Annotated in this window: 102 protein-coding genes, 12 tRNA genes, 1 riboswitch and 1 other annotated feature; of the genes, 21 read left to right on the forward strand and 93 right to left on the reverse strand. The window is 43.2% G+C overall.

Translation table 11 applies throughout. The annotated features are described in order from the left end of the window. Positions 1-131: 131 nt before the first annotated feature. The 9 genes from ACI3E5_RS10815 to rpsB form a co-directional block, all read right to left on the reverse strand. Complete coding sequence (locus ACI3E5_RS10815) at positions 132-4,481, reverse strand: PolC-type DNA polymerase III (RefSeq protein WP_074933062.1); 4,350 nt, start codon at positions 4,479-4,481, stop codon at positions 132-134. 118 nt (positions 4,482-4,599) lie between these two features. After that, positions 4,600-6,309 carry a proline--tRNA ligase gene (locus tag ACI3E5_RS10820; RefSeq protein WP_005229438.1) on the reverse strand — a complete coding sequence of 570 codons (1,710 nt, stop codon included), beginning with the start codon at positions 6,307-6,309 and terminating at the stop codon, positions 4,600-4,602. A gap of 69 nt (positions 6,310-6,378) precedes the next feature. Then, complete coding sequence (gene rseP, locus ACI3E5_RS10825) at positions 6,379-7,647, reverse strand: RIP metalloprotease RseP (protein WP_498821672.1); 1,269 nt, start codon at positions 7,645-7,647, stop codon at positions 6,379-6,381. 149 nt (positions 7,648-7,796) lie between these two features. Beyond that, positions 7,797-8,603 carry a phosphatidate cytidylyltransferase gene (locus tag ACI3E5_RS10830; protein WP_010749318.1) on the reverse strand — a complete coding sequence of 269 codons (807 nt, stop codon included), beginning with the start codon at positions 8,601-8,603 and terminating at the stop codon, positions 7,797-7,799. Beyond that, positions 8,600-9,400 (reverse strand): undecaprenyl pyrophosphate synthase, encoded by an 801-nt coding sequence (uppS, locus tag ACI3E5_RS10835; RefSeq protein WP_015510051.1) that lies wholly within the window; start codon positions 9,398-9,400, stop codon positions 8,600-8,602. Before uppS ends, ACI3E5_RS10830 begins: the two co-directional genes overlap by 4 nt. A 191-nt stretch (positions 9,401-9,591) precedes the next feature. Beyond that, a complete protein-coding gene (gene frr / locus ACI3E5_RS10840; protein ID WP_498821675.1) occupies positions 9,592-10,149 on the reverse strand; it encodes a ribosome recycling factor in 558 nt (185 codons plus the stop codon). Position 10,150: 1 nt separating this feature from the next. Further along, positions 10,151-10,873, reverse strand: a complete 723-nt coding sequence (gene pyrH, locus ACI3E5_RS10845) for a UMP kinase (protein ID WP_005229433.1) — start codon at positions 10,871-10,873, stop codon at positions 10,151-10,153. 147 nt (positions 10,874-11,020) lie between these two features. Beyond that, the gene (tsf, locus tag ACI3E5_RS10850; protein WP_005229432.1) at positions 11,021-11,902 is read right to left on the reverse strand and encodes a translation elongation factor Ts; all 882 of its coding nucleotides are present in this window, start codon (positions 11,900-11,902) and stop codon (positions 11,021-11,023) included. A 110-nt stretch (positions 11,903-12,012) separates the two neighbouring features. Continuing rightward, positions 12,013-12,801, reverse strand: a complete 789-nt coding sequence (rpsB, locus tag ACI3E5_RS10855; protein WP_498855869.1) for a 30S ribosomal protein S2 — start codon at positions 12,799-12,801, stop codon at positions 12,013-12,015. Between the two features lie 302 nt (positions 12,802-13,103). On the opposite strand from rpsB, the gene ACI3E5_RS10860 reads away from it, so the two are divergent. Then, a complete protein-coding gene (locus tag ACI3E5_RS10860; RefSeq protein ID WP_005229424.1) occupies positions 13,104-13,574 on the forward strand; it encodes an arginine repressor in 471 nt (156 codons plus the stop codon). A gap of 82 nt (positions 13,575-13,656) precedes the next feature. Here the strand turns inward: ACI3E5_RS10860 and argS are convergent, their stop codons facing one another. The 10 genes from argS to ACI3E5_RS10910 form a co-directional block, all read right to left on the reverse strand. After that, entirely contained in the window at positions 13,657-15,348 is a 1,692-nt protein-coding gene (gene argS / locus ACI3E5_RS10865) for an arginine--tRNA ligase (RefSeq protein ID WP_005229423.1), read from the reverse strand. A gap of 128 nt (positions 15,349-15,476) precedes the next feature. Beyond that, positions 15,477-15,670, reverse strand: a binding site (T-box leader). Positions 15,671-15,749: 79 nt separating this feature from the next. Next, the gene (argF, locus tag ACI3E5_RS10870; protein ID WP_325845625.1) at positions 15,750-16,763 is read right to left on the reverse strand and encodes an ornithine carbamoyltransferase; all 1,014 of its coding nucleotides are present in this window, start codon (positions 16,761-16,763) and stop codon (positions 15,750-15,752) included. A 137-nt stretch (positions 16,764-16,900) separates the two neighbouring features. Next, on the reverse strand, positions 16,901-17,920 hold the full coding sequence (tsaD, locus tag ACI3E5_RS10875; protein WP_015510054.1) for a tRNA (adenosine(37)-N6)-threonylcarbamoyltransferase complex transferase subunit TsaD: 1,020 nt from the start codon (positions 17,918-17,920) through the stop codon (positions 16,901-16,903). Beyond that, positions 17,913-18,386 carry a ribosomal protein S18-alanine N-acetyltransferase gene (rimI, locus tag ACI3E5_RS10880; RefSeq protein ID WP_498821680.1) on the reverse strand — a complete coding sequence of 158 codons (474 nt, stop codon included), beginning with the start codon at positions 18,384-18,386 and terminating at the stop codon, positions 17,913-17,915. Before rimI (ACI3E5_RS10880) ends, tsaD begins: the two co-directional genes overlap by 8 nt. Beyond that, positions 18,379-18,921 carry a ribosomal protein S18-alanine N-acetyltransferase gene (gene rimI / locus ACI3E5_RS10885; RefSeq protein WP_005237007.1) on the reverse strand — a complete coding sequence of 181 codons (543 nt, stop codon included), beginning with the start codon at positions 18,919-18,921 and terminating at the stop codon, positions 18,379-18,381. Before rimI (ACI3E5_RS10885) ends, rimI (ACI3E5_RS10880) begins: the two co-directional genes overlap by 8 nt. Then, positions 18,905-19,630, reverse strand: coding sequence for a tRNA (adenosine(37)-N6)-threonylcarbamoyltransferase complex dimerization subunit type 1 TsaB (gene tsaB, locus ACI3E5_RS10890; RefSeq protein WP_010749312.1), 726 nt, complete (start codon positions 19,628-19,630; stop codon positions 18,905-18,907). The genes rimI (ACI3E5_RS10885) and tsaB overlap by 17 nt, the downstream gene beginning before the upstream one ends. Before the next feature lie 265 nt (positions 19,631-19,895). Beyond that, positions 19,896-20,876, reverse strand: coding sequence for a LacI family DNA-binding transcriptional regulator (locus ACI3E5_RS10895; RefSeq protein ID WP_005229404.1), 981 nt, complete (start codon positions 20,874-20,876; stop codon positions 19,896-19,898). 32 nt (positions 20,877-20,908) lie between these two features. After that, entirely contained in the window at positions 20,909-22,393 is a 1,485-nt protein-coding gene (galT, locus tag ACI3E5_RS10900) for a UDP-glucose--hexose-1-phosphate uridylyltransferase (protein WP_325845624.1), read from the reverse strand. 3 nt (positions 22,394-22,396) lie between these two features. Next, positions 22,397-23,395, reverse strand: coding sequence for a UDP-glucose 4-epimerase GalE (galE, locus tag ACI3E5_RS10905; RefSeq protein ID WP_005229400.1), 999 nt, complete (start codon positions 23,393-23,395; stop codon positions 22,397-22,399). Positions 23,396-23,436: 41 nt separating this feature from the next. Then, complete coding sequence (locus tag ACI3E5_RS10910) at positions 23,437-24,594, reverse strand: galactokinase (protein WP_010749309.1); 1,158 nt, start codon at positions 24,592-24,594, stop codon at positions 23,437-23,439. 150 nt (positions 24,595-24,744) lie between these two features. Here ACI3E5_RS10910 and ACI3E5_RS10915 point away from each other — a divergent pair, with 150 nt between their 5' ends. Then, positions 24,745-24,912, forward strand: a complete 168-nt coding sequence (locus ACI3E5_RS10915; RefSeq protein WP_017144401.1) for a DUF3042 family protein — start codon at positions 24,745-24,747, stop codon at positions 24,910-24,912. Between the two features lie 56 nt (positions 24,913-24,968). Here ACI3E5_RS10915 and ACI3E5_RS10920 read toward each other — a convergent pair whose 3' ends face one another. From ACI3E5_RS10920 to ACI3E5_RS10960, 9 genes are all read right to left on the reverse strand, one after another. Continuing rightward, entirely contained in the window at positions 24,969-25,325 is a 357-nt protein-coding gene (locus ACI3E5_RS10920; RefSeq protein WP_016610725.1) for a DUF488 domain-containing protein, read from the reverse strand. A 148-nt stretch (positions 25,326-25,473) separates the two neighbouring features. Beyond that, complete coding sequence (locus ACI3E5_RS10925) at positions 25,474-25,875, reverse strand: rhodanese-like domain-containing protein (RefSeq protein ID WP_005229396.1); 402 nt, start codon at positions 25,873-25,875, stop codon at positions 25,474-25,476. Positions 25,876-25,958: 83 nt separating this feature from the next. Beyond that, positions 25,959-26,930, reverse strand: a complete 972-nt coding sequence (locus ACI3E5_RS10930) for an ROK family glucokinase (RefSeq protein WP_325845627.1) — start codon at positions 26,928-26,930, stop codon at positions 25,959-25,961. Continuing rightward, positions 26,930-27,139, reverse strand: a complete 210-nt coding sequence (locus ACI3E5_RS10935) for a YqgQ family protein (protein WP_005229394.1) — start codon at positions 27,137-27,139, stop codon at positions 26,930-26,932. The genes ACI3E5_RS10930 and ACI3E5_RS10935 overlap by 1 nt, the downstream gene beginning before the upstream one ends. 30 nt (positions 27,140-27,169) lie before the next feature. Beyond that, positions 27,170-27,838, reverse strand: a complete 669-nt coding sequence (locus ACI3E5_RS10940) for a rhomboid family intramembrane serine protease (RefSeq protein WP_005229393.1) — start codon at positions 27,836-27,838, stop codon at positions 27,170-27,172. A 12-nt stretch (positions 27,839-27,850) separates the two neighbouring features. Then, a complete protein-coding gene (locus tag ACI3E5_RS10945; RefSeq protein WP_325845622.1) occupies positions 27,851-28,390 on the reverse strand; it encodes a 5-formyltetrahydrofolate cyclo-ligase in 540 nt (179 codons plus the stop codon). Between the two features lie 90 nt (positions 28,391-28,480). Continuing rightward, entirely contained in the window at positions 28,481-29,458 is a 978-nt protein-coding gene (locus ACI3E5_RS10950; RefSeq protein ID WP_325845620.1) for a FecCD family ABC transporter permease, read from the reverse strand. Then, positions 29,458-30,438, reverse strand: a complete 981-nt coding sequence (locus ACI3E5_RS10955; protein WP_159160898.1) for a FecCD family ABC transporter permease — start codon at positions 30,436-30,438, stop codon at positions 29,458-29,460. Before ACI3E5_RS10955 ends, ACI3E5_RS10950 begins: the two co-directional genes overlap by 1 nt. Then, positions 30,435-31,226 carry an ABC transporter ATP-binding protein gene (locus ACI3E5_RS10960; protein WP_498821689.1) on the reverse strand — a complete coding sequence of 264 codons (792 nt, stop codon included), beginning with the start codon at positions 31,224-31,226 and terminating at the stop codon, positions 30,435-30,437. Before ACI3E5_RS10960 ends, ACI3E5_RS10955 begins: the two co-directional genes overlap by 4 nt. A gap of 202 nt (positions 31,227-31,428) precedes the next feature. On the opposite strand from ACI3E5_RS10960, the gene ACI3E5_RS10965 reads away from it, so the two are divergent. The 8 genes from ACI3E5_RS10965 to ACI3E5_RS11000 all read left to right on the forward strand — a co-directional run bounded on the left by ACI3E5_RS10965 (position 31,429) and on the right by ACI3E5_RS11000 (position 36,724). Next, positions 31,429-32,388 (forward strand): ABC transporter substrate-binding protein, encoded by a 960-nt coding sequence (locus ACI3E5_RS10965; RefSeq protein WP_325845617.1) that lies wholly within the window; start codon positions 31,429-31,431, stop codon positions 32,386-32,388. Between the two features lie 137 nt (positions 32,389-32,525). After that, positions 32,526-32,675, forward strand: a complete 150-nt coding sequence (gene rpmG, locus ACI3E5_RS10970; protein ID WP_005229384.1) for a 50S ribosomal protein L33 — start codon at positions 32,526-32,528, stop codon at positions 32,673-32,675. 272 nt (positions 32,676-32,947) lie between these two features. Next, entirely contained in the window at positions 32,948-33,151 is a 204-nt protein-coding gene (locus ACI3E5_RS10975) for a hypothetical protein (RefSeq protein ID WP_325845616.1), read from the forward strand. A gap of 321 nt (positions 33,152-33,472) precedes the next feature. Continuing rightward, positions 33,473-33,724, forward strand: a complete 252-nt coding sequence (locus ACI3E5_RS10980; protein WP_213356729.1) for a hypothetical protein — start codon at positions 33,473-33,475, stop codon at positions 33,722-33,724. A 70-nt stretch (positions 33,725-33,794) separates the two neighbouring features. Continuing rightward, positions 33,795-34,205, forward strand: a complete 411-nt coding sequence (gene fosX / locus ACI3E5_RS10985) for a FosX/FosE/FosI family fosfomycin resistance hydrolase (RefSeq protein WP_213356730.1) — start codon at positions 33,795-33,797, stop codon at positions 34,203-34,205. 64 nt (positions 34,206-34,269) lie between these two features. Next, positions 34,270-34,656 carry a VOC family protein gene (locus ACI3E5_RS10990; RefSeq protein ID WP_086338038.1) on the forward strand — a complete coding sequence of 129 codons (387 nt, stop codon included), beginning with the start codon at positions 34,270-34,272 and terminating at the stop codon, positions 34,654-34,656. 254 nt (positions 34,657-34,910) lie between these two features. After that, positions 34,911-36,305, forward strand: a complete 1,395-nt coding sequence (locus ACI3E5_RS10995; RefSeq protein ID WP_015510066.1) for a Y-family DNA polymerase — start codon at positions 34,911-34,913, stop codon at positions 36,303-36,305. A gap of 143 nt (positions 36,306-36,448) precedes the next feature. Continuing rightward, the gene (locus tag ACI3E5_RS11000; protein ID WP_005229370.1) at positions 36,449-36,724 is read left to right on the forward strand and encodes a hypothetical protein; all 276 of its coding nucleotides are present in this window, start codon (positions 36,449-36,451) and stop codon (positions 36,722-36,724) included. A gap of 35 nt (positions 36,725-36,759) precedes the next feature. Here ACI3E5_RS11000 and ACI3E5_RS11005 read toward each other — a convergent pair whose 3' ends face one another. The 4 genes from ACI3E5_RS11005 to ACI3E5_RS11020 form a co-directional block, all read right to left on the reverse strand. After that, positions 36,760-37,218 carry a hypothetical protein gene (locus tag ACI3E5_RS11005; RefSeq protein WP_005229368.1) on the reverse strand — a complete coding sequence of 153 codons (459 nt, stop codon included), beginning with the start codon at positions 37,216-37,218 and terminating at the stop codon, positions 36,760-36,762. Positions 37,219-37,285: 67 nt separating this feature from the next. After that, on the reverse strand, positions 37,286-37,654 hold the full coding sequence (locus ACI3E5_RS11010) for a thioesterase family protein (RefSeq protein WP_005229366.1): 369 nt from the start codon (positions 37,652-37,654) through the stop codon (positions 37,286-37,288). 7 nt (positions 37,655-37,661) lie between these two features. After that, positions 37,662-38,876 carry a CCA tRNA nucleotidyltransferase gene (locus ACI3E5_RS11015; protein WP_005229364.1) on the reverse strand — a complete coding sequence of 405 codons (1,215 nt, stop codon included), beginning with the start codon at positions 38,874-38,876 and terminating at the stop codon, positions 37,662-37,664. Continuing rightward, positions 38,863-39,213: a nucleotide pyrophosphohydrolase gene (locus tag ACI3E5_RS11020; RefSeq protein ID WP_005231912.1), complete on the reverse strand. Its 351-nt coding sequence runs from the start codon at positions 39,211-39,213 to the stop codon at positions 38,863-38,865. Before ACI3E5_RS11020 ends, ACI3E5_RS11015 begins: the two co-directional genes overlap by 14 nt. A 137-nt stretch (positions 39,214-39,350) precedes the next feature. On the opposite strand from ACI3E5_RS11020, the gene ACI3E5_RS11025 reads away from it, so the two are divergent. Beyond that, positions 39,351-40,256 (forward strand): YitT family protein, encoded by a 906-nt coding sequence (locus ACI3E5_RS11025; RefSeq protein WP_010749295.1) that lies wholly within the window; start codon positions 39,351-39,353, stop codon positions 40,254-40,256. A 44-nt stretch (positions 40,257-40,300) separates the two neighbouring features. On the opposite strand, the gene ACI3E5_RS11030 is transcribed toward ACI3E5_RS11025, so the two are convergent. The 15 genes from ACI3E5_RS11030 to ACI3E5_RS11100 all read right to left on the reverse strand — a co-directional run bounded on the left by ACI3E5_RS11030 (position 40,301) and on the right by ACI3E5_RS11100 (position 57,340). Further along, the gene (locus ACI3E5_RS11030; protein WP_005229358.1) at positions 40,301-40,858 is read right to left on the reverse strand and encodes a YpiB family protein; all 558 of its coding nucleotides are present in this window, start codon (positions 40,856-40,858) and stop codon (positions 40,301-40,303) included. A gap of 9 nt (positions 40,859-40,867) precedes the next feature. After that, positions 40,868-42,127, reverse strand: coding sequence for a tetratricopeptide repeat protein (locus ACI3E5_RS11035; RefSeq protein ID WP_115232576.1), 1,260 nt, complete (start codon positions 42,125-42,127; stop codon positions 40,868-40,870). Then, positions 42,128-43,177 (reverse strand): hypothetical protein, encoded by a 1,050-nt coding sequence (locus ACI3E5_RS11040; RefSeq protein WP_325845614.1) that lies wholly within the window; start codon positions 43,175-43,177, stop codon positions 42,128-42,130. Between the two features lie 163 nt (positions 43,178-43,340). Next, on the reverse strand, positions 43,341-44,594 hold the full coding sequence (gene ilvA / locus ACI3E5_RS11045) for a threonine ammonia-lyase IlvA (protein WP_034695989.1): 1,254 nt from the start codon (positions 44,592-44,594) through the stop codon (positions 43,341-43,343). 11 nt (positions 44,595-44,605) lie between these two features. Next, positions 44,606-45,595, reverse strand: coding sequence for a ketol-acid reductoisomerase (ilvC, locus tag ACI3E5_RS11050; protein ID WP_005229350.1), 990 nt, complete (start codon positions 45,593-45,595; stop codon positions 44,606-44,608). 50 nt (positions 45,596-45,645) lie between these two features. Continuing rightward, the gene (ilvN, locus tag ACI3E5_RS11055; protein ID WP_005229349.1) at positions 45,646-46,122 is read right to left on the reverse strand and encodes an acetolactate synthase small subunit; all 477 of its coding nucleotides are present in this window, start codon (positions 46,120-46,122) and stop codon (positions 45,646-45,648) included. A 4-nt stretch (positions 46,123-46,126) separates the two neighbouring features. Then, positions 46,127-47,827: a biosynthetic-type acetolactate synthase large subunit gene (gene ilvB / locus ACI3E5_RS11060; RefSeq protein WP_498821696.1), complete on the reverse strand. Its 1,701-nt coding sequence runs from the start codon at positions 47,825-47,827 to the stop codon at positions 46,127-46,129. A gap of 2 nt (positions 47,828-47,829) precedes the next feature. Next, positions 47,830-49,518, reverse strand: a complete 1,689-nt coding sequence (gene ilvD, locus ACI3E5_RS11065) for a dihydroxy-acid dehydratase (RefSeq protein ID WP_325845613.1) — start codon at positions 49,516-49,518, stop codon at positions 47,830-47,832. 566 nt (positions 49,519-50,084) lie between these two features. Then, on the reverse strand, positions 50,085-50,360 hold the full coding sequence (locus ACI3E5_RS11070; protein WP_003126821.1) for a non-specific DNA-binding protein Hbs: 276 nt from the start codon (positions 50,358-50,360) through the stop codon (positions 50,085-50,087). 234 nt (positions 50,361-50,594) lie between these two features. After that, positions 50,595-51,905, reverse strand: coding sequence for a ribosome biogenesis GTPase Der (der, locus tag ACI3E5_RS11075; RefSeq protein ID WP_005231911.1), 1,311 nt, complete (start codon positions 51,903-51,905; stop codon positions 50,595-50,597). Between the two features lie 163 nt (positions 51,906-52,068). Further along, complete coding sequence (gene rpsA, locus ACI3E5_RS11080) at positions 52,069-53,283, reverse strand: 30S ribosomal protein S1 (protein ID WP_005229333.1); 1,215 nt, start codon at positions 53,281-53,283, stop codon at positions 52,069-52,071. 212 nt (positions 53,284-53,495) lie between these two features. After that, a complete protein-coding gene (cmk, locus tag ACI3E5_RS11085) occupies positions 53,496-54,167 on the reverse strand; it encodes a (d)CMP kinase (protein WP_010749236.1) in 672 nt (223 codons plus the stop codon). Between the two features lie 105 nt (positions 54,168-54,272). Then, positions 54,273-54,896 carry a LysM peptidoglycan-binding domain-containing protein gene (locus tag ACI3E5_RS11090; RefSeq protein WP_015510072.1) on the reverse strand — a complete coding sequence of 208 codons (624 nt, stop codon included), beginning with the start codon at positions 54,894-54,896 and terminating at the stop codon, positions 54,273-54,275. A 72-nt stretch (positions 54,897-54,968) separates the two neighbouring features. After that, complete coding sequence (locus tag ACI3E5_RS11095; RefSeq protein ID WP_086338031.1) at positions 54,969-56,351, reverse strand: RecQ family ATP-dependent DNA helicase; 1,383 nt, start codon at positions 56,349-56,351, stop codon at positions 54,969-54,971. Further along, complete coding sequence (locus ACI3E5_RS11100) at positions 56,345-57,340, reverse strand: helix-turn-helix domain-containing protein (protein ID WP_498821700.1); 996 nt, start codon at positions 57,338-57,340, stop codon at positions 56,345-56,347. Before ACI3E5_RS11100 ends, ACI3E5_RS11095 begins: the two co-directional genes overlap by 7 nt. 26 nt (positions 57,341-57,366) lie before the next feature. Between ACI3E5_RS11100 and ACI3E5_RS11105 the strand changes: the two genes are divergently transcribed. Continuing rightward, positions 57,367-57,582, forward strand: coding sequence for a ferredoxin (locus tag ACI3E5_RS11105; RefSeq protein WP_005229322.1), 216 nt, complete (start codon positions 57,367-57,369; stop codon positions 57,580-57,582). 59 nt (positions 57,583-57,641) lie between these two features. Here ACI3E5_RS11105 and ACI3E5_RS11110 read toward each other — a convergent pair whose 3' ends face one another. The 14 genes from ACI3E5_RS11110 to tuf form a co-directional block, all read right to left on the reverse strand. Further along, a complete protein-coding gene (locus ACI3E5_RS11110; protein ID WP_010749232.1) occupies positions 57,642-58,235 on the reverse strand; it encodes an ECF transporter S component in 594 nt (197 codons plus the stop codon). A gap of 150 nt (positions 58,236-58,385) precedes the next feature. Then, positions 58,386-58,510, reverse strand: a riboswitch (FMN riboswitch). A 79-nt stretch (positions 58,511-58,589) separates the two neighbouring features. Further along, positions 58,590-59,306 (reverse strand): pseudouridine synthase, encoded by a 717-nt coding sequence (locus ACI3E5_RS11115; RefSeq protein ID WP_074536680.1) that lies wholly within the window; start codon positions 59,304-59,306, stop codon positions 58,590-58,592. Between the two features lie 2 nt (positions 59,307-59,308). Beyond that, positions 59,309-59,893 carry an SMC-Scp complex subunit ScpB gene (scpB, locus tag ACI3E5_RS11120; RefSeq protein ID WP_005229316.1) on the reverse strand — a complete coding sequence of 195 codons (585 nt, stop codon included), beginning with the start codon at positions 59,891-59,893 and terminating at the stop codon, positions 59,309-59,311. Beyond that, positions 59,886-60,635 (reverse strand): segregation/condensation protein A, encoded by a 750-nt coding sequence (locus ACI3E5_RS11125; RefSeq protein WP_005229314.1) that lies wholly within the window; start codon positions 60,633-60,635, stop codon positions 59,886-59,888. The genes scpB and ACI3E5_RS11125 overlap by 8 nt, the downstream gene beginning before the upstream one ends. A 14-nt stretch (positions 60,636-60,649) precedes the next feature. Next, positions 60,650-61,540, reverse strand: coding sequence for a site-specific tyrosine recombinase XerD (gene xerD, locus ACI3E5_RS11130; protein ID WP_015510075.1), 891 nt, complete (start codon positions 61,538-61,540; stop codon positions 60,650-60,652). 233 nt (positions 61,541-61,773) lie between these two features. Beyond that, on the reverse strand, positions 61,774-62,223 hold the full coding sequence (fur, locus tag ACI3E5_RS11135) for a ferric iron uptake transcriptional regulator (RefSeq protein ID WP_015510076.1): 450 nt from the start codon (positions 62,221-62,223) through the stop codon (positions 61,774-61,776). Positions 62,224-62,332: 109 nt separating this feature from the next. Then, the gene (locus ACI3E5_RS11140) at positions 62,333-63,196 is read right to left on the reverse strand and encodes a CvfB family protein (protein WP_015510077.1); all 864 of its coding nucleotides are present in this window, start codon (positions 63,194-63,196) and stop codon (positions 62,333-62,335) included. 34 nt (positions 63,197-63,230) lie between these two features. Further along, complete coding sequence (locus tag ACI3E5_RS11145) at positions 63,231-63,548, reverse strand: AzlD domain-containing protein (RefSeq protein WP_010749225.1); 318 nt, start codon at positions 63,546-63,548, stop codon at positions 63,231-63,233. Continuing rightward, the gene (locus tag ACI3E5_RS11150) at positions 63,541-64,248 is read right to left on the reverse strand and encodes an AzlC family ABC transporter permease (RefSeq protein WP_325845608.1); all 708 of its coding nucleotides are present in this window, start codon (positions 64,246-64,248) and stop codon (positions 63,541-63,543) included. Before ACI3E5_RS11150 ends, ACI3E5_RS11145 begins: the two co-directional genes overlap by 8 nt. 118 nt (positions 64,249-64,366) lie before the next feature. Further along, a complete protein-coding gene (locus ACI3E5_RS11155) occupies positions 64,367-66,262 on the reverse strand; it encodes a cell division site-positioning protein MapZ family protein (RefSeq protein ID WP_325845607.1) in 1,896 nt (631 codons plus the stop codon). A 308-nt stretch (positions 66,263-66,570) separates the two neighbouring features. Beyond that, complete coding sequence (rpoD, locus tag ACI3E5_RS11160) at positions 66,571-67,677, reverse strand: RNA polymerase sigma factor RpoD (RefSeq protein WP_005229298.1); 1,107 nt, start codon at positions 67,675-67,677, stop codon at positions 66,571-66,573. A gap of 23 nt (positions 67,678-67,700) precedes the next feature. Then, positions 67,701-69,536 carry a DNA primase gene (gene dnaG, locus ACI3E5_RS11165; RefSeq protein ID WP_213356778.1) on the reverse strand — a complete coding sequence of 612 codons (1,836 nt, stop codon included), beginning with the start codon at positions 69,534-69,536 and terminating at the stop codon, positions 67,701-67,703. 158 nt (positions 69,537-69,694) lie between these two features. Further along, entirely contained in the window at positions 69,695-70,324 is a 630-nt protein-coding gene (locus ACI3E5_RS11170; RefSeq protein ID WP_005229291.1) for a lysozyme family protein, read from the reverse strand. A gap of 212 nt (positions 70,325-70,536) precedes the next feature. Next, a complete protein-coding gene (gene tuf, locus ACI3E5_RS11175) occupies positions 70,537-71,724 on the reverse strand; it encodes an elongation factor Tu (protein ID WP_325845604.1) in 1,188 nt (395 codons plus the stop codon). Between the two features lie 246 nt (positions 71,725-71,970). On the opposite strand from tuf, the gene ACI3E5_RS11180 reads away from it, so the two are divergent. Further along, positions 71,971-72,330, forward strand: coding sequence for a YxeA family protein (locus ACI3E5_RS11180; protein ID WP_015510082.1), 360 nt, complete (start codon positions 71,971-71,973; stop codon positions 72,328-72,330). A gap of 191 nt (positions 72,331-72,521) precedes the next feature. Here the strand turns inward: ACI3E5_RS11180 and ACI3E5_RS11185 are convergent, their stop codons facing one another. Next, entirely contained in the window at positions 72,522-73,526 is a 1,005-nt protein-coding gene (locus tag ACI3E5_RS11185; protein ID WP_005229284.1) for a nucleoid-associated protein, read from the reverse strand. Positions 73,527-73,689: 163 nt separating this feature from the next. On the opposite strand from ACI3E5_RS11185, the gene ACI3E5_RS11190 reads away from it, so the two are divergent. From ACI3E5_RS11190 to ACI3E5_RS11200, 3 genes are all read left to right on the forward strand, one after another. Beyond that, the gene (locus ACI3E5_RS11190) at positions 73,690-74,535 is read left to right on the forward strand and encodes an aldo/keto reductase (RefSeq protein WP_411814133.1); all 846 of its coding nucleotides are present in this window, start codon (positions 73,690-73,692) and stop codon (positions 74,533-74,535) included. Positions 74,536-74,561: 26 nt separating this feature from the next. Further along, complete coding sequence (locus ACI3E5_RS11195; protein WP_015510084.1) at positions 74,562-74,843, forward strand: hypothetical protein; 282 nt, start codon at positions 74,562-74,564, stop codon at positions 74,841-74,843. 114 nt (positions 74,844-74,957) lie between these two features. Further along, the gene (locus ACI3E5_RS11200) at positions 74,958-75,677 is read left to right on the forward strand and encodes a hypothetical protein (RefSeq protein WP_010749217.1); all 720 of its coding nucleotides are present in this window, start codon (positions 74,958-74,960) and stop codon (positions 75,675-75,677) included. Positions 75,678-75,822: 145 nt separating this feature from the next. Here ACI3E5_RS11200 and ACI3E5_RS11205 read toward each other — a convergent pair whose 3' ends face one another. The 8 genes from ACI3E5_RS11205 to ACI3E5_RS11240 form a co-directional block, all read right to left on the reverse strand. Next, positions 75,823-76,317, reverse strand: a complete 495-nt coding sequence (locus tag ACI3E5_RS11205) for a hypothetical protein (protein ID WP_289229770.1) — start codon at positions 76,315-76,317, stop codon at positions 75,823-75,825. A gap of 18 nt (positions 76,318-76,335) precedes the next feature. Continuing rightward, a complete protein-coding gene (gene dgoD, locus ACI3E5_RS11210) occupies positions 76,336-77,484 on the reverse strand; it encodes a galactonate dehydratase (RefSeq protein WP_060792348.1) in 1,149 nt (382 codons plus the stop codon). Between the two features lie 30 nt (positions 77,485-77,514). Then, a complete protein-coding gene (locus ACI3E5_RS11215) occupies positions 77,515-78,870 on the reverse strand; it encodes a PTS galactitol transporter subunit IIC (RefSeq protein WP_325845602.1) in 1,356 nt (451 codons plus the stop codon). A gap of 21 nt (positions 78,871-78,891) precedes the next feature. Then, entirely contained in the window at positions 78,892-79,170 is a 279-nt protein-coding gene (locus ACI3E5_RS11220; protein ID WP_005229267.1) for a PTS sugar transporter subunit IIB, read from the reverse strand. A 19-nt stretch (positions 79,171-79,189) separates the two neighbouring features. Further along, positions 79,190-79,648 carry a PTS sugar transporter subunit IIA gene (locus tag ACI3E5_RS11225; RefSeq protein ID WP_005229265.1) on the reverse strand — a complete coding sequence of 153 codons (459 nt, stop codon included), beginning with the start codon at positions 79,646-79,648 and terminating at the stop codon, positions 79,190-79,192. 12 nt (positions 79,649-79,660) lie between these two features. Beyond that, a complete protein-coding gene (locus tag ACI3E5_RS11230) occupies positions 79,661-80,278 on the reverse strand; it encodes a bifunctional 4-hydroxy-2-oxoglutarate aldolase/2-dehydro-3-deoxy-phosphogluconate aldolase (RefSeq protein WP_060792350.1) in 618 nt (205 codons plus the stop codon). Between the two features lie 10 nt (positions 80,279-80,288). Further along, entirely contained in the window at positions 80,289-82,337 is a 2,049-nt protein-coding gene (locus ACI3E5_RS11235) for a BglG family transcription antiterminator (RefSeq protein ID WP_325845601.1), read from the reverse strand. Between the two features lie 294 nt (positions 82,338-82,631). Beyond that, the gene (locus ACI3E5_RS11240; protein WP_325845600.1) at positions 82,632-85,106 is read right to left on the reverse strand and encodes a hydroxymethylglutaryl-CoA reductase, degradative; all 2,475 of its coding nucleotides are present in this window, start codon (positions 85,104-85,106) and stop codon (positions 82,632-82,634) included. A gap of 192 nt (positions 85,107-85,298) precedes the next feature. Between ACI3E5_RS11240 and ACI3E5_RS11245 the strand changes: the two genes are divergently transcribed. From ACI3E5_RS11245 to ACI3E5_RS11260, 4 genes are all read left to right on the forward strand, one after another. Next, positions 85,299-86,459 carry a hydroxymethylglutaryl-CoA synthase gene (locus ACI3E5_RS11245; RefSeq protein ID WP_005229247.1) on the forward strand — a complete coding sequence of 387 codons (1,161 nt, stop codon included), beginning with the start codon at positions 85,299-85,301 and terminating at the stop codon, positions 86,457-86,459. Positions 86,460-86,957: 498 nt separating this feature from the next. Further along, positions 86,958-87,935: an ABC transporter substrate-binding protein gene (locus tag ACI3E5_RS11250; RefSeq protein ID WP_010749214.1), complete on the forward strand. Its 978-nt coding sequence runs from the start codon at positions 86,958-86,960 to the stop codon at positions 87,933-87,935. A gap of 29 nt (positions 87,936-87,964) precedes the next feature. Next, complete coding sequence (locus tag ACI3E5_RS11255) at positions 87,965-88,885, forward strand: ABC transporter permease (protein ID WP_005229245.1); 921 nt, start codon at positions 87,965-87,967, stop codon at positions 88,883-88,885. Continuing rightward, positions 88,885-89,691, forward strand: coding sequence for an ABC transporter ATP-binding protein (locus ACI3E5_RS11260; protein WP_005237149.1), 807 nt, complete (start codon positions 88,885-88,887; stop codon positions 89,689-89,691). The genes ACI3E5_RS11255 and ACI3E5_RS11260 overlap by 1 nt, the downstream gene beginning before the upstream one ends. A 76-nt stretch (positions 89,692-89,767) precedes the next feature. Here ACI3E5_RS11260 and ACI3E5_RS11265 read toward each other — a convergent pair whose 3' ends face one another. The 10 genes from ACI3E5_RS11265 to arcA form a co-directional block, all read right to left on the reverse strand. After that, positions 89,768-90,412 (reverse strand): V-type ATP synthase subunit D, encoded by a 645-nt coding sequence (locus ACI3E5_RS11265; protein ID WP_005229243.1) that lies wholly within the window; start codon positions 90,410-90,412, stop codon positions 89,768-89,770. Beyond that, complete coding sequence (locus tag ACI3E5_RS11270) at positions 90,412-91,800, reverse strand: V-type ATP synthase subunit B (protein ID WP_005237151.1); 1,389 nt, start codon at positions 91,798-91,800, stop codon at positions 90,412-90,414. Before ACI3E5_RS11270 ends, ACI3E5_RS11265 begins: the two co-directional genes overlap by 1 nt. Beyond that, entirely contained in the window at positions 91,800-93,575 is a 1,776-nt protein-coding gene (locus ACI3E5_RS11275) for a V-type ATP synthase subunit A (RefSeq protein ID WP_010749209.1), read from the reverse strand. The genes ACI3E5_RS11270 and ACI3E5_RS11275 overlap by 1 nt, the downstream gene beginning before the upstream one ends. Positions 93,576-93,606: 31 nt before the next feature. Next, a complete protein-coding gene (locus ACI3E5_RS11280; protein WP_005229240.1) occupies positions 93,607-93,921 on the reverse strand; it encodes a V-type ATP synthase subunit F in 315 nt (104 codons plus the stop codon). Beyond that, positions 93,914-94,915: a V-type ATP synthase subunit C gene (locus ACI3E5_RS11285; RefSeq protein WP_005229238.1), complete on the reverse strand. Its 1,002-nt coding sequence runs from the start codon at positions 94,913-94,915 to the stop codon at positions 93,914-93,916. Before ACI3E5_RS11285 ends, ACI3E5_RS11280 begins: the two co-directional genes overlap by 8 nt. 14 nt (positions 94,916-94,929) lie before the next feature. Continuing rightward, complete coding sequence (locus ACI3E5_RS11290; RefSeq protein ID WP_005229237.1) at positions 94,930-95,520, reverse strand: V-type ATP synthase subunit E; 591 nt, start codon at positions 95,518-95,520, stop codon at positions 94,930-94,932. Positions 95,521-95,536: 16 nt separating this feature from the next. Further along, entirely contained in the window at positions 95,537-96,010 is a 474-nt protein-coding gene (locus tag ACI3E5_RS11295) for a V-type ATP synthase subunit K (RefSeq protein WP_005229236.1), read from the reverse strand. Beyond that, positions 95,994-97,985: a V-type ATP synthase subunit I gene (locus ACI3E5_RS11300; protein WP_015510091.1), complete on the reverse strand. Its 1,992-nt coding sequence runs from the start codon at positions 97,983-97,985 to the stop codon at positions 95,994-95,996. Before ACI3E5_RS11300 ends, ACI3E5_RS11295 begins: the two co-directional genes overlap by 17 nt. Further along, positions 97,986-98,297, reverse strand: a complete 312-nt coding sequence (locus tag ACI3E5_RS11305) for a hypothetical protein (RefSeq protein WP_015510092.1) — start codon at positions 98,295-98,297, stop codon at positions 97,986-97,988. A 384-nt stretch (positions 98,298-98,681) separates the two neighbouring features. Beyond that, a complete protein-coding gene (gene arcA, locus ACI3E5_RS11310) occupies positions 98,682-99,899 on the reverse strand; it encodes an arginine deiminase (RefSeq protein WP_010749205.1) in 1,218 nt (405 codons plus the stop codon). A 433-nt stretch (positions 99,900-100,332) separates the two neighbouring features. Between arcA and ACI3E5_RS11315 the strand changes: the two genes are divergently transcribed. Next, positions 100,333-102,330 (forward strand): beta-galactosidase, encoded by a 1,998-nt coding sequence (locus ACI3E5_RS11315; RefSeq protein ID WP_498821712.1) that lies wholly within the window; start codon positions 100,333-100,335, stop codon positions 102,328-102,330. An 84-nt stretch (positions 102,331-102,414) separates the two neighbouring features. Here the strand turns inward: ACI3E5_RS11315 and ACI3E5_RS11320 are convergent, their stop codons facing one another. The 13 genes from ACI3E5_RS11320 to ACI3E5_RS11380 form a co-directional block, all read right to left on the reverse strand. Further along, positions 102,415-102,867, reverse strand: a complete 453-nt coding sequence (locus tag ACI3E5_RS11320) for an HIT family protein (protein WP_498855870.1) — start codon at positions 102,865-102,867, stop codon at positions 102,415-102,417. A 189-nt stretch (positions 102,868-103,056) separates the two neighbouring features. After that, positions 103,057-103,141, reverse strand: a tRNA-Leu gene (locus ACI3E5_RS11325). 27 nt (positions 103,142-103,168) lie between these two features. Beyond that, a tRNA-Cys gene (locus ACI3E5_RS11330) sits at positions 103,169-103,239 on the reverse strand. 41 nt (positions 103,240-103,280) lie between these two features. Next, positions 103,281-103,352: transfer RNA gene (locus tag ACI3E5_RS11335), tRNA-Gln, on the reverse strand. A 10-nt stretch (positions 103,353-103,362) separates the two neighbouring features. After that, positions 103,363-103,435: transfer RNA gene (locus ACI3E5_RS11340), tRNA-His, on the reverse strand. A gap of 28 nt (positions 103,436-103,463) precedes the next feature. Then, positions 103,464-103,537: transfer RNA gene (locus ACI3E5_RS11345), tRNA-Trp, on the reverse strand. 5 nt (positions 103,538-103,542) lie between these two features. Further along, positions 103,543-103,623: transfer RNA gene (locus tag ACI3E5_RS11350), tRNA-Tyr, on the reverse strand. 1 nt (position 103,624) lies between these two features. Further along, positions 103,625-103,700, reverse strand: a tRNA-Phe gene (locus tag ACI3E5_RS11355). Between the two features lie 36 nt (positions 103,701-103,736). Continuing rightward, a tRNA-Asp gene (locus ACI3E5_RS11360) sits at positions 103,737-103,810 on the reverse strand. 4 nt (positions 103,811-103,814) lie between these two features. Continuing rightward, a tRNA-Val gene (locus ACI3E5_RS11365) sits at positions 103,815-103,887 on the reverse strand. A 23-nt stretch (positions 103,888-103,910) separates the two neighbouring features. Further along, a tRNA-Glu gene (locus ACI3E5_RS11370) sits at positions 103,911-103,982 on the reverse strand. 11 nt (positions 103,983-103,993) lie between these two features. Then, positions 103,994-104,082: transfer RNA gene (locus tag ACI3E5_RS11375), tRNA-Ser, on the reverse strand. Positions 104,083-104,130: 48 nt separating this feature from the next. Beyond that, positions 104,131-104,204 (reverse strand) — tRNA-Asn (locus ACI3E5_RS11380). Position 104,205: the final 1 nt, after the last annotated feature.

Raw genomic sequence — 104,205 nt, forward strand, 5'->3', positions numbered from 1 at the left:
TCAAAAGGATATTTTGCCATACAAATAACGACCCCCAAAAGTTAGATTTTTTGGTCTAACTTTTGGGGGTCGCTTCAATACTAGATGCTGCAATGATGGGCTTATTTTTTTTTTAGTGAACAGCCGTTGGCTTACAACATATCGAACAACGACAACTGATTTTCATCTGGTAGATCTTTTAGAACACCGTTATCCGTCATGTATTCAATCAATGTCTTAGAAACTTTCCCGCGATTGGCGAGGTCTTCTTTCGATAAGAAGGGACCATCTTTTCGTGCTTCCACGATTTGTTTCGCTACGTTCAGCCCTAAACTCGGTACTGCTCGGAACGGTGCGATCAATTTTTTCCCGTCGATCACGAAGTTTTCCGCATCCGATTTATACAGATCGATCATCCCGAATTCATAGCCGCGCTCTAACATTTCATTGGCTAACTCCAGAACCGTCAACAGATTCTTTTCTTTCGTTGATGCATCCAATCCTTTGTCAGTGATTTCTTGCATCCGTTCTTTTACGGCATCTTTTCCTTTTGACATGGCAATCAAATCAAAATCATCCGCCCGGACAGAGAAATAAGCACAGTAATAGAGAATTGGGAAGTACACTTTAAAGTAAGCCACCCGCAACGCCATCAAGACATACGCCGCAGCATGGGCTTTCGGGAACATGTACTTGATCTTCGAACAAGAATCGATATACCATTCTGGGACATTGTTCTCCCGCATCGCTTGCAAGTAAGTATCCCGCAAGTCGTCAGGGATCTTGTTCCATTGTCCTTTACGGACCGTCTCCATGATTTTAAAGGCCATCCCGTCATCTAAGCCAGCATGGATCAAATACACCATGATATCATCCCGACAGCCGATTACTTCCGCTAGGCTGGCATCTCCGCGACGGATCAATTCTTCCGCATTGCCCAACCATACATCGGTACCATGGGAAAGACCAGAGATCTGCAGGAGTTCAGCAAAGGTCGATGGATGGGTTTGATCCAGCATCCCTCGCACAAAGCGGGTACCAAATTCCGGGATGCCTAATGTACCGGTTTTCGAATAGATCTGCTCTTCGGTCACGCCTAACACATCCGTGCCGCCAAAAATACGCATCACTTCTGGATCATCGGTAGGGATGGTTTTAGGATCGATGCCTGATAGATCCTGCAGCATCCGAATGACCGTCGGATCATCGTGTCCGAGGATATCCAGCTTCAAGATATTGTCATGAATCGAATGGAAATCAAAGTGGGTCGTTTTCCACTCCGCATTTTGATCATCCGCTGGGTATTGGATCGGGGTGAAATCATAAACATCCATATAGTCGGGAATAACGATGATCCCCCCCGGGTGCTGACCAGTCGTTCGTTTGACGCCTGTGGCACCTTTTGCCAGGCGATCGACTTCGGCTGCTCGATAATGAAGATTATGATCGCGCTCAAAGCCTTTTACGAAACCAAAGGCTGTTTTATCGGCTACGGTACCGATCGTTCCTGCACGATAGACGTATTCTTCACCGAAGAGTACTTTCGTATAGTTATGGGCTTCTGGCTGATATTCCCCTGAGAAGTTCAAATCGATATCGGGTACTTTGTCGCCGTGGAAACCAAGGAACGTTTCAAAGGGAATATCGTGGCCATCTTTGTTCAGACGGGTGCCGCATTTTGGACATTTTTTCTCTGGCATATCATAACCAGAACCATACGAACCGTCTTCGTAAAACTCAGAATACTGGCAATCAGGACAATAATAATGAGGAGCTAATGGATTGACCTCAGTGATCCCCGTCATGGTTGCCACGAAACTAGAACCGACTGATCCCCGTGACCCTACTAGATAGCCGTCTTCATTGCTTTTGTGAACGAGTTTTTGTGAGATCAAATAGATCACGGAAAAGCCGTTCCCAATGATCGAATCAAGCTCTTTTTTCAAACGTTTTTCCACGATCTCTGGTAATGGATCGCCGTATAACTCTTTGGCACGGTTGTAACTTAAGTCGGTGATCTCTTGTTCAGATCCGGGAATCTTTGGTGTATACAAATCATCTTTTACCGGAATGACTTTTTCACAAAGATCAGCGATTTTATTCGGGTTCGTCACCACGATTTCTTTCGCTACTTCTGGACCTAAAAATTGAAAAGCGGTCAGCATCTCATCCGTAGTACGGAAGTGCACGTCTGGTAGGCTATGACGATTCAACGGATTGGCGCCTCCCATTGAATTGATCAAGACCTTGCGATAAATGGCGTCTTCTTCGTTTAGGTAATGGGCATTCCCAGTAGCCACAACGATTTTCCCTAACTCTTCCCCCATTTTTACCAGATTCCGAATGATGTCTTCTAGGTCTTTTTCACTTTTCACGAGTTCCGTTTCCAAAAGATGAGCATAAACTGCTTTGGGCATGACTTCGATGTAGTCATAAAACTTGGCAAGTTCTCGTGCTGCATCGACCCCTTTTTGCATCATTGCGACAAAGACTTCTCCTTTATCACAGGCGGTTCCGACTAACAATCCTTCCCGCAATTTCACCAATTCTGAACGTGGGATTCGTGGGACTTTATCATGGAAGTACTTCACATTCGACATCGAGATCAGCTTGAATAAATTCTTCAATCCTGCCTGTGTTCGAGCCAAGATCGTGGCATGGAAGGGTCGAGCTGCTTTGTAGGAGTTCTCGCCCCCCACGTGTCGGTTCAACTCTTCGTGCAGCAGCATCTCATGTTTTTCCATTGCTTCTTTGACAAAGATCCATGCTAAATGACCGGTTGCCTCCGCATCGTAGATCGCTCGGTGATGTTGTTCTAAGCTGACGCCGAATTTTTTGGAAAGGACACCTAAACCGAATCGCTTAAACTCTGGATACAAATAACGAGCGAGTTCCAATGTATCAATGACCGGATTCTCCGCTTCTGGAATACCGTATTTTCGATAACTGGTATTTAAGAAGCCCATATCAAATGACGCATTGTGGGCAACTAAAATGGCTCCTTCAGAAAACTCACGGAACAAACGTAAGACTTCTTCTTCTGATTTTGATCCGCGAACCATTTCATCGGTGATTCCCGTCAGTTCTACGGTCGTTCGCGATAACGGATGACCTGGATCGATAAATTCATCAAAGGATGCCTCCACGTTGCCTTTATGCATCCGCACAGCGGCCAACTCAATGATGGTGTCGTATACTGCAGACAACCCAGTGGTCTCCACGTCAAACACGATATAAGTAGCATCGGTCAGTGGAACAGGCTGAGGATTGTAGGCAACCGCTACGCCGTCATCCACGATATTGGCTTCCACACCGTAAAGAATTTTAACACCAGCCTTTTCTCCTGCATGATGGGCATCAGGGAACCCTTGCGCTCCACCATGATCGGTGATCGCAATCGCCTTATGGCCCCATTTGCCTGCTTGAGCGACAAAATCCGCCACGTTGTTGGTGGCATCCATCGTACTCATATTGGAATGCAGGTGGAGTTCGACCCGTTTCTCGCCCTCAGGTGCATAGTCTTTGCGGGCTTCGTGTTTGACTTCCAGCAAATCTTGCGCATTCATAACGAGATCTCGCATGAAGGTATCTTCTTGGACGCTACCGCGTACTTTGACCCAACTACCTTTAGCAATGGCATCAAAGACTTGTTCATCTTTTTCATTGTTGGAGAATTTTTTCACACTAAACGACGACGTATAGTCGGTGATTTTTAAGATCAAAATCTTCCGTTTTGAACGCAATTCGCGGACTTCTTTATCAAAGACATAGCCTTGGATCGTGACCCGACGTTCTTCCTCAATGATATTGATCATCGGTGTCACAGGTTCATCGGCAGGAATATTACGTCCCAAGGCGATTGGTCCGTCAAATTCGACTGTTTTGACTTCTTTTTTGCGTTGCTCGTGAGCCATTAAGTTCTCAGCAGCTTGTTGTTGGAACGCTGCTGTTTGCTCTTCCTTGCGTGCTTCAAGTTCTTTTAAGGCCGCCTCCGCTTGCTCTTGGTCTAGCTGCGGCAAGATCCGAAATTTTTGAAAGCCGAAGGTACTATAATTTTCCTCAATGATCGGCAAGTACTGCTGCTGCAAAATCGTGATGACCGCATCATTGTTGACTGGCAAAATCACTTTGTTCTCTTGCAGCACAGGCATTTGGTTTTTGATCACTTGATGAACCAATGGTCGATCACAATTTTGATTGGCTAACGCTAATGGCCAATATTCTTGAATGAATTGCTCATCAAAGGAACCATCTTGAGCTTCAATGATGATACGAACTTCCGCAATCTCTTTAAACGCCAATTCAATATGTTGTTTAAAGGACTGATACACCATCACCGGTAATAAACGTTCAAATTGGAAATAAAACGTCCACGCTTTTGATTGTCGATGCACGGTCACTTGTTTGATTTGGGCAGTCTGCATCAACGGATGCTGCCGAAGATTTGGGGCAGCTGCAATTTGGTCTAATAATATCTCAAAGGTCTCTCTTTCTTTTGACAATTGAAGATCCTCCTTTTCTCAGTACTCACTAGTATACCTCTTTTTGCCCTCATTTTCATTAAAAAATCGAGAAAGGATTTCCTCTCTCGATCTGCTATTCATTCTTGTTCGTTCCTGTTTATTCCTGATTGGCTAACAAAATCGTCAGGGTCGAAGCGACTTCTTCTTTTCTCACTTCAACGGTCGCACCAGTATGCTTGATTTTGATCTCTACGATGCCTTCTACGGCTTTTTTACCGATAGTCAAGCGAATCGGACAGCCAATCAAATCGGCATCTGCAAATTTGACCCCTGCACGTTCATTGCGGTCATCTACCAGCACTTGATAGCCGACTTGGTTCATCATTTCTTCTACTTCTTCACTTAAGGCATTTTGATAGCTATCTTCAATCGACGTTTGAATGATATGCACATCAAATGGGGCAATTTCTTGGGGCCAATCGATCCCAAATTCATTGCCGTATTGTTCGACGATCGTTGAAAGCAGCCGAGAAACCCCCAGCCCATAACAGCCCATGATGATTGGTTGCTCATCGCCGTTTTCATCGACAACCGTCGCTTCTTGCGCCTCACTGTACTTGGTTCCTAACTTGAAGATATGGCCAACTTCGATTCCTCGCGTAAAGGTTAAGGTTCCTTTTCCATCTGGGGAAGGATCACCTTCTTGAACCAAGCGAAAATCGGCAAAGGCTAATGGTTGAAAATCACGCCCCACATTCGCATTGAGATAATAGCTTTGTTTTTCTGCCGCTGGAACGATCAGATTCGCCATATCTTGGACATGCTGATCGGCGTACAACTGGATCGAATCAGCAAGCGCAATGGGACTGCGCAGCTGCGTCTCACTCGTCAGATAAGACTCCGCTTCCTCAACAGTCAGCACCTTCACTTGATCAGCGGCTAAGTAATGCTTGACCTTTGTTTCATTGAGGCTGTGATCGCCTCGTAATAACACCATAATGACTTGCTCGTCAACGAGTAATAAAGATACTTGAACGATTTTTTGCAAGTCTGTTTCGTATGCCTGCGCCAGCTCCTCTAACGTTAAAGGCTCATCCTGAACGACTTTTTGTAATTCTAAATAGGTCTCGTGAGATTTTTTGGCGATGTATTGACTGGTTGCTAATTTCCAATTGGCGACATAATCACTTTCGGTCGAGTAGCAGATCAGCTCTTCGCCGATCCCCGACAATGCCAAAAATTCTTTCGAATCTCTGCCACCCATCAAGCCATTGTCCCCGACCACTGCCCGATACTCGATCCCACAGCGTTTCAATATTGCATGATAAGCCATTTCGTAACGATTATAGGTTTGATCTAAGCTGGCTTCATCGGCGTGAAAAGAATAGCCATCTTGCATGATAAATTCACGGCTGCGGATCAATCCAAAACGCGGCCGCTGTTCGTCCCGATATTTCGTTTGGATCTGATACAAGCTCAATGGCAGCCGTTTATAAGACGTGATCTCGTTTTTGATCAATGTCGTAAACGGCTCTTCATGAGTAGGTCCTAAAACGATCTCTCGTTCGTTTCGATCTGTTAATCGATACAAGGATTCACCATACAATGAGGCACGTCCTGACTCCTTCCATGGCTCATACGGAAGCAAAGAAGGCATCGCCATCTCTACGGCATCGATTTGTGCCAATTCTTCACGGATGACCCGCTTGATTTTTTCTAACACCCTTTGTGCTAGCGGCAAGTAAACATAAATGCCTGCCGCCACTTGTCGAATATACCCTGCCCTAACTAACAGTTGATGACTTAACGTCTCCGCATCACTGGGGGTTTCCCGCAATGTCGGAATCAAACATTTTGACTGTTTCATTTTTTTCTCCTTTGCTACAAAAAATCATGTTCACCCGATCAACAATTGATTTGCTTGTGCGTCTTATTTTTAAAAGAAGAAACGTTGGATATCATTCCAGGTAACGAGAACCATCAGCAGCATCAAAAACCCAAACCCAATCAGAGTAATGATACCTTCTTTTTCTTGGCTGATTGGCTTGCCTCGCAAACCTTCTAAAATATTTAAAACCAGCTTACCGCCATCCAATCCAGGAATCGGTAATAAATTAAAGATCCCCAAGTTGATAGAAATCATCGCCATCATCGCGATCACCGTTGTTACCCCTTGCGATGCAGCTTGAGAAGACAGTTGGAAAATCGCTACCGGTCCACCCAATTTATTGATATCTGGTTGGGCAATCAAGTTGCCGACTGCTCTAAAAATCACCAGTGAATTGTCAATGGTCGTTTGCAAGCCGCCCAGTAAGATATCTCCGATCCCAGTTTTTAAGGAAGCGGTGATCCCTAAGAAACCAATCGTGGTCTCCCCTGATTCTTGACTCGCAGGAGTTGCCGTCAAATCAAGTGTTTCTGATCCTCGTTTGACTGCTAGAGCAATCTGAGTATCTGGGTACTTTTGGATCTCAGTCGTTAATTCTGACCAGTTAGAAACATCGACACCTTCGACAGCTAAGATTTCATCGCCATTTTGCAGCCCTGCTTCAGCTGCCGGTGTTCCTGCTTCGATTCCTGTCACGATGGTTGCATCTTGATTCGCAACACCACCTTGTGCAAACACCAACCCAGTGAATAAGACCAAGGATAAAATAAAGTTGTTCATCGGTCCAGCAAAATTCGTCAGCATTCGCTGCCAAAGCTTTGCGGACTGGAATTGAACGTCTTTAGGTGCGATCCGAACTTCAACGCCATCTTCATGGATGATCGTTGCATCATGATCCACAGCGTACGTAATCGCTTCTTGTTCATTGCCATTGATGAACCCTGTGATCGTCAACTTCCCCTCCAAGTCAAAGTCGGTCACTTCCATAGGGATCGCTTGCGGCAATTGGATCTTTTTGCTCGTATTGATTTTGATAACTTTGCCAGTTGCATCTTGAACCAAGGAGACTGGCATACCTGGTGTTAATTCTGTTTCATCTTCACCCCAGCCCGCCATTTGGACATACCCGCCTAATGGCAGCATCCGAATCGTGTAGGTCGTCCCATCTTTCGCTTGATGCGCGAACAATTTAGGCCCCATACCGATGGCAAACTCTCTTACTAAAATACCTGCCCGTTTTGCAAAGAAGTAGTGTCCAAACTCGTGAATCACTACCACTACGGAAAAGATAATGATAAATACAAGTATCGTTTTCATGCTCGTTCCTCTCTTTCACAGCATCCCTCTCATTCAGGGCAGCCTTTCCTTATTTTATCACACCGATTCCCGTTGAGGAACTCACATTCCCGTTGTAACAAGAATTTAAAAAAAGAAGCGCAAGCCAAGCCTGCACTTCTAAATAATTTCTAAAAAACACCGAATAAATACATGATTGGAAACACAAACAGCATGCTATCGAAGCGATCCAAGATCCCGCCATGTCCTGGCAAAAGATTGCCTGAATCCTTCACGCCATAATGACGTTTGATTGCCGATTCCACTAAATCCCCGAATTGACCAGCGATCGAAAAGAGGACCGTCAATAAGATCATGATGGCACTACCATGTCCAAAATAATCTTTCCCTGGAAATGCCAGCAGATACAAACCGGCTACGACCACCGCAGCAGCAATCCCGCCTAGGGCCCCTTCGATCGTTTTATTAGGGGAAATCTCTGGCCATAATTTTCGTTGACCGTAACGCCGTCCCACCATGTAAGCCCCAATATCTGTTGCCCACACGATAAACAGACCGAAAACTAAAACGACTAAGCCATCTGTTGCTGAACGTGCCGTCAAGAAACGTTCAAACCCGACACCCGTATATAAGCTGACGATCACTGGAAAACCAGCTTCATCGATAGTATACGTATTTTTAGAAATAACCGCGATCCCTAGTAATAAAAGGACGATTACATAATACAAGGCACTTTTATCTGTGCCCTCTGGCAAAAAGAAAAACCAGCGTTCTTGAGGTAAAACTAAAATCACCGCACCGATGATTGAAAGAATTCCTTCAAAACTGAAAACAGCTAGTCCTTTCATCCGAAATAATTCATAAACACCAATCCCTGCCATCGCTGCTGCCAGCAATTCGACGGCAATGCCGCCAACGTAAATAATTGGCAGGAAAAAGGCTAATGCGACGACCGCAGTGATTACACGTTGTCTCACTCTTCTTCCTCCTTCGTTTTCAAACCGCCAAAACGCCGGTTTCGTTGTTGAAAGCTCCCGATCGCATCTTCTAGTAAAGCAGCATCGAAATCAGGCCAGAGCGCTTTCGTAAAGAATAATTCGCTGTAAGCAATCTGCCATAACAAGAAGTTGCTGATACGTTCTTCGCCACTCGTGCGAATCACCAATTCAGGATCACGTAACGCGTTTGGCAAAAAACCAGTCATCAAATGTGTCGCCAGCATGTCTTCCGTGAGCTTGGGCAGGGCTTCCTCCGAAGCTGCAAGCTCTTCATAAAGGGCTTGGACCGCGGTCAAAATTTCTGCGCGGCTGCCGTAATTTAAAGCAAAATTCAAGATCATCCCAGTATTATCTTTGGTTTGGTCAATCGCTCGCTTGACCGCTTCTTGTGTGTGTTCGGGTAAAGATTCCGTGAACCCCATCACTTTGACTTGAACATTTTCTTTGATCAGCTCAGGAACAAACGTGTCGAAAAAGTCGACGGGCAGTTGCATCAAAAAGTCCACTTCTTCGTTTGGCCGTTTCCAATTCTCTGTTGAGAACGCATAAAGAGTCAATACTTTCACACCAAGGTGTGAAGCATGTTTCGTGATCTTTTTTACCGTCTCCATGCCTTCTTTGTGACCAGCTACTCTTGGCAAGCGCCGGTTTTGCGCCCATCTGCCATTGCCATCCATAATGATCGCGATGTGTTGGGGAATCGGCAGTGATGGATCAAATTCATGTTCAGCCGCTTCTTTGATATATTTGTCTTTTTGTGGAAAAAAACGCAGCATCGTATTCGCTCCTCTTCCAATTCTTGAAATTCATCTTTTACATTATAACAATAATCAGATTTCTTGCCTATGAAAACCAAGAAAAGATTTCCATATTAAGAAAAAACAAAAAACCAGTCGTGATATTCAAGTACATACGGCACTTTCGACCATAAAAAAAGAGCCGCTGAAGCGACTCTTCGTCATTCCTTTTAAACCTCAAGTAGTTCTTGTTCTTTTTCAGCTGCGATCGCATCGATTTCTTTGATGCTGTTATCTGTAGCAGTTTGCACTTCTTTTTCAGATTCACGCAAATCATCTTCTGTAATATCGCCAGCTTTTTCTTGTTTCTTGTAAGCTTCCATCGCATCACGGCGAATGTTACGGACCGCGATTTTCGCATTTTCAGCTTCTTTTTTCACGTCTTTGGCTAATTCTTTACGACGTTCTTCCGTTAATTGAGGAATCACCAAACGAATGACGGTTCCGTCATTGGCAGGCGTGATACCAATATCACTTTGCATGATAGCTTTTTCTACTTCTTGGATCATTGTTTTGTCAAAAGGTGTGATCATCAAAATTCTTGCTTCTGGAATCGTAATTGAAGCCATTTGGTTCAAGGGTGTTGGTACACCATAGTAAGTAACCATTGCGCGGTCTAAGATGCTCGCATTCGCGCGGCCAGCACGGATTTGTCCTAATTCCCGCTGCAAGTTTTCTGCTGCTTTTTTCATTTTGTCTTTTGCTTCTGTTAAAATTTTGTCAGCCATGTTATTTCCCCCTTACTGTCGTTCCAATATGTTCACCTAAAATGGCGCGGCGAATGTTTCCATGCTCATTCAAGTTGAATACGACTAATGGAATATCGTTGTCCATACTTAATGAACTTGCGGTTGAATCCATTACTTGCAATCCTTTAGAAATGACTTCTAAATGGGTCAATTCTTCAAATTTCACAGCACTTTGGTCCGTTTTAGGATCTGCTGAGTAGACGCCATCAACATTGTTTTTCGCCATCAAAATGACATCAGCGTTGATTTCAGCTGCCCGTAAGGCTGCGGTCGTATCAGTTGAGAAATAAGGGTTTCCGGTTCCGCCTGCAAAAATGACGACCCGCCCTTTTTCTAAGTGACGTTCTGCTCTGCGACGAATATAAGGCTCTGCGATTTGACGCATTTCGATCGAAGTTTGGACACGCGTTGGTACACCAGCATTTTCTAGCGTGTCTTGTAATGCTAAAGCATTCATCACAGTCGCTAACATGCCCATGTAATCAGCTTGTGCTCTTTCCATCCCCATTTGCGCGCCGATTTGTCCACGCCAAATGTTTCCGCCGCCGACCACGATCGCCATCTGTACGCCTAATTCGTGGACTTCCTTGATCTCTTTAACGATCTCTTGGATCGTCGGTGGTTTGATCCCAAAGCCTTCGTCACCCGCTAATGCTTCACCACTTAATTTTAATACAACACGTTGATATTTTGGTTTGCCCATCATGATTCCTCCGTACATTCTCCAATACTATTGTAGCATATTGGTGCTCTTTCGTTGAAAATTATCTACACTATTTCTTCAAAAACCGTTTTTGCTTAAAAAAAGGGAGCGCACTTCCATGCGTTCCCATCTGTTCGAGGAACAGAATTATTTTTTCACTTGGCTCATTACTTCTTCAACGAAGTTGTCTTCGCGTTTTTCGATACCTTCGCCGACTTCAAAGCGGACAAAAGATTTCACAGTTGCGCCTTTTGATGCAACATATTTTTCAACTGTCATATCTGGGTCTTTAACGAATGGTTGGTCAACCAAAGCGATTTCTGCTTTAAATTTCTTCAAGCGTCCTTCAACCATTTTTTCAACGATGTTCGCTGGTTTGCCTTCGTTCAATGCTTGTTCTGTCAAGACTTGTTTTTCATGATCCAATTCTTCTTGAGAGATTTGTGCTTCGTTCACGTAGCGAGGGTTGATCGCTGCAACGTGCATTGCAACGTCTTTCGCAACTGATTCGTCAGTTGTTCCTTCAAGAACAGTCAATACAGCAATACGTCCGCCCATGTGTAGGTAACCGCCGAAAGCAGCATTGTCATCTTTTTCAACAACTTCAAAACGACGGAAGCTGATTTTTTCTCCGATTACTTGTGTTGCTTCGATCAACGCAGCATCCATTGTGCCTTTAGAAGTTTCTAATTTTAAAGCAGCATCCATATCAGCTGGTTTGTTTGCTGCGATTACTTCAGCGATTTCTTTTACTAAGTCTTGGAACATTTCGTTTTTAGAAACGAAGTCAGTTTCTGAGTTCACTTCAACGATTGCTGCTGTGTTGCCGTTGATCGCTACAGATGCTAAACCTTCAGCAGCAATACGGTCGTTTTTCTTCGCAGCTTTTGCCATACCTTTTTCACGTAATAAGTCTACGGCTTTTTCGATGTCGCCTTCTACTTCAACTAATGCACGTTTTGCGTCCATCATTCCTACACCAGTCATATCGCGTAATTCTTTTACTAATTTAGCTGTTACTTCTGCCATTTTTTGTTTCCTCCTAAATGTTTTTAAACAAGATTGCTTGTCTTTAAAAAAAGCTGTTTCAAAGGAGAGTGAGGCTTGGCGCCTAGCCTTTGAAACAGCTCCATCATTTATTATTCAGCTGATGCGTTGTCGCCTTCGACAACATCAACGATTTCTTCGATTGAAGTTGCGTTTTCTGTTGATTCAGCAGCAAAATCTTCTTCTGCTACTTGGTCTTCGCCTTGGTTACCTTCGATGAAAGCATCTGCCATTTTCGCAGTGATCAATTTAACGGCACGAATAGCGTCATCATTTGATGGGATAACAACATCGATTTCGTCTGGATCACAGTTTGTATCGACCATCGCTACGATCGGGATATTTAATTTGCGTGCTTCTTGGATCGCGATACGTTCTTTACGTGGGTCAACAATGTACATTACATCTGGAATTCTTGGCATATCAGCGATACCGCCTAAGAATTTTTCAAGACGTTCGCGCTCTTTGTTCAAGCCAACGACTTCTTTTTTAGGAAGAACAGCAAATGTGCCATCTTCTTCCATTTTGTTGATTTGTTTCAAACGAGCAACACGTTTTTGGATTGTTTCCCAGTTTGTCAAAGTTCCACCTAACCAACGATGGTTAACATAGTATTGACCTGAACGGATTGCTTCTTCTTTGATTGCTTCTTGTGCTTGTTTTTTAGTACCTACGAACAATGCAACGCCGCCTTCTTCAGCAACATTTTTCATGTAGTCGTAAGCTGCGTCTACTAATTTCACTGTTTTTTGCAAATCAATGATGTAGATGCCGTTTCTTTCTGTGAAGATATATTTCTTCATTTTTGGGTTCCAGCGACGAGTTTGGTGACCAAAGTGTACGCCGGCTTCTAGTAATTGTTTCATTGAGATTACTGCCATGTTGTGTTTCCTCCAATTTGGTTTTTTTGTTTTCCTCTCTTGCTCTTTTACTCCTTGAAGAACTGAATCGATCAGCACCGCTTCGCAGATGGAACAAGATGTGGGATTGACGTGAAAAACTCACGCCTTAAACAGTATACAGTAGCTAAAAAAGAAATGCAACTGATTCAAATGAAAAACTACGATTCGTGGTCCAGCTTTTTTTTAACGTTCTAATTCTTTTCTTATTATATCTAGGTTTTTTCGGCTTTATCTGCTATGATAAGGCTGACTTAATCAATCATGCTTAAAGGAGTTTACCTATGCGAAAAGCTGATCGCCATTTACTTATTAGACAAATCATTACTGAACATACTGTACGCACGCAAGAAGAATTATTGCAGCAATTGGAAGCCCAAGGTGTCTCCGCCACGCAAGCGACCATCTCTCGCGATATTCGTGATTTGAAAATCGTGAAAGTGCCCGATGAAACAGGTCAGACGAAGTTTGTCATTTTTCAAGGAATGCAATCGTCAGAAGATGAAAAAGAAGAAGAGCAGCGTTTGATACAGATGATCGAAGACGTTGTCACTAAAGTAGATCGTGTGCAATTTATGACGTTGATCCATACCGTTGCGGACAATGCGCCTTTGCTTTCGGCTGCGATCGATGAAGTGACTATGCCAGAAAAAGTTTGCTCGTTGGCGGGCTTTGATACAGTAGCGGTGATTTCCCGTAGCGACGAAGATGCCGAAACTTTTTATCAATTTATCAGAAACCACGCGGTCTTATAAGACACCGAACAAATGTGACCTATCTGTATTTTTACTACAAAAAAGCTGTGTCCTTGTCGAAACAAGGACACAGCTTTTTTTGTTACATTTTGTCGGGTGCATGTAAACCAAGCAACCGTAAATCTTCTTTTAATAAGGTCGTTACTGCATAAACTAGAGCCAGACGTGCGTCTTTTTCCGCATCTTCAGCCAAGATTTTCACATTGGCGTAATACTTATTAAAGGCCTGTGCCAATTTGATGGCATGTTTAGCAATGACGGATGGTTCATATTTTTCTGCTGCTTGCAGCACGGTTTCTGGGTAGCGCTGAATCAATTTGATGACTTCCCAGCTCTCAGTATCTGCCAATGACAAACTGCTGACAGCAGCAGGATCAAAGTCGGCTTTTTCAAGAATGCTCATGGCACGGGCATGAGAATATTGCACATAGGGTCCGGTCTCTCCTTCAAAACGGACAACTTCTTCTAGCGTAAAGTCGAAATTATTCAAACGGTCATTTTTCAAGTCGTGGAAAACGACTGCCCCGACACCGACTTGTTTTGCAACTTCTTCTTTGTTTTCAAGCGTTGGGTTCTTTTCAGTGATTTGTTCTTTCGCTGAATCGATCGCTTCATTCAATACTTCTTCTAAAAGAACGATCTTCCCTTTTCTCGTAGATAATTTTTTCCCATCTTTGGTGATCAATCCAAATGGTACGTGGGTCATATCATCTGCCCACTCAAAGCCCATTTCCTTCAAAACAGCTTTTAATTGCTTGAAGTGATAACTTTGCTCATTTCCTACCACGTACAATGATTTGGCAAAATTGTAGGTCCGTTTGCGGTACAGCGCTGCGGCCATGTCCCGGGTGATGTAAAGAGTCGCACCATCGGATTTGCGGATCAAGGCTGGATTTAAGTCATACGCAGCCAAATCAACGATCTCTGCCCCTTGGTCTTCTTTCAACAAGTGTTTTTCCTCTAATAATTCCACGACTTCTGTCATTTTATCATTATAGAAAGCTTCGCCATTCAATGAATCAAAGGAAACTTCCAACATATCATAGATTTTATTGAATTCTTTTAATGATTCATCACGGAACCATTGCCACAAATCCATTGCTTCTTGGTCACCATCTTCTAGTTTCTTGAACCAAGCTCTCGCATCATCTTCTAATTGTTTATCTGTCTCGGCAGCTTCGTGAAAATCAACATACAAACGCAACAGTTCGTTGATTGGTTCCGCTTTGACTGCTTCTTCTGACCCCCATTTTTTATAGGCCACGATCAATTTCCCAAATTGTGTGCCCCAGTCGCCTAAATGGTTGATGCGAATTGGCTGGTAACCGATTTTTTCTAAAATAAAGCCGATTGAGTTACCGATCACAGTGGAACGCAAATGCCCCATTGAGATGGGTTTGGCAATATTTGGTGAAGACATATCGATGGGTACTGCTTGCTGATTGCCGATGGTTTGATCGCCAAAATGATTTTTTTCTTTGAGAACCATCTCTAAGACGTGGGCAGAGATTGCTTTTTTATCCATAAAGAAGTTTAAATATGGACCGACCACTTCAATTTTTTCAAAAGACGCTTGATCGATTTTTTCTGCTAAGTCTGCGGCAATTTGCTGCGGCGCTTTCCGATAGACTTTTGCTAGCGAGAAGGCTGGGAATGCCACATCCCCATGGTCGGCTGACTTTGGATTTTCCAGTAATTGCTGAACTTGTTCGATCGATAGATCTTCTTTTACTACTTGATGGATCGCTTGTGCGACAATTTCTTTGTTATTCATAGTATCCCTCCTATAATGACTGAACCCATTTTTTGATGAAACGTTGTTTGAAGCAAGCAAACAGTTGTATGTTTTTCATGCAAGAAATGATTGATAAAAACAAAAAAAGCCTCTAGCGCATAACATGCACTAGAGACGAGATTTCCCGCGGTACCACTCTGATTGTCCTTTTCGGACCTACTTTTTTCTGATAACGGCAGAATTCCGTTTGCTTGGCAAATTCTCACAAGTGCGTTTCACAATCTGATCAATTCGGCTTCCACCACCCCGAACTCGCTAACTGATACTCGAATCGCTACTTCTCTTGTTTCATCAAATCAAGGCTATTTACTTCCCAGAAAGTATAGCAAAGAAATGTTTGTTTGGCTAGCGAGATTTTGGCATTTTCAAAAAAAATTATTTTATACTTTAGGAATAAATAAATCTCCAGCAGTCACTGCCATGATCGCTTTGATTGAGTGCAAACGATTTTCGGCTTGATCAAATTGACGGGCATACTTGCTACGAAAGACCTCATCAGTGACTTCCATCTCAGAAATTCCATACGCCTGCGCTGCTTTTTTGCCATACGTGGTCTGATCATCATGAAATGCTGGCAAACAATGCATAAAAATCACTTGATCGTTTTGTGTTTTTTTCATCAACGATTGGTTGACTTGATACGGCAGCAGCTGTTCAATCCGCTCTTGGAATTTTTCTTCTTCACCCATTGATACCCAAACATCGGTATACACGACATCAGCGCCTAGAACACCTTGATCCACATCATCAGTCATCAAAATCTTTGCGCCCGATTGCTTGGCATAGGCTTGTGCCTGTGCGATGATGGTTGCTTCTGGCTGCAAGACTTTCGGAGTGACGACATGAATATTGACCCCTAAAATCGCACTGGTCACTAATAAAGAATTAGCGACATTGTTGCGCCCATCCCCACAGTATGCGATGGTCAAGCCAGTCAGCTCACCGAAGTTTTCTTGAATGGTTAAAAAGTCAGCGATCATTTGCGTTGGATGCCATTCATCCGTTAAGCCATTCCAAACAGGTACGCCTGAATAGTTGGCCAGATCTTCGACAACCTGCTGACTAAAACCGCGAAACTCGATCCCGTCAAACATGCGGCCGAATACTTTGGCGGTATCTTCAACGGATTCTTTAGACCCCAACTGAATATCATTGGCCCCTAAAAATTCCGGATGTGCCCCCAGATCCACCGCTGCAACCGTAAAGGCTGCTCGCGTCCGTGTCGAATTCTTTTCAAACAAAAGTGCAATGTTTTTGCCATCTAAATAACGATGTGGTTGATTGTTGGCCTTCATCCCTTTCAAGTGCTGGGAAAAATCAATCAAATATTGTAGTTCTTCTTTTGTAAAATCCTTTTCTGCTAAAAAACTGCGTCCTTTAAAAACCGATGTCATTGCATACCCGCCCTTCAATTAACTAATAATTATACATTATGATATCAAATGATGAAATAAAATACAACGGAATCTTCTATTTGCTCATAAAGAAACCAAAAAAAAACACCTAAGAACGGATCTTAGGTGCAATCATCTTAAGAAATCGTATGGGCAAAGCTGACACTTGGATCAGCATTCAATGAAAGATCTGCTAAGCGCTGCTTTTTCAACGCAACATGGGCATAAGCTCCAATCATGGCCGCATTATCTCCGCAAAGACGCAACGGTGGAATCAACAATTCCACTTCCGGCAATTCCTGCATCGCTTTTTGTAAAGCGTCACGCAAGCCTTGATTCGCCGCGACTCCCCCAGCAACGATCAGCTGGTTTACAGGATAAGCTTGGCATGCCCGCAACGTTTTGTGAACCAATACTTCGACAACGCTGGCTTGGAAACTAGCTGCTAGATTTTCTACTGACAAAGCTTCCTCTCTTTGCTGTGCATTATGCACAAAATTGATAAAGGAACTCTTTAAGCCGCTGAAACTAAAATCAAAATTATCTTCTTGTATCATTGCTCGAGGAAAGTGATACGTATCACTGCCTAGATGCGCAAGGCGATCAATTTCTTTCCCACTAGGATAAGGCAACCCCAGAACACGACCGACTTTGTCATAGGCTTCACCCGCGGCATCATCTCTCGTTTCACCGATAATCTCAAAAGAGCCATCTTCTGCCATATACACCAATTCGGTGTGGCCACCGCTGACCAATAATGCCATTAAAGGAAAAACCAATGGCTTCACTAGGCGAGCTGCATAAATATGTCCTGCCATGTGATTGACCGGAATCAGCGGTAAGCTGTGGGCCCACGCAAAGGCTTTTGCTGCAGAAAGCCCAATCAACAGTGCCCCAACCAACCCTGGACCATAGGTAACAGCAACAGCTGACAACTCTTCAGGTTGGGTGTCGGCCTGTGTCAATGCTTCTTCGATACATAAAGTAATCTGTTCGACATGGTGACGACTAGCGACTTCTGGTACGACACCGCCGAAGCGCTGGTGGCTCTTGATCTGCGAAGCAACAATGTTACTTAAAATAGTGTCGCCGTTTTTAATCACTGCCACACTGGTTTCATCACAACTGCTTTCAATGGCTAAAATCAATTCATTCATTTGATTTTTGTCCGCCTACTTTCTTTTCCATAATCAACGCATCCTCTTCTGGTTGACTGTAATATTTTTTTCTACGACCGATGACTGTATAGCCCATACGTAAATAAAGAGCTTGTGCTTGCAAATTCGACACACGCACTTCAAGATAGATGCGCCGACCATCGGTTTGTTCCACGAGCGATTCCATTTGCTTCAACAATTCTTTCGCCAAACCACGACCTTGATACGCTGGTAAAACCGCTACATTAAACAACTCTGCTTCATCCAGCACTTGCTGAAAACAGAGAAACCCAATTAGCTCTTGATTGGTTTTTCCATAACGGAACAAATAGCGACTGTTGCTGTTTTGCAAATCTTGTTGAAATTGCTGCACATTCCAAGGCGAGCCAAAGGGATAGCTCTGATCTGCCAATGACCAGAGCATTTGCGGTGTCGGGATCGTTTGATCTGCTTGTTCGTTAGTCATTTAAAAATTTCACCATATCCAATGCGTCTTCATTGCCTTCGGTGTAGTACGCCGTTTTGATCGCCTGTGAAACAAACCCGAGGGTCCGATACAAACGTTGCGCATCACGATTGCCCAGGCGAACTTCTAATGTCAAACGGTCACATTTGTTTTTCCTTGCATAACGTTCGATTTCTCCTAGCAAGAAAGAACCGATCCCTTTTCCTTGATAATCAGGAATGATCGCGATATTGGTGATATGGGCATCAGCGCCTAAAATCCGCACCCCGATAAACCCAATCATTCGCTCATTATGCAAGATGCCCAAATAAAGATGTTTGACCCGTGAATAAAGCTCTGACAAAAAGGCGCTCTTGGTCCAAGGCAGTTCCCCCGCATACACGAGACGCTCCACCTGCAGCAGCTCTTTAATGTCATCTCCGACTAATTCACGAACAACGTACGTTTCCCCTCGTATCTCTTTTTTACGCTCTGGGTATTGAATCTGACGGAAAAGAGCCAGCTTTCCCGTCATCGTTTTAAATTTTTTCAACATAGGCATCCACTCCCGGTTCATGCGAGGCTAACCATTTTTCTTCGGCTTCAACTAATTTTAAATAGTCTGGTACAAAATCATGGATCGAAGCGACCGGCGCTTCTTCTTTCGCAATAGCAGCTAAAACAACGCCATTCGGGTAATTCCATAACGACACTTGATTGATATGGGCTGTCGGCAGTTCCGCCTCGATCATGTCTTTAAATTTGATGGTATCGGCGCCGACAAATAGCACTTCTTGACCATCGACTGCTTTTAACTGGGTCAATAATTCAGACAGTGAGATATGCTGGTCTTTTATCCTTGTTTCTAAGGTCCCATTATGCCATTGGTAGGCACCTGCGTAGACATTTTGACGGCGAGCGTCAAACAACGGCACGATCACTTGCGATACGCCCACACAATTGGCAGCGACTGCTTTCAAACTAGAAACACCAATCAGCGGGATGTTCAATGTTTGCGCCAGCGTTTTTGCTGTTGTGACGCCGATTCGCAAACCTGTATACGAACCAGGACCTTTCGCAACAACGATTTGCTCCAGCTCTTTAGGTGCCATCCCCACCGCTTGCATCAATCCATCAATGGCAGGCATCAATGCTGTGCTGTGGTTTTTGATCGCCATCGTCTGGCTTTGTCCCAACACTTCTTGACCATCGACCACCGCAACCGCCAGTGTCTGGTTTGAGGTATCAATCGCTAATGTTTTCATCTATCTTCTCCCCATTCAAAAAACTCTCTCATATTCTACCATATTCTAATCAAATGCCCAACCAAGTCTCCAAAAAGATGCCTGCGTTTAGAAAAAAAGCAATAGGACAACAATACCCGAACCTTTGAAAAAAGCAAGCACGGCTGCAGCTGCAAACCGACGAGGCTGTTTAAAGGTTCGGGTAAGACGATAGTCATTTTTTTTGTTATTCCATTAAAACTCAGTTGACGTGTGTAACGACATCCTTCGGTGATTCAACTGGTTGCTAGGAGGATTGGCGCGTGATCAGTTCCGTTGCGATCGTAACTTTGCGAGGAACGGGGGCTGCATTCGTAATGATATCCAGCAAGGTCGTCACTGCCAGCTCCCCCAGCCATTCCGTATGAACTTTGATGGTTGACAGCGTCGGAAAGACGTACTTTGCAACACTGACATCGTTGAAGCCGATAATTGCGATCTCCTCAGGAATCTTGATGTTTTTTTCTTGCAAAGCACGCATAGCGCCAATCGCTAAGGCATCACTGGAAGCAAATAAAGCACTTGGCAACTCTTTGTTTTGCTGCAAATACTCTTTCATCGCCTCATAACCGCCCTCTACTGTAAACGGTGCGCTGAGATGATATTGTGGGTGGTGCAGCTTCAACCGACGGAGCCGTTCCTCAAAAATTCGGCGCCGAGGGTCTTCGATTTCTTGGTGATGATCCTTGGTAAACTCAACGCCTGATAACAAGCCGATCCTTTGGTGGCCTTTTGCAATAAAGTCATCGATCACTAAATCCACCGCTTGTTGAAAGTCCACCACCAGGGAATTGACGCCTTGAGCCAATGCGTCAAAATCGACCATCAACAAATTGGCTTGGCTTTTTTTCAATTGTCGAATCTGGTGATCATCGAATTTTCCTAGTGCAATCGTTCCATCGACTGCGGTATCAGTCAATCCTTCGTAGGGTTCTTTCAGCAAACGAATCCCTAATTCTTCGGTTTTGTTTTCAATCCCGATACGGATCGCTAAATAGTAAAGATCCGCTAATTCTTCCTCGGTATCAAACCATTGGATCAAGCGCATACTACTGGTTTCTGGCTGACTCTTTTTTTTATGTTTTGTGTAATTGAGTGCTTCTGCGGCTTTAAAAATTTTCTCTTTGGTTTCAGAACTGACCGATAATTCTGAATCGTAATTCAGCACCCGTGATACAGTGGCTGGCGAGACGCCAGCCTGTTGTGCAATATCTTTGATCGTTGCCATCTTCCAGCCTCCTTTTTTTGCGGGGAACTTTTTTATAAAGTAGCTATAAAGCGAGCAAAGGCCGCTTGCCCTGTCTGGTCTCGCTTGAAGACGCCTGCATGCGTCAATACTTGTGTAAAGACTTCCCCTAATGCATTACGTAAAATCTGCGACACGTTTTCGGCATTGCATTCTGGGTGCTGGGCTTTGATCACATCTGCCCAAGGAATATGGTATGCCGCGATTTGATTGGGCTGATCCAATAGATAAGCAGTCACTTCTTCTAGTTCCGGAGCTAAACGCGGCGGGAGAACTGCCAAGCCCATGACTTCAATCAATCCGATATTTTCTTTTTTGATATGCTGCACTTCTTGATGCGGATGAAAAATGCCGTCAGGATGTTCTTTGGAAACATTATTATCCCGCAAGACTAAGTCCATTTCAAACAGCTCTCCTTGCTTGCGTGCGATCGGTGTCACCGTATGATGAGGCGTTCCATCTTCTGAAAAGGCATTGATCGAAACACTTGGATCTGAGTACTGTTGCCATTGGGCTAACACATATTGGCAAGCGGCGGCTAATTTTTGTTTGTTTTTCGCTTGTAGTCGTATCACCGACATTGGCCACTTCACGATCCCCGCAGCGACATCAGGAAAACCAGTTAAAGAAAAGTGTTGCTCGATCGGCGCTTTTGCCATGGCAAACGTGTGCCGTCCCCCTTGATAATGGTCATGAGACAAGATCGAACCCCCAACGATCGGCAGATCGGCATTGGACCCGACAAAATAATGCGGCATCACTTCAATGATCTGCAACAAGCGAGCGAAGGTTTGCAAATTGATTTTCATAGGACGATGGTCTAAAGAGAGAAAAATCGAATGCTCATTGTAGTAGGCATAGGGCGAATATTGAAAGCCCCATGCTTCATTATCCAAATTCATACGGATGATCCGATGGTTGGTCCGTGCTGGATAATTGACTCGTCCTTGGTAGCCTTCATTTTCCAAACACAACATACATTTCGGATAATCTACAGAAGCAGCAGCTCCTTCTTTCGCTATTTGCTTGGGATCTTTTTCAGGTTTTGATAAATTGATCGTGATCTCGATCTCCCCATATTCGGTATCAACTGGGAACACGATATTCTTTGCGATGGCCCGAGTCTTGATGTAATCATTTTGACGGCACAGCTCAAAGAAATAATCCGTCGCTTCTTTAGGATCATTGGCATAATGCTGCGCAAAAAAAGCATTGACTACTGAAGGCGGTGGCGTCAAAAAGTCCATCAACTGGGCTTCAAAGATTTCTCTTTCTGCGTGAGAATCGCCAATTTGCTGATTGCTCAAAGCGCATGCCACCAGCTCGTCCATCAAATCAATGGAAGAACGATCGACAGAACGAATTTCACTAGGCTCAAAAACAGCTTCCCCGATCATGGCTAGTACTCGGTTTTGCAAATAAATACGATCCATTTCCATCCAGCCGCCAGCCTTGATTGCTAAAGTGACGAAATCGCTGATTGTTTGGCTGATCGTCATTGGTTATTCCTCCTGCCCTTGATACCCATTTGGATGGCTGACATGCCAATTCCAAGCAGTCTCGATGATTGCTTCGACGTCGGTATAGACTGGTTTCCAGCCTAAAACCTTTCGTGCTTTTTCACTCGATGCCACTAAGGTACTTGGATCACCGGCACGGCGAGGCGCCACTCTGGCTGGGATCTCTTTTTTCGTTACATTGCGAGCAGCTTCCACCATTTCTTTCACAGAGTACCCATGATTGCTGCCTAAATTGAAGACATTGCTCTCATTGCCTTTTTGTAAATATTCTAATGCCAACAGGTGAGCAGCGATCAGATCTTCGACATGAACATAATCGCGGACACAAGTACCATCTGGAGTATCGTAATCCTCCCCAAAAATCGCTACCTCTTTGCGTTGTCCTAAAGCAGCTTGCAAGATGATCGGTACTAAGTGTGTTTCTGGATCATGGTCTTCACCGATCGAAGCATCCGACTTCGCGCCAGCCACATTGAAATAACGCAATGCGACATACTTCATTCCATAAGCTTCATCGCACCAACGCATCATTTTTTCCATGATCAACTTGCTTTCGCCATATGGATTTTTAGGATTTGTTGGGGTTTCTTCCGTGATTGGACTATGGTCAGGTTCCCCATAAGTTGCTGCTGTAGAGGAAAAGACGATATGTTTCACTTGGTGTTCCTTCATCACTTCTAAGAGGACCTGCATCCCATACACATTATTGTTGAAATACTTCAATGGTTTTTCCACAGATTCTCCCACCAAAGAGCTGGCAGCAAAGTGAATCACGCCATCGATCGTTTCTTTTTCAAATACCGATTGTAAAAATGCTTTGTCGCGAATATCTCCTTCATAAAAGGTTGCTGCTGGATGGATCGCTTGGCGATGTCCTGTCAGCAAATTGTCAACGACAACGACTTGTTTTCCTTGTTCGATCAATTGATCGACTGCATGAGAACCGATATAGCCGGCTCCTCCTAATACTAAAATCGCCATATTTTCAGCCTTCTTTCTTCATTCCTTCATCGTTTCTTATTCTACAGTTTTCGTGCACCATCATCAATACTTGCTTGATAAATGTCGGTTGCGTAGCCGATTTCTGCTAAATAGGCTGCTTTGACTGACGCTTCGAAATCAGCCCATTCACTTGCTTTGACCAATGCGATCCCGCAACCGCCAAAGCCCGCACCAGTCATCCGCGCACCTAAAACAGCAGGGTGCGCTTGAGCGGCTGCGACTAGTGTATCTAGTTCATGCCCTGTCACTTCATAATCATCTCGCAAGGAGGCATGGGAGGCATTTAATAACTGGCCGAATTCTTCAAGATCACCAGCAGTCAAAGCAGCTTTTGCTTTCAATGTCCGTTGGTTTTCCGTCACCGCATGTTTCGCCCGTTTGATCAAGCGTGGATCATCGATCAATGCTGTATTTGCAAAAAAGGTTGCTTCGTCTAATGCGCCCAATGAATCAATGGCTAATGATTTTTGCAAACGAGCCAATGCTTCTTCACATTCTGCACGTCGTTCATTGTATTTAGAATCAGCCAATTCGCGTCGCTTATTGGTATTCATGATCGCTACGACATAATCGCCAAATGCCGCTGGTACGACTTCATAATTTAACGTGTTCGTATCTAAAAGCAGTGCATGGTCTTTTTGACCCATTCCGATCGCAAATTGATCCATGATCCCTGAGTTAACGCCAATAAACTCATTTTCGACTTTTTTGCCAATTTTAACTAAGTCCAAGGTCGTCAGGGTTAAATCAAAGAGATCTTTTAGACAAACCCCCGTTAGCAATTCAATCGATGCCGAAGAAGAAAGACCTGCGCCATTCGGAATGTTACCATAAAAAGCGATGTCAAAGCCACGATCGATCACTTGCCCCGCTTCTTTTAGGAAACGAACGACCCCTTTCGGATAGTTTGTCCAATCATCTTCTTTTCGGTAATCCAGCTCATCTAACGAAAAGGAGATCACGCCTTTTTCTGGAAAGTTCTCTGAATAGAGTTGGATCAACTGGTCTTCACGTTTTCGCGCTACTGCATACGTCCCTAATGTGATCGCCGCCGGGAAAACATAACCGCCATTGTAATCCGTGTGTTCACCGATCAAATTGATTCTCCCTGGTGCAAAATACATGCCTGTGCCTTCTGTTCCAAATTTATCAATAAATATCTGTTGCAATTGCTCCATTTCTCTCACTCCCACTTTCTTTTTAGTAAACTTATTGTAAAATATTTACTAAATTATTTCAAGCGTTTTCAATCCCAAAAGTGATTTTTTTTGATATTTTTTCCGTTTTCATTCATAATGAACCTATAACTAAAGGCGAGGTGTTTAATGATGAAACGATTTCTTTCAGGATTTTTAGTAGGAACAGTCGCAACGGTTGCTGCAGCTGCAAGTGTTGTTATGACGGTCAAGAAACAAGTGATTGATCCAATTGATGAACAACAAGCGGATCATGATGAAAAACGGAAACGTGCGATGCGTAAAAGCGTTGCCCGTTAATCATTTGCTACAAAAGAGCCGTCAGCCTTCAATAGGCTGGCGGCTCTTTTAGGTAATCATTCTTCCTTCTCCAGTAAGTCCTGCAAAATCACGGCTTGATTTTGTTCTTCATTTTTCGCTCCGTATAGTAAGGTAACGGTCTCTTGTTCAGCAACCAACGCGTTTAACTGTGCCAGGGCAACTTTTGCGGGCGCTTTCTCTAATTCTTGTAGATAGCGGTCTTTAAACGCATCAAAACGTTCAGGATCATGCCCAAACCATTTGCGCAATTCCGTACTTGGTGCGACTGCTTTGAGCCATAGATCGATCTGAGCTGTTTCCTTTTTCATCCCTCTAGGCCAGATGCGATCCACCAATACCCGATAGCCATCTGTCGTTTCCGCCGCTTCATAAATTCTTTTTCGCTTGATCAACGCACACTCTCCTTATTGATAGACCTAAGTTCAAATAAAGGCAAAAGCCCACAATGTAAATTGAACAATGACTTACTTGAAACACTCCGTTTGGTGTTTCGTCACTCATTCAAATTTGCTTGTGTTCTTTTGCCTTGAGTTCTCTGTTTTATAAACTATTTTTCTTTTTCGTCTTGCCGCTCCAGCCTTCATATCCTTCTTTTAGGATATAGACATTGGTAAAGCCTTCTTTACGTAATTTATTCGCTGCGCGAATACTCAACGATTTACGCGTGTCATATAAGTAGATCGGTTGATCTTTACGAAATGCGCTGAAGGAATTGGTTAAAACAGTAAAAGGAATATTACGCGCCCCTAAAATATGTCCACTGTCAAACTCATTTTTTTCCCGAACATCGATCACTTGGGCTTTCTTCATTCCTGCTTTGAATTCATCTTCTGAGATGATCGTTGCTGAACGGCGTCCCATGATTTGAAAATACGCCCAGTTCAAAGCGATTGCTAAGATGATTAATCCCAAAACCAAGTTTAGCCACATAATTGGTGTCATTTCTTCTATTCCTCTCTATTGTAACAATCATTCTTTTTTTGATTTATGCTGCTTGAATGTATCATTGCCTAGCAGCTTGGCATCTAAGCTTTTGCTGCAAATTGCAAAGCTAATGATGCTGCCCCGATCACACCGGCATCATTCCCAAGTTCTGCCAATTTGATTTCGGTACTTTCCGTTACCTGTGGGAAGGTAAACTGAGCAAAGTAGGCAGCAACCCGTTCACGTAAAAATTCACCGGCTGCTGATACGCCTCCACCTAAAACGATACTTGATGGATTTAATGTGTTTCCTAAATTTCCGCATGCCAACCCAAGGTAGAAGCACACTTTATCAACGACCATCAAGCCAAATGGATCGTTTGCTTGAGCCGCTTCAAAAATATCTTTACTTGAAACATCTTCCCCATTGTCCAGCTGCTGTTTCAATGCCGAATCGCCAGCATATTCTTCTGCCAACTGTCGAGCAACTCGCACAACACCCGTCGCACTAGAAACCGTTTCTAAACAACCACGTTTGCCGCAAGTACATTCAAACCCTTCAGGATCAACAGTGATATGACCGATTTCTCCAGCACAACCAGCAACCCCATGAAGCAATTGCCCTTCCATGATGATACCGCCGCCAACACCTGTACCTAGTGTGATAAAGATGACATCAGGATTGTTATCCCCTGCCCCTTTCCAGCGCTCACCTAAAGCTGCTACATTGGCATCGTTATCGATGGCAAAGGGGATTTTTGTGCCTTTTTCAATCAGTTCTTTGACTGGCTGAAGTGTTTTCCAGTTCAGATTGTAGGCACCGATGACGGTTCCTTTGTCACGATCGACACTTCCTGGTGTCCCCATACCAATACCGATAAATGTTTCTGGCTGTAAGCCATATAATTCTAGGCGATGATTGATCGATGCCACGATTTCTGGCACAATATGTGAGCCTTCATCAAGAATATTGGTGTCAATACTCCATTTTTGCTGAATCTCGCCTTCGCTCGTTAAAATAGCGAATTTCACCGTTGTTCCGCCTAAATCAATTCCGATGATTTTTTTGTCCATCACTTGTTTTCCTCCCGGCTTTCTTCAATTCGATGCTCCCGCGTAAGAATTCGCCGGGCAGTCAGATATACATCCCGATCTATCAAGCGACTGTCATAAAAGTTTTTCAGCTCGATTTGCATCAGTTCTATATCGTAGATCCGCTTGCCGACATATACGTAAACACCAAATTGTTTCAGTAATTGTTGTACGTCATATAACGTTTCCATTTAACCACTTCCTGCTTATTATACAAGTAATTAATATTTTTTAAAACCATATATCACAAAAATAGCCAATAAGAAAACAAAGAGTACGCCAGAGAGGATTCTGGTGTGGATCGAATATTTTCCGTAGTTCTTTGGCAATGCCAAAAGATTCCCTAGTAATAACCCACCGAGGATCCCCCCAATGTGTCCCCACATATCGATCGTTTGATCAAACACACCAAAAACCAGGTTCAATCCAACGAATAGGGCAAATTGCCGTACCATTGCTTGGATGCGGTAATCATTTCTAAAATGCCAACCTAAAATCAAAAATGCCCCGAAAAGTCCGAATAAAGAAGTACTAGCGCCTGCTGATTGAACCCCTATTTGGTTGAAGGCAAAACTCATGGTATTGCCCATGATGCCGCTTAGCAAATACAAGGCAAAAAAACGGCTATGACCATAGATGGCTTCTACTTGCTGCCCCATATAATACAGAATCACAGAATTGATCGCAAAATGAGCCAAACCGAAATGTAGAAAGATCGGGGTAACGAAACGCCAATATTCATTTAAATAAACGACAAACGGACCAAACATCACCCCGCCTGATTGAATAGAGGGACTAAAATAACCTAAGATAAACACAATTGTTTGGATAGCTAAAAACAGATACGTGAAGACCGGCTGATTCAGCCATCTTTTCATTTGAGAATTCATTGACGTGCTCCTTTACGTGCGAATAAGAGAATCCGTATAGATTTTATCGATTGGGATGTCGAATACATCTGGTGTCCATTGATCGTTGAATTGCTCTCCGAAGACCAAAGAAACGGTCTTGCCATCGAAAGCTGACAAGAAACGATCATAATAGCCACCGCCAAAGCCGATGCGATAGCCGTTTTTAGAAAACGCCAAACCGGGAACAATCAGCAAATCCAAGTGATGGGCTTCTTGCTCACTGATCGGCTCTTCAACTCCAAATGCCGACGCTTCATAACGCGTTGTCGGCTCCACATGATAAAACTGCAATTTTTGCTGTTGTGCTTTCGGCACTGCGATTCGTTTGTTTTGTTCAAATCCTTTAGCAAAAATAGCCGCTGTATCAAATTCAAATGGCAACGAACGGATCACACCTACTGACTCAGCTGTTTGCCAAATCTGAGAAGAAAACAGCAACTGCAAAATCAGCGTTTCTTTCTGCTGCTTTTGTTTGATTGGCATTTGTTTTAATGTTTGGATCATGTGCTCTCTAATGACTGGTTTTTCCATTGGATCACTCCTCTCAGAAATAGTACCAAAAACTGTGTCCAAATAGCAAACTAGAATCGCAGATTTCTTGACAAGATCATGACTAGTTGCTCATCCTTCTTTACGTCGGATCAGCAAAAAGACAAAGTACGGTGCCCCCACGATAGAAATGATGATACCAGCTGGGATCTCGCCGCTTGTCAATAGCAAACGACCGATCGTATCACTGACTAAGACTAGCAGACTGCCGATCATTCCCGCTAAGATAAAGGCACTGCGAGATTCTCTGCCGATGAGTCCCTTAGCGATATGAGGCGCCAATAAGCCCACAAAGGCTAAATTACCAGTATAGCCAACCGTACTGGCAGCCAAACCAACCGCGATCACTAAAAACCACGTCCGCAAACGGGTCAAAGAAACCCCTAAGCTAATTGCCTGCTCCTCGCCAAAGCCAAGTAAGTTAAGCCTTGGTACGGTCCAGAAAGCTGCGGTAGACAATACGATGACCCAAGGAAGCAGACTAGTGATTTGCTGCCAAGAAGTTCCCCAAATCGAACCAGAAAGCCACGCTGTTACAAAGCGATAGCGGTCTTTCGATAATTCCACCGTAAAGAGTAAGGTAGCCGCCGCCAGCCCTGCATTGACGGCGATTCCCGCCAGCAGTACTCGCTCCATCGATAACAATTGGCGGTGCTTATAGGCAATCAAATAGACCAGTACAGCAGCTAATAAACCACCGATGATCCCAACGACAGGCAAAAGCTGCGATCCTTGGGTATAAAAACCTAAGTAGATCATCACAAAGAGCCCTGCCCCATTGTTGATTCCTACGATACTTGCATCAGCCAACTCATTTCTCGTTACTCCTTGCAAGACAAACCCAGAAAAACCAAAGGCACCACCAGCGATCAGCGCTAGACAAGCCCGTGGTAGTCGAAACTCAGTAAAAGTCAGTACTTGACTCGAAGATGCCGTTCCTTGAAAGATTGCCCCTAATGCCTGAAAGGATAAAATTGTTTTTCCCACCATGACACTTCCTAAAAAAGCGACCATCAGCAGTAGGAAAAAAACAGAGAGTGTTTTTTTCATCAGCCTTCCCTCCGTATCTTGATCAATAGAAAAGGCACACCAATCAATGCCATCAGTATCCCAAAGGGTGTCTCAAAGGGCGGATTGATCAGGCGGCCAGCCAGATCAGCGGCCATCACCAGTGTTCCCCCTCCAAGAATCGTCAAAGGCAAAATCAGTTGATAGTTTTTGCCCACCATTCCCCGCACGACATGAGGAACCATTAAGCCGACAAAACTGACCGGTCCAACAAGCGAAACCGCCATTCCCGCCAAAACTACGACTAACAGTAAGGCAGATGCCCGAATCAGATGCGGGTGCTTGCCTAATGAAATCACGGTGTCATCTCCTAGCGCTAACAGATTCAACGCTTTTCCTAGACGTAGCACAAAAACGATGGCAATCAGATAGATGGGGCCCACAAAACGCAGTTGCTGCCAAGTCACATTTGCGGCACCACCGATAAACCAAAAGGCTAGCTCTTGATTTAAATCAAATTGCAGTGACAGGGTCTGACTGATGGCTGAGAAAAAAGAACTTAGTGCCACACCAGCCAAAATCAAACCTGTAGGTGACATACCCAATTTGGCATAGCGAGTCAGTAAAAAAAGCAGCGCAGTTGCCACAAAGGCACCCAAAAACGAAAATAGCGCCGCTTGACTCGGTTGAATACTAGGAAATAGGATAAATGCGATCGCTAATCCCATCGCAGCCCCACTGTTGACACCTAAAAGACCGCCATCTGCCAGAGCGTTTTTCGTAATTCCCTGCATGATAGCTCCCGTAACAGCAAAACAACTTCCTACTAGAAAAGCAGCCAACACACGGGGCAATCGGATATTGCGCAAGACTTGATGCAGCTGATTCTCATAGTCAAAAGCAAAAATAGCATGCCAGATCGTTTCAAAGGAAAGGTCTGCAGCGCCTTGGGTGATCGCCAAAAAGAAACAGATAATAAAGCAGCCGCTAAAAAGCAGCAGCAACCAAGAAAACTTTTTCATGCTTGGGCTCCTAACTCATAGGTCAAGACCAATGGCTTTGTGCTATTAGGAAAGGTTCCTAACATGGCGTCGATCTCAAACAAACGCTGCAGCCACTCTTTGGTCAGCACTGTTTCTGGTGTACCAGAGACCAACAGTTCTCCACCTTTTAATGCATAAATATAATCAGAAAAACGAGAGGCATGATTCAGGTCATGAATCGACATAATGATCGTTTTTCCGTAGGTTTTATTGATTTGCTGTAATAAGAGCAAAATTTCTAATTGATACGCTGGATCTAAAAAGGTCGTTGGTTCATCTAAAATCACGATATCCGTATCTTGCGCAAGTGCCATGGCGATCCAAACGCGCTGTTTTTGTCCCCCTGACAGCGTGCTGATCGTTTCATCTGCTAGTGCTGTCAAACCCGTTGCCTGCAAGGACCAGTCGATTGCCGCAAGATCTTGTTCCGATAAACTATTTAGTCCTTTTTGATAGGGAAAACGACCATAAGAAACAATTTCGCGAATCGTCAAGCCAATCGATGAATCGCTAACTTGTGAGAGCAGCGCAATCTTTTTCGCTACTTCTTTGGTTTTGATGTTTTGCAGGTTTTGTGCATCTAAAAGGACCTCACCAGACAATGGCTGTAAAATTCGGGCAAGTGCCTTTAAAAACGTCGATTTCCCACTGCCGTTCGGACCAATCAAGCCGATGATTTTCCCTTCTGGCATCTCAATTGTTAGATTTTGCACAATTTTTTGTTTTTGATAGCCGACACTCAAGTCAACTGTTCGTAATTTCGCCATATTCGTCCCCAAAATAAATGATTGATAATGCTTATCAATTATGAATGTAATCCTACTATTCGTCAATAGTTCTAAAAAAAGGAAATAAAAAAATAAGATTGACAAAGGAGCGTTTCTTCGTGATAATAGCTATCAGCAAATGAGAACTATTCTCAATTAAAACAATAAGTGCTCAACATGTAACAAAGGAGGAAGTGTTTCTATGAAACAATGGTCAAAAAGAAGTACTTGGCTTACCCTGCTAGCTGCCTGCTCCCTTACCCTACTGGGTGCTTGCAGCACGAATAATGACTCAACGGATAGCAGTGGATCAGCCACTACTTCTTCAGAAATAGCAACAACCTTTACCGATGCGATGGGAAATGAAGTCACTGTTCCCGAAAAACCACAGCGGGTGATTGGTAGTTATTTGGAAGATTATTTGGTCGCTTTAGGGGTAACACCGGTTGCTCAATGGACCGTCGGCAATGACAGTGATCAAGCATACTTGCAAGACAAACTGGCGGAGGTTCCAAGGATCAACTACGATCTGCCCTTTGAAGATGTCTTGAGCTTTGAGCCAGACCTGTTGCTGATGGATAGCAATTCCATGGTGGAAGGCGACAAATATGATCAATACAGTAAAATCGCGCCGACCTATGTGGTCACAAATGGCGAAGACGTGACTTGGCGGGAACGTCTGACAGATATCGCAAAGGTGTTACACAAAGAAGAGCAAGCTGCCCAAGTAGAAGCTGATTATGATGAATTAGTCGCTGCTACCAAGGAAACGTACGCTGATCAAATCCAAGGCAAGTCGATCGCTGTATTATGGGTGGTCAATAACTCTGTCTTCATGGTTTCAGAAACAAAATCAAGCGGTCAGCTGCTGTATCACGAACTCGGTTTTAAAGTTCCCTCACTGGTTTCGGAAATCAGTGAAAGTGCCACTGCTGACTGGTCTGCCGTTTCTCTGGAAAAATTAGCAGAATTGGATGCCGATTACTTGATTTTAGTGAATAGTGATAAAGGCGCTGATTTTTTCAGCGAACAAGTCTGGCAAAATCTTGATGCAGTCAAAAACAATCATTTATGGGAATTCGGCCCTGAATCAAGCTGGCTCTACAACGGTCCGATCGCCTACACCAAAATGATCGAAGATATCCAGAGCAAATTGGACTAATGCGTTTCAAGAAATTCGTCAAGTAAAACTACTTAACAAATTTCAGGAAAAAGCTAGCATTCCCTCACGAAACATGCTATTATATTTTAGTCTGAGAGATTTCTTAGAGGATTCTTGTATCGTTAGGGGGGAAAATCATGCGCGTAAACATCACATTAGAGTGCACTTCTTGTAAAGAACGCAACTACTTATCAAACAAAAACAAACGTAACAATCCTGATCGTTTGGAAAAGAAAAAATATTGCCCACGCGAAAGAAAAGTTACTTTACACCGCGAAACAAAATAATGCTATTTAAGAAGTTCGCAAATGCTGATAACCAAGGCGTTTGCGAACTTCTTTTTTTTGTAAAAACTAGCTTTGAGGTGATAGTTTTGAATGGAACTCCCCTTCTATTAGCCCTTGTTCTTTCAAACTTAGATAGTAATTGCATCGTCTCCTTGATTGCTCTTTGTTTTAGCTGCTTCTTGACTTCTCTTCTTTGGACTTTTAGACCATTTCTTTGTAAAGTCACAAAAACAAATTTTAATGTATAATGTATAGAAAAAAGGAGAAATTAAATGTTTAACAAAGAAGAAAAAGAGTTTCGTTGCAACCATTGCAAAAAAGTGATCGGCACAGGGGAAGTCGTTTGGACAAAATGGCCGTTTCCTCCGAAAGCTTCTGCTTACCAACTAAAACCCAGAAAAGAATTAGCACTGATAAACGCACCGATCCTTTGCCTAAATTGCTCAGAAAAGCTTCTCCTGGAACACCTCGAGTAACTATTCTTTTCATCGTTTTATTGTCTCTCTTTGTCCATCATAAAAAAGAGCAGGCAGTAGCCAAATTCACTTAGTGAATGTATTGCTGCTTTTTTTGAATAAGCATCAGGAGAACGCATGAGCAGCAACAAAGATTTCAGGGGCGATTAAGCGGCAGCTTTATTTTCCGAAATTTTTTGCAGTATCTCTCCCGCGATTATGCGCGAGATGATTTTGGCAATAACCACAATATGAAGCCGCTCTCTCCCGTTGCCACCTTTTCTGTATACTTTGATCTCCGATCGACCCTTTCATGCTATACTGCCTATAGGAGGTGAACCCATGCTTGGCAATTTTGCGTATCTACCTAGTAACTATCGTCTGTTTTATGGCGCTTTTCTTTTTGCTCTTATTGGAAATATGCTTTTCATTTTCATCAAACACCCTGCTTGGACCTTTAGCCTACCGACGGTGATTGTCCTCTTCTTAATAAATGTCTTCTTTTGGACAAAATACACGAAGAAACTTATTCCTTGCGCAACAGATGCACTGTTTTATGTTCTGCTCTTCCTCTTGGTATTTAACAATCACTAACATAATGCTTCTTTTGATACTGATTGTTTCTCTTTCCCCTATTTCGTCATAGCAAAGGAGTGTTGATGCGATGGAGATTTCCCATATCACGTTGATCGTACAGAATTTAGCAAAGACGACAACGATGCTGGAAATATTGTTTGATGCAGAGGAAGTTTATGATAGTCAAGATCAGGCCCATTCTTACTTCCCAGAAAAATTCTTTTTGATCGATGGCTTATGGCTTGCCGTTATGGAGGATGCCTCCCAGAAGCTGCCGAAAACGTATAACCATATTGCCTTTAAAATCGATCAAGCTCAAATCGATTCCTTGATTACGCGCATCCAAGGACTAGGATTGAAGATCGAAAAAGATCGTTCCCGCATCAAAGGCGAAGGTGCTTCTATTTATTTTTATGACGATGACAACCATTTGTTTGAATTGCATACTGGTGCGTTGGCTGAACGGTTGCACCATTACCGTCTGACAGAAACGAGGTGATCTTCATTGTTAGCAACTGCATTGACTGTTATGTAAAGAACGCCCACATGAAAGGAAGAAAACAATGAAACTAGATATGGTCGGTATTATCACAAAAAACATGGAACAGGCACTGGCTTTTTATCAAGTACTTGGCTTCACGCCATTAGGTCAGCACTCAGAAGATTATATGGAATTAGCAAACGACGGGGTTCGCATCTCCTTGAATAGCCGCCAGATGGTTGCTGGGATCTACGGACATGCACCAATGACTGTGGGTGATACGATTGAATTAGCCTTTTTATGTGATTCTCCTGAAGAAGTTGATGCCCTTCATGCAAAAGTCGTTGCTGCCGGGTATCAGTCTTTCAAAGAACCTTGGTCTGCCTTTTGGGGGCAACGCTATGCCATTGTCAAAGATATAGACGGCAATCTCTTAAGTTTGTTTGCAACCCTACCTGCCGAAAATTGATTTAAGCTACGACAGTCGGTCCAATGGATCGGCTGTTTTTTTATCCGTTTTTCGGGTAAAAAGACAAAACCCCGTATTTATGTCCAATCGAATTCTGTTAATCTGAAATGAATGTATTCCTTATAAACCAACGTTTCCCATCATTATAAAACAAAAATAACTACTCTATAAAAAAACAAATCCCCCTCATTCGCTCCTGTTCGCTTGACAAAAAAGAACAAACGTTCGTATAATTTCGGTAAGGAGTGATAAAAATGGGTGGTTTTAATTATGCGCTCGAGCCAAAACGCGATATCTTATTTATCGATGTCAAAAGTTTTTATGCTTCTGTCGAATGCATCTCTCGCGGATTAGATCCTATCCAAGCGATGCTGGTCGTCATGTCACATTCTGACAATACTGGTAACGGCTTAGTCTTAGCAGCTTCCCCCAAGGCAAAATCGGTATTGGGGATTTCAAATGTGACTCGCAATGACAACCTGCCGACACATCCCGATTTGTACAAAGCATCGCCGCGTATGAGTTTTTATATCAAAGAAAACACCAAAGTCAATAATGTCTTTCGCAAATATGTTGGACAAGACGACTTGCTGCTCTATTCGATCGACGAAACGATGATGGATCTGACCCGTACACTGGATCTTTTCATTCCCGATAAAACGATCTCTCGCGAAGAAAAACGTTGGTTGATTGCCCAGCAAATTCAAAAAGACATTTACGAAACAACGAAATTGTATGTCACCATCGGCATTGGCGACAATCCATTGTTAGCAAAACTGGCTTTAGATAACGAATCCAAGCACAATCGTTCCTTGATCGCTGAATGGACCTATGACGATGTACCGACAAAAGTTTGGCAGATCGCCCCTATGACAGAGTTCTGGGGGATCGGACGGCGTACAGAAAAGCGACTTCACTTGATGGGGATTGAAACGATCGAGCAACTGGCTCACGCCAGTCCTGATCTTTTACGCAGTCGCATGGGGATCATTGGCGAGCAGCTCTATCATCACGCCCATGGCATTGATCGTACGATTTTATCTGAACCGACACCACAAGTGATGGAAAAAAGCTACGGCAATAGCCAAGTCTTACATCGCAATTATTATTTACAAGAAGAAATCGAGATCGTCATCAAGGAAATGGCGGAGCAAGTTGCCGCTCGGATTCGCCGTCATCATTGTCAGACCGCTTGTATCAATGTTTACATCGGCGTAGCCTTTGGTGAAACTGCCTCTGGTTTTTCCCGACAAATGAAGATCCCGCCAACTGACAATACCCGCAAACTTGTGGCTCATTGCCTGTTTCTCTTTCGAAAATTTTATACGGGGCAAGTCGTTCGCCACATTGGTATTACCTATTCAAAATTGGTTTATACAGAAAATGTCCAGCTGGATCTTTTTGAGCAAGCAGAAGCGCAGTTGCGCCAGCGTAAATTAGATTTGATCATCGATAAGATTCGTGAGAAATATGGCTTCACTTCGATCGTTCATGCCACAAGCCGAATGGAAGGCGCTCGCGCCATTGCTCGCAGCAAATTAGTCGGCGGACATGCCGGTGGTCTAGATGGGATCGCTAATATAGGACCCGTCCATCAGCAAAAGGAAAAAGAACCGTTTGCTGATGGTTCGAAAAATACTGGCACTTGATTCGTTTTTCTTTCCTTTTTGCTGACAAATCTTAAGATAACATTAACAAACGGTCCATTTTTTAAAGATTTATGTAATTTCGATTCGCCCACCTCCCCCTTTGTTCTTTTCTAAGGTACTTTAATAGCAAGGAGTGTGAGCAGATGAAAATTGACAAAATCGAATACAAACGAGTCATCAACGGTGCGGGACACCTTGAGTACGATTTGCTGCAATATTTAGAAAAGAATCGGGCGACTGCTGCACAAAACCTGAAACAGTCTGAGATCGATTACCTTTTAGAAAAAGATATTCAGCATCGTATCATCCAACATGCGCGTAAGAGTTTCTTTGGCGATACGATCGTTTTAAAAGATGAATATGCCGAAGATTATCTTTTATTAAAAAAGTATACGGATATGTTCCAAGAATCATTCTAAAAAAAAACGCAGAACCAGCTGGTTCTGCGTTTTTCTTATTCTTCGAAATGTTCTTTATAAACATCATCGACTGTCTGGTTCGGGTCGATCACGATATAAAGGCTCTTCGTTTTCTCACTGATTTTTGTTGATTGGTATACGTTATCCAATCCTTCCGTATCTTTGTCCTTATATGGGAAATACACAAGATCCGGTGTACCGTTACGGTAAAGAATTTCCATCCGTTCGATATCTTCATATTTCAACGCACGGGCAAACATCCCTAATTCAAGCCCACCTAAGTTGATGTCATGCGTTGCCACATGATCGCCTTCTTGGAAGATTTCAATTTTGAACCCAGCACATGGATGAATCTCAACAAATTCGCTTCCGTGGATGCGGCCAAAACTGGTCGTGATTTGTTTGATCCACAAGTCACCGATGTAACGGCGCTCAATCGTCCATGTTTCTCCATTACGGAAATAAAATTTTAAAGCTTTCATTTCTCTAGCCATGACAAAACGCTCCTTTTTATTAGTAATACACTTTAATTCTAACACATAGTCGCCATCGGGACACAAATTAACTTTGTTTTTCGTTGACTTTTTTCATGAACCGAGAGATTTCCACTGCTGCTCGTTGATGCGTCCCATTGGCAATGATCTGTTGTTTCGCGTCTATTACCTGATAATGAAATTGGAGCCCCTGTTCTTTTTCCCACTGCACAAGAACTGTGATTGTCGCTCCAACTGGTGAAGGCTTCAAATGATTGATCGAAAACTTTGTACCGACGGTAGTAAACCCTTTATCTAAAGTAGGCTCAAGGGCTTCCCAACAGGTGTTTTCCACCATTGCTACCAATCGCGGGGTTGCTAAAACGTCTAATCCTCCAGAACCCAAAACAGCCGCAGTGTCTTGCTGTCCCACGATAAATTCTTTTTTGCTTTCCATTCTTCAGTTATCCCTCCTTTGCTAAATACGCTTGGACAAACGCTAATAGTGCTTCTTTTTCATTAGGGATTTTTCGTGTGATGACTGCAGCTTCGGCAGCGGTCAAGACTTCTTTGAGCCACGGACCAGAAGAACGATCGATCGTTTGCAGTAAATCACGTCCATTGATCGCCAACTCCTTCAGTGAATGGATCGGCAGCTGCTGATAGCGCTGACTGATTTTTGCTGGATCGTTGGGCTGATTGTCATAACGCAATAATCCTTCGGCTAAACAGGTTGCTTCTAGACCGAACTGATACAACACTAGGTCATTCCATTCGCCGTTTCGACGCGCGAGCAGTGCTTGATAAGCCGTGTGTACTTGGCGGATGCAGTCATTGGAACATTTCCAAGCTTTTAAAAAGCTGCGGACTGCCTCTGGCGCTAAACCCATTTGGTCAATGAGCAAAACCCAGGCCGCCGTTTCGTTTTCTAATGGGATCGCTGGCAGGTCTGCCATCCGCAGTAACGCCTCACCGTATTCCCGCAAGCCTGGGCAATAGATATAGCATTCGGTTTCTACTAGCGCCCGTAGTGCTTGGTTCCGATGATTGCCTAACAGCAATTTCACGAATTCAATCATGATCCGTTCAACAGAGATTTTTCCCAACAAGGCATGATTCGCATGGATAGCAGCCAATGTTTCTGTTTCTAAAACAAAGCCCAATTGACTGACAAAACGCAGCCCCCGCATCATTCGTAGGGCGTCCTCATGGAAACGTTCCTGGGGGTGACCCACTGCTCGTAAAATCTGATTATCGATATCTGCCAGACCATCGAAAAGATCAATGATGACACCATCTTCTTGAAGTGCCAACGCATTGATGGTAAAGTCCCGCCGTTTTAGATCTTCTTTCAGGGAACGGACAAAATCCACTTTGTCGGGTCTGCGGTAATCTTGATAGGCTGCTTCCGTTCGAAACGTAGTGATCTCATACTGCGCCTGCTCCCACAAAACCAACACCGTCCCATGCTCGATGCCAATGTCAATGGTTCGAGGAAAAAGCGCCTTGATTTCGGCTGGAAATGCACTGGTAGCAATATCGACATCATGAATCGGCTGGCCTAAGATCGTGTCTCGCACGCTGCCACCGACAAAGTATGCTTCATAGCCTGCGGCTTCGATTTTTTTTAAAAGCGGTGCAGCTTCTGCAAATTCTTTTGGTAGTTTAGTCAGTTTCATTTACTTTCCCATCTTTTCTTTCAAAACGATACGCATCCCGCTGATTGAATTTTGCCATATTTTCCTCAAACACTTCAGTCAGGTCGATGTCTAGTGAATTGGCCATGATCATCGTCACAAAGAGTACATCACCGAGTTCTTCTGCCACTGTTTTTTCAACTTCATCGCTTTTTTTATTTTTTTCCCCGTAATAGTGATTCACTTCTCGCGCCAATTCGCCGACTTCTTCGGTCAAACGAGCCATTTGGGCGAGGGGGCTGAAATAGCCAGTTTTGAATTGCTGAATATACGCATCGACTTCTTCTTGCATCGATGCCAAAGAACGTTTTTCTGTCATTTTCTCCACCCTTTCTCGTTTATCTTACCAAAAGAATGGCTGCCTGCCTAGATAGAGCCCCCTTCAGGATTTGTTGTGCATTCAATGATTTCGTGCTACATTGATACTTGTGGAAGTTGAATAACGGAGGAAACAGGATGCGGGCATTTTTTTCATGGCGAACGATTCGCGATATTGTTTTGATTATTTTTGGTACAAGTATCTATGGCTTCGGTCTAGTCTATCTAAATATCCCAAATGACTTAGCAGAAGGCGGTGTGACGGGGATCACCTTGATCCTGCGAGCCTTATGGGGAATCAATCCTGCCATCAGTACACTGATCTTAAATATTCCGATCATTTTGATCGGTGGCAAAATTCTTGGTCGACGCTCATTAGTGTATACGATTTTAGGAACTTTTGGTTTGTCTTTTTGGTTGGCATTTTGGCAGAGTGTTCCCCTGTTGATCGATCTGCAGCACGATCTGCTGATCGTTGCGCTCTTGGCTGGTTTGATTGCAGGGATCGGTAGTGGGATCGTCTACAAGGTCGGGGGAACGACTGGCGGAGTCGATGTATTGGCACGTATTTTAGAGAAAAACTTTGGAGTGACGATCGGTCGTTCGCTTTTGATCTTTGATGTGTTCGTCCTGTTGCTTTCTTTGACTTATATAGATTTGAACCGCATGATGTATACCTTGATTTTTTCTTATGTCTTCACGCGCGTGATCGATTCGATCCTAGATGGCGGCTATTCAGCCAAAGGGATCTTAGTGATCAGCAATCACAGCGAAGAGATGGCTCCTGTTTTAATGGATGAATTAGAACGAGGCGTCACGTTTTTACAGGGCGAAGGGGCTTACTCAAGAGTGTCGAAACAAATCATTTATATGGTGGTCAGCGGGCGGGAGATTTCTGAAGTCAAGCGCATCGTTCATGACTTTGATCCGCAAGCGTTTGTTTCTGTCATTAATGTCCATGAAGTCGAAGGTGAAGGCTTTACCTACTTAAGACCTAAGTCGCGGTTCTTACAGCGCAAAACCGCTGTTTCTAAAACAAAATAGAGACTGAAAAAAGCAGCCCCGGTTAAAGGGCTGCTTTTTGCTTGTTACCGGCTTTCTTCTTTTTGCTGGAGCAAGTGTCGATTTACTTCATCCGAAAGTTCTAAGAAGGCATCACGATCCCCATTTTCCAAGGCTAGATCGATTTGCCGATACAAGGTATCGATTTTGGTTTTTGTTTCTTCTTTTTCAAGATACTGGGTAACATGTTGGGTCATTTCTTGATCCAAGTGGTCGTTCCAACGTTCATAAGGATTGTCTTCTAAAACTGCTAAATAAAAGGATTGCGACCAAGAATCTGGGAAGAGACATTCAAGATACAAGGGTTGTTTCCAATTCATGCGAATCTCATGAAAAATCTGATCAATGTCATAAAAGGTCTGCCCTTCGATGCTCAAGACAAACGGTTCGCCCCCAATTTCTGTACTGCGGACACTCAAGCCCCGTTTGGCTGCGGCTGCCCCTTCTACAAAATGAACATTGGTCAAGATCGCTTCATGGTTCGCCAGATAGTTTAACACCCAAGAGACTTCTCGGCGGCTGAAGGAAACGGTCGAAACTAACCAATTAAGAAACTTTTTCTTTTCTTGTACATTGATGTTCATTTCTCTCACCTATCTTTCTAATAAGTCCTCCACGATCGACTGTACTTCTAAATCACCTGGCTCATGCGCCAAATAATGTTGCAGCAAATGAAGTGCTTCAGGTAAACGCCCTTCTTCACGTAAGAAAATGCCATATTCTTTCATAAATGCTGGCTCATGATGCAAATCAGCATTGGCTTCTTCGTAATAGTTTGCTGCTTTGTCAAAATCTTCCAGCGCATTATACGCTTGCGCCAAATTCCAAAGGGCATGCGGCTGTTCATCGTCTTCCATTCGTTCGATGGTCAAGATCGCTTCTTGCCAACGCTCTTCATTCAAGTATAAATTACTTAAGGTCAGTAACGTATCATCTTCTTTGTCACCAGTCTCCAATGCTTTTAGTAAAAATGATTCTGCTGCTTCACTGTCATGAAGTCGGTAAGCATTCTCGGCAGCAAAATGATAGAAATCCACTTGATATGGATCTTCATGAATCCCTTCTTCGATCACACGCTGCGCTTCTTCCAGCTGCTCTTCTTCTTGCAATGCTTCTGCAAGATAAAGATACAAGGCACGGTATTGCGGATTCATGACCCGCAACTGCTGCAAGTAGCGAATCGCTTGTTCATTTTCTTTTAGCTGCAAATAGACTAAAGCTGTTTGAAAAAGACGCTCATCGGTCTGTTCGTCTTCTAGGCTTGCTTCAAAATATTCCAATGCCTCTTCAAACTTGCCCGCCATACTCAATGATGTACCAGTCCGTTCAACGATCGAGATCCCCGAAATATCCGTGATTTCTTCTTCCAGCAATCCTTGATAAAGGTCAACGGCTTCTTGATAGCGATCAGTCGAAAAGGCTAACTCAGCTAAGGCAAACCGTATCAAAGGTTCATCTGGCACAATGCTTTGCGCTTCTTTTAGTTTGGCTTCACTAACTTCAGGGATACCGATCAATTGGTAAAGATCCGCACTCAATAGCAAGGCTTGCAAATACGCTTCACTGGTCGGTGGTATTTGATCAATATAGGCAAAAGCCGTTTCGATCTGGTCTTCTTCCATCGCAATTTCTGCTAAAGGAAGCAGCAAAGCTTCATTATCAGGATGTCGTTGCTGCAAGGTTTCAAATAACGTTTTCGCCTCTTCCAAAAAGCCGATCTGCAATAGTTCATCACCTAAAGCGCCTAATGTCTCATCATCATCTTTTTGCAGAGCTTCGGTAAAATTTAATTGTGCTTCAGCCAGTTCTTCCGCGGCTAATGCTTTTAACATTTTTTCACTATATGTTTCCATTTAAACCCCTCGAATCTCATTGATTAATCGCTGATAAGTCTCCATCGTCTGGACGAGATCTTTTTCCTCGATTTTTGTTCTGCCCCCTATTGTACCAACTTTTGCCAAAAATAACAGTTTTTTTTCTTTTTGCTGCAATTCCAGTACATGACTGAAATATTCGCTTAATGAAAAAGACTCGGGCAATTCGATAGGAAACCCCAATCGGGCAAGCCATTGGCAGAACACGGGCAGATCGACAGTCAATTGCTGCTGCTGGACGGTCCACATAAAATGAAACAAAAAGCCAAAGAATAATTTCATCGCATCAGACAGCAAGTGCCCATTTTCCGTTCGATAAGCAGCATCAGCAAAGAGTTGGCCAAACTCCTCCAATTCACTGCCTGATTGCTGGTATAGTTGGATCAACCGATCGGTATACGCAGCCAACGAATGTCTCATCAACGCCTGATGACTGGGATAGGTTCGATAAAGCTCTTTTAAAAACTCACTATCGGCAAGCACGCCACAACGAATCAGAGTCAAAAAATCGACCAATTTCCCATCGATCTGTTTTTCTGCGATCGTCTGATCGTAAATAACAAATTCGGGTGTATTAGGATTTTCCAGCATCGGGATATCTGGCTTTTTCACAACGATCGCTGTTTCTTTCACACTTTTAGCTAAGGCCCGCAAGGAAACGGGAATCAGCCAAAGCTGTGTCGTCAGAACCGACGTCGCGTGGATAAAACTGCTCAATGCCAACACGCCTTCATTGCCAAAACCGACGATCAACAGCGGCTCTTGTTTTGAAAAGCGACCGAAGAAATCCATTGCAGCTTTAAACTCGCTAAAGTTGTTGCAATACATTTGATTGGTACAAATATACCAATTGACCTCTCGTGGCAAAAACAGGCGGGTCAATTTTTCTGAAAAGCGGTCATAATAGCGCTGATTCGTCAAAATGGTCACCTGCTGCGGCTCGATCGACTGTTCTCTCATGACCGATGCTAGTGTTTCACCATAAGAAATTTGGGTTTCTTGTTCATTTCGGAAAAAAACAGCTTCCATCGGCTCACTCCTTTGCTACTACTTCCTATTATAACAAGAAGCCGCTTAAACACCTACTAAATCGCTAATGATTAGGAAGTATTTTCCTGTGATTGGTTCAACGATCCGATAAAAAGCAAAAAACATGATTTCCTCTTCTTCCAAAGGAAAATCATGTTTTTTCTTAAACCAAAAGTGAGTAGAGTGATTGATTTTGCTGAAGGTTGATATAGTTTTGGTCAAACTGTTCAATTCGTGACAGTAATGCGGGGAGATCTTTTTTGTGTTTCAACAAGATTCCCAGCATTACTGGTCCTGTTCCACGATTGATTTTTTTTGTATATTCAAACCTAGTGATATCATCATCGGGACCTAATACATGGCTAACAAATTCCTTCAACGCACCGGGACGTTGTGGGAAATTGACGATAAAATAATGTTTCAATCCTTGATAGATCAGTGATTTCTCTTCGATCTCTGCCATACGGGAACTATCATTGTTACCGCCACTCACAATACAGACGACTGTTTTGCCTTTGATTTGCTCTTTGATCAGATCCAAAGCTGCCACACTCAAGGCACCAGCTGGTTCAGCGACGATCGCTTGCTTGCTGTACAATTCCAGAATCGTTTGACAGATTGCGCCTTCTTCCACAGCTACCAATTGATCCACGTAGCGTTTGGCATGGGCATAGGTTTGAGCTCCGACTTGTTTGACCGCTGCACCATCCACAAAGGTTTCAATATGCTCCAGTGCCACTGGTCCTTGATGATCAAAGGCGGCTTGCATCGAGGCTGCCCCTACAGGTTCTGCTCCAACAACTTTTATCTTCGGTTGCTTTTCTTTCAAATAGGCTGCGGTTCCGCTGATCAAGCCGCCCCCGCCAATCGCTGCCACGACCAGATCGATCGTTACTTGTTTTTTTTCAGCATCCGCCAGCATCTCCACAGCAACGGTTCCTTGTCCTGCGATAATATTAGGATCGTCAAAGGGAGCAATGAAAGCCATTTGCTGTTCTTTTGCAAAGTGTTTAGCCGCTTGGGCTGCCGCATCAAACGTATCTCCCACCAATTCGATTTTGACATAATCTCCACCGAAAAAGAGGACTTGCGCGATTTTTTGCTGTGGCGTCGTTGTCGGCATGAAAATAACCGCTCGGATCTGCTGTTCTTGACAGGTATAAGCAACACCTTGCGCATGGTTCCCGGCACTGGCACAGACGACGCCACGACGAGTCAGTTCAGGATCTGCCTGGGTGATCGCATAGTAGGCACCGCGTAATTTGAAGGAGCGGACTTTTTGCAAGTCCTCTCGCTTCAACAAGACCGTCGCTTGATACTTCTCAGATAAAAAGCGATCATACTGCAGCGGCGTATGACTAACTGCTCCCCGTAGTCGCTCGTAGGCTTGTTCGATTGCAGAAACTGTCACCAACAAACGCGTCCCTCCTAATCTTTCGCAACAAACGGCATCATTTTCCGTAACTCGCTGCCGACTTTTTCAATTTGATGATTGCCGTTTTCCTCACGCATTTTATGGAATTCAGGGAAGCCGTTTTGATTGTCTTCAATGAATCCTTTCGCAAATTGGCCGTTTTGGATGTCTGTCAATACGGCTTTCATGTTTTCTTTGGCTTGTGCAGTGATCACCCGAGCACCAGAAACGTAGTCACCATACTCAGCCGTATTCGAGATCGAATGGCGCATTTTTTTGAAGCCTCCTTCATAAATCAAGTCAACGATCAGTTTCAATTCATGACAAACTTCAAAATAAGCCAATTCCGGTTGGTACCCCGCTTCTACCAATGTTTCAAAGCCCGCTTCGATCATACTGGTCAAACCGCCACAAAGTACGGCTTGCTCACCGAAAAGATCGGTTTCGGTCTCTTCTTTAAAGGTCGTTTCCAAAACGCCGACCCGTGTGGCACCGATGCCTTTTGCATAGGATAAAGCCGTTGCTTGTGCGTTACCAGTCGCATCTTGATAAACTGCAAACAAGGCTGGTACCGCAAACCCTTCGGTAAAGGTTCGACGCACCAAATGACCTGGTCCTTTTGGCGCAACTAGAAAAACATCCACCTCTTTTGGTGGCGCGATCACATCAAAATGAATATTGAAACCATGAGCAAATGCTAATGCATTGCCCGCAGAAAGATTCGGTTCGATCTCATTTTTATACAACGATCCTTGGATCTCATCGGGTGCCAAGATCATGACTACATCCGCTTTTTGAACGGCTTCGGCTACTGGGAAAACCTCAAATCCATCGTTTCTTGCGGCTTCCGCTGATTTTCCTTCACGAATGCCGATAAAGACTTCATGACCTGTGTCCCGTAAATTTTGCGCATGAGCGTGCCCTTGAGAGCCGTAGCCGACGATCGCAATCTTCTTGTCTCCTAAATTATCTGTAACTTCCTCGTTGTAATATACTTTTACCATACTTGTTTCCTCCGAATTCTTTCTTTATTTTAAGCAATTCAAAATTGCACTTACCCTCTTGTAAAGCCAGTGACACCCGTCCGTGCCAATTGTTTGATGCCGTATGGACGTAAAACCTCGATGCACGCTTCTACCTTTTTCGTATCGCCAGCAACTTGCACAACGATTGTTTTTAGTGCCACATCGACAATGTGTGCTCGAAATGGATCGATCACTGCTTGGATCTCCGAACGGCTTGTGGTTGGCGCATTGACTTTGATCAGCACCAGCTCCCGTTCGATATGAGGAACTTCTGTAATATCAGAAACCTTCAAGACATCGATCTGCTTGTTCAGATGCTTAGTCACTTGTTCTGTTTCTGCCAAATCGTTCACGTTGACAATGATCGTCATACGTGAAAACTCTGGTCGTTCTGTCGTACCGACAGAGATACTCTCGATATTGACTTGACGACGGTTCAAGACACTCGTGATACGGCTCAAAACACCTGCTTCATTATGGACGATTGCTGCTAATACCCGTTTCATCCCCTTAGACCCCCATCATTTCATGATTGGCTTTCCCCGGTGGGATCATCGGCAGCACATGCTCAGATGGCGAGACCATTACTTCGATCAGCTGCGGCCCTGCTTGAGAAAAAGCTGCTGCCAATTGATCAACCAGTTGCTCTGGCGCATCGATCCGACAGCCTTCAATGCCATAAGCCTGTGCCAGTTTGACAAAATCAGGCTGCTGCGCAAAAACGGAGGCAGAGCGCCGCTTGCCATGGAATGTTTCTTGCCATTGGCGAACCATTCCTAAAGAGCAGTTGTTCAATAACACAAATTTGACATTCAAGCCATACTCATTCAAAATCGCAAATTCTTGGTTCGTCATTTGAAATCCACCATCGCCAACGAACACCACAACCATTTTTTCTGGATGAGCAAATTGAACGCCGATTCCTGCAGGGATGCCATAGCCCATCGTCCCTAGTCCGCCACTGGTGATCAATTGTTTGGGAAAGCGAAAAGGATAATACTGCGCGACCCACATTTGATGCTGACCAACATCGGTGATGACGTAAGCCTCTCCTTTGGTCAAACGCCCTACTTCTTCGATGACTTTTTGTGGTTTGATCTCTTGTGTCTGAGTGCGATCATAGCGATAAGGTTTTTCCTTTTTCCGTTTTTGGCATAGATCCAACCAAGTCGTCCAGGTTCCTCTTGTTGGTGGGTACCGCAGCATTTGCTGCAAAGCAGCCTTGGCATCGCCGACGATTGGGATCTTTGTCGTTACGATCTTGCCGATCTCCACTGGGTCAATATCGATATGAGCAACGATCGCCTGCTTGCCGAACTGACTGCCGGCCGTTGCTAGGCGATCATCGAAGCGAGAGCCGATATTGATAATCAAATCAGCTTCTGATAAAGCCATGTTCGCCGCATAGGTGCCATGCATACCGCCCATGCCTAAGAAAAATTGATGATCACTTGGCAGTAAGCCTAAGCCAAGCAACGTTGTCACTGTCGGCAACTTGTACTTGGCAATAAATGCATTTAGTTCAGCTGCAGCTTCAGCAGCGATCACGCCTGCACCCGCCAGTACCACTGGTCGCTGAGCTTTTTCCAAGACTTGCATCAGTTTTTCGATTTGCAGACGGGATGGCTCTGCCGTCGGCTGATAACTTTTCCTTGTGATCGGCAATGAGCAGGTTTCAGCGGTTTCTTGTAATGTAATATCTTTCGGAAGGTCGATGACAACCGGTCCTTTTCGCCCTGTGGAAGCGATATGGAAGGCTTCAGCGATCACTTTTGGCAGCTCATCGACACAGCGGACTTGGTAGTTGTGCTTCGTGATCGGCAACGTGATACCCAGAATATCCGCCTCTTGGAAGGCATCTTTGCCAATTCCTGGTACCGCCACTTGCCCTGTGATAACTACCAATGGTACGGAATCACTCATAGCATCGGCAATGCCCGTGACGACATTTGTAGCACCTGGTCCGCTCGTCACTAAAACGACCCCAACATTGCCAGTAGCTTTGGCATAGCCTTCAGCGGCGTGGATCGCGCCTTGCTCGTGACGCGTCAAAATATTCGGAATCTCTGCATCATATAATTGATCATATAACGGCAGGACGGCGCCGCCCGGATAGCCAAAGATCATTTCGACGCCTTGCTCTTGTAAGCTGTCCACTAATACTTGTGCGCCAGTCCTTAGATGCGATGCTTGATACTCGATATTTTCCATTGCTACTCCTCCTCATCAGGTACTCGCATAATCCCGCCCGTATTGGCAGAAGTCACTAAAGCGGTATAACGTGCAAGCCATCCTTTTTTCACTTTTGAACGAAACTTCGGTCGTTCTTGCGCACGCTGGGCAAGCTCTTCATCGGATACTTGCAGATTCAGCGTTCGATTTGGTAAATCAATAATGATTTCATCGCCATCGTTGACAAGGTCTAATGGCCCCCCTGCAGCGGCTTCTGGCGAAATATGGCCAACGGCGATTCCTCGGGTCGCTCCTGAAAAGCGGCCATCGGTGATCAAGGCGACATCTTTGCCTAACCCACGCCCAACGATGCTTGAGGTAGGCGCCAACATTTCTGGCATACCTGGTCCTCCTTTTGGTCCCTCATAGCGGATCACTACAACATGTCCTTTTTGTACGGTATGATTGTCGATGGCAGCAACTGCTTCATCATGTGAATCAAAACAGATCGCTTTGCCTTTGAACACTTGGACACTTGGATCGACCCCACCGACCTTGATAACACTGCCTTCTGGGGCGATATTACCGTACAAGATCGATAGACCACCCACAGGACTATACGGGTTTTCTTTGGGATGAATAACTTCTTCGTTGTGGATCTTCGCTTCAGCGACATTTTCTCGTAACGTCTTGCCTGTGACAGTCGGTCGATCAGGATGAATCGCTCCCTCGATATCACAAAGCTCCCTTATGATTGCCGAAACGCCGCCAGCTTCATGAACATCGTGCATCGAATAGGCTGATGATGGCGCGATTTTTGAGAGATAAGGCACTCTTTTAGCGATTTCATTGACCCGTCTTAAGTCATAGTCGATCTCAGCTTCATTGGCGATCGCTAAGGTATGCAACACTGTGTTGGTGGAACCCCCCATCGCCATGTCTAAAGCGAAGGCATCATCAATAGCTTCTTTGGTCACGATGTCTCGAGGTTTCACTTGTTTTTCAACAAGATCCATCAACTTAAAGGCGGCTTGTCTAACTAGTTCTCGTCGTTCTTCAGACACGGCAAGAATCGTACCATTGCCTGGCATTGCCAATCCTAAGATCTCTAAGAGACAGTTCATTGAATTGGCAGTAAACATCCCTGCACAGGAACCGCAAGTCGGACAGGCATTTTGCTCCATAAATTCAAAGTCTTCTTTCGTCATGTTGCCAGTCTTGTAAGTCCCCACGGCTTCAAACATGGAAGACAAGGTTATCTGGTGGCCCCGTGGATCAATACCGGCTTTCATCGGACCCCCAGAACAAAAGATCCCCGGTACGTTCGTCCGCATCGCTGCTAAAATCATGCCAGGAGTGATCTTGTCGCAATTCGGGATATAAAATACGCCGTCAAACCAGTGAGCATTGATCACGGTTTCTGCGGAATCAGCGATCAATTCTCGGCTGGGTAGCGAATAACGCATGCCAATATGGCCCATCGCAATGCCATCATCCACACCGATCGTATTGAACTCAAAAGGGATGCCGCCAGCTTCACGAATCGCTTCCTTAGCGATATCTGCTAACTCCCGTAAATGCACATGTCCAGGCACAATATCGATATAGGAATTACATATCGCAATAAATGGCTTGTTCATGTCATGGATATTTTTTACTTGTCCTGTGGCATAGAGCAGACTCCTAGCTGGCGCTGCATCGATCCCTTTTTTAATCTGATCACTTCTCACACTCATCATCTCCTGCATTTTGGAATAAAAAAAAGCATCCCGGTTATAAAAAACTGGGATGCTTTGCCAGAATCCCATTTTACTTACGCAAATAGGACTCAAACAAACGGATAATTTTTGCTTCCGTGTTCTAAGTCCTGGTATCAATAATAATGACTAATAAATATTGATTAAAATTGCGCATAGAAAATGGCTCCTTCATTAGAAATAGTAACGTTCTTGTAATTGTTTACCAATATACCCTTTGCAAAAACACTTGTCAACGAATTTTCTGAATTTTTTTCAATAATGACAATTCCAAGGAACCCTTTCTCACATTAGATGTCATTTAATTACTTGCTTCTTTTAATAAAAATGACTTTTAAATCACCTTTATTCTTGCTTGAGAATTAAGGTGTGCCCGCAACCCTTGTTTTTTTTAGACCAAAAGAAAAACAAAAAATATTTTTGAATTTTCTGACAATAATAACCGTTTCTTTTCCCATTCGATCCGCCTGCATGGTGGCAGTCCCTAGTTAGACAAAAGAAAAAACCCTTGATTACTCAAGGGTTTCTACAAGACTCAATTATTTCACTGCGTCTTTAAGAGCTTTACCTGGTTTGAATGCAGGTACTTTGCTAGCAGGGATCTTGATTTCTTCACCAGTTTGTGGGTTGCGTCCTTTGCGTTCTGCACGAGAACGAACTTCAAAGTTACCAAAGCCGATCAATTGAACTTTTTCACCGTTAGCTAAAGCGTCTTGAATTGTTGAGAATACAGCGTCTACTGCTGCAGTTGCGTCTTTCTTAGTTAAGTCAGTAGCTGCTGCAACTTTTTCGATTAATTCTGCTTTATTTGCCATGGATGGTTTCACCTCCTGATATTTTTTTTGATGTCATGCATCAACAAAAATCTTGAGTGGTCCAAGGTTTTTGTCAAATATTGATTACCATCAATATTCTGATATAACGTTATCATAAGAACCTTGTAATATCAAGGATTTTAACGTTTTTAGGGGGTTTTTTTTTGGTTTTTTCCCATTTTTCTAGAAAAGGACAGATTTCTTTGTAAAAAGAAACAAAGTATGATAAAATCTCTATTTTCTTCTGCGAGGAATGATCCGAATCGGCGTTCCTTCAAAAGTGAATGCCTTGCGGATTTGATTTTCTAAGAAACGTGCATAAGAGAAATGCATCAGTTCTTCTTCGTTGACAAAAATAACAAAAGTTGGCGGTTTGACAGCTACTTGCGTCGCATAAAAAATCTTCAAACGTTTGCCTTTGTCTGTTGGGGTTGGGTTGATTGCCACAGCGTCCATAATGACGTCATTCAACAACGCAGATGGAATACGCATGTTTTGATTCATGCTGACTTCTTCAATCAATTGCGGCAGCTTATTCAAGCGCTGTTTCGTCACTGCGGAAACAAAAATGATTGGCGCGTAATCCAAATATTGGAATTCATCTCTGATTTCTTCTTCAAAATCACGCATCGTATTCGTTTCTTTTTTCAATGTATCCCATTTATTGACAACAATAATGATTCCACGGCCTGCTTCATGGGCATAGCCAGCGATCCGTTTGTCTTGCTCGCGAATCCCTTCTTCAGCGTTCAAGACCATCAAGACGACGTCTGAGCGTTCAATGGCCCGCATCGCCCGCATGACACTGTATTTTTCAGTAGACTCGTAGACCTTCCCTTTTTTACGCATGCCGGCGGTATCGATCATGGTAAATTCTTGACCGCTTTCGCTGGTAAAATGGGTATCGATCGCATCACGAGTCGTTCCTTCGATATCAGAAACGATCACTCGCTCTTCCCCAAGAATTGCATTGATCAAAGAGGATTTACCGACATTTGGTCGACCAATCAAACTAAACTTGATGATGGAATCATCTTCTTCTTCTGCTTCATTGGTGAAGTGTTTGACTGCTTCATCAAGAACATCCCCGATCCCTAATCCATGACTTCCTGAGATTGGGTATGGATCGCCTAGACCCAAACCATAAAATTCATAGATGTCGGTACGCATCTCGGGATTATCAACTTTGTTGACGGCTAAAATCACGGGTTTGTTGCTTTTGTACAGCAAACGAGCCACAAGCTCATCAGCATCGGTTACTCCTTCACGAGCACTCGTAATAAAAACAATGACATCTGCTTCATCGATGGCGATTTCTGCTTGATGCTTTATTTGATCCATAAACGGCTCATCACTTAAATCGATCCCACCTGTATCGATTACGCTAAACTCACGGCCTAGCCATTCACCGGTGGCATAAATACGATCTCTGGTCACTCCTGGAGTATCCTCAACGATCGAAATTCGTTCTCCAGCTATCCGGTTGAAAATGGTCGATTTCCCCACATTCGGACGTCCAACGATCGCTATTGTTGGATTTGACATTTTTTACCCTCCATTTAAAAAAGCAGTCCTTGTACGCTGCTTCTTGTATTCAATCTTACTTAGTTTACCTAAAGCCATGGAAAGTTGCAAGCTTTCCTGGCAAACAAAAAACCAGCTTATAACAAATTCAAACATCGAATCGTTATAAGCTGATGGCATACAATTACTCTTCGTCGCTGTCTTTTAAGGCATCACCTAAGATATCACCCATAGTAAAACCAGTTGATTCTTCTGGCAATTGATAGTCGTCCTCTGAAACCTCTTGTGTTTCGTTGGTGTTTTCGGCTTTTTCTAATGCTTTGATACTTAATGCGATTCGGTGTTCTGAAGGGTTCACTTCAAGCACTTTCACTTGCACTTCATCACCTTCTTGTAAGACTTCATGTGGTGTCGCAATGTGTTTATGGGAGATTTGTGAAATATGGATCAGCCCTTCAACACCTGGGAAGACTTCCACAAACGCACCGAAGCTTGTCAAGCGTTTAACAGTCCCTGTCAAGACACTGCCAACAGCCGCTTGCTCTTCAATATTGGTCCAAGGTCCAGGCAATGTGTCTTTGATCGAAAGTGACACACGTTCTTTGTCTGCATCAACAGATAAGATACGCACATTGACGGTATCGCCAACAGATAAAACGTCACTCGGTTTGCCAACATGTCCATGAGAAATTTCAGAGACATGGACAAGTCCATCGATGCCGCCAAGGTCTACGAAGGCACCAAAGTCGGTCAAACGCGCTACTTTTCCTTCTACTTCTTGTCCTTCATATAAATCAGCTAATAAAGCTTCTTTTTGTTTTGCTTTTTCTGCTTCGACAACTGCTTTATGAGAAAGGATCAAACGGTTTTCTGAAGGCTCGATCTCAACGATTTTGAAGGTCAATGTTTTCCCTTTGTAATCTTCGAAATCCGCAACAAAATGGTCTTCGACCATTGATGCTGGGACAAACCCACGAACACCTACATCAACCACTAACCCGCCCTTAACGACGTTGGTGACTGGTGCTTCAATGATTTTTCCTTCTTGGAAATCTTTTTCGATATCTTCCCAAACTTTTTTCGCGTCTAAGCGACGTTTAGAAAGGAGATAGCTGCCGTTTTCTTTGTCTTTACCAATTGCTGAAATCACAACCAATTCTAAGACATCCCCAACTTTGACTGCTTCGTTGATGTCTTCAACAGGTAAAGTTGATAATTCTTTTGCAGGAACAACGCCTTCAACGCCGGCGCCTTCGATCCCTACGATCGCTTGTTTATCCTCAATGGCCAATACCTCACCTTTAACGATATCTCCAACTTTTACTTCTTGGAAATTGTCTAAAGCGGCTTCCATTGATTCATTTCCACTCTCAACCTGATTATTTTCAAATTCTGTCATCTCTCATGTCCTCCTAACCAACAATTCTGCAATAATTGCACTACATCTTTTAGTTTAAAATAGAATGAAAAAAAAATAAAGCGATTTCTCTTATTTTCCTAAAAAACTACGGTTTTTTCGTTAAAAAAGTCTTTTCACCTCTGTTTTCTTACTCACTTTCATCTTTTGGTTTCGAAAAATAAAAAAACAATGGGGAACACCCATTGTTTTTGTTAATCAATTTTTTCTTTGATGGTTTTTTTGATTGCTTCGACGACTTGCTCGATCGTTAAACCAGACGTATCGATTCGAACCGCATCCTCCGCTTGTTTCAAAGGGGAGACTTCTCTGTGAGAATCCAGATAATCTCTTTGCTGGATCTCTTCTTTCAACGTCTCATAATCGGTTTTGATCCCTTTTTGCTGATTTTCTTTAAAACGGCGCTGTGCGCGTTCTTCCACACTTGCTACCAGAAAAATCTTGACTTCTGCTTGTGGTAAAACCGCCGTACCAATATCGCGGCCATCCATCACGACACCGCCATCTTTAGCGATCATCTGCTGTTGTTGGACGAGTTTTTCGCGGATCGCAGGGTATGCCGACACCTTCGAAACTGCGTTGGTTACTTCTGGCTGACGGATCGCTTCTGTGACTTGCTCTCCTCCTGCAAAGACCTCTTGACCGTGTTCAGTCGGTTCAAAAGTGATGGGGTATTGATCGATCAAAGCAGCGATCGCCGCTTCATCTTCAAGTGAACAGCCCGTTTTTAAAGCTAAATACGTGATGCTTCGATACATGGCACCAGTATCCGTATAAATAAATCCCAGGTCATTCGCGATGATTTTTGCCACTGTGCTTTTCCCAGATGACGCAGGACCATCAATAGCGATGTTGATTTTTTTCATTTTTCTTACTCCTCGTTTCCCAACGATGTGTATTCCTTCATCGTTTCTGCTTATCGCCCACCTTGGCTTCTTTCTTTCAAGAAAAAAAACCGCCAAAGCGGTTTTTTATTTAATTCGTAAGGTGTCGCCAGGGTAAAGCATGTAGTTGTTTGGATCAATCCCATTTAATTGATATAGGGTTTCAACTGAGATGCCTGTACGGGCTGCCACTTGTTCAGGACCTTCGCCAGCTTGGACTGTCGTGTATTCCTCGGTACCAGTTGCGCCTTGACCTTGATCAGTTTGCGTATTCTCTTGTCCCGCATTGTTTTCTTGTTGCGCCGGTTCACTACTTGATGGCGTCGTTGAAGCTGGTGCAGAACTACTGCTACTTGATGAAGAACTTGATTCACTTGTTGACGAACTCGTTTCACTTGTCGATTCCGTAGTGGATGATTCCGTCGTTGATGATTCGGTTGTTGAAGACTCTGTCGTACTTTCTACAGTACTGCTCGAACTTGCTGTGGTTGGGGCATCATTGTTATGGTTCAATACCCAAATACCGGCACCAACCGGAATTGCCACGATCAAGAAAAGCAAAACTAAAACGATCGTCAAAAAGAGTGAATTCCCACGCTTTTGTTTTCTTTGTTGGGATCTTGATGCAGAATCATCGTATTCTGTATCATAGATTGGTTGTTCCCACGGTTCTTGATTTTCTGAATTGTAGTCATTGTCTTTCTTGCTCACTCGTATTCCCTCCTAGTTTCCTTCCGATGTATTATACCATAGGTAAATAAAAACTGTCCTACAAAATACGATTCAATTTATATCTTTAAAAATTTTTATTAAACGTTCCTGCCAATGATGGGCTTCCTTTTTCTCGGGCAGCTGTTCTTCACCCGCTATTTCGATCCCGTCATTGTCGCAACAATAAGGATTCTCCTGGGCTTCCTCTCCGAAATGCGCCAGTAAAAATTGTCGGCGACAACCTGTAAAATGAATATAAGCCAACATTTTCTGTAATTGTTCTTGTTTTTGCTGTTCATTGCGTTTTAATGTTTCCAGCCAAAAGGAAGTCCCCAACTCTTTCATTTTTTGCTGCCACTTTTCTTGCAACGGTGTCAAGGGTTCTTTCCTCTTCTCCTGAACCATTCGTTCTAAAGCAAGGCGTTCTTCTTTATTTTCTCGCTGAAAGAAGTAATGGATCTGCTCATCATGTTCCTGATAAAGCAAAATCGCATTGCTTTGTTTGCCATCACGACCAGCTCGCCCGATTTCTTGACTGTAATTCTCTAACGAATCAGGTAGATCATAATGGATCACAAAGCGAATATCTTCCTTATTGATCCCCATCCCAAAGGCATTGGTAGCAACGAGTAATTTTAATTTATTCTGAGAAAACTGCTGCTGCAACGTTTTTCTTTGATCACTCGCGAGACCACCATGATAATAGCCTACCAAATAGCGCTGACGCAGTTTGTTATAGACTTCTTCGACTTTGCTTCTTGTGGAACAGTAGATGATCCCAGCCCCGCCTAAGCGGCTGAGATAGTCTGCTAATGCCGCATCTTTGTCTGTCGTTTGCTCTACGAACAAGCCGATATTGCTGCGGTTCATCGAATAACGGTAGACATTGGCGTTCTTTGCTAATAATACTTGCCGTATGTCTGCTTCCACTTGTGCTGTTGCAGTAGCCGTCAAGGCTAATGTGACAGGTGCCTTCAAGCGTTTCTTTACTTCACCAAGCTGCAAGTACTCTGGTCGAAAATCAATGCCCCATTGCGAAACACAATGGGCTTCATCCACCACGAGCATGGCGATCTTAACCTGTTCCAATTGATGCAAAACAGCTTCTTGTACGATCATTTCTGGACTTAAAAACAAAAACTTGTACTTCTGCAAATGCTGCATCACATACTGGCGATCAGCAAGGTCCAATTGACTATTAAACGCAATCGCGTGTTTTTCCCCTTGCTTTTGTAAGCCGTAGACTTGATCTTCCATCAAAGAGACTAACGGCGAGATAATGATCACGATCCCGTCTACTAGGTACCCTGGCAGCTGATAGCACAGACTTTTGCCATTCCCAGTAGGCAGAATCGCTAACGTATCTTGCTGTGCTAAAACACTTTCGATGACTTCTTTTTGTCCTTGGCGGAATGTTTTGAAACCAAAATACTGATTCAGTGCATCTTCTAACATCGAATCCCCCGCTTCTGAGCAATCTGTAACAAACGAATCGTCAAAAAATCAGTCGTAAGAAGCGCCTGTAATTCTTGGTAGCTATTTTTCCAAGAAGCTTCTGGCAGCTTTTTCAACAACGCTGTATCAAAGCGCTGAAAAGGAAACGTGGGATCAAGCAATGCCCACTCAATCAAATGATCATTAACAGTTCCTCGTTTGATCCTTCTTTTTTCCATAATCTGCTCGACAGAATCGCCTCGCAAAAACAATGCTCGGCTTTCCACCATGCTTTGGTTTAAACTTCTCTTTAGAAAAGGCGACAATCCTCGAAACAGGATCGTCTGGGGCGTTTTTTCGATCAAGGTTAAAAATTGATGGATCGAAGCTCCTACATAAAGAGTGTCCCAAGGCTTACTTCGAACATTTTCTGGTAAAAGCTGAAAAAACGCCTGCCCTAGAATATCTAGACCCGATAAGGTGCCCGCTAAAAAATCTGCCACTTCTGCGGGAAGCTGGTCAAAAATTGCTGTTAGCTCTTGATACAGGCACTTTTTGATGTCAGGATTGTGACGGATCAGCTGACGGACAGGTTCTGTATAGAGTGGCGTGTTTTCAACGGGAATATACTGATTGGTCACGCCTTGATACGCAGCTGCTTGAACCAGCAGCCGAACAAAACGCCAAGCCTCCTCCGTCGTTCGTCCATAACGAAAGTAATTCGCATAACGCAACAATCGTTCACCTAGCTGCTGGCTGTTTCTAGCGGTCGTTTTGAGCAGCAGACCATCTGAATCTCGACTTAGAGCCCCTCGTTGGATCAAGTTAGCGAGCGTCTGTTGATACGCTTTCTCATTCAACTGGGGCAACGATTGAAAGAGACCTAAGCGATCATAAAAAAAGGCATAACTCAAGACAGAGCTAGTACGCTTACCAATGAGAATTTGATAAAGTGTTGATGGGCGCAGCTTGTCAGTATCAGAAAACAGCGCTAAAATAAAAGAATCCATATTTCCCCTCCAGAAAGGACTAAAAAATGTCACAACGCTGTAAAATTATTCCTGAGCGCTGCATTGCTTGTGGCCTATGTGCGATCTATGCCCCCGAGATCTTCGATTATGATGAAGACGGGATCGTTTTATTTGCCCAAGAACCAAATGCTCGGCAACAGTTTATCATAGAAGACCAACAAGAAAAAGTCAAAACTGCTTATCGCAAATGCCCTACCCGTGCGATTATCATGGAAAAATAAAAAAAGCCGACTTGCCATTGACAGACCTTTCGTCTGCAACAGCAAGTCGGCTCATTTTTTTATTTTCCTATAGCAGAATGATGGGGCTGCTTACGAGCCAACCATGGCAGCAGTTTGGCGTGAAGTGCTAAAAAGACGGCACTGACGATTGCGCCTTTGACCAAATTGAAAGGTAAGATCCCGATCGCCACATATTGCGGCAAAGACATTCCTAAAAATTGATCGGCTGTGACCCCGAAAAAGCGCAGGTAAAGCGGTGTGATCACAAATAGGTTCGCCACACTCATAAAAATCGTTACCGACAAGATACCGCTGATGACACCAACCATTTTGTTTTTGGTGTGAATACCTTTGCGGAAAAAGTAGTACATTGGCAAAGTAAAGGCACATGATGCTAAAAAGCTTGCCGTATCCCCCACCATATCAGCAGGTGAAAAACCAGATAAGAACAAATGCAGCACCGAACGAATGAAAGCAGTCAATACCCCGCTCCAAGGACCAAATAAAAACATCATGATCATCACGGGAATATCACTAAAATCGATCTTTAAAAAGCTGAACGCTGGGAAAATCGGAAAAGCGATAAATTGCAAAATTGTTCCCATAGCAGCACACATGGCGATCGTCACCATTTTTCTTGTTTTGTTGTTCATCAGTATAAATCCTCCTAAGTTCAGGATTCCTCTTCAAACGAACCTATTAAATTTCCTCGGCTTTCTTGTCGGCGCCAGACAAAAAATGCCCTCTTTTTTCCACAGGGAAAAAAGAGGGCATTCGAAATAGCCATAAGCAAATCAAATACGCTCTATCTTCTTTATCCAGACTGTACTGTCGGTATCGGAATTTCACCGATTCAGCTATTTCCGAAGAAATAGGTCGTGGACTATAACCACCGGTCGGGAATTGCACCCTGCCCCTGAAGACGAACCTTTATTCTATTTATTACATGTTCTATTATACACAAAATCTAAAAATTAACAATAGTTACGTTTTCAGATAATTTTCAATTATTTTGCACTGTTTTTCAGCTGGCTGACTTCCTTCTTCGTCAGCTCTCGGTATTCCCCTGGACGAAGGCCTTTCAAATCTAACGGACCATAATTTTCCCGTTTTAATTTTTGCACAGGCAAACCAACTGCTTTTAACATATTTTTGACTTGATGGTTGCGTCCTTCGTGGATCGTCAATTGCACAATACTAGATTGCGCTGTTTGGTCTGTCGACAAGATCTCAAAGCGAGCAGGTGCCGTCTTACGACCTTCGATCCGAATCCCTTTTGTCAATGGGAGCAGCTGCTTTTTATCCGCAATCCCTTTGACCTTGGCAACGTACACTTTGTCGACTTCGTGTTTCGGATGCATCAGTGTCTGTGACAATTCCCCATCATTTGTCAGCAATAACAAACCAGAGGTATCATAGTCCAAGCGCCCGACGGGATACACCCGTTCAGGAACTTCAGCAAAATAATCCAAAACGACTTTGCGCTTTTTATCATCCGTTACAGCTGAGATCACACCACGAGGTTTGTAGAATAGATAATAGACGTGTTGTTCTTGTTCGATTGGTACACCATCGACTTCAACAACATCTTTTGAGCTAACTTGGACCCCTAATTCTTTGATCACTTGCCCGTTGACACGCACTCGGCCTTCGGTTATCAATCCTTCAGCTTTTCTTCTTGAGGTGATGCCAGCATGGGCAATCACTTTTTGCAAACGTTCCATCTTCATTCTCCTTCTGTTTCTGCTTGTTTGTAGCGGTCGTAAAAAAGATCAAACGGTGCATCTTCTTCAAGTTCATCTTCCATGGATTGGATATCGGGTAATTCAGCCAAACTTTTTAAGCCAAAATAATCCATAAAGTATTCCGTCGTACCATATAGGATCGCTCGTCCTGGTCCGTCAACGCGGCCTTTTTCTTCAATCAGTCGTTTTGCCACCAATTTTTGAACCGATCCGCTAGATTGGACGCCGCGGATCTCTTCTACTTCCATCCGAGTGATCGGCTGCTTGTAAGCAATGATCGACAACGTTTCTAAAGCGGCCTGCGACAACGAGCTGCCCATCGGTGATTCAGCATATTTCTTCAATAAAGGGGCAAATTGTTTCTTGGTGGTCAAAATAAAATGATTGCCCACTTCAAGAATATGCAACGCAGTATGTTCATTTTCTTCATATTGCTGATTTAGTTCCTGCAAATGCTGATAGACACTGGCAGTATTGCTTTTGACTAAGTAACTCAATTCTTCAAGTCCGATCCCCTCATCACCGACGACGAATAAGATCGCTTCTAATTCACTATATTTACTCATCTTCTTTACCTGTTGGATAGAGCAGAATCGACGCATAATTGTCTGTTTGCTCTACTCGAATCGTTCCTTTTTTCATTAATTCTAACAGTGCCATAAAAGTTACCACAACTTCTGTTTTATTGTAGGTCGTAAAAAACGAATCAAAGCTGCGGCCTTTTTTAGCACTAACATGCTGCATCTCCAGCTGAATCGCCGCCATCTTTTCATCGATGGTACTTTCATCAGGAGAAATTTTGGTTTCTAGTACTTGGCGATTTTTCTTTTTCTCGATCATTTTTTGAAAAGCCAAAAAGAGATCGATCGTATTGAATTGATTGGCTCTTAACTGATCTTCTTCCTCTTTGTATTCATCGACATCCATCGGATCTTTCGTATAATACAAACTGCGCTCTTCTGCTTTTTCGGAAAGCTGCTCGGCTGCATACTTAAATTTGCGGTATTCTAGCAGCTGTGCCACCAGCATATCCCGTGGATCTTCTTCGTACTCTTCCACTTCAGCAATCAGCTCTTGTTTCGGTAACAGCATCTGGCTTTTGATCGCCATCAGAGTTGCCGCCATGACTAAATATTCACCAGCGACTTCTAATTCTAAAATTTTCATGGCATGGATATACTGCATGTATTGTTCGGTGATGGTTGCAACTGGAATGTCATAAACATCGATTTCCAGTTTTTTGATCAAATGAAGCAGCAAATCCAACGGTCCTTCAAAGACAGCTAATTTTATTTTGATTTCTTCCATTCCATCCTCGATTTCTAGGCGCGCGGAAAGTGCTGCTTGTACACTTCCGTCATCCGTTTCTTCGTTATATGCGTGTAAATCTGAGTGGTCGAGATATCTGCGTGTCCTAACAGCTCTTGAACCGTTCGCAGATCTGCCCCGTTTTCTAATAGATGGGTCGCAAAACTATGGCGCAACGTATGGGGAGTCACATTTTTGGTGATCCCAGCTTGTCGAACCAAGGCTTTTAAATTTTTCCAGATTCCTTGACGAGACAGCTGCGTGCCATGGTTGTTTACAAACAGGTGGCTTTCATCCGGTGTTTTTCTCGTCAAATACGGACGTGCATCGCTGAGATACGTTTCGATCCATTGAATCGCTAAATCCCCTAATGGGACGATTCGTTCTTTGTCGCCTTTCCCGGTTGTTTGCAACAAGCCCATACTTAAATGCAAATCATTCAATTTCAAGCCGATCAACTCGCTGACGCGCAAACCTGTCGCATACATCACTTCCAGAATCGCTCGATCGCGAATGCCCAACACCGCTCGAGTATCTGGTGTTTCGATCAAGCGCTCCACTTCCTGCAAACTCAAAGTGTCAGGTAGCTTCTGCTGTTTTTTCGGCGAATCAATATGCTGCATCGGATCATGATCTGTCAACCGTTCTTGACGCAAATATTGATGGAATCTTCGCAAACTGGAAACCATCCGAATCACGGTTGCCGAGGATTTTCCCGCCTCTTGCAGACTTTGCAAAAAAGACAAAACGATCACTCGGTCGATCTGTTGCCACTGCGTCACTTGTTTTTTTTGTAAAAACGCAAGATACTGTTGCAGATCCCGCTGGTAGCTGGCACGGGTATTTTGGGATAGCCCGCGCTCAATGGTCAAATAATGAAGATAATCAATAATTTGTTCGTTCATGGGGCTTCCTCTACTTTCAGCTTTTTTATCATATCAAATTCTGGCTCGTTTAGATAGTAGCTTGCCAACAAAAAAAGAGGCATCTACCGTATCTTTTGCCCAAGGAAACACCCGAATCATAGCAGATTTTTTGGTTTCTTTCAAATCGGAAAAAAGGGCACTCTTCCTATTGAAACCATCTGACTATCATTCGGGTGATAACAAAATCTTTTCAAATTGCCCAGCTACAGACACTAGGCTTTGTTTTGGCATTTTTGGCAGACACCATGAAATGTCAACCGATGATCCTTTACTAAAAAATGGTACTTTTGTTCGACGATCTCCTCGACTGTGCCCAACAGATCCTCTTCAACCTCTTCAATATTGCCGCATTCCAAACACAACAAGTGATGATGGAAATGTTTGGCGCCTTCTTTACGTAGGTCATAACGAGCGACACCGTCATTAAAGCTGACTTTATCGACGATTTTCAAATCCGTCAAAATCTCCAATGTTCGATAGACGGTTGCTAAGCCAATCTCAGAATTTTTTTTGCGCACAAAGAAGAAAATCTCTTCGGCGGATAAATGATCTTTCTCATTTTCTAATAAGACCAACAACGTCGCTTCTCGCTGAGGAGTTAATTTGAACCCCGACTCGTGCAATTGTTTCTTGGTCTTTTTTAACGCTGCTGTTGTGTTCATAGTTGCCTCCGTATGCCGCTAATTTATAACGATTCTAATTTGAGTGAGAATCACTCAAGACAAACATTGTAATCATTATAAATTAGAACAGCAAAAGAAACAAGTATTCTCAATTAGGTTTTTTAACAAGAATCGTGAAGCCGTCTTTTTGCTCAATCAAACGCTGTTTCATCAAGGTTCCTAACGCCCGTTTAAATTGGCCTTTACTAATACCAAACGTTTGTAAAATCTCTTCTGGTGCTGATTTATCGGTAAAAGGAATTTTATTTTCTGGTGCTCGTTCTAAAAAGGTTAGGACCATGGCGGCATCATTTGAAATCGCCTCGTGGGCTCTTGGTTTCAACGAAAGGTTCAAGACGCCATCTGGACGAACCCCAATCACTCGTCCTTTGACAACTTCCCCAAGACGCGGCTCTTGATAGCGCTCTGATGGGTGGACGAAGCCAATATAAAAATCATCCGTCAATAAGTAGGTTCCCGCTAGTTTTAAGCGATACACGGTACCTGTAACATCTTGATTCTTCATCTGTTCCGTACCATTCTTACTCAGTGCCTTGAAGATTTTCTCATCTGCTAACGAAGCCCATATACGCTCTTTGTCGTCGACGCGCAAGCTGACCATCAAACGGTCACCTTTTTTGGGCCAAAGTTCCCGCATTGTTGGCAATTCATCTAATGAAACCACCATGTCCTTGTCTTTTAAACCGATATCGACGAAAACGCCTAAGTCGCGACGGCTTCCTGTGACTGTACCAAAGGCATAATGCCCTTTGCGGCTTTTCGGAATATTCGTAGTGAGTACATTTTCTTGCTTTTGGTTTTGATAGCCAAACCCTTCGACGGCTTCACCTAAATGATGTTCGCCTTCTTCCTTGGCTAGTCGGAAGGTAACCCCGCCTTTTTGAACAAAATAATTCTGTTCATTTTCATCAATGATCAATCCGCTAAATACGGATGCTAATAAGTCTTTCATCTATTCTCTCCTTCTTCATAAAAACTGCCCGTTGCTAGAAAAAGAAACGCAGCAGTGCCATAGCAATAACGCCTGTGATAACGATCTTCATCAAATCTTTTGTATAATACCCCACCAACAATGCTGGGATACAGGCAACAGTTTCTTTGACTTTCAAGATGGGAAATTGCCCTTCTCGAAAGATCAGCAAATTTTGAACCAACAATGCCGCCAAAATACACAACGGCAAGTAACTCAAAAAGATGGTGAAAGGTTTTGGAAATACGAGCTTTTTAGAAAATAAAAAAGGAACGATCCGCGGAATCCAAGTAACCAACCCACATGCTAGCATTAGTATAACAAAATTAGTCATGATGTGTCACCGTCCCAACCAAACATCCTGCCAAGGTCGCAGCAATTACCGCGATCTCAGCAGTAGAAAAACGCATAAATAAAATCAATGTCCCCACAACTGCCCCGAGTACGAAGAGCGTTTGCTGGGTTTTCTTCTTGAGGGGTCGCTCTACTTGAAATAAAAAAAGACCAACAAACATGGCTACCAAGGCAAAATCTAAGCCTAACGCTTCTGGATCTGGAATAAACGAGCCTAATAGTCCGCCCAAAAAGGTTGCGAAGATCCAACTCAAATACGCCATCACGTTCAACCCATGGGTCCATTGCGCTGTGACTGGTTTGTCTTGTTGCAGTGCCGTCGTCAAAACGCCATAGGACTCATCAGTCAAAAGCGTCCCAATCCCAATAGCAGAAAGCAAAGGAGTCTTTTTAAAATAGGAAGCCACTGATAAGCTCATTAAGAAATGTCGTAAATTCACTAAAAAGACGGTTGCGACGATCGTCATGAAAGGTGCTTGAATCGCGAGTAATGCACAAATAATAAATTGAGCACTGCCTGCATAGACAATAATAGACATTAAAATAATTTCAAGAATCGACAACCCAACACCTTTTCCTACGACCCCCATCGCAAAACCAATCCCTAGGTACCCAAGAATCGTTGGTACACAAGCAATGACCCCATCTTCAAAGCGATCATATCTTTCTATTTTCTGCACAAAAAACCCTCCCTGTTTGAACGATTATCTTTCATCATATCGAAAACAGGGAGGGGAAACAAGTATTTTTCACATGTGCATGTAATAACTCTGAAAGTTTTCTAGTGACTCAGGAGACTTAGCGAACGGTGTGATCGTTCCCATTGCCTCTGAAATAGCCAGTTTTGGCGTTTACCGTAAATAAGTATAGCGGGAACGCTGAATCATCCGTTCCTTTAAGCAAGCTGCCTTGGGCATTTGTCGCATAAAAATTGTAATAGCCTTCGCCGTTGACGATCCGCACGCGTTCAAAAGTATAACCACCATCAACCACGTAACCACGGGCAATCGCTGTGGCAATGATTTTTTCTTGGACACCATCTGCCCACACCCAAGCGCTATTGTTTACATCATTCAAATCACTTTGACGGGCTGGAATAATTGGCTGATTATTGGTATTTGTTGGCGTATTTGGCGAAAGCACATACTCTTCTTCAGACGTGCTTTGTGCAGGCGTCGCAGCGCTTGTAGAACCGCCGCTTGAAGCGGAAGCGTTGTTCTCAGAAGCCGCCGCTTGTGCTGCTTCTTGGGCCGCTTGTTGTTGTGCCGCTGCTTCTTGCGTAGCGGTTTCACGCTTCGTCAACGCAGTATCGACTTTGCGCAGATCAGCAGTGAGACTTTCCACCAATGAATCGATCGGTAAAGCTTGGACTTTTTTCATCAAGGCATTGTAGTTCTCACGGGTGACACTTTCAGGTGCTTCACCATCACCACTTAAAGCCACCATGCTTTTCACCGCATTTTGAACTTCCTCGATCGCACTGAACTCTTTTTGTCCCATGTCGATGGCTTGATTGATCAACTCATCAAAGGCATCCCCGTTCTCACGCTTCGCCATTGTGACGGCAGCCGCTTCTTTCAATGAGACTTCTTCCAATTGATCTTCCACAACGGCAGGACTGCTAAAATAGCTGTTGATCTCGGTCAAAGTTGCTAGTTTGTCAGCGATCGTCGCAGCTTCTTGTGACAAGGCATCGTACCGTTCATGGTCTTGAAACTCTGCCAACTGATTCGTCACAGCCGTCAGCTGTTCTGATGTTTTGTCGTTTTTAATGAACACTCGTTCATCATTTGTATAAAAATCATTCAGCTCATTTTCAATTTGATCGAGTGTACGGTTTTCCTGCGCCAGTTGCGTTTCTCGGGCAGTTTCTTGTTGCTGCTGTTGATAGTAATACGCCCAACCGCCACCAGCTGCCACTAATAAACAAGCCGCTGTAATATAGAGTGCTTTGCGAGGACTCTTCTTTTTTTCGCTAGGCGTCGACGTTTTTTCTTCAGTAGTCGCCTTTTTCGGTGCTTCATCCGCTGCGGTGATCGGCTCAGGAATTGGATCGATCACTGGTTCTGGCTGCTTCTTCGCTTCTTCAATGACTGGATCCGTCACTGGTTCATCTTCGCTTATCAGTAGAGGTTCCTCACTGGCTTGTTCCTGACTTTCTTCTTCAGTAGCAGACAAATCATCAGCGGCGGCTTCTGCTTCTAGAGCAGCGGCTTTTTCTTCTTCATCAAGTTTGTGTTGGCGGATATAAGCAGCCAAAATATCAGCGTCATGCTGTTCCTCCGTACTTAATGCATCGGTTTCACTTGCTTCCTCACTGGCTGATGTCGCATGCTCTTGCGTTGCGCTAGAGCTTTCTACTTCCGTTTTTTCCTCAGCTTCTTTCTTAGAGGCTGATGTGGGGGTTACATGTTGCTCATCAGAAAAAGTCCCTTGCTGCGCGAGGTCGATCGTTTCTTCATTTGAGGATGGCCGATCACCTAAGTGCTCCTCCATTTTTCCGATCGGGACGTTTTTAAAGTCTGACCAGCGAATATCATCATTTTTATTCTGTGGCTCTTCTGGCGTAACGGAAGAGTCAGATGTTGGTTCCAGTTCATTCTCCTTTGCCTGGTTCCATTGGAACCCGCAATTGGGACAAACGGGTGTTTCTTCTATTGCTTGAAATCCACATTCAGGACATGTCTTCTTCATTGATTCAAACTGACTCCTTTTGTTTTTTGCATTTCCTTTTATGAAGCAGTCGCCTCTTTCATCAGACGCTTGCTGTACCTACTGCTTCTTTTTTTAGACCAGCAAATAATGGGTCTTTTTTGACACTTCGTTGTTTGTTACGTTTTGATGCAGATGCACAAAATTAAATTTATCACATTCTTGGCAATTAGCCAACACTTGCTTGGTTACGTTTTTATTAAGTTCTTTACCAATCTTGTGTCGAGAGGACAGAATCTGAATAAAAAAGACTTTCCAAAGGGTTCCTTTGGAAAGTCGATAAACCTTGATTATTCTAAGAAATCTTTCAATTGTTTTGAACGAGATGGATGGCGTAGTTTCCGTAATGCTTTTGCTTCGATCTGACGAATCCGTTCTCTCGTTACCCCAAAGACTTTGCCGACTTCTTCTAATGTCCGAGTACGACCATCATCGATTCCGAAACGCAAGCGCAGCACGTTTTCTTCACGGTCAGTCAACGTATCCAGTACATCTTCTAACTGCTCTTTCAACAGCTCATAAGCCGCATGCTCTGCTGGACTTGTGGCATCTTGGTCTTCAATAAAATCACCTAGATGAGAATCGTCTTCTTCACCGATCGGTGTTTCTAATGAAACAGGTTCTTGGGCGATCTTCAAGATTTCACGAACTTTTTCCGTCGGCAGATCCATTTCTGCGCCGATTTCTTCTGGTGTCGGTTCGCGCCCTAAGTCTTGCAGCAATTGCCGTTGAATACGGATCAATTTGTTGATGGTTTCCACCATATGCACAGGAATACGAATGGTTCGCGCTTGGTCAGCGATCGCACGGGTGATCGCTTGACGGATCCACCAGGTCGCATACGTCGAGAATTTGAACCCTTTGCGGTAGTCGAATTTCTCAACGGCTTTCATCAAGCCCATGTTTCCTTCTTGGATCAAATCAAGGAACTGCATTCCTCGACCCACATAACGTTTGGCAATACTAACGACCAAACGTAGATTGGCTTCTGCCAAACGCTGTTTTGCCTCTTGATCGCCTTCTTCGATTTTCAGTGCGAGCGCCACTTCTTCTTCTGCGGTCAATAACGGCACACGACCGATTTCTTTCAAGTACATCCGAACGGGGTCATTGATTTTCACACCAGTTGGTGCAGACAGATCTTCTTGAGGTTGTGTTTCTTGTCGTTTTTCATTGCTCTTTAGACTATGGACTGAAGGCTCTCCATTTTCATCCACGACACTGATGCCTGAATCCTCCAGTTTTTGAATTAATTTGTCCATTGCATCAGCATCCAAAGTATACGGCGTTGCTAAACGATTCGTAATGTCATCGTAAACAACTTGCCCCTTTGTTTTGTTTTCTCGGATGTATTCGGCAACTGCTTTGTCATACGTTTTTTTTGTTTCTTCTGCCATGAAAGAAAGCCCCTTTCAGTTCGCTATTTAGCTTGTTTCAACCGTTTGGTCAAATCAATGATTTCGATCGCAAGTTCAAGTTCTAATTGCTGGTTTCCTTTTTGTCTTGCTTCTTGCTGCTGGATTCGTTTTTGATTGATTTCTTCAGCAATGCCCGACTTTTGAAATACCTGCAGAATGTCCTGAAATTCTTGTTCAGTCCCTTCCTCAGAAGCTTTAAGATCTGCAATATCGATCACCATTTTTTTCATTGAATCTTCTTTTAAAAAATCTAAGAACTTTGCTAAAACAAAGTGTTCTTCTGTTTCCATATACGCATCAAACAGCAGATAAAGCTGTTGGTAACGATCATGGATAAAGGATATGCCACTCGCTCGAAAGCGATGGTTTAACGTACTGTCATGAAACAAACGGTACAATAATAATTCTTGTGCTTTTTCTACCTGTGTTTTGGGCTGCTGCCGCGTTGGCGGCGTAAAGACCATAGGATTGGTTGTTGGCGCTGGCGGCGGTGCATCTTGCCGCGGCTGCTTCTCTTGCCGGTTTTGCTTGAGCTGCTGCTGCAAGGTCTCACGGCTCAAGTTGAACTCTGTGGACAACTGAGTCAAATAACGGTCTTGCTCCAGCAAAGAATCCACCCGCTGTAATTCCTTTAAAACGACTTGGACATAATCTAGCTGCTCTTTCTCATTGGCCAAATTTCGATTTGCTCGATGGTAATCCATTTTGAAAGCAAAGACGGTTTCTTTCCCATGTACAGCTAATTTATAAAAAGCTTCTGTCCCATATTTGCGCAAATAGTCATCTGGGTCCATCCGTTCCGGCACTCGAACCACAGATAATTTCAAGCGGCTATTGTTTTGCAAAAGATCGATCCCACGGTTCGTGGCTTCAACCCCTGCACTATCTCCATCGTAACAAAGAATCACTTCTTGTGCCACTCGCTCGATGTGAGCGATCTGCTGATTGGTCAGGCTGGTCCCCATCGAGGCGATCCCATTTTCGATCCCTGCTTGCCAAGCGGCGATCACGTCCATAAATCCTTCAAATAAATACACTTGACCATCTTTACGCATCGCTCGTCGCGCTTTGTCAAAGTTGAAAAGAACCTCGCGTTTATTGAAAAGAATCGTTTCAGGACTATTTAAATATTTTGGTTGGTCTTGATCACCGACTTTTTCGCTTGCTAACCACCGACCAGAAAACCCAATCGTTTTCCCCTGAGGATTGCGGATCGGAAACATGATTCGCTGGTAAAAGCGATCCGCCAGTGAGCCATCGTTGCGCTGAACAAAGAGTCCTGTATCAGGAAAAAACTCTGCTTTGGCTTTTTCATTCAAAAAAACTTTCTCCAAAAACGAGCGTTCATTCGGTGCAAAGCCAATATTGAACTCTTCGATCAGTGCCATCGTCAATCCACGATCTAATAAATAATCAAGCGCTTCTTGTCCAGCAGCCGTATTCACCAACATGTGATGATAGACTTCGGCGGCTTTTTCATGTAACGCAATCAATTGACTCGTTTGTGAGGTCGCTTCATTGATGCCTTCAGACTGCTGATATTGCGGATCAAGAGGAATATCATTCATTTCTGCTACTTTGACGACTGCTTCTGGAAAACTGATCCCTTCAAGCTCCTGTAAGAAACCATACACATTTCCACCACGACCACAACCAAAGCAATGAAAAATTTGTTTGTCCTCTGCAACGGAAAAAGAAGGTGATTTTTCATTATGGAACGGACACAAACCAAAATAATTTTTTCCAGACTTCTTTAACTGGACATACTGTCCCACGATATCGACGATATTGCTACGTTCGCGAATGTCGTCAATGACCGTTTGAGGAATTCGTGCCATCCACTCACCTCCATTTGGTAAGTATTCATCGGTTTACTAGGTAAAAAAACGCACTAATAGATATCAGTGCGAAGAATAATTAGACAGAATCACTCATAATGATTTTACCATATTTTATTTGTATTTCAAGCTTTTTTGTTTCACTTATTTTACAACGCTTATGAAAAGAAACGCGCCGTAACATTGATCTTCCATTGATTCATTTTTATTAAATCAGCGTAGAATAAATTGCCGCCGTTATGATACAGGTGACCACCATTATAAAAAACGGATTGGATGCCCCAGTAACGATAGGTTTGTTCCGTATCATTGCCTAACAATGGAGATAAAACCTCTCTGGAATATGTTTCTGCTAACTCTAAGGTGTTCACTCCCCCTCGGGCAGCGACATAATCAATATAATCTGTACCAAAATTATACGCCTGTACGGCGGTCCAAAGATCACAGTTCATTTGCTCGGCTTTTTCAATCAACTCTGCTAAATAGGAAACACCTTGTTCGATGCTTTGTTCTGGCGTATCGAACTGATTTTGTTTTCCATAAACACTTTCAGAACTTTGCATCGGGTCGTTGCCTTGTCCTTTTGACTCCGTCAGCATGATGCTCATGGCTAATGACTGATATTCAGAGATGTCGTGGGCTTGCGTCTGTTGCGCGATTGCTTCTTCATACGCATAGACAGCTTTCAATGCCGTGTAGTTTCGATAGACCCAAACCCCTGCCCCGATCAGTAGCAGCACGAGGGCCAGCTTCAGTATAAATCCTAGGAAACGTCGAATTTTTCTCATCAAATACATCCCATCTTTTCTAAGTCAGAATCTATCGTACTATGAAATGAACGGGCTGACTAGAATTTTTTCTCTCCTAAAAAATCCTTAATAAAATCACAAGATTATTTAGAAAAAAACAAGCAATCCTAAGCTGACCGAGGGATTGGCGATCTTTCGACAAGAAAAAGGAAACAGCGCTTCTTCAAAAGAAAGCACTGTTTCACGCATCATTATTTTTCGATCGTGGTAACAATACCAGAACCGACTGTTCGTCCACCTTCACGAATCGAGAAGGTCGTTCCATTTTCTACAGCGATCGGATGGATCAATTCCACATCGATCGTTACGTTGTCACCAGGCATCACCATTTCCGTTCCTTCTGGTAAAACGATATTCCCAGTTACGTCCGTTGTACGGAAGTAAAATTGTGGGCGATAGTTATTAAAGAATGGGGTATGGCGACCGCCTTCTTCTTTTGTCAACACATAGACTTCCGCTTGGAATTTCGTATGCGGTGTGATAGAACCTGGTTTTGCTAACACTTGGCCACGTTCAATTTCATCACGGGTGATGCCCCGTAACAATACCCCTACGTTATCGCCAGCTTCTCCGAAGTCCATCGTTTTGCGGAACATTTCTACCCCTGTCACGACTGCTTTTTGTGTTTCAGGTTTGATTCCGACGATTTCTACTTCATCCCCGACTTTTACCATGCCGCGATCGATCCGACCAGAAGCAACGGTTCCCCGTCCTGTGATCGAAAAGACATCTTCGATCGGTAACAACAATGGTTTGTCAGTATCTCGTTCAGGCGTTGGGATATATTCATCTACTGTATCCATCAGCGTTACGATCGCTGCTTCAGCATCTGGGTCCCCTTCCAAGGCTTTTAACGCAGAGCCCTTGATCACAGGAATGTCGTCGCCAGGAAAATCATATTCAGTCAGCAATTCTCTGACTTCCATTTCAACTAAATCGATCAACTCGTCATCATCGACAAGGTCCGTCTTATTCAAAAAGACGATCAAATGTTTCACACCCACTTGACGAGAAAGCAAAATATGCTCCCGTGTTTGTGGCATTGGGCCATCTGTCGCTGATACGACCAAGATTGCGCCGTCCATTTGAGCAGCCCCTGTAATCATATTTTTCACATAATCCGCGTGTCCCGGTGCATCGATATGGGCATAGTGCCGTTTTTCCGTTTCATATTCCACATGAGCAGTATTGATTGTGATACCACGTTCGCGTTCCTCAGGAGCCGCGTCGATACTTGCGTAATCTTGCGGATTGGCAAGCCCTTTTTTCCCAAGAACTGTGGTAATTGCAGCAGTCAAGGTGGTTTTCCCATGGTCGACGTGTCCAATCGTTCCGATGTTGACATGGGGTTTGCTACGATCATAATGTTGTTTTGCCATATTGTTTCCCTCCTAGAGAAAGTTGAGTCGTTGGTTGACTCGAATCATATTTTTGCGATTTACGCTTCCAAAGAGATAAGGATTAACTTATTTTTTGTAAGTTTAAATCTACCCTTATTATAGGTCAAAATTAGTCAAAGTCAAGCAAGAGGTCTCGGCAGCTAATCCCTAAGAATTTCTTTGCTTTTTGTGATCCATTGGACGCAAGCCTGGTTTTTATGAATAATAGAAGATGAGGTGAGAAATGTGAAGAAAATCATTGCAGCGCTGGTTTTTACAGCAATTTTTCTTGGCGGCTGCTTCCTTACTTATGACTATTACTATGGTGGAAGTGACTATTATACAGTTATCAACGATGCGGGGGAACACGATACCGAAGTCAGTGACGAGGGGGTCGTTGAAAACATCTATCGTTATACACAAACAGCCTACAGCGCCTCTGGTGACGTCAAAACGGTCAAAATGAATGAACACCGTTCCGCTCCTTTGAAAGAAGGCGCCTATTTGAAACTATTGGTCAATCCAAACAAAGGCGTTATAAGCTGGGAAGAAGTTTCTGAAGAAGACGTTCCTCAAGCGGCTCTTGAAAAGTTGACCCCTCAATAATTGCTGCTATCAAGCAAGCGTCTGTAAAAAAGCAGGCCGTCCTCTTTCTAAATGAGGACGCCCTGCTTTTTGTGCTCTATAATTTATGGGCCTGATGAATCAGAATTGATTCTTCAGCCCCATTTTCATTATTGACAAAGAGCCGCTTTTTTGTACTTGTTTTGCCATCGTCTGCTTAGAAACAGCTCTTGTTACATCCGATTAATCACTTCTTCTACATTTTTGATCGTTACGGAAATCGTGCCATCGGGGTTATTGATAAATTCGATCAAATTCGGATCTCGGTAAACATCCAAAGGAACGATCAATTCGATTCCATTCGATAATTTTAGTTTTTGCTTACCAAATTTTTTCTCCGAGATCTCACGAACATCCCGCATCATCGGTGCTTGATTGACGAATCCTTTTTCAACCACTTCTTCTTGAAATGAAAGCTGAGCAGTAATATTGTCTTTAAAGACTTTTTGCGCCACTTCACTCACATCGATATGACCAGATTCTTCGATCGTATCGTAGACCGCTTCTTTCAAATCGGCAACAACGTTATAGGTGGGTGTTTCAAATTTCTGACCAATTTTTTCGGCTACTTTTTTGATGACTTTGACATTTTCTTCTAAAGATGGGATCGGTTCGGCATCAATGACTTTTGTTGAAAAGTAGGCGTATTTTTCACCTGAAAAGCTATATTTCTTTTCAATCAGTTCAAAGTCTAAGCTCTCCACATCGATCGTGATCCCTTCATCTGCCTTTTGGGTTTTACCAGCTAGTAAGGCACGATGCAAAATCAAATTATTTTCGATCCCAGCCTCCCCATTATCAATAAAATGCGTATAGCCATCTTGATAATTGACCTTCAAAAAAGCCAGCTGCATTCTTGTATCTAATTCATATAAGACGACAAACGCATCCGCACTTGGCGCATCTTCACTTTCCTTGTACGCTTCATACCAGCGTTGCACGATCGCTTCACTGGCTGCGATAAAGTCGTCTGGTGCTTGTTTGACCAATTGAGCGATCGTTGAAGTTTCGAGTAAACGACCTGTTTTGGTTTGCGGTGTAGCAAGTTTCTGTATTTTCTTCGTCAAATAATCACGAATGTATTCCGTTGTTAAATCAAGTTCAACTTGAGAAAAAACTGGATCGCCTGTTTGACGGTCCACAATGTGTAAAATCGCATGTTTCAAATAAATATCCATTGGTTACGCTCCTTATCCATTTGTCTAGTGTACAAAATAAATAGGCGAACTGACAAGAGCGAATCGGCATTTTCCTTCAACATTCGCTTTCTTTTTAAAAGGTGCAATCATTGGAAATTCCTGCCTCGTCTGCTAAACTAGAAGTATCACAGAAAACGGAGGAATGAACATGAACAGCTATACGTTATCAAACAATGTGACCATCCCTGAGCTAGGCTTTGGCACATGGCAAACACCAGACGGCGACGTTGCCGTAGCATCAGTCAAAAAAGCACTAGAAGTAGGTTACCGCCATATTGATACAGCACAAGGCTATAAAAATGAAGCCAGTGTTGGTCAAGCGATCAAAGAAAGCGGCATTCCTCGCGAAGAGCTTTTCTTGACTACAAAATTATGGAATGCGAACCATTCTTATGATCTTGTAATGTCCTCTTTTGAAGAATCTTTAGAAAAATTACAAACAGACTATATCGATCTTTTCTTGATCCATTGGCCAAATCCAGTGGCTTTTCGCGACAATTGGCAAACAGCGAACGCAGAAACATGGCGTGCTTTTGAAGAGTTGTATCAAGCAGGCAAAATCAAAGCGATCGGCGTCAGCAACTTCTTACCACATCATTTTGAGGAATTGAAAAAAACAGCGACTATCTTCCCAATGGTCAATCAAATTTTCCTTGCACCTGGCGAGTTACAAGAAGAAGTCGTGACTTATTGCCAAGAACACAATGTATTGCTTGAAGCATATAGCCCATTAGGTACTGGGAAGATCTTTGATGTACCAGAAATGAAAGCATTAGCTGAAAAGCATCAAAAATCAATCGCTCAAGTTGCATTACGCTGGTCTTTACAACATGGTTTCTTGCCATTACCAAAATCAGTCACACCAAGTCGGATCGAAGAAAACATCCACGTCTTTGATTTTGAGCTATCTGAAGAGGACATGAAAACGATCGATCAATTAGATGGTGTGGTTGGGAAAGCGACCAATCCAGATACGACAGGGTTTTAATTTCACTCTCTATAAAGGAGAAGCCTATGAAAAAAACTGATTTGAATCACCTCTCCCCTGCTGTTCAAAAAGCCTTACATGCTGATTTTGTTTTTCTCGTTTGGCCAGACAAAGTCCAACACTTTCCAGCACGTCAATGGACGACCAGCGACTATCAGCAGATGCTGACCGAGAAACTTACTGGGGAACCACGCTTTTTTCTTTGGGAAAACTACTTAGTCGCAACTGGCGAAAATGACCTTTTGGTCCTGATGCCCAAGTACCATCAAATCAATGATCTAGTAGAAACACCAGCGCCGCTTTTTTAGCAGCGATGGTGTTTTTTCAGGAAGTATATAAATTTTTTTGTATTTTTTCATGAGAATCACTGTTCTTTTCTGCAAATTTTCCTTATAATCGATAGTGATCGAGAGGAGAAGATTATGAAAAAGAAACAATTAGCAAAATTGAAACAACAATTCCGCCCGTCTTATGAAACAGCTCGACAACAGTTGTTTACAGCGATCGAGCGCAAAACAGCAGATAAGTTTGACCTTCCGACAACTGTGTATATCAATCCTAAAAACCAAGAGGAATTATTGATTGAATTGTTGAAGGAAACGCCAAAAGAACAAAAAATCGCTGTTCCTTTAGATGAGAACTTCAAGATCGTCGTGAAACGAATCCAACGCTTAGAAGCTGGTTTGCTTGATCGTTTCAGCGATAACTTAGTCGATGAGATCGCTGCTTACTGGTTGCCGACCAATCCGCAAGAAAGTACGGCACCCGCTCCTGCAAAAGAACCAGCGAAAGTGAAGGAAGAATCAGCACCAGCTGAAGCGGCTGCACCGACTACCTCTGCATCAACTAAAGAAGTAGAAAAAGCAACTGAAACAATGGCTGATACTGCTGACAACACAATGACTTTTTCAGCATTTGCTGAAAAAATCGCAGCATTCCCTAAATTTTCTGCCAAACAATCTTCAGGAGAAACGATCGTGATCGAAGCTTCCCCGAAAGAAGATCGTGTTCTAGCAACGATTTCTGAAACAGAAAGTGATACTTTTACCATCGAAACTGCGCTAGAGCGCAAATACAAAGTAAAATTAGAAGTCATTCCATTGATCGAGGCGTATGCCCACACGGCGATTTCGAAACGATAAAAAACTGGGAGAATGGTTCATTCTCCCAGTTTTTTTATAACCCGACGATAGTGAATAAAAATATAGCTGATTGATTTTTAGTCTTTGCTTAAAATCAGTAAGAATTACCACAATTTATTAAATTTGTCCTTCTTCACAAACGAAATTAATGGGATACTTTAGTATTCCTTTGCTTCTTTTGCGTCAATCCTTCTTCCTTAAACACTAGCTTCTCTTCCTTCTTCAATAAACTGAAGTACTCTGCCAAGATTTGCGGTGACTCTGAAAACAAAAGCGAGAAGCGGCTATTTTTGCTTTTATAAAAGGTTACAAAAGTTTGATTATTTACTGTTTGTTCAATCTCTATTGCGGTATATTGATCATATTCACCTTTTAAAACACCCAGTTTGATCAGCTGATCTGCTCCTAAGCCTTCTTTTGAAAAACCAACTAAACAGACTAAGCCGATCAGTGCAAACAATTTCAACTGGTCACTCAACTGATCTGGCCAAAAAATGACGAAAAGAAGCGCAGACAGAATGAAAGCAGTTGTCTTTTTTATAGAGCTCGCTTTTGCCTGCAAAAGAATTTTGCGCTGCTCTTTGAGTTGCATCACTAACAGAACGAGTAAAAATAAGTTGATCATAATTGCTTCCGCCATGAATAACTTCCTTTCAGACTACCATTCTGCAATAGTGCCATCATAGTTCTTCCATTTAGGATTGGTCCAAACCAACCCTTCTTGTGAAATATCTCTAACTCTATCCTCATCCATCTCCAACCCTAAACCGGGCTTACTTGGTAATTCTACATAGCCATCCTTATACTGAAATACTTCTTTGTTTTTCACAAAATCTAACAGATCAAAACCTTTATTGTAATGGATTCCTAAGCTTTGCTCTTGAATAAAAACATTTGGGGTACAAGAATCAACTTGCAGTGTTGCTGCTAAAGCAACGGGACCATATGGTGCGTGCGGGGCAACAGCCACGTCATAAGCTTCAGCCATGGCAGCTATTTTTCGCATTTCCATGATCCCTCCACATAATGCCACATCAGGCTGGATCACATCTATTGCTCCTTGCTGAAAAAGTGTTTTAAACTGCCAGCGAGTATACAGTCTCTCCCCAGTGGCTAAAGGCGTTGCCACAAGCTGGGCAACTTCTTTAAAATGTTCCTCATTCTCAGGAAGAACAACTTCTTCTAAAAACATTGGATGATAAGGTTCTAATGCCTTCGCTAAAACTTTTGCCATCGGCTTGTGGACTCTCCCATGGAAATCAATTCCAATATCCAATTTATTACCAAAGCGTTCCCTAATCGAAGCGACACGTTCCACCACTTCCTCTATCTTTACATAAGAGTCAATATAGTGCAGTTCCTCTGTTGCGTTCATTTTAACTGCAGTAAACCCACGGTCAACACGATCTTGTGCTTGCTCTGCGACATCATCCGGACGATCACCGCCGATCCAAGAATATACTTTGATTCTGTCACGAGCAGCACCGCCTAATAGTTCGTAGATAGGAACATTCAATGCTTTTCCTTTAATATCCCACAAAGCCATCTCTAGACCAGAAACGATTGTTCCATGTATGGGACCGCCACGAAAGAAAGATCGGTGCATTTCTTGGAACAATCGCTCAATCTCAAACGGGTTTTGTCCTAACAGAAATCTTTCCCCTACCTCATAAGCTCCTGCAACAACTGTTTCGGTTTTTGTTCCAGAAATCATCTCTCCCCAGCCATCGATTCCTTCATCTGTTGACAATTTTACAAAAATCCAGCGGGGTTTTACTTTATATACTGTAATTTTAGAAATTTTCAAAACAATCTACTCCTCTTTTTCGACAATATTTTATTCAATTGCTGCTTCACGATTAATTTTTTTGATTCCTTCAAAGAAATACCATACACCGCCAAATCCTAGAAGAAGAACTGGAATACCAATCATCGGTTCATAGGTGAATGCAATGAAAACCAGGTAACTTTGAATCATTGAAGTTGCTGCAAAAGAAGAAATAAGCATGGCACTGGACCCAAGATCAATCCCTACCTGTTTGGCTATTTCGGTTAGAATAGGTGAAGTGACTGTTCCACACCAAAGCAAAGAGGCTGTGACAACTAAACCGATAATAATGTTTTTCAGCAAGTTTCCTCTAGTCAATGCAACAACCATTGCTACTCGAAATGGAACTACAGCTAAATCGGCAAATGGTAACACACGATTTCCGGGTAAGACCAAAGCCATAGCAATTGTTAAAGGAATAATAATCAGTGCAGTTGTTATAACATCTGGATTGCCCACAACAACCGCTGCATCTAGTCCAATAAATAAACGGCGACCTTTAAATTTCTTCTGAGACCATTTTTGCGCTGCGTCTGAAATAGGCATTAATCCTTCCATAAAAAGAGAGGTCATTTTTGGTATCAGAACAAGGACAGCAGACATACTAACCCCTAATTGAAGAATCTGAGTGATATCATAGCCAGCTAAAAAGCCGATTGCGATACCTATGACACCGCCCATAATCATAGAGTCCCCAAAGAAGCCCAAATATTTTTGTGCATCCTTAATGGTAAACTTGGAATTTCGAAAAAGAGGAATGCGGTCTAAAAGCCAGTTTAACGGCCATGCAATTACTAAAGAAGATAAGGCTGAAACCGCGGGTAATGAAACCCCTGGAATTCCAAAAAAATCTTCAACCAAAGGCTGTGACCAATCAGACATTTTAAATGTGACAATTGCCATTACAACTGATGCGCCCACACCTAACGCTACGTTCTTAGTCACAAAATAAACCATTACACCAACAATAGCCATATGATGATAATTCCAAATATCAACGTCCAACGTTTGAGTTCTTTTGAGAACCAACAAGATGATATTAACGATCAATATAGCAAATATAAGCAGTGCAATAATTGGAGATGCCCAAGTAACCGCCGCGATTGAGCCCCATCCTACGTCCAAGGCATCCAGCTGTACGCCGGTCCGCTCTACCATAGCACGGGCTGCTGGTCCGACATTGGTTGTCATAAAATCTAGAATCAGACGAATCCCTGCAAATCCGATTCCTAGTGTTAGCCCAGACTTAAATGCTCTTGAGATTTTCAAACCGAAAATCATGCCGATAATTGTTATAATGACAGGAAGCATCACTGTAGGACCAGCGTCAATAAAGAAATTGAATACATTCATTACATAATTCATTCTTTTTTCTCCTTAAATTTTTTATTTTAAATAATTCAAAATTTCTTCCATAGTTTGTTCAGAACCAATTCCCGTTAAAATAGGCATTCCCTTTACCACAGGAACTTCACCAGTCTGACCTTCAAATTGACCAGTTGTCACTAACAAGTCATAGTCTTGAACTTTACTAGGTACTTCCATCAGTTTGGTTTGGGTTGTGGAAGCCTCAACTCCATGTTCATTCAGATAATCCTTCACTTTTGATGCTACTACGGTTGAAGTCGCAATCCCATTCCCACAAGCAATTAAAATTCTTTTCATTTTCATTTCCTCCTATTTTTTAGGCTATCGCCTTTTTTAATAATGTTAGCAATTTTAGATCCGAATTCGCCGCCGTCATTTGTTCACGAAGTGGCTCATCTTGAATAATACTGACAATCTTTTGTAACATCTCCACTTGGCCGTGCGGTTCACCGATGGCCATCATGATAACGATTTTAGTAGGTAAAATGACTTGATTATCTTCCATATTGCGAAACCCTACAGCTGTTTCTAAGGTTGCAATCGCCAAAGTTGTTTGATTGACCAAATCAAAATTTGCATGAGGAATTGCTACGCCGGGCTGTGTCGAAGGTAAACCGGTTGGATATTCGGACTCGCGTAACTGTATTGCTTCGATATAATCTTCTTTGACATAGCCTCGTTGGTATAGTTCATTCGCTAAAAAAGCAAGGACTTCTTTATCACTGCCTGCTTTTATATTTCGAAATACTAGTTCTTCGTTCAGTTGCAATTCCATTTGTTTTCCTCCTTAAATCTCTGTCGCTAATTTCTGTAGTGATAGCGCTAGTTTTGCTGGGTCAGCAGCTTGCAAGTCTTGCGATTGAAAAAGATTGGAACCTAAACCAAGATAACTCGCTCCATGGTCAAAATATTCCTTGGCGTTAGAAATCGAAATTCCACCAACACCCATCAAAGGTAGCTTGCCCAATGGAGCTTGCACATCTGTGAAAAAGCGTGGTGTCACAACTGCAGCGGGGAAAACTTTAACGATATCCGCTCCATCTGTAAACATCTCATTGATCTCAGAAGGGCTCATTGCCGCTGGTACTGAGAGCACTTGCTCTTTCCTTGCAAAATCCATTATTTGCTTCGTAAAACGATGGGGACCTAATAAAAAACGAGCCCCAGCTGCGACGGCTTTTTGGGCGTCAGGTAACGTTCTTACTGTTCCTGCCCCAATGAGAATAGTTTCACCAAATAATTTGCTTAACTTGTTGATATGTTCTAGAGCCCCTAAAGTGTTTAATGTGATTTCAACTGCAAACTCTTTCTCAAGCCCACTCATTGCCGTTAAAACTGCATAAGCTTGTTCATATGTGTAACCCCTCATAATAATTGTAAAGCGTGGGTAATCTTCTACTTTCATCGTTTTCCTCCTAAGTCACTTGTCTAATTAGCTGATAAGCTGTTTTCGTATCTGAGCTTTCCTTCAAACGATTTAAAAACGTAGAATCATTACTAATATCTGCTAACTGATTCACAGCTTTCAAATGTTTCGTCAAATCATAAAACGATAATGGATAAATAAAATGGATTTTTTTACCGTTTGGAAAAGCGATTGGCTCAGCAGCAATCAATAGACTTATCCCGTCTTTTAACACGCCATTTTGTGGTGCTGTATGCGGGATACACGTTTGACTCCCTAAATACCCAGCGTATCCTTGTTCTTCGATTTGATCCAAACAATCTTGAATAAACAGCTCTGTAATCATCTGATTTTCTAACAAAGGATGGCAAGCAAATTTCACTGCTTGTTGCCAAGTTAGCTTCTCTGACGTTCTTCTTATAAAATCGGGTTTCAAATAATCAGTCAATGATGGTAACGCTTTAAAATTTTCTAAAGGTGAATCTTGCTTTTGCTTCAATAAAAAGTACTCTAACTCTTCCCTTAGTTGCTTCGTATCATTTACTTGAGCATATGTGCGAATCACCGAAAACAACTCATCAACTGAGCGGTCTACTTCATTTAATCCTAACTCTTTTAACACACGGTATCGCAGACTGATCTGCTGCTTATAAGTCATGATAGGATCAATAATAAATTGCGGTAATTCACTGTTTAATGCAGTAGTTGTAAAAACCAAGTCATAATCCGTTCCAAATTTATAAAAATCTCTTACTGAAAATGAAGCTAAAAAATGCAACTCGGGAAATAGTTTTTTTAAATTTTCTCTCATCAGTTTTGAAACCATAACCCCATTTGCACAGACAACTACTGCCCTTGGTAATTGCGCTGCTATTTGACGAGGACTCATTAATTGAAAACCAAAGTAATAAGATAGAAGTGCCAACTCATCATTTGGAAACGCTCGGCCTAACCAGTTTTCTGTGGGAACAATCAGCTCCTTCATAAGATCCTTCAAAATTGCATGGTTGCTATCTTGAACTAAGCTATCAAGGGAGTACATGCCCAAGCTCAAATTGTATTTTATACGAAAACACGCTGGACGCAGATGGCCCAAAATCCGACGTTCAAATGCCTCTCTATCTTCAATCATAATTAGTGTTTGGTTTTGAAAACTTGTAACCATTTCACTGATCAAACATCTTAATTCACTATCTGAATCAAATACTTGAGTCGTCTTACGTTCAAAAATATTAGATGTCAAAAATAGCAGAGCTAGCCAAGAAAGATAGTTAGGAGACATGCTGGACCAAGGTGTATCTTGAAGCAAAATAGTCAGAACTTTATATTCTGGAGTTTTTCGAATCTCTATTTGTACCATTTCATCTTTTGAAGCAATCGGTGAAGTTGCACGTTGCAAGGTCATTCTTACAGCTGATTGCAGATAATCAATAGATTCATCTGAGTACCTTAAATGAAGCAATTGCTCCATGTTGTGTATCAAATGAACAACCTCTTCTTCAGGAATAGTCGGTGCCAATTTTCCTTTAATATCATCAAGACGAAATAATGAATGCTGCTTAATTAAATCAGAGAGCAGTTGTAAGATTCTCCTTTCCAATCCTTGCAGTTGATAACCGCTTTGACGATCATAGTGAATGGACAGGGCGTATTTGCTAACAAACTGCTTCGCTTTCTTCAAATCTTCTTGAATCGTATTGCGACTTACCGATAAGAGCTGTGTAAAATGATCCATGCCAATGTAACCGGTATTAGTACATAAATAACTTAACATGATGGCAATCCGCTCATATTCAGAGAAAATTGTAGCCATGGCAGAAGAATCTTCTTTATTTTGTTCAAGAGAAATCATTCGTAACACTTCTAAAGGAATAATAAAATCTCCCATATGGTTACGCCTGATTTGAGGCAAACCGTTTTCAAGTAACTCCTCATTAAATTGCTTAATGGAATAATTAATTTGTCTTCTTGTTAAAGAAAGTGATGTGGTTAACTCTGCCATCTTTGTCTCGGGTTTTTTTACCAATCGTGTGAGAATTCTTCGGATCCGTTCATTCATTTGATTCCCTCCTGATGAAATCATTATAGCTTTGATTCTTCGTAAAAAGATGTATAATTGAAAGCGTTTTTTGTCATAGTTGTTTTTTCTTTTTGTCCTAGTAAAACTATTTTTGATAAATCGCTGCTTGGAACCGACAAATAAAAAAGTCCTCTATCAGCAAAAGTACAGCGAGATTTTTTATCTATTGCATTATTATCTCCAAAAAAAAAGGACGAACTCCCTTTAGTAAGGGGATTCGTCCTTTCCATTTATTGTTTAGGATAAAAAGTTTTAAAAACTAGAGAACCTTTTTTAATTGCGTATTTCGGTTAAAAATTTACGGGCTTGCTCTTGGTTCATTTGAGTCGCAGCTCGCAGCTTAGCTGCCAGCTGTTCAATCTCGGTTCCTTTTGCTCCAACTGAAATAGCTAATGAACGGGCTTGCATGCTCATATGGCCTTGCTGGATACCTTCTGAAACCAATGCCCGCAACGCGGCCAGATTTTGAACCAACCCGACACTTGCCGCCAGCGAAGCTAACTCACTCGCCGTTTCAACACCAGTCAATGCCAACGCAGCTTGGGCTTTTGGCAATATTTTTGTGGCACCCCCGACTGTGGCGATCGCCAACGGCAGTGTGATACTACCAATCAAACGGTCTTCTATGATGGTCCAGGAAGTCAACCCTTGTATGCGGCCATTACGGGCAGCATAGCCATGACAAGCGGCAGAAACGGCGCGAGTGTCGTTTCCGGTAGCCAAAATCAGCGCTTCAACCCCATTCATGATCCCTTTGTTATGGGTAGCGGCACGATATGGATCGATCTTGGCAAAATCAGCTGCATGAACAATTTTTTCGGCAACTTGTCTGCCATTTCCGGTCTTGCTCAATTTGTCAAAAGGCACCGAGCAAGTGGCTGTTACTAACGATTCCGTAGCGAGATTGCTTAAAATACTAAAGAGAATTTCTTCTTCTGGGAACCATTTGCGAAAAAGCTCTGCCACTCCTTCTAAAATTGAATTGATGATATTGGCGCCCATCGCATCTTTGACATCAACCATTAAATCGATCGACACATAAGCGGTTGCTAAGTCAGATTCTGCTGGCGAGAAGTTCCGACCGATCACTCTTCGCAATCCACCGCCGCGTTTCACGATGGAAGGATACGTCTCATTCGCCACTGCAAAGATCGTTGCTTGCTCGGATTCAACTTTTGCCAAAATCGCTTCCGGATCCTGAACATCCATAAAGACGATCTGGCCCCGAAGCAAACGTTCTTGACTGGTCGTCGTAATGGGACCAGCCATTTTTGCTCCATTGCTCATCGCAGCGATCACCGAGGGTTCTTCTGTGGCTAACGGGACATTGTATGCTTTGCCATTCACTTGCAGGTTCAGCCCTACGCCTAACGGGATCTCTACTTCACTGATTTGGTTTTCGATCAAGTGATTAGCAGTTTCCTTGTTTAGCGTCATTTCTTGAAAAACCAAGGATTCTGCTGCTGTGATCGCTCCTTGTGCTTCAAGAAAGGCTAATCGTTCATTAGGCGCGAGGGCGTAAAACTTTTTTTTTTCTGTTTTTTCTGATGCCGACTCTTCATCAAAATTCGTTTGACTTGCTGTCGCCGAAGGATTTTCTAACAGCATCGCTAGCCCTAATCCGCCACCGACACACAAAGAGGCGATTCCATAGCGCTCTTGGGTGTCTTTTAGCTGATAAGCGACGGTCGTTGCGATCCGCGCGCCAGTCGCTCCAATGGCATGTCCCAGCGAAATGCCCCCGCCGTAACGGTTGACTTTCTTCGGATCCAAACCAAGTTCACGTTCTACTACGATCGAAGAAGCTGCAAAGGCTTCATTGATCTCAAAAATACCGATATCTTCAATCGTCAGTGCTTGCTTTTTCAGTAACGTATCGATTGCTTTGATTGGTGAGATTCCCATGATCTCTGGGGCGAAACCGACTTCGACGATCTCTTTGATCACTGCCAGATAAGGAATCTGATGCTCTTCACAATAGCTTTTTGACGCGATCAAGACCATGGCCGCCCCATCATTGATGGTTGAGGCGTTCCCAGCAGTCACCGTACCGTCTTTTTTGAAAACTGTTTTTAATTCAGCTAATTTTTCGACTGTCGTAGCGGCGCGAATACCTTCGTCCTGTAAAACGGCTCCTGATTTTTCAGTCAACGGCACGATCTCTTGATCAAATTTCTTTGCTGCTTGCGCTTTGGCAGCTTTCATTTGTGAGTGGTAGGCAAACTCATCTTGCTCTTTGCGAGTGATCCCGTATCTTTCTGCTACCGTCTCAGCCGTCAGTCCCATTGGCTTGCTGCTGAATGCATCTGTCAATCCGTCATGCATCATTGTTGACACCGGAGCTGAATACTGATCTTCCGCCTTGTTATAATAACTAAAGAGCGGCGCATTCGTCATACTTTCAATCCCACCAGTCAATACGACGGATGCCTTGTTCAATTGAATTTGCTCCATCCCCATTAGAATCGCTTTCATTCCCGAACCACACACTTCGTTGATCGTTGAGGCTGGAATATCTGAGGAAAGCCCACTTTGCAAGGAAACTTGGCGTCCTGGATTTTGACCACTGCCTGCTTGTAGCACATTTCCGATAATCACTTGTGCGATATGTTCTTTTGCTTGTTGGTTTCTTGCCAACAAGGCTTTTGCAGCGACTGTTCCTAATTCTACCGCTGTATATTCTTTTAATGACCCATGGTATTTGCCAATTGGCGTTCTTAGTGCGTCGATAATGACAACTTCTTCCACGTACGTCACCTCCTCTTGAAATATATCATTAAATCCTCCAAAAAAGAATACCCCACATTCGGTTGTCGCACCCTTTTCTACTTTCTTTAATAAAGTTTAAATTCTAATCAATTCTTTTTCATTTTTTTCAAAAAATATGATACCTTAGAACGTGTAGCCTACTAAGTATGTAGAACATAAAGGAGCGACGGAATGAACGTTGGTATTGATAAAATAAATTTTTTTGTCCCCCCCTATTTTATAGATATGGTTGATCTAGCTCACGCCCGAGAGGTAGACCCGAATAAATTTACGATCGGGATCGGTCAAGATCAAATGGCGGTCAATAAAAAAACACAAGATATCGTCACCTTTGCCATGCACGCGGCAAAAGATATCCTTACGAAAGAAGATTTACAAGCAATTGATATGGTGATCGTCGGAACAGAATCTGGTATCGATGAATCAAAAGCTTCGGCAGTGGTTTTGCATCGCCTATTAGGTATCCAGCCATTTGCACGGTCCTTTGAAATCAAAGAGGCGTGTTACGGCGCAACGGCGGGCTTACAATTTGCCAAAGCCCATGTACAAGCCAATCCACAAAGCAAAGTTTTGGTCGTGGCTTCAGATATCGCCCGTTATGGCTTAGCTTCTGGTGGCGAGCCGACTCAAGGTGTGGGCGCTGTTGCAATGTTGATCTCGGCGGATCCAGCAATTTTGCAGCTTGAAAATGATAATTTGATGTTGACGCAAGATATTTATGATTTTTGGCGTCCAGTAGGACATCAATATCCAATGGTAGATGGTCATTTGTCAAATGCCGTTTATATCGATTCTTTCAAACAAGTTTGGCAAGCCCATTGCGAAAAAAATCAGCGGACAGCAAAAGATTATGCGGCTTTGAGCTTCCATATCCCTTATACAAAGATGGGTAAAAAAGCCTTGTTGGCTGTTTTTGCCGAAGAAGATGAAACAGAACAAAAACGCCTGATGGCTCGCTATGAAGAATCGATCGTTTACAGCCGTCGTACCGGTAACTTGTATACTGGTTCACTGTATCTGGGCTTGATCTCTTTATTGGAAAATTCCTCTAGCCTGCAAGCAAATGATCGAATCGGATTATTTAGCTACGGATCAGGAGCGGTTGCTGAATTTTTCAGCGGCTTGTTGGTACCCGGCTATGAAAAACAGTTGGCGCAAGCGGCACACCAAGCGTTGCTCGATGACCGTCAAAAGCTAACGATCGCTGAATACGAAGCGATGTTCAATGAGACGATCGATATCGATCAAGATCAATCCTTCGAAGATGATCTGCTTTATAGTATTCGTGAAATCAAAAATACCATTCGTTATTATAATGAAGAAAACGAATGACCCTGAAAAAAACTTTGCTTCTTTTTTAGCTAAAAAGCTTGAAGGAACAAAGTTTTTTTCTTTCTTTGAAAATGATTGAAACAAAACTTGTTTTCCAAACATTTTCTGCATGTTATTCAAAAATTTTCAGATAATTCAGGAAAAACATTTGACAGTCCGCTTTTTTTTGTCTATACTAAAATCAATTCAAGTTTGGAGGAACTTTTTATGTTAAACACGAACGTATCCCCACAACTGAATACCTTTTACTTTAGCTACTTTAGATAGTTTGTATTCATATCACATTATGGATGCAAACCAAAAACGAGTTTTGTTTGTATCTATGATGGCTAAAGCATTTTAACTTGAACTTGCAGCCATGTAGAAAATCTTCTAAATGGTTGCCAATATACGTTTACGCTTGGTATAGGATCGAATCCATTTAGACGATTGTCTGAATGGATTTTTTTGTTCAGGTAAACCCCCATAAAAAAAGAGACGATCATAGGAGGAATTACAATGAAAATGAAAAAATGGATCACGACTGGGTTACTGACAGCTTCCCTACTGGCATTGGCAGCTTGCGGAGAATCAAGCAACACTTCGGAAGAAAACGACGGAACAAAAACAGTCGGTGTCTTACAATTGGTCGAACATGGCTCCTTGAATGCAGCCTATGAAGGGTTCAAAGAAGGCTTAGCAGAAGCGGGCTACACAGAAGGTGAAAACCTAACGATTGAATACCAAAATGCGCAAAACAGTCAAGACAATTTAAAAAGTATGAGCGAACGCCTAGTGAATGCCTCACCAGATCTTTTATTAGGCATTGCCACCCCTGCTGCTGTATCTTTAGCAAATGAAACCACCGATACCCCAATCGTAGTTACCGCAGTCACTGATTTAGTTGGAGCGAAATTGGCCGATTCAAATGAAGAACCTGGTCGCAACATCACCGGTACTTCAGACATGGTGCCGATTGAGCAACAGATCAACTTGCTGTTAAGCATCGTGCCTGATGCCAAAACGATCGGCATTATGTATAACGCAGGTGAAGCCAACTCAAAAATCCAAGCTGACTTGGCAGAAGAAGCCTTAAAAGCTGCGGGCGTTGATGTAAAAGTATTGACCGCCAATACAACCAATGATGTGCAACAAGTAACCACCAGCCTTGCAAAAGATGTTGACGGCATTTATGTTCCAACAGATAATACCTTTGCCTCTGCTGCTGCAATCGTCGGCGAAGTGGCCAAAGAAACCAAAACGCCGATCGTCGCTGGTTCCGTAGAACAAGTCGATGATGGTGCCCTAGCAACTTACGGTATTGATTATAAATCCCTTGGCATTCAAACAGGGAAACTAGCAGCGAAAATTTTGGATGGCGATGCAGAGCCAGCAACGACGCCCGTTGAAACAGCGGATAATTTAGAGTTAGTCGTCAATGAAGAGATGGCTGCTGCTTTAGGGATTGATCCAGCCAGCATCACTGCACCAGAATAACCATACTAACTTAGATTTGAGGAAATCATATGAATTTAGTCGACACATTCTTGCTCTTACTACAATCTGCCACCTCTCAAGGGATCCTTTGGGCATTGCTGGCGATTGGTGTATTTTTAACCTTTCGTATTTTAGATATCGCTGATTTAACTGCAGAAGGGAGTTTCCCCTTAGGCGCTGGGATCGCAGCAATCAGTATTACGAATGGTCTCTCGCCTATTTTAGCGAGTCTGATGGGCTTTGGCGGCGGCATGGTAGCCGGCTTAGTATCTGGTCTGCTGCACACAAAACTAAAAATCCCTGCCTTATTGGCGGGGATCATCACGATGACTGGACTGTATTCCATCACAAATCGTGTGATGGGTGCTCCCAACATCGCCTTGCTGGGGCAAGACACGGTCTTCACCCAATTTCAAGCCATGGGACTGACCAAAAACAATGCCGTGATTCTTGCAGGCTTTCTCTTCGCGGCAATCGTCATTTTGTGCTTGTTCCTCTTTTTCCGTACAGAGATCGGCTTAGCATTGCGAGCGACGGGCGACAATTTAGCTATGAGCGAGGCCAACGGCATCAACACTGATAACATGAAGATTATCGGCTATATGATCTCTAACGGCTGTATCGCCCTCTCTGGTGCCCTCTTGGCCCAAAACAATGGCTTCGCTGATTTGAACTCAGGGATCGGTACGATCGTGATCGGTTTAGCATCGATCATTATTGCAGAAGTTTTATTTGCCAATAAATCTTTGCTTTTGCGATTGATCACCATCGTGATCGGGGCAATCGTTTATCGCTTTATCTTGGCCGTCGTATTTGAATTCAATGTCGAGGCCAACGATATCAAATTGGCATCTGCAATCGTCTTAGTCATCTGCCTCTCCTTACCGCAGCTTCGTTCAAAACTAGGACTCAAAAAGATGCTGCCAAAAACCAAAGGAGGCCAATCCTAATGACTTCAGTCTTAACAATCGAGAATCTACACCAAACCTTTGAAAAAGGAACGATCAATGAAAACCATGTCTTGCGAGGCATTGACCTGACGATGAATGCCGGTGATTTTATTACGATCATCGGTGGGAATGGTGCTGGAAAATCGACCCTCTTAAACAGTATCGCAGGAACGATCCCAACAGAACAAGGAAAAATCACCTTAGATGGGAAAGACATTACCCGTTTATCCGTGACCAAACGGTCAAAAGATATTAGTCGGGTCTTTCAAGATCCACGTATGGGGACCGCGGTTCGTTTGACCGTTGAAGAAAATTTAGCATTGGCTTACAAACGCGGCCAAGTCCGCGGATTTGCGACAGGCGTCAAAGCGAAAAACCGCGCGTTTTTCCAAGAGAAGTTAGCCAGCCTAAACTTAGGCTTAGAAAATCGCCTTTCTGCTGAGATCGGTTTACTATCAGGCGGACAGCGGCAAGCCATCACCCTCTTGATGGCAACGTTGCAGCAGCCTAAATTGATTTTATTAGATGAACATACCGCAGCGCTTGATCCTAAGACCTCATTGACGGTCATGGCATTGACCGATCAGTTGATTCGGTCCCAACAGTTGACGGCTTTCATGGTCACTCATGACATGGAAGATGCCATTCGTTACGGCAATCGCCTGATCATGCTTCATCAAGGCAAGATCGTCGTAGACATTGCCGGTGAGCAAAAGCAGCATTTGACGGTCCCTGAATTGATGGAAATGTTCCATCAAAATAGTGGTGCTGAGTTGAAAGATGACCAACTGCTCTTACGCTCTTAATAAGCAAAAAAGGCACGTAGAAAGAATCCTCCTTTCTACGTGCCTTTTGGCTATAATCACACTGCTTGCAAAAGCCTTACTTCGCTTCGTTTTCTGCAATGATATCCGTTACCTTCATCAAGCGAGTCAATGTTGCTCGTTCGTCTTCTGCCAGATTGCTTTCGATGTATTGAATGGTTTCTGTCAGCTTGGGAATCGTCATATACTCTAACGCATTGACTCTTCGTCTCGTCCGTTCGATCTCATTGGCCATCAGTTGACAGGTTTTCTCGATCTCGGCCAACTGCAGCATCACTGGCAGCATTTGATCCAGATGGGACAACGAGAGATCCAGCTCACTGGTGGTACTCACAAAACCGTAGGAAAAATCATCATCCGAGCTTTCTTCTTCGTAAACAGGGTTCAACACTGGCACATCCATATTCATGATGGTTCGGCTTTGCACATCTAAGGTCACTTTATTCAAAGGGATCATAAAGGCTTCTTGCAAAACGACATCGGGAATACTACTAGAAGCCAGCACATACTCTTCCATTCCTGCTTGCAATGCGGTCTCCATCTTTTTACGAAGTTCCTGGTTTTTCTTTACTAGCTGAATGAACTGACGTACTAGCTCATCTTGCTTGTCTTTCAATAATTTGTGACCACGGGTTGCCGTCGTCAGCCGCTTTTTCAAACGACTTAGTTCCATCCGTGTCGGATTGACATTTAAGATCGCCATTAAGAACTCACATCCTCGTCCGTTGGGTAATAGGCGTCGATAAATTCTTCTTTGATACGGCTCAACTCTTGTTTTGGCAAGGTAGCTAATAGCTTCCAGCCTAAATCTAACGTTTCTTCAATCGTCCGATTGGTTTCAAATCCTTGATTGACGTACTCTTTTTCAAAAAGATCAGCAAAGCGCGCGTACTTTTTATCAAGATCAGATAAGGCAGACTCGCCTAAAACGATCGATAGCTCTTTGGCAGCTTTCCCATCGGAATAGGCGGCATAGATTTGATTCATCGTTGCCGCATGATCGGCACGGGTCTTACCTTCTCCCGTTCCTTTGTCCTTCAACCGTGAAAGACTTGGTAAAATATCCACTGGCGGGTTGATATTACGCTTGTAAAGGTCCCGCGACAAAATAATTTGTCCTTCCGTGATATAGCCGGTCAAATCAGGAATCGGGTGGGTTTTATCGCCATCTGGCATCGTTAAGATCGGTATTTGTGTGACCGATCCTTCTTTGCCCATCAAACGTCCTGCCCGTTCATACAGCGTCGCTAAATTGGTGTATAGATACCCTGGATAGCCGCGACGTCCTGGAACTTCTCGGCGGGCAGCGGAGATTTCTCGCAACGCTTCACAGTAATTCGTCATATCGGTCATGATCACTAAAACGTGCATGCCTTTTTCAAAAGCCAAATACTCTGCTGCGGTCAATGCCATCTTAGGTGTAGCGATCCGTTCGATTGCTGGATCATTGGCAAGGTTCATAAACAAAACAGAACGATCTAACGCACCGGTTTTGCGGAATTCATCCACGAAAAATTCAGCTTCTTCAAAAGGGATCCCAATTGCTGCGAAGACGATCGCGAAATTGCCTTCTTGGCTAGGTACTGTTGCTTGTCGTGCGATTTGAGCAGCGATCTCTTTATGAGGCAAACCAGACGCAGAAAAAATTGGTAGTTTTTGTCCACGAACTAATGTATTTAAATGATCGATCGTTGAGATCCCCGTTTGGATAAATTCATCTGGGAAGTCCCGCGCCATCGGATTGATGGCTTCACCGTTTACATCGATGCGTTTTTCTGGCAAGATTCTCGGGCCATTATCTTTTGGTTTTCCTAAACCGTCAAACACCCGACCCATCATATCTAGAGAAACTCCTAGCGTCAAACCAGTCCCTAGAAACCTTGCTTTGCTTTCTTCTGCACTCAAATTACTGGTACCTTCAAAGACTTGGACAACAGCATTGTCATCACTGACTTCCAGTACTTGTCCTTGACGGATCTCGCCTGTGTCCATGCGGACCTCAACGAGTTCGTCGAATTTCACGCCTCGAACATTTTCGACCACCATTAAGGGGCCAGCAATTTCGGAAACTGTACGATATTCTTTTAACATCAATGAACACCTCCAGTTTCAATGATTCGTTGTAACATTTCTTTGATGTCATGCTTGATCGTATCCAAGCGAGTCAATTCTTCTTCAGGAATGTATTTGCTGCGGGCGATGCGCTCACGCAGATCAACCGTTCCTTTGGTGATCTCATCTAAGTAAGCACCTAGCTGCAATGCACGCTGTGCTTGTTCATTAAAGTAGAGAATGTTTTCCAGCATTTTGAACTGCTTGTTGCGGGAAGTGTACGTATCAACGTCATCGAAAGCGTTTTGCTGCAGGTAGTCTTGTCTTAAAGAACGAGCAGTCATCATCGTCAAGCGGTCTTTCTGGGAAAGAGAGTCCATCCCTACCAGCTGAACGATTTCTTCTAATCGGCTTTCCTCTTGGAGAATCGCCATTGATTCATTGACTAGCTCCGACCAGCGATCACCTAATAATTGATCCAAATAAGAATTGATTTGATCCTCATAAAGGGAATAGGAATTCATCCAGTTGATGGATGGAAAATGCCGCTTTTGCGCCAACATACTATCCAATGCCCAAAAGACTTTCACGATTCGTAAGGTATTTTGAGTGACCGGTTCTGAGATGTCTCCTCCAGCAGGTGAAACCGCACCAATTGCGGTAATGCTTCCTTCCCGAGGTTGCGTGCCTAATGAATGGAAACGCCCTGCTCGCTCATAGTATTCCGCAATTCGACTTCCAAGGTAAGCCGGATAGCCTTCATCTCCTGGGATCTCTTGCAAGCGCCCACTCATTTCCCGCAGCGCTTCTGCCCAACGAGAAGTTGAATCTGCCATGATGGCAACACTATAGCCCATGTCACGGTAATATTCCGCGATCGTGATTCCTGTATAGATCGAGGCTTCCCGAGCAGCAACTGGCATATTCGACGTATTGGCGATCAATACCGTTCGTTCCATGATCGACTTGCCGGTATTCGGATCGATCAACTCAGGAAATTCGTTCATGACATCCCGCATTTCGTTGCCCCGTTCACCGCAACCGACATAGACCACGATATCCACATCTGACCATTTAGCGATCTGATGCTGAACGACTGTTTTTCCAGCACCAAAAGGTCCAGGAACAGCAGCTGAGCCGCCTTTTGCCACTGGAAAATAGGTGTCGATGACTCGCTGCCCAGTGACTAGCGGTTCGCCTGGATTTAATTTAGCAGTAACTGGCCGCGGTTGACGCACTGGCCATTTCTGAACCATCGTCAAGGATTTTTCACCATCGATGGTTTCTAAAACACAGATCACTTCAGTAATCGCAAAATTTCCCACCATGATTTCTTTGACGGTTCCTTCATAGTTTGGTGGCACCATGATCTTATGCTCGATCACCGAAGTTTCTTGTACTGAACCTAAAATATCACCGGCTTGTACAGTATCGCCGACTTGTACTTGTGGGACGAAGGTCCATTTCTTTTGGCGATTCAGTGGATCGATGGTGACCCCCCGCTCCAAAAAATCACTCTCTGTTTGCGACATAAATGTATCTAATGGTCGTTGGATCCCATCAAACATCTGAGTCAACAAACCTGGTGCTAGTTCGACAGACAATGGTGCGCCTGTCGTTTCTACGGGCTCGCCTGGTCCGATCCCCGCTGTTTCTTCGTATACTTGGATCGAAACCAGCCCTTTTTTGATCTCAATGATCTCACCGATAAGGCCCTTGTCACTGACTTTGCAGATTTCGTGGATTTTTGCGCCACTTAATCCTGAGGCGGTGACCAGTGGTCCCGATACTTTTTCAATTGTGCCAAATGCCACATTTATTCCTCCTAGCTGGCTGACTTGTCTGTTATGAATCTAATATATTCATTCCTACCGCTTTTTCCACATTTTGCTGAATGCGTGCCATGCCGATCCCTAAACTACCCGTACTACTTGGAATCGGAATGATCGCTGGTGTCGGTACTTCTTCGTAACGACGAACGATCGGTTCTAATTGTTCGATCAACCGCTCGGTCAAAAAGATCACACCATACGCTTCAGCCATCTCTTCTAATTGTTGGGCGGCTTCATCCAAATCGCTGACTGGAAAGATATCGATCCCCAGCCCTTTGAAAGGCAAGATCGAGTTCTTACCACCCATCATTGCTATCTTTTTATGCATAACTATCACGCACCCGACTTCTTAAAATCTCTTCTGGCACCTTATTGATTTTACCAATCAAGAGAATACGCAAATTCTTGCTTTCAATTTCCTTGGCATACAGATACCCTGCCAATGCTGACGGCCCAAAAGGCACGATTTTTTGTTCTTTGAGCTTCGCCATTAGAAAATTGTCTTTGCGTATATCAAAGGTATTCAAGGTCTTCTTTTCTACCAATTCTTCATAACTATGATTGATCAGCTCTTTATAAGGGGTTCCTTGCAAGTATCCCACAAACGCCTCAAGAGAAGTCGTGATTTCTGCTAACAACTCACTTGCAGGTAAATTCCCATGGTCGGCTAAAACTGCGCTGATAAAGCCGCGCTTGCGTTTCATCGCGTAACTGCGCAACGTTGTTGAAATATTGAAGATATCGATTTGGCGGCGAATCAAGCTTTGCAGCAACTCGTCTTGGTATTCTTTACCGATCGTCCATAATTGCTCCCAATAATGGTTGTCAAAGATGATATCGATGGACTGGACTTCATGATAGTTCTCAATATAAGAAAAGACTTCTTCCACACAGGCAACCATCTCTTGCGCGACCTGAGTACTTTTTCTGGTCTTGACCAGATCTTTAAGGACGGAAAGTGGCTGGGTGCCGATTGGGACGAGATACGCCGAAAAATCTTCTTGCATATATGCCGCTTTTACTAAAACTTTCAGATTTTGATAGTCATATTTCAAAGCAAAGAAATCAACGATCGCTTTTTCTGGTGTCAACTGATACATCGTTTCGTATACCCGTTTCAACTCAGCCATCAGGACTTGTTCAAAATCGTGTACACGATCATCTTCATTGATGAAGTCACCATAAACCGTTTCTTGCAGCATCCCATAGATTTCCTCTGCGCTGGCAGCTGAGAGCATTCGCTCATAGCGACTACGATCGAATAATTGCGATTCATACGTCCGAATTCTCGTATTCAACGTATTATATTTGATGTCATTCATCTGTTTGCACCTGCTTACTGTTCAAAAATCAATTGCAGTAACGTATTGCTTAACTCTTCTTTGTTGGCTTCTAGTAGCGCATCAAAGGTAAAATTCAACTCAATTGCTTCTTGTCGCAACAAAAAGCCACCCTTGCGAGGGATCGTTTTATTTACCAGTTTCAACTGAACCTCTGGGACCGATGCTTGCAACTTAGTAAGGAATTCCTCATCAACGAAATGACGGGACTTCTCGCCTAAAAGCAACTCGACCTCACCAGTTAACCGTGCATTCGCCAAGCCTTTCGCGATAAACGTATAAAATGCTGCCTGATCCATCGTGTTCAAACGGGTCAGAGCCTCAGAAAACAGCTCATCTAAGACGGACTGCTTTGCTGCCAAGACCTTGTTTCTTGATTGGATATGCACATCTGAGATTTCCAAATACATCGCAGCACGTTTTTCTTTTTCATAAAAAGCTAACCGTTCATTAAGCTCTTTTTCTAACTGTGCTCGTTTTAAATTTTCTTGGTTTTCACTTTCTTTTTGTGCTTCTTTGATTTGAAGCTGGTATTTCTTTTCCGCATCAGCGGTTATTTTGTCAGTTAAACGTGTAATATCAGACATTCACTTTTCCCTCCTCTTAATTCAAGACAAGCAAGAAGGAAATCACGAACCCTAAAATACAATACGTTTCCATCATCGCTACCAAGATAATTCCTTTGGTCACATGTTCTGGTTTTTTTGCTAAAATCTGCATCGCAGCACTTGCGGCACGTCCTTGCCATTTACCGGCGATAATTGCTGTTAACGCGATCGGTAATGAAGCGATAAACAAATACAATCCGCGATCGAATGAGATCGAACCACTGATCTGACCAAAAATCATAAAGGAGATTACAAAGCCGTATAGCCCCTGGGTACTAGAAAGCAATTCCAAAATCAACGCTTGCCCGAATTTCTCTGGCTGCTCTGAGATCAAGCCTGATGCTGCTTCACTGGTCATCCCCACACCAATCGTTGATCCGATACCACCACAAATCGTTGCGGTCGCTACACCTAAAGCTGCAAAAACAATTCCACCATTTTCGTAAAAGAAACTAATCCAATTTTCCATTATTATCCTCCTGTAACTTTTCTTCTGAGATGATCTCTACATAATTTTCATTTGATTTGAACGGGTCAAAGGCACGTCCGCCCCCCGTAAAGAATTTTCCGAAATACTCTAAATACTGCAAGCGGATACCATGAACATACGCACTAAGGTAACTTAAGAAAATATTCAGGCCATGTAGCGCCACAAATAATAAGATACCGACGGTGAACCGGGCTGCTGGCGGCAAGTAGCTAATGATCAAGTTGAAGGCTGAGGCGATACTTCCGCCGGCAACCCCTAACGCCATCAGACGGGTGTAACTGATCAAGTCACCAACATAATTGGTCACATCCATCAATCCGTACAATCCAGAACCGATTTTTCCTGCCAACGTTTTTCCTTCTAAACTGCCTCCGATTGCCACTGCTAAAAGACTGGCAGCAATCATTACGATCCCAATCGTTTGTAACGGGGTGTCAGGGAAAAGCAGCATTCCTGCGGCGACAAAAACGACACTGATCAAAAAGACGATCCACGAACCGGCTTGGAACATCGCAGCCAGTTTCTGGTCTTTTTTCTTCCATAAAATATAGAATTTCAGCGCCAAGCCAAACATGATCTGAATGTACCCAAAGATCACGGATAAGACTAAGATCTGATTGACATCATCCTGGGCAGACAACAGTTGGAATGAGAATTCAAATCCAAAGAAGTTGCCATAGATCAAGCCCCAAATAATCGTAGGGATCGAGCACAACTGAAAGAGGGTCAAATTTTGTTCCAGCCCTTTGCTGAGGTGGAACAGCTTTTTCCCCAGGAATGTCGCCAGAAACAAGAGCAACCCATAGCCAAAATCGGCAACCATCATCCCGAATGCCACCATGTAAAAAGGCGCCATAAATGGTGTCGGATCTAACTCGTCATATTGCGGCAAGCTGTACATCCGAACAAGTCCTTCAAAAGGTTTGATCCAACGTGCGTTTTCTAATAAAATCGGCACATCAGCCAGCTCTTTTTCCGTCACTTCTTGGTATTCGAGGTAATAGTTATCCGTGGTCCCTTTTTTGATACGTTTTTCTAATTCGGCCGCCCCATCAACAGGAACCCAGCCAGAAATCGATACCGCATGAGTCGAACGCAAAAGCATTTTACTGCTTTTTAAGCGGGTGATCGCTCCATCTAAATACTCGGCAACGATCCGCAAGGTTTCTTGCTCTTTTGTCATCGCACCAAGAGAAGCTTTGATTTCTTTTTCTTCATCAATTAGACGTTGGGATTTTTCTTTCATCGTTTGCAGATCTTCTTCTGGAATCCCCTCATAAGGGTAGATGTATTGCTCGAAGGCTGCTTTCTTTAGAAGAGTAGTTACTTTTTCTTTTACATCTTTATGGAAAAGTACCAATAAGTAAGTTGTCGTTTGTGATTGATAAATGGTTTCGACATAGACAAGCGGCAGCTTTTCACTGTTGGTCGTAAAGTCAGCCATTTCAGAAGTAGGAATCGATCCTAACAAGCCACCTGATTTTTTTAATTCTTTTAAAACAGCTGGTCGTTCTTTGAAATACTTCCAGATCGACAGTTCTGCTTCTTGTGCTAATACATCGCGTTTTTCTTGATCAATCAAGCGAAGACGTTTGTCTTGTTTACGAAGGGTTTGGCATAATTCTTGCCAAGGATAGGTGTGGGCTGTTTCAGCCAATTCTTGAAGGGTATATTTTTTGATTGGTTGCCGCAGTTGTGCCAGCATTCCTTTTTTGGGTACATATTCTTCTAAAAAATTTAAGCTCCAGTTGACTTGACCAAACTGGTTCTCCATTTCTTCTTCAGACTGTTCCTCGCGAACCGGTGTCAAAACACCCGTCGTTTCTTCAGAATCATAATATTTTTCCGAAGAAAGCAGTTCTACGCCTTGAAAGTCTTGCAGCTGCTCTAAAACAGCTTCTTTCTGATCGTAAAAGGTCAACAGACTGAACTTTTGCATTTTTGCAATTGCCATTTATGTCACAACCTTATTTATTATTATTGCTAATGCTTCTTCTTTCAATTCATTAGGGATCGTTCGCAGTGTTTCCACTTCTGCTTGGGTCTTAGCCAAGAGTGGTTCCTTAGACTGTACCAACTCAGCTGCGATTTTTTGGTTGATTGCTTCTTTTTGTTGGGCTTCTTTTTCTGCCAACTCTTTTTTAAACGCCTTCAACCGTTCTTCTCTTGCTTGTGCCAATTGTTTTTTTTCTGCTTCTGCTTCTTTATTTTTATTTTCCGCAAATTGCTCTGCTTCTTGCAATAATCGAATGGCATCTACTGTCATTTTCTCACCTGCTTTCACTTTTTTTCCGCAAAAAAAACCACTACAAATCAAGCATATGGCATTCGCTGATCGTAGGGTGTCAAAAATCAATAAGTGGCAAATACCTTCACCTATTTCCGTTTTCTAATATAACCGTAACATAAATTTTGCGATAGAACAAGGTTCCTAACGTTTTTTTATAGTCTTTACATATAAAAGTCACAAAAATTACACATTTTCACAAAAAGAAATCCTTTTCATTTTATTGGGGGTTAAATGATGACAAAAAAGAAAGATTAGAAACAAAATGATGTTTCAAATCTTTCTTTTAGATTTTTCTCGTCTTTTTCTTAACTTAAATACTCCTAAAGAAAGGACAAGTATTTAAAATAACAAAGAATTGTCCTACTCACGAATAAACGGCATACTCATACAGCGAGGACCCCCACGTCCGCGAACCAATTCGCTGCCCGAGATTTCATTCAAAATGACTCCTGCCTCTTTTAACAGCCCATTAGTAATGGTGTTGCGGTCATAGACCACGACTTCTCCAGGTGCAATCGCCAAGGTATTGGAGCCATCATTCCATTGCTCTCTAGCTGCCGCTGCCAAATCGTCGCCACCACAGCGGATCAAGTGGACTTCAGGCAAATCTAAATAACGACAAAGAATGTTTTCCAACGTATCTTTTTCCTCATATACTCGCACACCGTCCTTGTGTTTAGTGATTGAATACAGCGAAAGTTCTCCCTCGATTTCTGGATGGATCGTGAACTTATCATGATCCACCATCGTGAAGACCGTATCTAAATGCATAAATTTTCGTTCTTCGCCGATATTAAATGCCAAGATATGTTCGAAACTCGGTTCTGTGGCAAAAATCGTTTCGGCAATTTTTTCAATTGAGGCAACTTCTGTTCGTTGAGAAATCCCGATCGCCACGATTTTATCAGATAAAATCAGCTGATCGCCGCCTTCCATCCGCGTCGTTTCGTCCCGATGATACAAAAAGTTCGTCTCATTGCGGGCAAACATCGGATGGTGCGTAAAAATTTGTTTTCCGTAGAGGGTTTCCCGTCTTCTCGTTGCAGAATACATTCGATTCAAGGAAACACTGTGACCAATCGTCGCAAACGGATCTCGCGTGAAATATAGGTTTGGCATTGGATCGATCAAGAAAGGATATTCTGTTTCAACGATTGCCGTTAAGTTACTGGCTTTTGAAATTTCTACCTCACTTTTTTTCAAGCCCGCCATCGTATGATCGATAAAGGCGCGATTGTCTTTAATCGACAGGAAAAAGTTGCGCACTTCGTTGCGAATCTCTTCATCAAGGATCGTTGTTTCATTTAAATAGTCTTCTAAAAAGGCCTCTTTGGCACCAGTTGTTGTCAATGTTTCAGCAGCTAGATCCTCCAAATAAAGGACTTCCACCCCTTTGCTTCTTAACGTATCCGCAAAAAAATCATGTTCTTTTTGCGCTTGGGTTAAAAAAGGAATATCATCAAACAACAATCGATCAAGATAATCCGGCATCAAGTTTTCTAATTCTGCGCCTGGACGATGCAGCAGCACCCGTTTTAAAGGGGCAATCTCAGAAAAAATCTGTATTGGCTGGTTCATGAACTTGTCTCTCCTTCTTGGCAATTTTGTTGAATAACTTATGTCATTCATTTTTTATGATTCCTCATCACATAATTATTCATTTCTCTGACTCATCGTGTTTTTTCTACTCGTGATTCAAAGTTTTTTTAGATCCTATAGTTATAAACATGCATTTCAGCAAAAAGAAACCTCCGATAAAAAAACAACTTTCTAAGAATGTAAATTCTAGATACTTTAATTTACCGCCTTTTTCAATTGTATATTTTTGTTAAAAAAACAGCAAGGCAAAAGAACTGATGGACGATAGTCCTAGCTGCGAAACCAGATTGAATTATTTTTGTTTTTTTGGATCATTTCATGATTTTCAAATGATACCGCTATCAAACTGATAAATATTTGCTATGATTCAAGTATCTTGATGCTAAAGAAACGTCTATAAAGGAGCGATTTGATGAAAACGCAACGTCAACTTTACTATGGTGCCGACTACAATCCTGAACAATGGTCTAAAGAAGTCATTCTTGAAGATATGCGCTTAATGAAAGAAGCAGGTGTGAACTATGTAAGTATCAATATTTTTGGCTGGGTCAATCTGCAGCCAGATGAATCCACCTATGATTTTGATTTTCTGGACTGGTTGATGGATCTTTTATATGAAAACAATATCATGATCGACCTAGCCAACGGAACGGCTTCGCCTCCCGCTTGGCTTGTTCAAAAACATCCTGAGATGCTGCCTGTGACCATTCATGGCAATCGACTGGTTCATGGGGCGCGCCAGCACTACTGTCCGACTTCCCCTATCTATCGTCAATATGCCACCGATTTGTCAGAAGCAGTCGCAAACCGTTATGCCAATCATCCAGGGCTAGTCATGTGGCATATCAATAATGAATATACCTGTCACATCCACGAGTGTTATTGCGATCATTGTCGGAAAAGATTTCAGACATGGTTAGCAGAGAAATATCAGACCATCGCTGGATTGAATGATGCGTGGTCAACTAAGTTTTGGAGTCAATCCTATGGCAGCTGGGAGGAAATTTTTCTACCTGAAGCGATGTCGACCTTCAAAAATCCTGCGCAGCAGTTAGACTATCGGCGTTTTCTTTCCGACATGAATCTGGAGCTCTATCAACTCGAAAAGGCGGCGATCGCAAAATATTCACAAGGTATCCCTTACATGACCAATCTGATGGGCTTGCACAAATACGTGGATGGGTTTAAATGGGCACCCGAAATGGATGTAGTCAGCTGGAATTCGTACCCGAATCCCTTTGAAAAGATCCCTTACCCGCAATTTCTTGCTAACGATCTAACTCGTAGTTTAAAGAAAAAACCTTTTTTGATCATGGAACAAGCCACCAGCGCCGTTAATTGGCGGCAAATCAATGGTGCCAAGACACCCAACCAGCTGCGTCTTTGGAGTTATGAAGCGCTCGCTCATGGCGCTGATGGCATCATGTTCTTCCAATGGCGGCAGTCTCGTGGCGGTGCGGAAAAATTTCATAGTGCGATGGTGCCTCACGGAGATCCTCATTCAAGCCGTATCTTTCGTGAATGTGCGCAATTAGGCAACGAATTTTCGCAACTGTCGGAAATTGTTGGGACGCGCTTCTTGGCTGATGTCGCGGTTGTCTTTGACTGGGAAAATTGGTGGGCGCTGGAATTGGATGCCAAACCAAGCACCTTAAAGTACATTCATCAGTTACGCAGCCTGTATGGCGCGCTAAGGGCGTTAAATCTGAGCGTAGACTTTGTCCATCCTTCCGAATCTCTAGACGGCTATCCTTTAGTGATCGCCCCAAATCTCTATTCAGCACCAGAAGCCTTCGGTAAGAAAATCAATGATTACGTGCGACAAGGCGGCATCTTCTTGACGAATTTCTTTAGTGGGATCGTCAATGAATATGACCAAGTCTATTTTGGGGGCTATCCAGGACTGTTTAGGGACACCTTAGGGATCATTGTAGAAGAGTTTTACCCAATGAAAGTAGCTACCCATCACCAAATTGACTTCCAAGGTCGTCGGTACGACAATTCTCTATGGGAGGAAGTCATTCATCTAAATGGTGCTGAATCTTTGGCAACCTTCCAATCCGGTTATTTGTCCGATAAGCCAGCCATTACTATGAATCAGATCGACGATGGGTATGCGTATTACGTGGGAACAGAATTGTCTCTTGAAGGGCTAACTACATTTTTAGCGACCATTCTGGAAAATCATAAATTAGCGACTCATGCCCAGCACTTCTTGGCTGCTCCTACTGAGGTCTCCGTTACCTGTCGCAAAGGTGCTGGCTATACACTCGTCTTTCTCTTAAACCATACCGAGCAGACAACCAAAGTGAAGCTGAAAGCCCCTGGAGCAGACCTTCTAACCAAAGAAACCAGACAGTTGGTAGTTCTGAAACCAAAAGAAGTCGCAGTTCTTAAGTATGTTGATTGATCTAAGGAAAAAGAACCTCCATGAAGCGATCGCTTCATGGAGGTTCTTTTATAGACGTTACTAGATTCAGGGGGATTCTTTAGACTAGCGATAGGCATTTTCCAAATAAGAGCTTATCATTTGTCTTCGCTCTCCATCTCTTTTTTCTGAATAGTGATACTCTGGATTAGTCCAATGGGATTTGTCATACAACCAAACAGGCATTTTTTTCGCTTCGTCGGTTTCCCATTCATAACGGGGAAACAAATGTGCATGAAGAAAGTTATCGGTATTTCCCAATAGTTCATAATTGATTCTCAATGGAGAACAAGCCTGTATTATAGCATCTCCTAAAAGAGTCATATCAGTTAAGAAAACCTGTCGCTCATTTAAATCTAGATCATTTAAAGAAGCCACCTCTCTTTTAGGTAATAATACACAATATCCAGGAAGAAATTGGACATCACCATAAACAGCAAAACTGCCAGACAATTTTTTGATCACCATTGGATTTTTCCCATCTATCGCTGATTTGATTCTATTCTCATACCATTTCAATTTGATCCCCCCTCTCTTTCCTGTTCCTTGCAGCTATTCATGTAAAAACTATACAAGATTAAGGAAAGGCTTTCAATAGTAACAAAACAAAAAAATCTTTGCTATATGAGTGGTCCTTCAAAATCGTATTTGTAGACTTTTATAAACAAAAAAATGTATCAATCTTATAAAAGACTGATACATCAATGATACCGGCGGCCGGGGTCGAACCGGCACGCCCTCAACGGGCACTGGATTTTGAGTCCAGCGCGTCTGCCAATTCCGCCACGCCGGCATGTTGAAAGGTTAGTATTTAGTACTAAGGCGGTAACCGGATTTGAACCGGTGATGAAGGTTTTGCAGACCTCTGCCTTACCACTTGGCTATACCGCCATTATACTATTGTTGCAATCTACAATCAAGTGAAGATTGTACTGGGGTAGCTGGATTCGAACCAACGCATGACGGAGTCAAAGTCCGTTGCCTTACCGCTTGGCTATACCCCAAAAATGAAAGGGCGAGTGATGGGAATCGAACCCACGAATGCCGGAGCCACAATCCGGTGCGTTAACCACTTCGCCACACCCGCCGTGATAAGAAACTGTTGAAATATATAATGGCAGGGGCAGCAGGAATTGAACCCACACTAACGGTTTTGGAGACCGCTGTTCTACCTTTAAACTATGCCCCTATGAATGGAGGAGAGTGGATTCGAACCACTGAACCCTAAGGAACGGATTTACAGTCCGTCGCGTTTAGCCACTTCGCTACTCCTCCATGGTGGCGCGGGACAGAATCGAACTGCCGACACATGGAGCTTCAATCCATTGCTCTACCAACTGAGCTACCGAGCCATATAAGAAAATATAAGTTTTACAAAAATAATGAAACGGTCTGGACGGGACTCGAACCCGCGACCTCCTGCGTGACAGGCAGGCATTCTAACCAACTGAACTACCAAACCGTAATGGGGGTTAACGGGATCGAACCGCTGACCCTCTGCTTGTAAGGCAGATGCTCTCCCAGCTGAGCTAAACCCCCGAAGGTTGTTCATTAAATTGTAATGATCCGTACGGGATTCGAACCCGTGTTACCGCCGTGAAAGGGCGGTGTCTTAACCACTTGACCAACGGACCTAAGTTTAAAACGGAGAGTAAGGGATTCGAACCCTTGAGACAGCGATAGCCATCTACATGATTTCCAATCATGCTCCTTCGGCCACTCGGACAACTCTCCAGCCTAAAAGAAGCTCATTACTCTTGCTTGTTTTCTCTTATTAGAGAACTCCGGCAGTAGGACTCGAACCTACGACATCATGATTAACAGTCATGCGCTACTACCAACTGAGCTATGCCGGAA

Origin of the sequence: Candidatus Enterococcus avicola (genome assembly GCF_047470845.1) — a bacterium.
Lineage (GTDB): Bacteria > Bacillota > Bacilli > Lactobacillales > Enterococcaceae > Enterococcus_D > Enterococcus_D casseliflavus.

Excerpts from the sequence above, each read along its gene's own strand:
- ilvB (WP_498821696.1), bottom strand. The coding sequence starts at position 47,827 with ATGGAAAATATCGAGTATCAAGCATCGCATCTAAGGACTGGCGCACAA.
- ACI3E5_RS11020 (WP_005231912.1), bottom strand. The coding sequence starts at position 39,213 with ATGACAGAAAAACGTTCTTTGGCATCGATGCAAGAAGAAGTCGATGCG.
- ACI3E5_RS10935 (WP_005229394.1), bottom strand. The coding sequence starts at position 27,139 with ATGGAAACGTTATATGACGTACAACAATTACTGAAACAATTTGGTGTT.
- ACI3E5_RS11245 (WP_005229247.1), top strand. The coding sequence starts at position 85,299 with ATGAACGTTGGTATTGATAAAATAAATTTTTTTGTCCCCCCCTATTTT.
- argS (WP_005229423.1), bottom strand. The coding sequence starts at position 15,348 with ATGAATAACAAAGAAATTGTCGCACAAGCGATCCATCAAGTAGTAAAA.
- ACI3E5_RS11195 (WP_015510084.1), top strand. The coding sequence starts at position 74,562 with ATGAAAAAAACTGATTTGAATCACCTCTCCCCTGCTGTTCAAAAAGCC.
- ACI3E5_RS11225 (WP_005229265.1), bottom strand. The coding sequence starts at position 79,648 with ATGGAATTGCAACTGAACGAAGAACTAGTATTTCGAAATATAAAAGCA.
- rimI (WP_005237007.1), bottom strand. The coding sequence starts at position 18,921 with ATGTTGAAAAAATTTAAAACGATGACGGGAAAGCTGGCTCTTTTCCGT.
- rimI (WP_498821680.1), bottom strand. The coding sequence starts at position 18,386 with ATGACTAACGAACAAGCAGATCAAACGATCCCGACACCGCAAATGCTC.
- ACI3E5_RS11295 (WP_005229236.1), bottom strand. The coding sequence starts at position 96,010 with ATGGAAAATTGGATTAGTTTCTTTTACGAAAATGGTGGAATTGTTTTT.
- ACI3E5_RS11265 (WP_005229243.1), bottom strand. The coding sequence starts at position 90,412 with ATGGCGATCTTAAATGTCAATCCGACACGGATGGAACTAAGTCGTTTG.
- arcA (WP_010749205.1), bottom strand. The coding sequence starts at position 99,899 with ATGAACCAGCCAATACAGATTTTTTCTGAGATTGCCCCTTTAAAACGG.
- ACI3E5_RS10945 (WP_325845622.1), bottom strand. The coding sequence starts at position 28,390 with ATGGAAAAACCAGTCATTAGAGAGCACATGATCCAAACATTAAAACAA.
- ACI3E5_RS10895 (WP_005229404.1), bottom strand. The coding sequence starts at position 20,876 with ATGGCAACGATCAAAGATATTGCACAACAGGCTGGCGTCTCGCCAGCC.
- ACI3E5_RS11270 (WP_005237151.1), bottom strand. The coding sequence starts at position 91,800 with ATGTTAAAAGAATATCGTACAGTTTCCGAAATTGCTGGCCCCTTAATG.
- ACI3E5_RS11255 (WP_005229245.1), top strand. The coding sequence starts at position 87,965 with ATGAATTTAGTCGACACATTCTTGCTCTTACTACAATCTGCCACCTCT.
- ilvC (WP_005229350.1), bottom strand. The coding sequence starts at position 45,595 with ATGGTAAAAGTATATTACAACGAGGAAGTTACAGATAATTTAGGAGAC.
- ACI3E5_RS11185 (WP_005229284.1), bottom strand. The coding sequence starts at position 73,526 with ATGGATATTTATTTGAAACATGCGATTTTACACATTGTGGACCGTCAA.
- ACI3E5_RS11140 (WP_015510077.1), bottom strand. The coding sequence starts at position 63,196 with ATGAAAGACTTATTAGCATCCGTATTTAGCGGATTGATCATTGATGAA.
- ACI3E5_RS11315 (WP_498821712.1), top strand. The coding sequence starts at position 100,333 with ATGAAAACGCAACGTCAACTTTACTATGGTGCCGACTACAATCCTGAA.
- ACI3E5_RS11190 (WP_411814133.1), top strand. The coding sequence starts at position 73,690 with ATGAACATGAACAGCTATACGTTATCAAACAATGTGACCATCCCTGAG.
- ACI3E5_RS11035 (WP_115232576.1), bottom strand. The coding sequence starts at position 42,127 with ATGGAAACATATAGTGAAAAAATGTTAAAAGCATTAGCCGCGGAAGAA.
- galE (WP_005229400.1), bottom strand. The coding sequence starts at position 23,395 with ATGGCGATTTTAGTATTAGGAGGAGCCGGCTATATCGGTTCTCATGCA.
- xerD (WP_015510075.1), bottom strand. The coding sequence starts at position 61,540 with ATGAACGAACAAATTATTGATTATCTTCATTATTTGACCATTGAGCGC.
- tuf (WP_325845604.1), bottom strand. The coding sequence starts at position 71,724 with ATGGCAAAACAACATTATGATCGTAGCAAACCCCATGTCAACATCGGA.
- rpsB (WP_498855869.1), bottom strand. The coding sequence starts at position 12,801 with ATGGCAGTAATCTCAATGAAACAATTACTAGAAGCCGGCGTACACTTT.
- ACI3E5_RS10955 (WP_159160898.1), bottom strand. The coding sequence starts at position 30,438 with ATGAAAAAGTTTTCTTGGTTGCTGCTGCTTTTTAGCGGCTGCTTTATT.
- cmk (WP_010749236.1), bottom strand. The coding sequence starts at position 54,167 with ATGAAAAAAATCAACATCGCTATTGATGGTCCTGCGTCATCTGGGAAA.
- ACI3E5_RS11095 (WP_086338031.1), bottom strand. The coding sequence starts at position 56,351 with ATGTTAGAAGATGCACTGAATCAGTATTTTGGTTTCAAAACATTCCGC.
- pyrH (WP_005229433.1), bottom strand. The coding sequence starts at position 10,873 with ATGGGCAAACCAAAATATCAACGTGTTGTATTAAAATTAAGTGGTGAA.
- ACI3E5_RS11300 (WP_015510091.1), bottom strand. The coding sequence starts at position 97,985 with ATGGCAATTGCAAAAATGCAAAAGTTCAGTCTGTTGACCTTTTACGAT.
- ACI3E5_RS11125 (WP_005229314.1), bottom strand. The coding sequence starts at position 60,635 with ATGGAAGAAATCAAAATAAAATTAGCTGTCTTTGAAGGACCGTTGGAT.
- rseP (WP_498821672.1), bottom strand. The coding sequence starts at position 7,647 with ATGAAAACGATACTTGTATTTATCATTATCTTTTCCGTAGTGGTAGTG.
- ACI3E5_RS11005 (WP_005229368.1), bottom strand. The coding sequence starts at position 37,218 with ATGGCTAGAGAAATGAAAGCTTTAAAATTTTATTTCCGTAATGGAGAA.
- ACI3E5_RS11010 (WP_005229366.1), bottom strand. The coding sequence starts at position 37,654 with ATGGAAAGCAAAAAAGAATTTATCGTGGGACAGCAAGACACTGCGGCT.
- ACI3E5_RS11040 (WP_325845614.1), bottom strand. The coding sequence starts at position 43,177 with ATGGAAGCTGTTTTTTTCCGAAATGAACAAGAAACCCAAATTTCTTAT.
- rpmG (WP_005229384.1), top strand. The coding sequence starts at position 32,526 with ATGCGCGTAAACATCACATTAGAGTGCACTTCTTGTAAAGAACGCAAC.
- fur (WP_015510076.1), bottom strand. The coding sequence starts at position 62,223 with ATGAACACAACAGCAGCGTTAAAAAAGACCAAGAAACAATTGCACGAG.
- ACI3E5_RS10990 (WP_086338038.1), top strand. The coding sequence starts at position 34,270 with ATGAAACTAGATATGGTCGGTATTATCACAAAAAACATGGAACAGGCA.
- frr (WP_498821675.1), bottom strand. The coding sequence starts at position 10,149 with ATGGCTGACAAAATTTTAACAGAAGCAAAAGACAAAATGAAAAAAGCA.
- ACI3E5_RS10940 (WP_005229393.1), bottom strand. The coding sequence starts at position 27,838 with ATGAATTCTCAAATGAAAAGATGGCTGAATCAGCCGGTCTTCACGTAT.
- ACI3E5_RS11015 (WP_005229364.1), bottom strand. The coding sequence starts at position 38,876 with ATGAAACTGACTAAACTACCAAAAGAATTTGCAGAAGCTGCACCGCTT.
- ACI3E5_RS11025 (WP_010749295.1), top strand. The coding sequence starts at position 39,351 with ATGCGGGCATTTTTTTCATGGCGAACGATTCGCGATATTGTTTTGATT.
- ACI3E5_RS11215 (WP_325845602.1), bottom strand. The coding sequence starts at position 78,870 with ATGAATTATGTAATGAATGTATTCAATTTCTTTATTGACGCTGGTCCT.
- uppS (WP_015510051.1), bottom strand. The coding sequence starts at position 9,400 with ATGCTGCGTTTTTTTCCACAAAAAGACAAATATATCAAAGAAGCGGCT.
- ilvN (WP_005229349.1), bottom strand. The coding sequence starts at position 46,122 with ATGAAACGGGTATTAGCAGCAATCGTCCATAATGAAGCAGGTGTTTTG.
- ACI3E5_RS11000 (WP_005229370.1), top strand. The coding sequence starts at position 36,449 with ATGAAAATTGACAAAATCGAATACAAACGAGTCATCAACGGTGCGGGA.
- ACI3E5_RS10950 (WP_325845620.1), bottom strand. The coding sequence starts at position 29,458 with ATGAAAAAAACACTCTCTGTTTTTTTCCTACTGCTGATGGTCGCTTTT.
- ACI3E5_RS10995 (WP_015510066.1), top strand. The coding sequence starts at position 34,911 with ATGGGTGGTTTTAATTATGCGCTCGAGCCAAAACGCGATATCTTATTT.
- ACI3E5_RS11145 (WP_010749225.1), bottom strand. The coding sequence starts at position 63,548 with ATGACTAATTTTGTTATACTAATGCTAGCATGTGGGTTGGTTACTTGG.
- ACI3E5_RS11200 (WP_010749217.1), top strand. The coding sequence starts at position 74,958 with ATGAAAAAGAAACAATTAGCAAAATTGAAACAACAATTCCGCCCGTCT.
- ACI3E5_RS11205 (WP_289229770.1), bottom strand. The coding sequence starts at position 76,317 with ATGGCGGAAGCAATTATGATCAACTTATTTTTACTCGTTCTGTTAGTG.
- ACI3E5_RS10975 (WP_325845616.1), top strand. The coding sequence starts at position 32,948 with ATGTTTAACAAAGAAGAAAAAGAGTTTCGTTGCAACCATTGCAAAAAA.
- ACI3E5_RS11235 (WP_325845601.1), bottom strand. The coding sequence starts at position 82,337 with ATGAATGAACGGATCCGAAGAATTCTCACACGATTGGTAAAAAAACCC.
- ACI3E5_RS11230 (WP_060792350.1), bottom strand. The coding sequence starts at position 80,278 with ATGAAAGTAGAAGATTACCCACGCTTTACAATTATTATGAGGGGTTAC.
- ACI3E5_RS11070 (WP_003126821.1), bottom strand. The coding sequence starts at position 50,360 with ATGGCAAATAAAGCAGAATTAATCGAAAAAGTTGCAGCAGCTACTGAC.
- ACI3E5_RS10820 (WP_005229438.1), bottom strand. The coding sequence starts at position 6,309 with ATGAAACAGTCAAAATGTTTGATTCCGACATTGCGGGAAACCCCCAGT.
- der (WP_005231911.1), bottom strand. The coding sequence starts at position 51,905 with ATGTCAAATCCAACAATAGCGATCGTTGGACGTCCGAATGTGGGGAAA.
- ACI3E5_RS11030 (WP_005229358.1), bottom strand. The coding sequence starts at position 40,858 with ATGAACATCAATGTACAAGAAAAGAAAAAGTTTCTTAATTGGTTAGTT.
- scpB (WP_005229316.1), bottom strand. The coding sequence starts at position 59,893 with ATGAGTAAATATAGTGAATTAGAAGCGATCTTATTCGTCGTCGGTGAT.
- ACI3E5_RS10910 (WP_010749309.1), bottom strand. The coding sequence starts at position 24,594 with ATGGAGCAATTGCAACAGATATTTATTGATAAATTTGGAACAGAAGGC.
- tsaD (WP_015510054.1), bottom strand. The coding sequence starts at position 17,920 with ATGAATGAATTGATTTTAGCCATTGAAAGCAGTTGTGATGAAACCAGT.
- ACI3E5_RS10930 (WP_325845627.1), bottom strand. The coding sequence starts at position 26,930 with ATGGACAAAAAAATCATCGGAATTGATTTAGGCGGAACAACGGTGAAA.
- rpsA (WP_005229333.1), bottom strand. The coding sequence starts at position 53,283 with ATGACAGAATTTGAAAATAATCAGGTTGAGAGTGGAAATGAATCAATG.
- rpoD (WP_005229298.1), bottom strand. The coding sequence starts at position 67,677 with ATGGCAGAAGAAACAAAAAAAACGTATGACAAAGCAGTTGCCGAATAC.
- ACI3E5_RS11115 (WP_074536680.1), bottom strand. The coding sequence starts at position 59,306 with ATGGAACGTTTGCAAAAAGTGATTGCCCATGCTGGCATCACCTCAAGA.
- dnaG (WP_213356778.1), bottom strand. The coding sequence starts at position 69,536 with ATGGCACGAATTCCTCAAACGGTCATTGACGACATTCGCGAACGTAGC.
- fosX (WP_213356730.1), top strand. The coding sequence starts at position 33,795 with ATGGAGATTTCCCATATCACGTTGATCGTACAGAATTTAGCAAAGACG.
- ACI3E5_RS10965 (WP_325845617.1), top strand. The coding sequence starts at position 31,429 with ATGAAACAATGGTCAAAAAGAAGTACTTGGCTTACCCTGCTAGCTGCC.
- ACI3E5_RS11220 (WP_005229267.1), bottom strand. The coding sequence starts at position 79,170 with ATGAAAAGAATTTTAATTGCTTGTGGGAATGGGATTGCGACTTCAACC.
- ACI3E5_RS10915 (WP_017144401.1), top strand. The coding sequence starts at position 24,745 with ATGAAACGATTTCTTTCAGGATTTTTAGTAGGAACAGTCGCAACGGTT.
- ACI3E5_RS11170 (WP_005229291.1), bottom strand. The coding sequence starts at position 70,324 with ATGAGAAAAATTCGACGTTTCCTAGGATTTATACTGAAGCTGGCCCTC.
- ACI3E5_RS11250 (WP_010749214.1), top strand. The coding sequence starts at position 86,958 with ATGAAAATGAAAAAATGGATCACGACTGGGTTACTGACAGCTTCCCTA.
- argF (WP_325845625.1), bottom strand. The coding sequence starts at position 16,763 with ATGACATCGGTTTTTAAAGGACGCAGTTTTTTAGCAGAAAAGGATTTT.
- tsf (WP_005229432.1), bottom strand. The coding sequence starts at position 11,902 with ATGGCAGAAGTAACAGCTAAATTAGTAAAAGAATTACGCGATATGACT.
- ACI3E5_RS11155 (WP_325845607.1), bottom strand. The coding sequence starts at position 66,262 with ATGAAGAAGACATGTCCTGAATGTGGATTTCAAGCAATAGAAGAAACA.
- ACI3E5_RS11290 (WP_005229237.1), bottom strand. The coding sequence starts at position 95,520 with ATGTCTGATATTACACGTTTAACTGACAAAATAACCGCTGATGCGGAA.
- ACI3E5_RS11305 (WP_015510092.1), bottom strand. The coding sequence starts at position 98,297 with ATGACAGTAGATGCCATTCGATTATTGCAAGAAGCAGAGCAATTTGCG.
- ACI3E5_RS10980 (WP_213356729.1), top strand. The coding sequence starts at position 33,473 with ATGCTTGGCAATTTTGCGTATCTACCTAGTAACTATCGTCTGTTTTAT.
- ACI3E5_RS10925 (WP_005229396.1), bottom strand. The coding sequence starts at position 25,875 with ATGACACCAATTATGTGGCTAAACTTGGTTTTGGGATTAATCATCTTA.
- ACI3E5_RS11105 (WP_005229322.1), top strand. The coding sequence starts at position 57,367 with ATGTCACAACGCTGTAAAATTATTCCTGAGCGCTGCATTGCTTGTGGC.
- ACI3E5_RS11285 (WP_005229238.1), bottom strand. The coding sequence starts at position 94,915 with ATGAATGACATCAAATATAATACGTTGAATACGAGAATTCGGACGTAT.
- ACI3E5_RS11100 (WP_498821700.1), bottom strand. The coding sequence starts at position 57,340 with ATGGATTCTTTTATTTTAGCGCTGTTTTCTGATACTGACAAGCTGCGC.
- galT (WP_325845624.1), bottom strand. The coding sequence starts at position 22,393 with ATGACGATCAGCCAAACAATCAGCGATTTCGTCACTTTAGCAATCAAG.
- ACI3E5_RS11260 (WP_005237149.1), top strand. The coding sequence starts at position 88,885 with ATGACTTCAGTCTTAACAATCGAGAATCTACACCAAACCTTTGAAAAA.
- ACI3E5_RS11280 (WP_005229240.1), bottom strand. The coding sequence starts at position 93,921 with ATGCATAAAAAGATAGCAATGATGGGTGGTAAGAACTCGATCTTGCCT.
- ACI3E5_RS11110 (WP_010749232.1), bottom strand. The coding sequence starts at position 58,235 with ATGAACAACAAAACAAGAAAAATGGTGACGATCGCCATGTGTGCTGCT.
- ACI3E5_RS10860 (WP_005229424.1), top strand. The coding sequence starts at position 13,104 with ATGCGAAAAGCTGATCGCCATTTACTTATTAGACAAATCATTACTGAA.
- ACI3E5_RS10960 (WP_498821689.1), bottom strand. The coding sequence starts at position 31,226 with ATGGCGAAATTACGAACAGTTGACTTGAGTGTCGGCTATCAAAAACAA.
- tsaB (WP_010749312.1), bottom strand. The coding sequence starts at position 19,630 with ATGAAAACATTAGCGATTGATACCTCAAACCAGACACTGGCGGTTGCG.